Annotated in this window: 91 protein-coding genes and 2 tRNA genes (1 of these 93 running past the window's edge); 39 read left to right on the plus strand and 54 right to left on the minus strand. The window is 58.6% G+C overall.

Annotation, left to right across the window (positions count from 1 at the left end):
* Nucleotides 1-373: 373 nt before the first annotated feature.
* The 9 genes from E5K02_RS15260 to rpmH all read right to left on the minus strand — a co-directional run bounded on the left by E5K02_RS15260 (nt 374) and on the right by rpmH (nt 8,810).
* Nucleotides 374-1,558 (minus strand): serine hydrolase, encoded by a 1,185-nt coding sequence (locus tag E5K02_RS15260; protein ID WP_167856428.1) that lies wholly within the window; start codon nt 1,556-1,558, stop codon nt 374-376.
* A gap of 243 nt (nt 1,559-1,801) precedes the next feature.
* Nucleotides 1,802-3,019, minus strand: a complete 1,218-nt coding sequence (locus E5K02_RS15265; protein ID WP_135396038.1) for a hypothetical protein — start codon at nt 3,017-3,019, stop codon at nt 1,802-1,804.
* 83 nt (nt 3,020-3,102) lie between these two features.
* On the minus strand, nt 3,103-4,416 hold the full coding sequence (locus E5K02_RS15270; RefSeq protein ID WP_135396040.1) for an APC family permease: 1,314 nt from the start codon (nt 4,414-4,416) through the stop codon (nt 3,103-3,105).
* A gap of 140 nt (nt 4,417-4,556) precedes the next feature.
* Nucleotides 4,557-5,072, minus strand: coding sequence for a DUF2480 family protein (locus E5K02_RS15275; protein WP_135396042.1), 516 nt, complete (start codon nt 5,070-5,072; stop codon nt 4,557-4,559).
* A 48-nt stretch (nt 5,073-5,120) separates the two neighbouring features.
* A complete protein-coding gene (tsaB, locus tag E5K02_RS15280; protein ID WP_135396044.1) occupies nt 5,121-5,810 on the minus strand; it encodes a tRNA (adenosine(37)-N6)-threonylcarbamoyltransferase complex dimerization subunit type 1 TsaB in 690 nt (229 codons plus the stop codon).
* 80 nt (nt 5,811-5,890) lie between these two features.
* Complete coding sequence (locus E5K02_RS15285; RefSeq protein WP_135396046.1) at nt 5,891-6,439, minus strand: hypothetical protein; 549 nt, start codon at nt 6,437-6,439, stop codon at nt 5,891-5,893.
* Between the two features lie 20 nt (nt 6,440-6,459).
* Nucleotides 6,460-8,166 (minus strand): S41 family peptidase, encoded by a 1,707-nt coding sequence (locus E5K02_RS15290; RefSeq protein WP_135396048.1) that lies wholly within the window; start codon nt 8,164-8,166, stop codon nt 6,460-6,462.
* A gap of 28 nt (nt 8,167-8,194) precedes the next feature.
* Nucleotides 8,195-8,611, minus strand: a complete 417-nt coding sequence (locus E5K02_RS15295; RefSeq protein WP_135396671.1) for a ribonuclease P protein component — start codon at nt 8,609-8,611, stop codon at nt 8,195-8,197.
* 40 nt (nt 8,612-8,651) lie between these two features.
* Nucleotides 8,652-8,810, minus strand: a complete 159-nt coding sequence (gene rpmH, locus E5K02_RS15300) for a 50S ribosomal protein L34 (RefSeq protein WP_100338753.1) — start codon at nt 8,808-8,810, stop codon at nt 8,652-8,654.
* A 241-nt stretch (nt 8,811-9,051) separates the two neighbouring features.
* Here rpmH and E5K02_RS15305 point away from each other — a divergent pair, with 241 nt between their 5' ends.
* From E5K02_RS15305 to E5K02_RS15315, 3 genes are all read left to right on the plus strand, one after another.
* On the plus strand, nt 9,052-10,785 hold the full coding sequence (locus E5K02_RS15305; protein WP_135396049.1) for a M61 family metallopeptidase: 1,734 nt from the start codon (nt 9,052-9,054) through the stop codon (nt 10,783-10,785).
* 25 nt (nt 10,786-10,810) lie between these two features.
* Entirely contained in the window at nt 10,811-11,629 is an 819-nt protein-coding gene (locus E5K02_RS15310; RefSeq protein WP_135396051.1) for a hypothetical protein, read from the plus strand.
* A gap of 176 nt (nt 11,630-11,805) precedes the next feature.
* Nucleotides 11,806-12,486 (plus strand): hypothetical protein, encoded by a 681-nt coding sequence (locus E5K02_RS15315; RefSeq protein ID WP_135396053.1) that lies wholly within the window; start codon nt 11,806-11,808, stop codon nt 12,484-12,486.
* Between the two features lie 66 nt (nt 12,487-12,552).
* Here the strand turns inward: E5K02_RS15315 and E5K02_RS15320 are convergent, their stop codons facing one another.
* From E5K02_RS15320 to E5K02_RS15330, 3 genes are all read right to left on the minus strand, one after another.
* Nucleotides 12,553-12,849: a hypothetical protein gene (locus tag E5K02_RS15320; RefSeq protein WP_135396055.1), complete on the minus strand. Its 297-nt coding sequence runs from the start codon at nt 12,847-12,849 to the stop codon at nt 12,553-12,555.
* A gap of 140 nt (nt 12,850-12,989) precedes the next feature.
* Complete coding sequence (locus E5K02_RS15325; RefSeq protein ID WP_135396057.1) at nt 12,990-13,925, minus strand: PfkB family carbohydrate kinase; 936 nt, start codon at nt 13,923-13,925, stop codon at nt 12,990-12,992.
* 103 nt (nt 13,926-14,028) lie between these two features.
* Nucleotides 14,029-14,102 (minus strand) — tRNA-His (locus E5K02_RS15330).
* A 166-nt stretch (nt 14,103-14,268) separates the two neighbouring features.
* Here E5K02_RS15330 and E5K02_RS15335 point away from each other — a divergent pair.
* On the plus strand, nt 14,269-15,684 hold the full coding sequence (locus E5K02_RS15335) for a DEAD/DEAH box helicase (protein ID WP_135396058.1): 1,416 nt from the start codon (nt 14,269-14,271) through the stop codon (nt 15,682-15,684).
* Between the two features lie 85 nt (nt 15,685-15,769).
* Here E5K02_RS15335 and E5K02_RS15340 read toward each other — a convergent pair whose 3' ends face one another.
* The 4 genes from E5K02_RS15340 to E5K02_RS15355 form a co-directional block, all read right to left on the minus strand.
* The gene (locus E5K02_RS15340) at nt 15,770-16,924 is read right to left on the minus strand and encodes a T9SS type A sorting domain-containing protein (RefSeq protein WP_167856429.1); all 1,155 of its coding nucleotides are present in this window, start codon (nt 16,922-16,924) and stop codon (nt 15,770-15,772) included.
* 421 nt (nt 16,925-17,345) lie between these two features.
* Nucleotides 17,346-17,753 (minus strand): hypothetical protein, encoded by a 408-nt coding sequence (locus tag E5K02_RS15345; protein ID WP_240737298.1) that lies wholly within the window; start codon nt 17,751-17,753, stop codon nt 17,346-17,348.
* Nucleotides 17,754-17,882: 129 nt separating this feature from the next.
* Entirely contained in the window at nt 17,883-18,563 is a 681-nt protein-coding gene (gene upp, locus E5K02_RS15350; protein ID WP_135396061.1) for a uracil phosphoribosyltransferase, read from the minus strand.
* On the minus strand, nt 18,551-19,543 hold the full coding sequence (locus tag E5K02_RS15355) for a GNAT family N-acetyltransferase (protein WP_167856430.1): 993 nt from the start codon (nt 19,541-19,543) through the stop codon (nt 18,551-18,553). The genes upp and E5K02_RS15355 overlap by 13 nt, the downstream gene beginning before the upstream one ends.
* A 165-nt stretch (nt 19,544-19,708) precedes the next feature.
* On the opposite strand from E5K02_RS15355, the gene E5K02_RS15360 reads away from it, so the two are divergent.
* The gene (locus tag E5K02_RS15360; RefSeq protein WP_167856427.1) at nt 19,709-21,625 is read left to right on the plus strand and encodes a capsule assembly Wzi family protein; all 1,917 of its coding nucleotides are present in this window, start codon (nt 19,709-19,711) and stop codon (nt 21,623-21,625) included.
* 82 nt (nt 21,626-21,707) lie between these two features.
* On the opposite strand, the gene E5K02_RS15365 is transcribed toward E5K02_RS15360, so the two are convergent.
* Nucleotides 21,708-22,163, minus strand: a complete 456-nt coding sequence (locus tag E5K02_RS15365; protein ID WP_135396067.1) for a QcrA and Rieske domain-containing protein — start codon at nt 22,161-22,163, stop codon at nt 21,708-21,710.
* 151 nt (nt 22,164-22,314) lie between these two features.
* Between E5K02_RS15365 and E5K02_RS15370 the strand changes: the two genes are divergently transcribed.
* From E5K02_RS15370 to E5K02_RS15390, 5 genes are all read left to right on the plus strand, one after another.
* Complete coding sequence (locus tag E5K02_RS15370; protein WP_135396069.1) at nt 22,315-22,668, plus strand: hypothetical protein; 354 nt, start codon at nt 22,315-22,317, stop codon at nt 22,666-22,668.
* A 21-nt stretch (nt 22,669-22,689) separates the two neighbouring features.
* The gene (locus E5K02_RS15375; protein WP_135396071.1) at nt 22,690-24,537 is read left to right on the plus strand and encodes an ABC transporter ATP-binding protein; all 1,848 of its coding nucleotides are present in this window, start codon (nt 22,690-22,692) and stop codon (nt 24,535-24,537) included.
* 181 nt (nt 24,538-24,718) lie between these two features.
* Nucleotides 24,719-25,279, plus strand: a complete 561-nt coding sequence (locus E5K02_RS15380) for a hypothetical protein (RefSeq protein WP_135396073.1) — start codon at nt 24,719-24,721, stop codon at nt 25,277-25,279.
* Nucleotides 25,280-25,288: 9 nt separating this feature from the next.
* Entirely contained in the window at nt 25,289-25,882 is a 594-nt protein-coding gene (gene lpcA, locus E5K02_RS15385; RefSeq protein WP_135396075.1) for a D-sedoheptulose 7-phosphate isomerase, read from the plus strand.
* A 129-nt stretch (nt 25,883-26,011) separates the two neighbouring features.
* Nucleotides 26,012-27,550, plus strand: coding sequence for a YifB family Mg chelatase-like AAA ATPase (locus E5K02_RS15390; protein WP_135396077.1), 1,539 nt, complete (start codon nt 26,012-26,014; stop codon nt 27,548-27,550).
* Nucleotides 27,551-27,643: 93 nt separating this feature from the next.
* Here the strand turns inward: E5K02_RS15390 and E5K02_RS15395 are convergent.
* Nucleotides 27,644-27,719, minus strand: a tRNA-Lys gene (locus E5K02_RS15395).
* 232 nt (nt 27,720-27,951) lie between these two features.
* Here E5K02_RS15395 and E5K02_RS15400 point away from each other — a divergent pair.
* Nucleotides 27,952-28,986 carry a quinone-dependent dihydroorotate dehydrogenase gene (locus tag E5K02_RS15400; RefSeq protein ID WP_135396079.1) on the plus strand — a complete coding sequence of 345 codons (1,035 nt, stop codon included), beginning with the start codon at nt 27,952-27,954 and terminating at the stop codon, nt 28,984-28,986.
* 37 nt (nt 28,987-29,023) lie between these two features.
* Here the strand turns inward: E5K02_RS15400 and E5K02_RS15405 are convergent, their stop codons facing one another.
* Nucleotides 29,024-30,130: an acyloxyacyl hydrolase gene (locus tag E5K02_RS15405; protein WP_135396081.1), complete on the minus strand. Its 1,107-nt coding sequence runs from the start codon at nt 30,128-30,130 to the stop codon at nt 29,024-29,026.
* A 272-nt stretch (nt 30,131-30,402) separates the two neighbouring features.
* Between E5K02_RS15405 and E5K02_RS15410 the strand changes: the two genes are divergently transcribed.
* From E5K02_RS15410 to E5K02_RS15425, 4 genes are all read left to right on the plus strand, one after another.
* Complete coding sequence (locus E5K02_RS15410; RefSeq protein WP_135396083.1) at nt 30,403-31,146, plus strand: porin family protein; 744 nt, start codon at nt 30,403-30,405, stop codon at nt 31,144-31,146.
* Between the two features lie 153 nt (nt 31,147-31,299).
* Nucleotides 31,300-31,917, plus strand: coding sequence for a porin family protein (locus tag E5K02_RS15415; RefSeq protein ID WP_135396085.1), 618 nt, complete (start codon nt 31,300-31,302; stop codon nt 31,915-31,917).
* Between the two features lie 143 nt (nt 31,918-32,060).
* Nucleotides 32,061-32,753: a porin family protein gene (locus tag E5K02_RS15420; protein ID WP_135396087.1), complete on the plus strand. Its 693-nt coding sequence runs from the start codon at nt 32,061-32,063 to the stop codon at nt 32,751-32,753.
* A 142-nt stretch (nt 32,754-32,895) separates the two neighbouring features.
* Complete coding sequence (locus tag E5K02_RS15425) at nt 32,896-33,636, plus strand: porin family protein (RefSeq protein ID WP_135396089.1); 741 nt, start codon at nt 32,896-32,898, stop codon at nt 33,634-33,636.
* Nucleotides 33,637-33,701: 65 nt separating this feature from the next.
* Here E5K02_RS15425 and E5K02_RS15430 read toward each other — a convergent pair whose 3' ends face one another.
* The 5 genes from E5K02_RS15430 to prmA all read right to left on the minus strand — a co-directional run bounded on the left by E5K02_RS15430 (nt 33,702) and on the right by prmA (nt 42,775).
* Nucleotides 33,702-35,066 carry a dipeptidase gene (locus E5K02_RS15430; protein ID WP_135396091.1) on the minus strand — a complete coding sequence of 455 codons (1,365 nt, stop codon included), beginning with the start codon at nt 35,064-35,066 and terminating at the stop codon, nt 33,702-33,704.
* A 170-nt stretch (nt 35,067-35,236) separates the two neighbouring features.
* Nucleotides 35,237-35,722, minus strand: coding sequence for a DUF2199 domain-containing protein (locus E5K02_RS15435; RefSeq protein ID WP_135396093.1), 486 nt, complete (start codon nt 35,720-35,722; stop codon nt 35,237-35,239).
* A 26-nt stretch (nt 35,723-35,748) separates the two neighbouring features.
* Entirely contained in the window at nt 35,749-36,387 is a 639-nt protein-coding gene (gene plsY / locus E5K02_RS15440) for a glycerol-3-phosphate 1-O-acyltransferase PlsY (RefSeq protein WP_135396095.1), read from the minus strand.
* A 215-nt stretch (nt 36,388-36,602) separates the two neighbouring features.
* Complete coding sequence (locus tag E5K02_RS15445; RefSeq protein ID WP_135396097.1) at nt 36,603-41,915, minus strand: hypothetical protein; 5,313 nt, start codon at nt 41,913-41,915, stop codon at nt 36,603-36,605.
* A gap of 29 nt (nt 41,916-41,944) precedes the next feature.
* On the minus strand, nt 41,945-42,775 hold the full coding sequence (gene prmA, locus E5K02_RS15450; protein ID WP_135396099.1) for a 50S ribosomal protein L11 methyltransferase: 831 nt from the start codon (nt 42,773-42,775) through the stop codon (nt 41,945-41,947).
* Nucleotides 42,776-43,038: 263 nt separating this feature from the next.
* Between prmA and E5K02_RS15455 the strand changes: the two genes are divergently transcribed.
* Both E5K02_RS15455 and E5K02_RS25930 read left to right on the plus strand, forming a co-directional pair.
* Entirely contained in the window at nt 43,039-43,752 is a 714-nt protein-coding gene (locus E5K02_RS15455) for a hypothetical protein (RefSeq protein ID WP_135396101.1), read from the plus strand.
* Nucleotides 43,753-43,778: 26 nt separating this feature from the next.
* Nucleotides 43,779-44,090, plus strand: coding sequence for an OmpA family protein (locus tag E5K02_RS25930; RefSeq protein WP_262709868.1), 312 nt, complete (start codon nt 43,779-43,781; stop codon nt 44,088-44,090).
* A 72-nt stretch (nt 44,091-44,162) separates the two neighbouring features.
* Here the strand turns inward: E5K02_RS25930 and E5K02_RS15465 are convergent, their stop codons facing one another.
* The 3 genes from E5K02_RS15465 to E5K02_RS15475 all read right to left on the minus strand — a co-directional run bounded on the left by E5K02_RS15465 (nt 44,163) and on the right by E5K02_RS15475 (nt 46,306).
* Nucleotides 44,163-44,549, minus strand: coding sequence for a DUF6150 family protein (locus tag E5K02_RS15465; protein ID WP_240737300.1), 387 nt, complete (start codon nt 44,547-44,549; stop codon nt 44,163-44,165).
* Between the two features lie 120 nt (nt 44,550-44,669).
* Nucleotides 44,670-45,434 (minus strand): triose-phosphate isomerase, encoded by a 765-nt coding sequence (tpiA, locus tag E5K02_RS15470; RefSeq protein WP_135396105.1) that lies wholly within the window; start codon nt 45,432-45,434, stop codon nt 44,670-44,672.
* 74 nt (nt 45,435-45,508) lie between these two features.
* Nucleotides 45,509-46,306 carry a tryptophan-rich sensory protein gene (locus E5K02_RS15475; RefSeq protein ID WP_135396107.1) on the minus strand — a complete coding sequence of 266 codons (798 nt, stop codon included), beginning with the start codon at nt 46,304-46,306 and terminating at the stop codon, nt 45,509-45,511.
* Nucleotides 46,307-46,544: 238 nt separating this feature from the next.
* Here E5K02_RS15475 and E5K02_RS15480 point away from each other — a divergent pair, with 238 nt between their 5' ends.
* Together E5K02_RS15480 and E5K02_RS15485 are read left to right on the plus strand one after the other, a co-directional pair.
* The gene (locus E5K02_RS15480) at nt 46,545-48,986 is read left to right on the plus strand and encodes a TonB-dependent receptor (RefSeq protein WP_240737301.1); all 2,442 of its coding nucleotides are present in this window, start codon (nt 46,545-46,547) and stop codon (nt 48,984-48,986) included.
* 159 nt (nt 48,987-49,145) lie between these two features.
* A complete protein-coding gene (locus E5K02_RS15485; protein ID WP_135396111.1) occupies nt 49,146-50,291 on the plus strand; it encodes a PepSY-associated TM helix domain-containing protein in 1,146 nt (381 codons plus the stop codon).
* Here E5K02_RS15485 and E5K02_RS15490 read toward each other — a convergent pair.
* The 3 genes from E5K02_RS15490 to E5K02_RS15500 form a co-directional block, all read right to left on the minus strand.
* Complete coding sequence (locus tag E5K02_RS15490; RefSeq protein ID WP_135396113.1) at nt 50,288-50,701, minus strand: DUF2251 domain-containing protein; 414 nt, start codon at nt 50,699-50,701, stop codon at nt 50,288-50,290. The genes E5K02_RS15485 and E5K02_RS15490 overlap by 4 nt on opposite strands.
* A gap of 74 nt (nt 50,702-50,775) precedes the next feature.
* Nucleotides 50,776-53,613 (minus strand): excinuclease ABC subunit UvrA, encoded by a 2,838-nt coding sequence (gene uvrA / locus E5K02_RS15495; RefSeq protein ID WP_135396115.1) that lies wholly within the window; start codon nt 53,611-53,613, stop codon nt 50,776-50,778.
* A 149-nt stretch (nt 53,614-53,762) separates the two neighbouring features.
* On the minus strand, nt 53,763-54,536 hold the full coding sequence (locus E5K02_RS15500) for a TolB-like translocation protein (RefSeq protein ID WP_167856431.1): 774 nt from the start codon (nt 54,534-54,536) through the stop codon (nt 53,763-53,765).
* Nucleotides 54,537-55,166: 630 nt separating this feature from the next.
* Here E5K02_RS15500 and E5K02_RS15505 point away from each other — a divergent pair.
* The 3 genes from E5K02_RS15505 to E5K02_RS15515 all read left to right on the plus strand — a co-directional run bounded on the left by E5K02_RS15505 (nt 55,167) and on the right by E5K02_RS15515 (nt 60,876).
* Nucleotides 55,167-58,352, plus strand: coding sequence for a TonB-dependent receptor (locus tag E5K02_RS15505; RefSeq protein ID WP_135396119.1), 3,186 nt, complete (start codon nt 55,167-55,169; stop codon nt 58,350-58,352).
* Nucleotides 58,353-58,899: 547 nt separating this feature from the next.
* Nucleotides 58,900-60,237: an alpha/beta hydrolase family protein gene (locus E5K02_RS15510; protein ID WP_167856432.1), complete on the plus strand. Its 1,338-nt coding sequence runs from the start codon at nt 58,900-58,902 to the stop codon at nt 60,235-60,237.
* Nucleotides 60,238-60,324: 87 nt separating this feature from the next.
* On the plus strand, nt 60,325-60,876 hold the full coding sequence (locus E5K02_RS15515) for a hypothetical protein (protein WP_135396123.1): 552 nt from the start codon (nt 60,325-60,327) through the stop codon (nt 60,874-60,876).
* Nucleotides 60,877-61,048: 172 nt separating this feature from the next.
* On the opposite strand, the gene E5K02_RS15520 is transcribed toward E5K02_RS15515, so the two are convergent.
* The 9 genes from E5K02_RS15520 to E5K02_RS15560 all read right to left on the minus strand — a co-directional run bounded on the left by E5K02_RS15520 (nt 61,049) and on the right by E5K02_RS15560 (nt 81,331).
* The gene (locus E5K02_RS15520; RefSeq protein WP_135396125.1) at nt 61,049-70,399 is read right to left on the minus strand and encodes a CARDB domain-containing protein; all 9,351 of its coding nucleotides are present in this window, start codon (nt 70,397-70,399) and stop codon (nt 61,049-61,051) included.
* Between the two features lie 36 nt (nt 70,400-70,435).
* On the minus strand, nt 70,436-71,410 hold the full coding sequence (locus tag E5K02_RS15525) for a hypothetical protein (RefSeq protein ID WP_135396127.1): 975 nt from the start codon (nt 71,408-71,410) through the stop codon (nt 70,436-70,438).
* Nucleotides 71,411-71,627: 217 nt separating this feature from the next.
* On the minus strand, nt 71,628-73,799 hold the full coding sequence (locus E5K02_RS15530) for an LA_2272 family surface repeat-containing protein (protein WP_135396129.1): 2,172 nt from the start codon (nt 73,797-73,799) through the stop codon (nt 71,628-71,630).
* Nucleotides 73,800-73,911: 112 nt separating this feature from the next.
* The gene (locus tag E5K02_RS15535) at nt 73,912-75,024 is read right to left on the minus strand and encodes a FecR family protein (RefSeq protein ID WP_135396131.1); all 1,113 of its coding nucleotides are present in this window, start codon (nt 75,022-75,024) and stop codon (nt 73,912-73,914) included.
* A 169-nt stretch (nt 75,025-75,193) separates the two neighbouring features.
* Nucleotides 75,194-76,036 carry a DUF4249 domain-containing protein gene (locus E5K02_RS15540; RefSeq protein ID WP_135396133.1) on the minus strand — a complete coding sequence of 281 codons (843 nt, stop codon included), beginning with the start codon at nt 76,034-76,036 and terminating at the stop codon, nt 75,194-75,196.
* Nucleotides 76,037-76,059: 23 nt separating this feature from the next.
* The gene (locus E5K02_RS15545; protein WP_135396135.1) at nt 76,060-78,429 is read right to left on the minus strand and encodes a TonB-dependent receptor; all 2,370 of its coding nucleotides are present in this window, start codon (nt 78,427-78,429) and stop codon (nt 76,060-76,062) included.
* Between the two features lie 75 nt (nt 78,430-78,504).
* A complete protein-coding gene (locus E5K02_RS15550; RefSeq protein ID WP_135396137.1) occupies nt 78,505-79,233 on the minus strand; it encodes a head GIN domain-containing protein in 729 nt (242 codons plus the stop codon).
* A 103-nt stretch (nt 79,234-79,336) separates the two neighbouring features.
* Nucleotides 79,337-79,921: an RNA polymerase sigma-70 factor gene (locus tag E5K02_RS15555; protein ID WP_135396139.1), complete on the minus strand. Its 585-nt coding sequence runs from the start codon at nt 79,919-79,921 to the stop codon at nt 79,337-79,339.
* A gap of 120 nt (nt 79,922-80,041) precedes the next feature.
* Complete coding sequence (locus E5K02_RS15560; protein ID WP_135396141.1) at nt 80,042-81,331, minus strand: MFS transporter; 1,290 nt, start codon at nt 81,329-81,331, stop codon at nt 80,042-80,044.
* A gap of 286 nt (nt 81,332-81,617) precedes the next feature.
* Here E5K02_RS15560 and E5K02_RS15565 point away from each other — a divergent pair, with 286 nt between their 5' ends.
* From E5K02_RS15565 to nth, 5 genes are all read left to right on the plus strand, one after another.
* Complete coding sequence (locus E5K02_RS15565) at nt 81,618-82,049, plus strand: hypothetical protein (RefSeq protein ID WP_135396143.1); 432 nt, start codon at nt 81,618-81,620, stop codon at nt 82,047-82,049.
* Nucleotides 82,050-82,130: 81 nt separating this feature from the next.
* Nucleotides 82,131-82,703: a DUF6799 domain-containing protein gene (locus E5K02_RS15570; RefSeq protein WP_135396145.1), complete on the plus strand. Its 573-nt coding sequence runs from the start codon at nt 82,131-82,133 to the stop codon at nt 82,701-82,703.
* 309 nt (nt 82,704-83,012) lie between these two features.
* Entirely contained in the window at nt 83,013-83,648 is a 636-nt protein-coding gene (locus E5K02_RS15575; protein ID WP_135396147.1) for an RNA polymerase sigma factor, read from the plus strand.
* Nucleotides 83,587-83,817 (plus strand): hypothetical protein, encoded by a 231-nt coding sequence (locus E5K02_RS15580; RefSeq protein ID WP_135396149.1) that lies wholly within the window; start codon nt 83,587-83,589, stop codon nt 83,815-83,817. The genes E5K02_RS15575 and E5K02_RS15580 overlap by 62 nt, the downstream gene beginning before the upstream one ends.
* A 161-nt stretch (nt 83,818-83,978) precedes the next feature.
* A complete protein-coding gene (gene nth / locus E5K02_RS15585) occupies nt 83,979-84,668 on the plus strand; it encodes an endonuclease III (protein ID WP_135396151.1) in 690 nt (229 codons plus the stop codon).
* 49 nt (nt 84,669-84,717) lie between these two features.
* Here the strand turns inward: nth and E5K02_RS15590 are convergent, their stop codons facing one another.
* The gene (locus E5K02_RS15590) at nt 84,718-85,920 is read right to left on the minus strand and encodes a glycosyltransferase family 4 protein (protein ID WP_135396152.1); all 1,203 of its coding nucleotides are present in this window, start codon (nt 85,918-85,920) and stop codon (nt 84,718-84,720) included.
* Nucleotides 85,921-85,958: 38 nt separating this feature from the next.
* Entirely contained in the window at nt 85,959-86,981 is a 1,023-nt protein-coding gene (gene gldB / locus E5K02_RS15595; protein ID WP_240737302.1) for a gliding motility lipoprotein GldB, read from the minus strand.
* An 84-nt stretch (nt 86,982-87,065) separates the two neighbouring features.
* On the opposite strand from gldB, the gene E5K02_RS15600 reads away from it, so the two are divergent.
* The gene (locus E5K02_RS15600; protein ID WP_135396153.1) at nt 87,066-87,761 is read left to right on the plus strand and encodes a porin family protein; all 696 of its coding nucleotides are present in this window, start codon (nt 87,066-87,068) and stop codon (nt 87,759-87,761) included.
* Nucleotides 87,762-88,051: 290 nt separating this feature from the next.
* Here the strand turns inward: E5K02_RS15600 and E5K02_RS15605 are convergent, their stop codons facing one another.
* The 3 genes from E5K02_RS15605 to E5K02_RS15615 all read right to left on the minus strand — a co-directional run bounded on the left by E5K02_RS15605 (nt 88,052) and on the right by E5K02_RS15615 (nt 91,265).
* A complete protein-coding gene (locus tag E5K02_RS15605) occupies nt 88,052-89,662 on the minus strand; it encodes an Rne/Rng family ribonuclease (RefSeq protein WP_167856433.1) in 1,611 nt (536 codons plus the stop codon).
* 323 nt (nt 89,663-89,985) lie between these two features.
* The gene (locus E5K02_RS15610; protein ID WP_240737303.1) at nt 89,986-90,882 is read right to left on the minus strand and encodes a tetratricopeptide repeat protein; all 897 of its coding nucleotides are present in this window, start codon (nt 90,880-90,882) and stop codon (nt 89,986-89,988) included.
* 77 nt (nt 90,883-90,959) lie between these two features.
* Complete coding sequence (locus tag E5K02_RS15615) at nt 90,960-91,265, minus strand: HU family DNA-binding protein (protein WP_100338688.1); 306 nt, start codon at nt 91,263-91,265, stop codon at nt 90,960-90,962.
* Nucleotides 91,266-91,511: 246 nt separating this feature from the next.
* Between E5K02_RS15615 and mutY the strand changes: the two genes are divergently transcribed.
* The 6 genes from mutY to E5K02_RS15645 all read left to right on the plus strand — a co-directional run bounded on the left by mutY (nt 91,512) and on the right by E5K02_RS15645 (nt 98,717).
* Nucleotides 91,512-92,552 (plus strand): A/G-specific adenine glycosylase, encoded by a 1,041-nt coding sequence (mutY, locus tag E5K02_RS15620; RefSeq protein WP_240737304.1) that lies wholly within the window; start codon nt 91,512-91,514, stop codon nt 92,550-92,552.
* A gap of 95 nt (nt 92,553-92,647) precedes the next feature.
* Nucleotides 92,648-93,079 (plus strand): single-stranded DNA-binding protein, encoded by a 432-nt coding sequence (locus E5K02_RS15625; protein WP_135396155.1) that lies wholly within the window; start codon nt 92,648-92,650, stop codon nt 93,077-93,079.
* Nucleotides 93,080-93,241: 162 nt separating this feature from the next.
* Nucleotides 93,242-93,838 (plus strand): gliding motility lipoprotein GldD, encoded by a 597-nt coding sequence (gene gldD, locus E5K02_RS15630; RefSeq protein WP_135396156.1) that lies wholly within the window; start codon nt 93,242-93,244, stop codon nt 93,836-93,838.
* Nucleotides 93,839-93,892: 54 nt separating this feature from the next.
* Nucleotides 93,893-95,989, plus strand: coding sequence for an ATP-dependent DNA helicase RecG (recG, locus tag E5K02_RS15635; RefSeq protein WP_135396157.1), 2,097 nt, complete (start codon nt 93,893-93,895; stop codon nt 95,987-95,989).
* 718 nt (nt 95,990-96,707) lie between these two features.
* A complete protein-coding gene (locus E5K02_RS15640; protein ID WP_135396158.1) occupies nt 96,708-98,159 on the plus strand; it encodes a hypothetical protein in 1,452 nt (483 codons plus the stop codon).
* Nucleotides 98,160-98,294: 135 nt separating this feature from the next.
* Entirely contained in the window at nt 98,295-98,717 is a 423-nt protein-coding gene (locus E5K02_RS15645) for a T9SS type A sorting domain-containing protein (protein WP_167856434.1), read from the plus strand.
* Between the two features lie 84 nt (nt 98,718-98,801).
* Here E5K02_RS15645 and E5K02_RS15650 read toward each other — a convergent pair whose 3' ends face one another.
* From E5K02_RS15650 to E5K02_RS15675, 6 genes are all read right to left on the minus strand, one after another.
* Complete coding sequence (locus E5K02_RS15650) at nt 98,802-100,589, minus strand: acyl-CoA dehydrogenase family protein (protein ID WP_135396160.1); 1,788 nt, start codon at nt 100,587-100,589, stop codon at nt 98,802-98,804.
* Between the two features lie 196 nt (nt 100,590-100,785).
* Nucleotides 100,786-101,109, minus strand: coding sequence for a 50S ribosome-binding protein YggL (locus E5K02_RS15655; protein ID WP_135396161.1), 324 nt, complete (start codon nt 101,107-101,109; stop codon nt 100,786-100,788).
* A 544-nt stretch (nt 101,110-101,653) separates the two neighbouring features.
* Complete coding sequence (locus tag E5K02_RS15660) at nt 101,654-102,832, minus strand: acetyl-CoA C-acyltransferase (protein WP_135396162.1); 1,179 nt, start codon at nt 102,830-102,832, stop codon at nt 101,654-101,656.
* Nucleotides 102,833-103,015: 183 nt separating this feature from the next.
* Nucleotides 103,016-105,424, minus strand: coding sequence for a 3-hydroxyacyl-CoA dehydrogenase/enoyl-CoA hydratase family protein (locus E5K02_RS15665; protein ID WP_135396163.1), 2,409 nt, complete (start codon nt 105,422-105,424; stop codon nt 103,016-103,018).
* 145 nt (nt 105,425-105,569) lie between these two features.
* A complete protein-coding gene (locus tag E5K02_RS15670) occupies nt 105,570-106,046 on the minus strand; it encodes a MarR family winged helix-turn-helix transcriptional regulator (RefSeq protein ID WP_135396164.1) in 477 nt (158 codons plus the stop codon).
* Nucleotides 106,047-106,189: 143 nt separating this feature from the next.
* Nucleotides 106,190-107,968, minus strand: a complete 1,779-nt coding sequence (locus tag E5K02_RS15675; RefSeq protein ID WP_135396165.1) for an AMP-dependent synthetase/ligase — start codon at nt 107,966-107,968, stop codon at nt 106,190-106,192.
* Between the two features lie 232 nt (nt 107,969-108,200).
* Between E5K02_RS15675 and E5K02_RS15680 the strand changes: the two genes are divergently transcribed.
* From E5K02_RS15680 to E5K02_RS15695, 4 genes are all read left to right on the plus strand, one after another.
* Nucleotides 108,201-109,349 carry a formimidoylglutamase gene (locus tag E5K02_RS15680; protein WP_135396166.1) on the plus strand — a complete coding sequence of 383 codons (1,149 nt, stop codon included), beginning with the start codon at nt 108,201-108,203 and terminating at the stop codon, nt 109,347-109,349.
* Nucleotides 109,350-109,407: 58 nt separating this feature from the next.
* Entirely contained in the window at nt 109,408-109,713 is a 306-nt protein-coding gene (locus tag E5K02_RS15685; protein ID WP_206025972.1) for a cytochrome b5 domain-containing protein, read from the plus strand.
* Between the two features lie 52 nt (nt 109,714-109,765).
* Nucleotides 109,766-110,572: an N-acetylmuramic acid 6-phosphate etherase gene (gene murQ, locus E5K02_RS15690; RefSeq protein WP_135396167.1), complete on the plus strand. Its 807-nt coding sequence runs from the start codon at nt 109,766-109,768 to the stop codon at nt 110,570-110,572.
* Between the two features lie 128 nt (nt 110,573-110,700).
* Nucleotides 110,701-111,267 (plus strand): hypothetical protein, encoded by a 567-nt coding sequence (locus E5K02_RS15695; protein ID WP_135396168.1) that lies wholly within the window; start codon nt 110,701-110,703, stop codon nt 111,265-111,267.
* An 87-nt stretch (nt 111,268-111,354) separates the two neighbouring features.
* Here E5K02_RS15695 and E5K02_RS15700 read toward each other — a convergent pair whose 3' ends face one another.
* The 3 genes from E5K02_RS15700 to era form a co-directional block, all read right to left on the minus strand.
* Entirely contained in the window at nt 111,355-111,633 is a 279-nt protein-coding gene (locus E5K02_RS15700) for a hypothetical protein (RefSeq protein ID WP_135396169.1), read from the minus strand.
* Between the two features lie 173 nt (nt 111,634-111,806).
* Nucleotides 111,807-113,129 (minus strand): ribosome biogenesis GTPase Der, encoded by a 1,323-nt coding sequence (gene der, locus E5K02_RS15705; RefSeq protein WP_135396170.1) that lies wholly within the window; start codon nt 113,127-113,129, stop codon nt 111,807-111,809.
* A gap of 146 nt (nt 113,130-113,275) precedes the next feature.
* Entirely contained in the window at nt 113,276-114,175 is a 900-nt protein-coding gene (gene era / locus E5K02_RS15710; RefSeq protein WP_135396171.1) for a GTPase Era, read from the minus strand.
* A gap of 250 nt (nt 114,176-114,425) precedes the next feature.
* On the opposite strand from era, the gene E5K02_RS15715 reads away from it, so the two are divergent.
* Entirely contained in the window at nt 114,426-115,082 is a 657-nt protein-coding gene (locus tag E5K02_RS15715; protein WP_206025973.1) for a metal-dependent hydrolase, read from the plus strand.
* On the opposite strand, the gene E5K02_RS15720 is transcribed toward E5K02_RS15715, so the two are convergent.
* Nucleotides 115,027-115,343: the end of an AraC family transcriptional regulator gene (locus E5K02_RS15720; RefSeq protein ID WP_135396172.1), read on the minus strand. It continues 715 nt past the right edge of the window; the window shows 317 of its 1,032 coding nt (coding positions 716-1,032); the start codon falls outside the window, past its right edge — the gene reads right to left on this strand; it ends in the stop codon at nt 115,027-115,029. The two genes, E5K02_RS15715 and E5K02_RS15720, sit on opposite strands and share 56 nt — an antisense overlap.

A 115,343-nucleotide genomic window follows, 5' to 3' on the forward strand; every position in this document is an offset into this window, starting at 1 on the left:
TCCGCTTCCTCTCGAAGCGGGCTGCAAAGGTAAGAACCTTTCTTTTTACTTTCCAAACAACTTAGAAAACTTTTTTCTTCGTTGTTCGTAGCCCGCCTCCACTCGATTTGGGACTGCAAAGGTAAGAACTCCCTTTTCTACTTTCCAAATACCGGTGAAAACTTTTTTTTCAAAGCAGTTCACTTGGTCTCTGGGGCCCGCCTCCGTTCGAGTTGGGAGTGCAAAAGTGCAGGATCAATCCGGTACTTCCAAACCCTACTCCTAACTTTTTCGTTGAAGGCTGGCTTATTTATTATAGTTCTCCTCTAAAGGAGGCTGTGGTGTAACCAGTTACAAGAACGGGTTAGTTCACTGGGCACAAAATATTTTCTACTTACTCTGCAGTTTGCTCCTGCTCGGTGAAGAATCCCTTGAGGTTTGGCTTTATTAGATAGGGCCTGGTTGTTTCATACTGATAGATTTTCCGGCCAAGGTTTTTCAGAAAAGGTAACCCTACGGTGGCGTATTCATAGCTTCCATCATTTAGAATGCCGTCTTTGTTAACATAGATGACTGCACTCAACATAAACTCGACACGCTGAGTTGAGTCGGCGAAATAGGCAACATCGGCTAGATAGCCATGAGACATTCCGACAACGTTATAGATATGCAGCCCTGATTGGCCCGGGGCTGTGGGGTTGCGGCCATAGTAGAAGTACTTTTTATACGCGTCGTAAAAGCTGGGGGCTTTGTATAGGGAGAAGCCGGAGCCGTGGGGTGTTTGATGCAGATAACGACGCAGAAACCTGTAATCGTTACTAGATAAGCTGAACTGCTGGTTTTGCGGTATGCTCTCGGGGAAGACAACTGCTTTCAATACATTGGTAATGTCTTGTAAGGGCAGGTAGTTAGCCGTAGTGAAGTCATATGGCTCACGTATAAGGCGCCCACCGGCTTGGTAAGCCTGACCTTTAACAATACGGCCTAGTGGAAACCCGAGCTTCTCCGTATTAACAGCTGCTGGCTGCTGGTAGATTGGCTGACCTTCCTGACTATAAAAGGTAAACGGATTGGTGTGCCGGTTGGCGGCAGTATCGCAGGGGACGAAGCGGCGCGTAATACGGGCAAGAGGATAGCCCAAGTTCCAGAGCCGTTTGTTAAGCGGGCCTTGTCCTAAAAATTCGTAGAGCCTGTTGTACGCCACATTGTCGCTGACGAGCAACATACGCTTGACGTAGTTGCCAACAGTATTCAACCTATCTAAGTCGGGCGAGGTGCTATATGGCACGCCAGTTTGACATCGGAACGCGGTACCGATTGCCAGAGGAGAGTTTCGATGGAGGCCGGGTTGGTTTAGGTTATTAAGCTTTTCCAGCGCTAGTGCCGCCACGGGTAACTTAACTAAACTAGCCGGGTTGAAGTACTGCTGAGCATTCAGGTGAAAACTGTGCTGGGTGAAATGGGGTTGGTTTTGCTCGTCGCGGTTTATTTGCGTGTAGATAATCTGGACTTCGTATTCATCGGCCCGACGGGCAATGGTAGCTAGTTGGGCATCACTGCGCAGCAGACTATCCAGCAAAGAACTGTCGGCGGTAGAGCCAGACCGAACTGGCGTGGTCTGACGGGGCGCGATTAGAGCCGCAACTGCCACGGCAGAGAGAAGCAAGCTAAGAACTAAGACTACACTACGCATGGCCGGAATTGATATGTCGGTTTCGCCACCAATCCCATAGAGTTCCGCAGCACTAGCTGTTTGGGGGCGCAGTAATACCAACGGGGCGCTAACCTGAGTGGTTGGCGCCCCGTTGGTGTATGCTCTCGGTTAGCTGGCTGGCGAAGTACGCCGTTTGGCAAGCAACAGATTGGAGTCATTTTGCCGCCAGTTGTACCCGGTCCCGAACGGCAGGGGACGCGGCCGGTTGACTGAGTCAGCGTAGGCTTTGGTAAGCGCCGGTTGGTATTGCTTGGCAAACAGATTGATAGGCCGTTTGTAGGTACCGTAGTAGGTAAACTTCCAATCGGAGGGTTGGAAGTATTTCATGGCAATGCCGGAATCGTCTTGCAGTACATAGTTACTCTGCTCCAGAATCAGATTGCGCACCTTGGAGAAATAGCTCTTGTGCATGAGGTAGGTGGCAGACTTGACGTACGTGGCAAAAGGCCCTAGGCTACGCACATACTGCAGGGCCGCCTCCTTTGTAATGCCCAGCTTCCAGTCGCTAAGGTCAGCGGAGAAGTAGAGAACCTTCTTTTCCTGCCCCTGTTTGTCGGTAAGCATTAGCTCTACCCCAGGCACGACTTTCAAGCCGGGCTTGCGGATAGTAGTCGAGTCGGCATCCACAACCTGCCCTTGGGCATTGAGCTGCACGTAGCGAATGTCCTGAATCTGATGATCGGTGCGGGCCGCAAAGAGCATAAGAAGCGGCAAAGCCCCGTCGAGCTCCACCGACTTCAAGTCGACAGCCATATCATTGGTCCGGAAAAAGCTAAAGTTCAGTACGGACCAGAGCGAGGCTTTCAAGGCGGAGTAGAGCTTCGGATTCGCCAGGGTGCTCAACCGGGGAACGGTACCCACCGGCTCCAACCCTACCAGAACGTAGGTTTTGCTGGTGGGAAACATAGTGACGACGTTTAGGAAGTCGGGGCCGCTGAACGGATAAAAAACCGTGGGGCTAGAGGCGCGTACGGAATCTAGCTCGGCCGCGGCCCACTGCTGTATCTTGGTTGTGCGGGTTTGGTGGTAGTTAATCCAGCTTTTATCGGCATCGGCGGCAAAAGCCTGCCAAGCTGGTTGCGACGTAAGGGTACGCAACTCACTGCCTCGACTGACGCGGCTACCGGCCATGTAGGCCGCAACGTCCTGCAGACGGGTCGTGTCGGGGGCTACTGGGGGGGCTGGCGTAGCGACGGCTGAATCAACCGGAGCCGACGTAGCAGTGGGTGCTGGGGCAGACTGCTCCGGGGCAGACTGTTTTTGTTCAGAACAAGATGCGAGCAGCAGAATACAGGCCGGCACTATCCCGACGAAGAACAAACGCATGTAGGTAAGGTTAAAGAGGCAGCTAACAGTATTGTAAAAGCCAAATGTAGTTCAGTTCGACTGTATGTGGGAGCACGACCAGCTCAGCGGCGGGCTAGCTGCCTACCGACAAAGTAAACCACCGCCCCGACGGCCAGCGTTGCCAACCCATACAACGACTCGGTAGGTTTGTCGCGAAGAATAAAAATCAGGGTCCAGCCACTCAGGCCCAGGAATACGAGGGGCGTAAGCGGATAGCCCCAGGCCCGGTAAGGGCGCGGCAAATCGGGGCGGCGCTGGCGCAGTACAAACAGGCCGAGCACCGTCAGAAACGTGAACAGGCTCAGAATAAAGCCGGCGTAGAGCAACACCTGTTCGAAGGTGGAGGTGAGAATGAAAAAGAGCGTCAGGGAGGTTTGCAGCAGCAACGCCCGCACTGGAACGCCGTTTTTGCTGACGACAGCCAAGCCACGCAGAGCGGGCAGGTCCTCGCCCATCACCTGGATAATGCGCGGACCGGCAAATACCATCGAACTGATAGTGGATACCAACAGCACGGCAATTACAGCCCCCATCAGGCGACCAACGGCGGGGCCAAAAATATGACTGGCGGCTACGTAGCCCACTTCCAACTGGCCCGACAAGGCAGCAACAGGGGTGCCGTACAGGAAAACAAAGTTGAGCCCCACATATAATAAGAGTACTACAGCGGTACCGGCCAGTAAAATGCGGGGCAGGTTGCGCTGCGGTTCGGCAACCTCCCCGGTCAAATACACCGCTGCATTCCAACCCGAGTAGGCGTAGGACACATAAATAAGGGAAACGGCAAAGGACGGACTCAGTAGCTGTTGCCAGTCGGGGGCCTGGGGCAGAAAAGCAATTGACTGCGGAGTGGCACTCAGCAAGCCAGCACCAATAAAGAGAACTAACACGCCGACTTTTACGGCTGTGACCACCACCTGCAACCGACTCCCGACTCGGCTACTCATCCCGTGCACGACTGTCAGGGCCAGCACTACTCCTATAGAAAGAAGCTGGGGCGGTACGGCGGGCCACACGCCGGCCGCATAGCGGCCCAGGGCCATGGCGGCCAACGCGGTAGGAGCCGCAAAACCAACGGTGGCCGAGACCCAGCCCGAGAGAAACCCCAGGGCGGGGTGGTAAATCTGCGACAGGTAGTGGTATTCGCCCCCCGAGCGGGGCATGGCCGCGGCCAACTCCCCGTAGCACAAGGCTCCGCACAGCGCAATCAGGCCCCCTACGGCCCAGAGCATGAGTAAGGCAAACCCGCTTTGAATGCCCAACACCTGAAACCCCAAACTGGTGAAAACCCCGGTGCCAACCATATTGGCTACCACAATGGCGGCGCCGGTCAGAAAGCTGATCTTGTAGGGTTGGCGGCTGGTTGGTTCGGGCATGCGGGTAGTATTGGAAGCTCAAAGATGCATAATCTGGGAAACGCAGCCAGCAAATCCACCTCTCACTACCGTTGGGCTATATACAAAACCGCCCATTGGTAACGTACCAATGGGCGGTTTTAAACAGGAACTGGGAAGTCTTAGGCCTGCACCTTCGGACGCTTATACAGCGGCACCGTGCTGCACGGCTCACCATACATGATGCTGGACGTAACGGGCAGCAGCTTCTGCATAATGGCCACGTAGGCATACGTGGGCACCGGGATATTGCCGCAGCCTTTTACCACCACTTTCGCGTCGCGGAAATCCTCCACGTTTATAGCGGCAATGGCCTCGTGAAACAGCTCCTGCTCCAGAGCTTCTAGGTTGCCGAACACGTAGCGGTGGGCATGGTTTTGCAGCTTGGAAGCCAGCAGCATGTAGGCCCAGGTTGGCACTATGGCATCGGCTGAGCAGATAATGGCGACGTTCTTGCCGTCGTACTGGCTCCAGTCATGGGTTTTGATAAACTCGCGGAAATCTTTTTCCCGCAGGATTAATCCGTGAAACAGATTATCCTTGATGTCATACACTACCCGTTCCCCAGGATGAATAAACTCTTCCAGGTTGAGCGTGGTCAGGGCGCTTTGCGCAACGCGGTTGATGAAATCTTCCATGATGTAAGCTAACTATGGTAGTGTAGGTGCTTCCCTGGTCGGGTGGCACTACTTGGCTTTCGGCGTGGTGGTATGTACTTCCTTTAAATAAAACGGTTCGTAGTAGGCTACGTCCCGAAACTCCTGCTGCTGGAAAGCCTGCTGGGCCAAGGCGCCTACCGCAATGGCGGAAGGCTCAATACCCATCAGAAAACCCGCATTGGGCGTATTCGCTAGAGACGCAAACTTAGCCGCCCCGTTTCCGAAGAATAACAAGCGGTGGTGGGCTAATTGTTCGGCCAGCGTATCAGAATCCAGAATGAGCGGGGCCGGCGCCAGCACTTGCTGCCCCGCGTGGGTGTACAGAGCACTATAGACCTCCATACGCCGGGCATCGAGCATGGGGCAAAATAAAAACTCCTCGGCGCGGACAGTGTAGGCCGCTACCTGCTGGGCCAGGGCCTGCAGGGTACTGATAGCCAACAGCGGAATATCCAGCGCGTAGCACAACCCCTTGGCCGCGGCGGCCCCGATGCGCAGCCCGGTATACGAGCCCGGCCCATCGGACACGGCCACCGCCGCCAGGTCGCGCAGGGTTACGGTGGTGTTGTCCAGTAACTGCTGAATCAGCAGACTCAGGTGCGAGGAGTGCGACTTTTCCAGGCGTAGCTCCGATTGACCCAGCAGCTGCCCGTCGCGGTGCAAGGCGACGGAGCAAACGGGGGACGAGGTTTCGAGGGAAAGGATGAGCGTGGACATGGGGCAAAGGTACGGCCGGAACGTATAAGCTGCAGTTAAGACCTGGTTTTCAATCTCCACTTCCTACAGCACTGCGGCTTTCATTCCTGCTCTTTCCATACTTTGTTCAGACGAGGCTGAATAAACCAAACTCCAATCGGCCAGAACAGGAATAACAACAACGTCCCAAAGTAGAACCCGAATTCAGGCCTACGACGCTTCTCAACGGCAACCAGCGTTGCTGCCAAAAACCAGAACGTATGCCCAGCAGCAAAAAACACATAAAACACGGGCAAAGCCATCAGGCCTTCCCCTTGAAAGCTACGGTCATCCGTGAGAATTACCGTTGCAGCAAAAGTGGCTATAACTACTACGGTGTCAACTAGAAACCACGTAAGACTAAAATCCACATTACGTGGCAACAACAAGAACAGCCTGTTGCCGAGAAGTGCAAACCAGGTGAAATAACAACCATAGGCTAGTGCACTCATGCTATTAGAAAGAAGCGGGCTATCCACAATAGTTATGTTCGCCAAAATCAAAATCGGAAGAATATAAAGAAATACCTGCCAGTGCTTGGCGCGGAGCATTACATCGTTCATTGCGGATCCAAAAAAGAAAAGCAGCCCCAAGATGAGGCTGCTTTCCATAGGTTACAATCTGTGGCTTCCTACTTCCCGCCAGCCGTCTTGCGGGTGGCTTCGGGACGGGTCTTGGCTTCTGGCGTGCCGGGCTTCAGCAGGGCCGCGTAACGCGGTGCGTCGTTGATGACCTGCATGGCCGTCAGGATATTGGGGTCATCGTCGAAGCTGGCCTCGATGCTGCCCTTCTGGAAGTAGTAGCGCGACACGATTTCCTGCTCCAGCAGCTCCCGGATTTCGGGCTTGAAGCGGGTCAGGTCGTTGCTCTTGTTGGTCGACACCTTTTTGCGGATGGCCTCCAGCTCGGCTTTTACGTCGTCGTAGTGCTTTTCTTCCTTGGCCTTCTTCGACAGCTCCGTCAGGCTCTTTTCCATGTCGGTGCTGTAGTTAATGTCTTTGCCCGATAAAAACTGCACGAACTTCTGGTACTCGGCATCCGAGAGCTGAAACTCCCGCGCCGGCGGAATGCTGGCATGCTCGGCGCGGTAGCGGGTGGCGTAGTCGAAAAGGTAGTTTTTCTGGAGCAGCACCCGGGTGATGTCGGCAATTTCCTTTTCCTGGACTTCCACGTCCGGCGCAACTCCTCCCCCATCGTATACTACCCGGCCACTCTGAGTTTTAAAGGCCGTGCGCAACGAATCCGGGAATTTGCCCAACGTGCCATCGTCGGCCCGGTGGGCGTAGTCAATTTCCTGGATGCACCGGCCGCTGGGAATATAGTACTTCGCAGTGGTCACCTTCAGCTGGGAGTTGTAACTCAGCGGGCGGGTAGCCTGCACCAATCCTTTACCAAACGTGCGCTCCCCTACCACCACGGCGCGGTCGTAGTCCTGCAATACGCCCGACACAATCTCGGAGGCCGAAGCCGAGCGGCTGCTGGTGATAATCACCACGGGAATCTGCGTATCGAGTGGGGCGTCGAGGGCTTTGTAGGTTTTGTTCCACTCGGTTACCTTGCCCTTGGTGCTCACCACGTCCATGCCTTTATCAACGAAGACGTTAGAGATGTTCACGGCTTCGTTGAGCAAGCCACCGGGGTTGTCGCGAATATCGAACACGATTTTTTTGGCCCCCATCTCCTTGAGCTTGGTTACGGCCATGCGCACTTCCTTACCGGCATCGACCGTGAAGCTGCCTAGCTGAAAATAACCGACCTCCGGGGACAGCATACCATAGTAAGGCACATTGTCAACCTGAATCTTGTCGCGGGTGATGTTGACTTCAATCGGCTTTTCCTGCCCGTAGCGCGTTACTTCCAGCTTCACCAGGGAGTTGGCCTGTCCCTTGAGCAACTTGCTGATATCGGCGTTGTTTTTCTTTTCAACGTTGACGCCGTTGATGGTCAGAATCTCGTCGCCGGGCAGCAAGCCGGCTTTCTGGGCCGGATACCCCTCGTAGGCGCTCTGCACAATGGTCTTGCCGCTGCGCTTCACCACTACCGCCCCGATGCCGCCGTACTGGCCCGTAGTCAGGGTGCGAAAGTCCTCAATATCGTCCTCGGGAATGTAATTCGTATACGGGTCCAGGGACTTGAGCATCGCATCAATGCCGGTCTTAACCAACTTGGCGGGCGTTACCTCGTCCACGTAAAACGTGTTTACCTCCTTAAACAGGGTGGCAAAAATGTCGAGGTTCTTGGCAATCTCGAAGTACCGTTCGTTGTCCGAAGCGGTCCGAAAGGATGCGAGCAGCGCGGCGCCTCCGAGGAGCAAGCCAGCAACGGTAGTTTTGCGCATATAAAAGACTAGAAGCGAGAAAAATAGCTTACGAAACAGACCCGGCCGCGGATGCGGGGGTTGCGTCGATTACCAAACGCTCTAGCCCTGAAATTAATTTTTTTTCCACCAGCGCAAAAGGCTTTTTTTCCTTTCCCGTGTAGATAATGGCCATCGTGCCCACGGGATGCCCACCGGGGGCTTCCAGCAGCCGGTATTTATTGAGCCGGTAAGCTTCGCGCATTAGGCGCTTGAGGTAGTTGCGGTCGACGGCACGCTTGAAGCTGCGCTTGGACACACTGACCAGGACTTGCGGCGGGGCCGAGGTCGGCGCCGGGGCCGGCAGCCACACGATGCGCAAGGGGTACAAACCAAAAGAAGAACCCCGGCCGAAAAGCTCCTCAATGAGCTTTTTGCGGCACAAGTGTTCTTCTTTCGGAAACGAATATGAACGCGCCCCCGGCATCTGAGCCGAAGAAGGCGACACGGCAGGCGCCGTCAGCGGCTTAGCGCTTATGTTTTCCTTCGTCAGATACGGTCAGGCGCTTACGGCCTTTGGCACGACGACGGGCCAGCACGCTGCGGCCATTAGCGGTTTCCATGCGCGAACGGAAACCGTGCTTGTTGCGGCGCTTGCGCTGCGAGGGCTGAAAAGTACGTTTCATGATATTGTAAGAGACTCAGTGACAGGTAAGGCCGGCAAAGGTAAGACCTTCATTTGGAAAAGGCAATGCTTGCAGCAGCTTTTTCCGAGTAATAATCAAAAAGATACCGGCTGAAGAAGCAAAGATAGGCATTTACCCGCTGCGGTTTCTCCCGTAAAACAGATATCCCAAAGCCTGCCGGTTACCGCCGGATACCCCGTAGCTTTGCATCCCGTTCCGGCCTCTCCCCGATCCGCGCTCTATGATTCACTACTACGTTTCGTTTGACAATCCCCTTACCTTTTACCTGCAGATCCAGATGACATTTGAGGTGGCTGCCACGGCTACCGAAACGCTGGAGCTGCAGCTGCCCGCTTGGCGGCCGGGCCGGTACGAACTGCAGAACTTTGCCCAGAAAGTGCAGCGCGTGGTGGTAGAAGATGCGGCTACGAGTGAAGCCCTGCCCTTCCGGAAGCTAACCAAAGACCGGTGGCAGGTAAGTGGCGCGGCGGGCCGCACGGTGCGGGTGCGCTACAATTTTTACGCCCACCAGATGGACGCGGGCGGCTCCTGGCTCGACGAAACCCAGCTCTATGTCAACGGGGTGCAGTGCTTTATGTACGTGGAAGGGCGGCAGGCGGAACAGTGTCAGCTGCAACTGCAGTTGCCCGCTAACTGGCAGATTGCCTGTGGCCTACCCCAGAGTGGCCCTAACACGCTGCAAGCCAGAAATTTTGATGAGCTGGTAGATGCCCCCCTGATTGCCAGCCCCACGCTGGTACAGCAAACGTATGCTGTGCAGGGCATTCCTTTTTCTATCTGGGTACAGGGTGAGTGCGCGCCCGACTGGCCCCGACTGCTGCGCGACTTTGCCGCCTTCTCGGAAGAACAGCTGGCACTATTCGGCGGGTTTCCGGTGCAGGACTACCATTTTCTGAATCAGATTCTGCCCTATAAGCACTACCACGGGGTGGAGCATATGAATTCGACGGTAATAGTGCTGGGTCCGGCCGAGCTGCTGATGACGGAAGGCCTGTACAAAGAACTGCTGGGCGTGAGTTGCCACGAGCTGTTCCATACCTGGAATATTAAAAGCATCCGGCCGGCGGAAATGCAGCCGTATGACTTCACCCGCGAAAATTACTTCCGCACCTGCTTTATAGCCGAGGGCATTACGACCTACTACGGTGAATATCTGCTGGCCCGCAGCAACGTGCGCACGGCTAGCCAGTACTTTGCCGAGCTGAATACCGTGCTGCGCAAGCACTACGACGACTACGGCCGCTACAACCTGTCGTTAGCCGATGCGTCGATGGATCTGTGGCTGGACGGCTACAAGCCCGGAGTGCCCGACCGCAAAGTATCGGTGTACCACAAGGGCGCACTAGTAGCCCTGTTGCTGGATTTGACTTTGCGCCGCCTGAGCAACCACCAGCGCAGCCTCGACGACGTGATGCGGCGTCTTTATGAGGAGTTTGGCCTGACTGGCATTGGCTACACCGAGGAAGACTACATCCGCCTGGTAAACGAAGTAGCCGGGCGCGACATGAAAACCTACTTCGACAAGTTTATTTACGGCACGACCCCGCTGGAAGAACCGCTCGATAAGGCCCTGAGCTTTGTAGGCTGCACGCTGCAGGCTGAGCCCAACGCCTCGGCAGCGGAGGGCACCTTTGGCTTCCGGGCGGTGGTCAAGAATGAACGGACTGAAGTAACCGACATTCTGCCCGGTTCGCCGGCCGCCGCGGCCCTGACGGTGGACGACGAAATTGTGGCGGTGAATGGCCGGCGGGTCGATATGAATCTGCAAAGTTTGCTGGCTGACGATGCAACCAGCTACGAAATCAGCGTGTTCCGGCAGAACCGGCTGTTGACGGTAACGCTGCTGGCTGATCCAGCGCAGCAGTTCTGGCAGAAGTACACCGTGGAGAAACTACCCGAAGCTACGGCCGAACAGCAGGCCAGCTTCCGCCAGTGGCTCAAGCAGGATTTTTAAGCGGCCCGTCTTTTACCAATACCCCATGTTACGGCTTCGTGCCCTGCTTTTATTGAGTACTCCACAGTTTTTGCTGTGGAGTTGTTCCTTTCGTGGTCCGGCCGAACGAATGCAGCCCAGCGTGCCGACTGCCACGCCCGCCGTGCCCGTTCCGCGCCCGGTGCCACCGCGTATCTACCGCCTGGGCCACCTCGATACGCTGGTGCAGCTGCCGGGCCGGGTACTAAGTATTCATCAAGGTTCTCGCAATGTTTACGAGAAACTGCCCCATAAAACTTGGCTGCCACCCGAGCCCGAAACCCAGGAGCAAGCACAGGAAATCGACCTGGAAGCCGAGGAGCGGCAACGCTTGCGTACGGCTGGCCCGGCCGTGAAGCGCGTGGGCCGCGCGTTAGTTTTGCGCCCTGCAGCCCTGAAGCAGCCGTTACGGCTGGTAAACAACCCCGCGGAAGATTACGAGAAAAACATCAGCTACGAGTACGTGGGCAGCCTACCCGAAATTAAACAGTGGCTGATTTCCGTGCATCTCTACGAAGGAGGCTATTTCCTGCTCGTCGACCAACGCAACGGGCAGCGCACCCGCATCTGGAGCCCACCGGCTGTGGCCCCGGATGGTCGACACTTTGTGTGCGGCAATTCTGACGTACTGGCCCGCTATGAGCCTAGTGGCCTGCAAGTGTGGCATGTGGATGGGACCAGACTAGAGAAGCTCTGGGAACGGCAGACTGAGTGGGGGGTAACGGGCCCGCGCTGGCTCGATAACAAAACCATTTTGTTTGAGCAAGACTTCTTCGACAACGGCGACGTTGACACGCGCGTGGTGCGAATGAAGGTGGTGCCGTAGTGGGCTAGGCCACCTCTATGGCCAAATCCCTATACTTGTGCATGCGTTTTTCTTTTTTTCCTACTGGCGCAGTAGCCCTCCTGGCTGTCTTGGCTGGCTGTAGCCAAGACCCACCCACCGGTACGGATTCCCCTGCTGCTTCAGCTCCACCCGCCGCAGCACCGGCACCGGCTGCCGTGCCCGTTGCCCCACCCCCAGTGCTAACCTCGGCCGACGTCAGTAAGGCGACGGGCCACGACACGCTGCGCACCACCACTGGCCACGTAATACCTGTGCAACCAGCCGACCTAGCAACCTGGGAACGAGCCCGACCCAACGCCTTGCCAATATGGCCTGATTCGGTGGAGGCATCTAGCGTAGCTCAAACCAATGGCCAAGTGCAGCGCGCGGGGCTGAACCTGACGTTCAAGGCCGCTAACGGCCGAACTGTGGTCCTGAAGAATGACACTACCGATACGGAAGAAGCCGTGGCGTATCACTACTGGGGCCAGCTGCCCAGTGTCCATCAGTGGGTTGTCAGCGCCGGACTTTATGAAGGCCAATCCGTGGTGTTGATTGACCAGCGGACCGGACAGCGTACCAACATCTGGGGCCGGCCCGTGGCTTCGCCCGATGGGCGCTATATTCTGGCAAGCAATACTGATTTAGTTGCCGCCTTCGACCCCAATGGCTTACAACTGCTGCAGGTTGGCTCCACGGGCCCTACGCTCATCTGGCAGCGGGAACTTGCCAATTGGGGCCCCGCCGAAGTGCGCTGGCGGCCCGATGGTATCATCGTTGTGAAGCAGGAATTTGCTCCCACGGAGACTGGTGCCGAGCCGCCCCCGCGCTACGTGACGCTCCGGCTGCCCATGTAGCCCTAACCGCAACCGGGCCCGGTCGACGTGTCGACCGGGCCCGGTTTAGTCAGTTGGTGCCAGTGTTTACTTGGAGTCGAACTGGCTGGGGTTGGGATTATGGCGGGGCTTGTTGGCCTGCGACGTGCGCTGCTCTTCGTTGTTGCCACCACCGGGCGTGTTATTCTTGGTCGGGTTGCCGGCTTGGTTGAGACCATTCTGATTCACATTCTGCACCTGGGTGCCACCGCTGTTAGAGTGGGCCCGGGTTTCGGGGTCCACGGGAGTGGCATTGGGCGTCACATTCTCCGGGCCGTTAGGTGTACCCATCTGCTTGCTCGATTTCTCAGAATTGGTTGGGGCTTTATCTTGATGCTTGCTCATGGCAGTAAAGGCTTAGGTGAGAAGATTCTAGGTATTGTACCCACCCGAGCAGCAATTGGTTGTGTCCGACAGCCCATAAAAAAACCTGCCGACCCTTTGACAGGCCCGCAGGTTTTCTTGAAAAATGATGAGCTTTCTGCTTACGCGGGCTGGGCCGAGGTAGCGGGAATAACTTCCACCAGGTCGGCAAACTGCTTCTCGCGGGCTTCCAGCTGCTCTTTGGTCAGGTTCAGCAGCCGCTCGGTGCCGAACTTCTCGACGCAGAACGAGGCCATGGCCGAGCCGTGAATCACGGCGCGCTTCATATTGTCGAAGCTGATGTCGTCGGTGGCGGCCAAGTAGCCGATGAAGCCCCCGGCAAAGGTGTCGCCGGCGCCGGTCGGGTCGAATACTTCCTCCAGGGGCAGGGCCGGGGCGTAGAAAATCTTGTTCTTGTGGAACAGCAAGGCCCCATGCTCCCCTTTCTTGATGATGAGAAACTTAGGACCGAAGCCCATGATTTTCTTGGCGGCTTTCACCAGGGAGTACTCCCCGCTCAGCTGCCGGGCTTCCTCATCGTTAATGCTGAGCACGTCCACCATTTCGATGGTAGCCATCAGATCATCGAGGGCCACGTCCATCCAGAAGTTCATCGTGTCCATCACAATCAGCTTGGGGCGGTTCACGAGGCGCTGAATCACGAGGCGCTGCACGGCCGGCGCCAGGTTGCCCAGCATCAGGTACTTGCAGTCCTGGTAAGAGTCGGGAATGATGGGGTCGAAATCGGCCAGCACGTTGAGCTCCGTGGTCAGGGTTTCGCGCGAGTTCAGGTCCGTCGAGTACTTGCCCGACCAGAAAAAGGACTTCTCCCCTTCCTTGATTTGCAGGCCTTCGGTATCCACGCCGTGCTCTTGCAGCAGCAGAATGTCGGACTGCGGGAAATCGTCGCCGACAACGGCAACCAGCTTCACGGGCTTCAGCGAATACGAAGCCGACAGGCTGATGTAGGTGGCCGCGCCACCGATGATTTTGTCGGTTTTGCCAAAAGGCGTTTCCAGGGCGTCGAACGCTACCGAACCGATTACGACCAAACTCATAGTCAGGGGAATAAATGGGGTTTCAGCAAGATGCCGTTGGGTACACAACGGCACAAAGAACAAAAAAAGTCCCCGGAAATTTCTCTCCGGGGACTTCCGTGTGGGTAAATAATGGGGTTCGAACCCACGACCTTCGGAATCACAATCCGACGCTCTAACCAGCTGAGCTATATCTACCAGGTTGGTATTGTAGGCACAAAAGTAAAGGTTGCGGGGCTATTTGCAAATATTTTTGCGCGTTTTTTTGTGGCCCACCTGCCAGCCAAGGAGTTATATAATGAGTCCCAGACACTTTGCTGGCTATATTCCCCGTACCTTTGCCCTCCCATTAGGAATTTTTGTCATGTCTGATACGCCGCAGCCGCTCACTTTTGCCGATTTCAAGCTCAATAAACAGCTTCTCAACGCCGTGGCGGAAGCCGGTTTTGAGCAGCCCACCCCTGTGCAGGAGCAAACCATTCCACTGCTGCTGGCCGGCCACGACGTGCTGGGCATTGCCCAAACCGGCACCGGTAAGACGGCTGCCTTCGGCCTGCCCCTGCTCATGAAGGTGAAATACGCCCAGGGGACTCACCCGCGCGGTTTGATCTTGGCTCCCACCCGGGAGTTGGCCATGCAGATTGAAACCCACCTGAAAAAGCTGGCCGTGTACACCGACCTGCGGATCCTGGCCATCTACGGGGGCCTGGGGCCCAAAACCCAGATTGAAACCCTGGCCGCGGGCGTCGACATCCTCATTGCCACGCCCGGCCGCCTGATGGAGCTGTATCTGAAAGGCGCCCTGGTGTTCAAGGAGCTCAAGACGCTGGTGCTGGACGAGGCCGACAAGATGATGGACATGGGCTTTATGCCCCAGATTCGCGCCATCCTGGAAGTTATTCCGCGCAAGCGTCAAAACGCGCTGTTTTCGGCCACGATGCCCGAGCGGGTAGTGAAGCTGAGCGAGGAATTCCTGGAGTTCCCGATGCGGGTGGAGGTAACGCCGGCCGCTACCTCGGCCCAGAACGTGGCCCAGACCCTGTACCGGGTGCCCAACCTACTCACCAAAATCAACCTGCTGGGCTATTTGCTCAAGGACAAGGAAACCTTCAACCGGGTCATGATTTTCTGCCGCACCAAGGAGCACGCCGAAAACGTGTCGCACTTTCTGGGTCGTAAGGTGGAGGGTGAAGTACGGGCTATCCACGGCAACAAGGGCCAGAACGTGCGCATCAACGCCATGGAAGCCTTCCGCAATGGGGAACTGCGCTTTCTGGTGGCTACCGACGTGGCCGCCCGTGGCATCGACGTGCCCCAGGTAAGCCACGTTATCAACTTCGACGTGCCGCTGGTGTACGACGATTATGTGCACCGCATTGGGCGCACGGGCCGGGCCCAGCACACGGGGGCGGCCATTACCTTCGCCAACGAAGCCGAAATGCACCACATCGGCCGCATCGAGGAGCTCATCAACCAGCCCATTCCGGAACTGCCCCTGCCCGCCGACGTCAAGGTCATGCAAACCATGTTCGACGAGAAGCAAAGCATGGCCCGCGAAATCGACGACCGGCGCAAAAAGCTGGACCCCGAGTACCAGGGCGCCTTCCACGACAAGAAAACCCCGCTGCAAAAGGACATTGATAAGCGCACCGGCCTGCCCTACGTGGAAGGCCCCAACCGCAGCCAGAAAGGCAAAAAGAAGCGGGCTTCTCCGGGCCGGAGCCAGTCGCCGGCAGCCAAGGGCGCGGCCAAGCTACGCAACGCCCGCCGTAGCCGGTAAGGCCCAGCGCCGACCTGAAGTACACGCAAAAGGCCTCACCAGTACTGGTGAGGCCTTTTGGTTGCAATAGGGAGTGTAAAAAGAGCTAGTTGCGTACTACGCGCTTCACGACGGCACCTTCGCTGGTTTGCAGACGCACGGTGTACACGCCCGACTTCAGATTGCTCAGATCGAGCTGGGTGCTGAGCTTGCCGGCCTGGGGCTGGGCCGAGAAGCTGTGTACCAGCTGGCCTAGGGCGTTGCGTACTTCCCCGCTGGCAGCTTCTGCCTTCGAAAGGCCCGCTACTTCCAGCGTCACGACGCCACTGGCTGGGTTGGGATACAGTGCGCTCTGGGCTTCCAGGGCGGCGTTGCGGTTGGCCAGGGTGATGGTCAGGAAGTCGAAATAGCTGATGCGGCTATCATTTTCCCACCGGCCAGAGCTGCCATATCTCTGCTGTACTTCTCGCACCACCGCGTTGTTAGCGTTGTAGTACAGCAGGTTCCGGGAGCCGTATTCCAGGGTCCAGGCATTGTTTTCCCAGGCTTCTTCGGTATAGCCCAGGTCGTTGCCGAAGTTATCCTTCAACTCGGAGCTGCGGCTTTCGTTGACCCAGCCAGTACCGGTGTATTCCTGTTCTATATCGACTGTGCTGCCGTTGGCGCTGTAGGTAATGCTGTTACGTTCATTATCCACGAAGCTGGAGCCATTAAAATCTTGCTCCCGGTAGGAAGCAGGTTGCTGTTTAGCCCAATCGTGCCAAACGATATCAACGATGCGCTCCTCAGTTACCCAAGCCCCATTATCCCACACCTGATACAGGATACTGCTCCACTGTCCGTTGGTCAGGGTGAAGAGCTGGCGGTCCTCCTGAACGAAATTTCCGTTTTCCAGATCTTTATACACTGCTTCGGTAATAACGCCGGCCGCATTGTAGGTATACACCGTCTGGCTGCCGTCCGTAGTTACCCAACTGCCGTTCTTCCACTCCTGGCTTAGCGACTCTGTCTGATTTCCCCGCTCATCGTACATCGACAAGTAGCGGTAGCCATTCTCCCAGGCGTTGCCATTCCAGAACTGATTGATATACGATGTTTCCAGGCCTTGCGCATTGTAGGCAATAAGCGTCCTGGAAGAAGGGGAACTGAAGGCCGAGTCGCGCTGGGTTTCCTGGGTCAGGCGGCCCGCTGCATCATAGGAATACTCCTGCTTGTAGGGATACGCCCATTTATTGGTCGTAACATCCCAAGAATACCGCATGCTCTGCCGAGGCCGGGTTATGGTAGTATTAATGCCACGTAGGGCTTCGGAAGCGGTAGTAGCTTTAGCACCCCGCTTGCTGACGCCGACATGGAAAGGCAATTTCTTGGCAGCGGGCCGTACCTGGGCCTGCGCATCGATAGTCGCTACAGCCAATAGGCTCAGGACACCAAAAAAAAACTGTTGAGGAGAAGTGGGCATAAGGCAAGTAATGTGAAGTGAAAATGCAGTAGGTGAAAAAGCTGTCCAACTCTTACTCAAGCGGTTGAATACAGCGTAGTGGGCGTATAGTAAGCCGACAAAACTACCGTATTCGGCGAGGCCTTTACAATACCTAGAAGTGGGTATTTTTGGATTGGCGGCCAGCAAAAAAGCCCTGCTGCTCGCGCAACAAGGCTTTGCGTAGTAGGCTTGATGCTGATTACCGGTGGAAGAACGGCAGGTGGCTGAATTTTACCGTGAGCAGCGTCAGGACCGAGCCCCAGAACAGGGCGCTCCAGAGCATGTGCAGCAGAATGCGCCAGCGCGGCACGTGCAATTGGGTGGCAATGACGGTGCCGCCAATCGGGCTAAACAACACCGGCGTCAGGAAGGCAATGCCGGGCATGCCGAAGCGGCGGAAGATGCCCACAATGCGGCGGCTGCGCTTGCTAAAGAGAGGCTTACCCTTGTCTTCGCGGCGCTGGCGCTGGTGCAGGGCCCACATGCGCCCCACGCCCGAAACGACGACGACTGTCGTCATCATACCCGCCACGGTCAGGCCCAGCGTCTGAAAAAAATTGAGCCCGAGGGATATGCCCGCCAAAGGGCCTCCAAAGAACTTAACCATGCTCAGCAGGAAAACGGAAGCGTATTTGGCAAGGTGAGGCAACACGGCGTTTTCGGGGCTTAGGAAACTACAATGGCGTAAAGATAAGAGGTAGACGCCCGCGTAATTAGTTCCGAGGTTACGGCAGCATTACAATTTGCTGCCGTACGACAAGTCGCCGGCGTCGCCTAGGCCGGGTACGATGTAGGCCTGCTCGTTGAGGTGGTCGTCGACGGCCGCGACCCACAAGGTGGCCTCCGGAATTTCGCGGGTCACGTAGTCGACGCCCTCGGGCGAGGCAATAACGGCGGCAATGTGCACCTGCCGGGGCTGGCCAAAGCGCAGCATGGCCCGGTAGGTTTGAACCAACGATTTGCCGCTGGCCAGCATGGGGTCGGCCAGAATCAGCACCCGCTCGTCGAGATTGGGCGCCGACAGGTAATCAACCTGCACCTGCACCTGCGAAGTGCCCTCGATGCGGTAAGCGGCGGCGAAGGCGCTGGGCGACTGGTCGAAGTAGTTTAGAAAACCCTGGTGAAAAGGCAGCCCGGCGCGCAGCACGGTAGCCAGCACGGGAAAGTCGCGCAGCTGCTTGCTGCTCGACTCGGCCAGGGGCGTCTGGACCACTTTTTCGGTATAGCTGAGCTGGGAGCTGATCCGGTAGGCAATGATTTCACCCAGGCGCTGCAGGTTGCGGCGAAAACGCAGACTGTCGCGCTGCACATCCACGTCGCGCAGCTCGGCCAGAAAATGGTTGGCAATGGAAGGTTCGGCGCACACAATACGGACGCGGTCGGCAGGACTTGCGGAAGGGGTCTTTAGCGTTTCCATGACAGATACCAGGGCTGGCGGGTAAGGGTGAGAGCCGCGTACGGAACGGGCCGGGCCCCGAAGTTGGCAAAAAAACGGGCAATTGAGGGAATCATGCCGCCCTCGAAGTCGAGCACCAGGCCCGGGGTGGCGGCGTAGTCCTGAATCATGTGGTTGAGCAGCAGCAGCGGAGCACCCGCTTTTTTACCGGCCGGGGAAGCCGCCGCAAACAGATAGATAATAACCCGCGGCGTTACAACAAACAGTGCTCCGGCCAGCAACTCGCCGGTGGTGGGAGCCTTTAGCTCCAGAATCCGGGCCTGGCCCAGGTCCTGGAGATTACGTATAAGCTGCTCTAGCTGCCGGTAGTGGCGGGTTTTGAGGCTGGATACTTCCCCACCTTTGTGCTCCCGAAACAGCCGCAGCAGCGCCGCGGCCGAGTGAGTTTCCCTAACCTGCAACGGCTGCTCCAGTTGCTGATTGAGGCGCAGGCGGCGGCGGTAGTCGGCCGTGTAGCCCCGGTGCAGGGTTTCGTAGCTGGCTTGCAGAGGCAGGCAGTAGGTTTGGCGACTGGCAACCCGAAAGTCGGTTGGCAAAACCGGCGGCTCATTCGCCGTATTGAGCTGTAGGTAAACTTGCCTAAACTGCCCCGCCGCCGCGGCCAGGTACTCGCTCAGGTTGCGGTGGCAGCTGCCGGCAGTAGTTAACAGGCCTAGCTGCTGGGTAAATGCCGGCTGGTAAACCTGCCGCCCCCAGGGCCGCCGCTTCAGGGGCAGCGGCAGCACCGACAGATACTGGCCCGTCGCCTCGTTGCGCTCTACCACGGCGCTCCAGCGGCCGGCCGTAGCCCGCAGCCAGGCCGATTGGGCGTAGGGCACGGCTTGCTCGGCGGCGGCCACGCAGGCGTCCCAGGCCGCCAGGTCGAGTTCAGAAAAAGTGAGGTAGTGCAGCAGCAAGGTGAACTGGTCAGGCTGGAAGAAGAGCACGTAAAAGTAGGGCAATCTACCCGGGTGTACCGCTTTGGAGCGGTAGTAGAAGCCCCGCTCAAACGTACGGGAATCCGGAGTCACCGCGTTAGTTTTAAGTCTGCCCTCAACTCCCACCGTCGAACTGCGTAGGTTTGCCCCGCCGGGTGCTCCCACCAGAAACGCGGCCTCCCGTTCTTTATGAAAAAACCGCTCATCCTTTTCTTGTCGGCGCTGGGTTTGCTCTCCCGCCAGGCTGTGGCCCAAACCACCCCGCCCCCGGCCAAAGACCCTGATGCTGTCTGGCTGATTTTTGACCATCCCCTGGACCCCAAGCAGGCGGGCAAAGACAAGCAACCGGCGGCCCCCAAGCCCGCTGACCCCGCGGCTCCCACTGCTCCGGCCGCCGTAGCGACGCCAGCGCCCCGCCCGGCCCCGGCCAGCCCCGGCCCGAGCCTGCGCAGCGCCTACAGCCAGGGCAGTACCTACGTGCCCCTCGACCAGGATATCTACCGTCTTATCGACCGCTACGCCATTAAGTACGGCCCCGATTCGCTGGGTGACCCCTACACGGCCGTGCGGCCCTACCACCGGGCCGGCGTGGCCCGGTTGGCCGAAAGAACGCTCAACGACAGCGCCAGGGCGGCTTCCCTGTCGGCGGCCGACCGGTTTAACGCCGAGTATCTGGCCCGCGACAACTGGAACTACTTGGCCCAGGGCGCCGCGCTCAACGAAAGCAAAAAGAGCTTCCTGACCTATTTCTACCGCAATCAGTCGGACCTGTTTCACGTGCAGACTCCCGACTTCACTCTGCGCGTCAATCCGGTGGTGCATTTTCAGCTGGGTAAAGACAGCGACAGTGACGGACTGCGCTACATCAATACCCGCGGGGTGCAGGTAGAAGGCACCGTCGATGAGCGGCTGGGCTTCTACACCTTCGTGGCCGACAATCAGATGGCCGTGCCCGAGTACGTGCTGAACCGCATTGCCCGCGACACCATTGTGCCCCACGAGGGATATTGGAAGCCATTTAAAAACAACCCCGGCCAGTACGACTTTCTCTCGGCCCGCGGTTACCTGACGTACGCGGCGACCAAGCACATCAACGTGCAGCTGGGCCACGACCGGAACTTTATCGGCAACGGCTACCGCTCGTTGATCTTGTCGGATTACTCGGCGCCCTACTTCTTTTTGAAGCTCAACACGCGCATCTGGAAATTCAACTACCAGAACCTGTTTGCCGAGCTGACGGCCGACCGGAAGGAGCAGGACCAGATATACCCTAAAAAGTATATGGCTCTGCACCACCTGAGCCTCGACGTGACCCCGACCTTCAACGTGGGGGTGTTCGAGTCGGTGATGTTTGCCCGGGGCCGGGGCCGCTTCGAGTTGCAGTACCTGAACCCGATTATCTTCTACCGCAGCATCGAGCAGCAGGTCGGCTCCGAGGACAATGCCATCCTGGGCCTCGATTTCAAGTGGAACATTCTGCGGCGCGGCCAGCTCTACGGCCAAGTGGTGCTCGACGAGCTGGTGGTGAGCAACGTGCGGGCCGGCAATGGCTGGTGGGCCAACAAGCAGGCCTTCCAGCTGGGCGGCAAGTACATCGACGTGGCCGGCATCCGGAATCTGGATGTGCAGGCCGAGTTCAACTACATCCGGCCCTACACCTACCAGCACGAAGACCGGTTTCGCAACTACCAGCACTACCGCCAGCCCCTGGCCCACCCCATGGGCGCCAACCTCTACGAGCTGCTTGGCATCGTGAGCTACCAGCCCCTGCCCCGCCTCAACGTAGTAGCCAAAGCCTTCTATGTCAAGCAGGGCCTCGATTTGGAGAATAAGGATGTGGAGGCTCAGAACTACGGCAGCAACGTGCTCAAAACCTACAATACCCGGGTGCAGGAGTATGGCAACACCGTGGGCCAGGGCAATACCACCAAGCTCGCCCACCTCGACCTGACGGCCAGCTACCAGGTGAAGCACAACCTCTGGCTCGACGCCAAGCAGATTGTGCGCCGCCAGACCGGCACGGTCGAGGCGGTAGGCAACGGCACCGAAACCTTTGCTTCCGTGTCCTTGCGCTGGAATATTGCTCAGCGCCTGCACGAGTTTTAAGCCGAGCCTGTAAAGTAAACAACAAGCCCGGAGTAGCTGCGCGAGTAGCTACTCCGGGCTTGTTGCGTTAGGCGGGACTGCCTCACCCCGTTATCCGCAACGAATTGCCCGTGCGCGTCACGGTGTATTTCTTCAAGGCCCGGCTGGCGGGGCCATTGGCCACGGTACCATCCGAATTGAACATGGAGCCGTGGCTGGGGCAGCGGAAGCTTTCAACGCTGGCCTCAAACACAATGGTAAAGCCTTCGTGAGTGCAGGGCGCCTGCACGGCGATGTAGTTGCCGTTGGTCAGCTTGGCAACAATAACCTTGTTGCTGGCCCCGTACACAAAGCCCCGGGCCGGGTCGTTCAAGGCCGCATTGGCCGGGTCGGTCAGGTCGAGGGTGAAGTCGACATCCGTGGTACCGGACCCACCGCCGCCGTTTCCGCCGGGCGCGGGGTCCGAATCTTTGCTGCTGGAACAGCCGCCCAGGCAGCCGGTGGCTAATACTGCAGCGGCACCAAAGCCGAAGAGTTGGATAAATTCTTTACGGTCCATAGGAGTGGGGGCAGAAAAAGGCGGGAAACGCCGTGGTAGAAGAAGAGCCGTTCTACCTAGCCACTCGAATGCGCCCGGATAAATGGTTGCCTGGGCCGCAACCAGAATCGGGGTTACCTTTGCCGCTCTTTGGTTTACCTGCTCCTGCACTATGTCTGCTACCACTCTTCTCTACCGGCCCGTCAATCAGCAGGAGCTCGACTTGATTGCCCAAGCGGGGTGGCGCGAATTTCCGCCCCGTCTGCCCGAGCAGCCGATCTTCTATCCGGTGCTCAACGAAGAGTACGCCGTGCAGATCAGCCGCGACTGGAACGTGCCCTTCTACGGCGTGGGCTACGTGGTGCGCTTTGCCCTTGATTCGGCTTACAGGCACAAGTTTCCGGTGCAGAACGTGGGCGACCCGCAGCACAATGAATTGTGGGTGCCGGCCGAGGAACTACCGGCCTTCAACGCCCACATTCGCGGCCTGATTGAAGTAATTGCCGAGTTCCGGCGTCCTAGCTAACGTACGCCCCTACGCTTTCTAATGAAGACCTACCTCCGCATTCTGCAGTATGCCCGGCCCTTTTCCAACGTGGTGCCGGTATACCTGCTTTACACCCTGCTGGGTATCTTTTTCAGCCTCGGCAACTTCGCCCTGATGGTGCCGATGCTAAATCTGCTGTTCGACAAAACGGGCAAGGTGCAGCTTGAAGCTCCCACCCAGCTGCCCGACTTTGCCCTGACCCTGGAGTACGTGACGGGTACATTCAATTATTTCTTCTCCCAGGTCATTGCCACGCAGGGCAAGATGGGCGCCCTGCTGTTTGTGTGTCTGGTGCTGGTGTCGTCGGTGTTTTTCAGCAATGTGTTCCGCTACCTGAGTTTGCGCCTGGCCTCCAAGGTCCGCATCCGGGTGATTCGCAACCTGCGCCGGGAGCTCTACTACCGCGTGATTCAGCTGCAGCTGGGCTACTTTGCCACCGAGCGCAAGGGCGACCTGATGTCGCGCTTCACCAACGACGTGCAGGAAGTAGAAGTCTCGGTGGTCAACACGCTGCAGGCCGTCGTGCGCGACCCGCTCTACATCGTGGCCTACTTCGTGGTGCTGTTTTACATGTCGGTCAAGCTGACGCTGTTTTCCTTGGTCCTGCTCCCTATTTCGGGGGGCATGATAGCCGTGCTAACCAAGCGCCTGCGCACCCAGGCCAAAACCAGCCAGAGCACCCTGGGCTACATGATGTCGGTGATTGACGAGACGCTGGGCGGTATCCGCGTCATCAAGGCCTTCAATGCCCAGGAGTACATCAAAGGCAAGTTTGAGGAGCAAAACGACCAGTACGCCGTTACGGCCCGCCGCATGGACAACATCCGGGACCTGGCCTCGCCCTTTTCCGAGTTTGCGGGCGTGATGGTGGTAGCGGGCCTGCTCTACTACGGCGGCACCCTGATTCTGGGTGGTACCTCCACCCTGGAAGGCGCCTCGTTTATTACCTACATCATCATGTTTTCGCAGGTGCTCACGCCGGCCAAGTCCTTGTCGTCGTCGTTTGGCAACATTCAGCGCGGCCTGGTAGCCGGCGAGCGGGTGCTCAGCATCATCGACACCGAGCCGGCCATCCGCGACAAGCCCGCTGCCCAGGTGTTGCCCAGCTTCCAGCACCAGATTGAGCTGCGCAACCTGCAGTTCAGCTACGGCGATACGCCCGTGCTGCACGACATCAACCTGGTAATTCCCAAGGGCAAAACCGTAGCCCTGGTGGGCCCATCGGGCGGGGGCAAATCGACGCTGGCCGACCTGTTGCCCCGCTTCTACGACCCCACCGGCGGCCAGATCCTCATCGACGGCCATGAGGTGCGCGACTGTACCATTCACTCCGTGCGCGACCAGATGGGCATCGTGACTCAGGAAAGCATCCTGTTCAACGACACGATTTTCAACAACATCCGCTTCAACACCGAGGCCACCGACGAACAGGTCATTGAGGCCGCCAAGATTGCCAATGCCCACGAGTTTATCGTCAAGGCCCCGGAAGGCTACCACACGTATATCGGCGACCGGGGCAGCCGCCTCTCGGGTGGGCAGCGTCAGCGCCTGAGCATCGCAAGGGCCATTCTGCGCAACCCGCCCATTCTGATTCTGGACGAAGCCACTTCCGCCCTCGACACCGAATCGGAGAAGCTGGTGCAGGAAGCCCTGACGCGCCTGATGCAAAACCGCACCTCTCTGGTGATTGCCCACCGCCTGAGCACCATTCAGCATGCCGACGAAATTGTGGTCTTGCAACAGGGGCGCATTGTGGAGCGGGGCACCCACGAGGAATTGTTACGGCGCGACGGTGGCGTGTATCAGCGCCTCAACTCAATGCAGACCAACGGGGTACTGCCGTTGTAGCAGAGGGCGTAACAGGAAGCCAAAACCAGCCAAGCCAACTGTGGCAGGCTGGTTTGCGTTTATGCGCAGGTCGCCGCACAGGTTTCCCGACTCAAGATTGGCAAAACGCTATATTTAGCCAGCCAATCCGGTTCTTCCAAGAAACTGCGCCGGCTTACCCGGACCTCTAGCCCTCCTTCCTATGCTTGCTCTGAAACGACTTGTTACCATTCTGGTCATGGTGTACTTGCTGCTGGCCTTGCTGCTGATCTTCAGCCCGGCTACCCGCGACACCCTCGCCTCAGCCTTCAACCTGAGCGGTGACGCCGGCCTGGCCACGTTCTACAACACGCTCTTCATCATTGGGGCCGTATTGCTGGCCTTGCACCTCATCACCGAAAACATGGACAGCGCCCTGCTGCGCCGCGAAACAGCCGTGCTCAACGGCAAAATCAACGAGCTCAAGGCCAAGCTCTACGACCAGCAGATTGAGCAGCGCGAGCGGGAATTTCAGCAGCGCAGCGTGGCTACCGCTCCTGTTGCCACCACGCCCGGCGCCACAACTATCTACCAGTCGGAGCCCGTGACGACGACCACGACGACGACCCACGTACCGGCGGGCACCGTCGTGCCCGGCCACGACGTGGAACACCCCACTTTTCCCCAGCAAGACCCCAGCCTGCTGAATGCCCCGGTGCAGCAGCCTAACACAATTATTACTCCGAACCCTGGTCCCAACTCCGACAATCGGGCAGGGTTGTAACTTTACGGCGTGACTGCACCGCTAACTGACCTCATCCGCGCCGAGCTAACCGAAGCGCGTACCGTGCTCGACCGTTTTCTGGCTGACCCCGAAAACCTCTCGCGCATCGAACAAGCTGCCCGCCTGATGGCCCAAAGCCTGCAGCAGGGCGGCAAAATCCTGAGCTGCGGCAACGGCGGCTCCCTCTGCGACGCTCAGCACTTTGCCGAGGAACTCAGCGGCCGTTACCGCCTCGACCGGCCCGCCTTGGGAGCCATTGCCCTCACCGAAGCCTCGCACATGAGCTGCGTGGCCAACGATTACGGCTACGAGCACGTCTTCAGCCGCTATGTGCAGGCCCTGGGCCGCCCCGGCGACGTGCTGCTGGCCATCAGCACCAGCGGCAACTCCCCCAACGTGCTACGCGCTGCCGAAGCGGCCAAAGCCAGCGGCCTGCGCGTAGTAAGCCTCACGGGCAAAGATGGCGGTTTATTGGCGGCCTTGAGCGACGTAGAAATCCGGGCGCCCCACCACGGCTTTGCCGACCGGGTCCAGGAAATCCACATTAAAGCCATCCACATCCTGATTATGCTGATTGAGCAGCTGGTAGCCGAAGCTCAGTAAGCCGCTTCCAAACCGGCCGTCCAACCATTTTCAGCCAGCTCCATCCGGGGCTGGCTTTTTTCGTGTTACTCGTCGGTTACTCCCCTATCTTAGCCACTGAATATTTACCTGACGTATCCTTACCTCCCTATGCTTACCAAAACGTATGGCTCGGCCGTGCAGGGCGTGAATGCCAATACTATCACCATTGAAGTCGTCGTCTCCCAGGGCACCAATTTTTACGTGGTCGGCCTAGCCGACAATGCCATCAAGGAAAGCCAGCAGCGCATCGAAGCGGCCCTTAAGATTCGGGGTTACCGGATGCCGCGCACCAAAGTGGTGGTAAACATGGCTCCGGCCGATATCCGCAAAGAAGGCTCGGCCTACGACTTGCCCATTGCCCTGGGCATCTTGCACGCCTCCCAGCAGCTAACCACCGACAAGCTGGGCGACTACGTTATCATGGGCGAACTGGCCCTGGATGGGGAGCTGCGTCCGATTCGCGGGGTACTGCCCATTGCTATCCAGGCCCGCAAGGAGGGCTTCAAAGGTATTCTGCTGCCCCGGGCCAACGCCCAGGAAGCTGCCATCGTGAATAACCTGGACGTTATCCCGGTGGAAAATATGCAGCAGGCCATCGACTTTTTCGAAGGTCGCTTAGCCATTGAGCCTCTGACGCTGGATACCCGCACCGTGTTCCAGAGCACCGTAAATCAGTACGCGGCCGACTTTGCCGACGTGCAGGGCCAGGAAAACATCAAGCGGGCCCTGGAAATAGCCGCTGCTGGCGGACACAACGTCATTATGATAGGCCCACCGGGCGCGGGCAAAACGATGCTGGCCAAGCGCCTGCCCAGCATCCTGCCGCCCCTGTCGATTCACGAGGCACTGGAAACAACTAAGATTCACTCCGTAGCGGGCAAGCTCGGGGCCAATGCCTCGCTGCTTACTACGCGTCCTTTCCGAGCCCCGCACCACACCATTTCCGACGTGGCCCTGGTAGGCGGGGGCGGCAACCCCCAACCGGGCGAAATTTCCTTGGCTCATAACGGAGTGCTGTTTCTGGATGAGCTACCGGAGTTTAAGCGCACCGTGCTGGAAGTAATGCGCCAGCCCTTGGAGGAGCGCCGCGTGACCATTTCCCGGGCCAAAGTCAGCATCGACTTTCCGTCGAATTTCATGCTTATTGCCAGCATGAACCCCTGCCCCTGCGGCTACTACAACCACCCCGAAAAGGAGTGCGTGTGCGGCCCAGGCGTGGTGCAGCGCTACCTCAACAAAGTCAGCGGCCCGCTGCTCGACCGTATCGACCTGCACGTGGAAGTAACGCCCGTGACCTTCGACCAGATGACGGCAACACTCAAAGCCGAAACCAGCGAGAATATTCAGCGGCGGGTCGAGAAGGCCCGGGAGGTGCAGGCCGCCCGCTTTGAGGAATTTCCCGAGATTCACTCCAACGCCATGATGCCTTCACAGATGGTAAAAGAGCTATGCCAGATTGGCGATGCGGGCCGGGCCCTGCTCAAAACGGCCATGGAGCGCCTGGGGCTTTCGGCCCGGGCCTATGACCGGATTCTGAAAGTTGCCCGCACCATTGCCGACCTGGGCGGCTCCGAAACCATTGAATTAGAGCACCTGGCCGAAGCGATTCAATACCGTAGCCTCGATCGGGAAGGCTGGGCTGGCTAATTGAGCGGCCGCTACTTTGACCATTTTAGGCGAAGCGAGGTCCGGAACTGGCCCCAACGAAAAAGCCCGGTCTGCGCAGTGCAGACCGGGCTTTGGTGATCCCGCTGGGATTCGAACCCAGGACCCATACATTAAAAGTGTATTGCTCTACCAGCTGAGCTACAGAATCAGTTCCCGATGGCTAAACAGGTTTGGCGTTTCGGGGTTGCAAAAGTGGCAGAAACAGGGCTATTGTCCAAATTTTGGAAAAGCAAGTTTGCATAATTTTCACCCATATTCATTTATACCACTTAGTATCAGCACTATAATTTCATCAAAAAACTTAACATTGATTATTAGTTGACAGGCAGTAATCCACCGGAATAAGTAAGAGCTTTGCAACCGGATACTCTGTGGCCCCTATGTACAAAGCCTTACTTAAACCCCTGCTCTTCCAGCTCGACGCGGAACAGGCGCACCACTTTGTTTTCGACAACCTCCGGCGTAGCAACCGCCTACCCGGCATGCCTGCCTTGTTACGTAGTCTCTACGACTTCACCCACCCGCAACTAGAACGGGAAGTATTTGGGCTGAAATTTCGGAACCCGGTGGGCCTAGCGGCCGGCTTTGATAAGAATGCCGAACTGACCGATGAGCTGTCGGCCTTGGGTTTTGGCTTTGTGGAAATCGGGACGGTGACGCCGAGGCCCCAGCCCGGCAACCCCAGCCCGCGCCTGTTTCGGCTCAAGCAGGACGAGGCCCTGATTAACCGGATGGGCTTTAACAATGCCGGAGCCACCGCCGCTGCCCAACGCTTACGTCAGCGCCGCTCCACCATGCTTATCGGCGGCAACATCGGCAAGAACAAGGACACTCCTAATGAGCAGGCCGCCGACGATTACATAGCTAGCTTCGAGGCCCTGTTTGATACTGTCGACTATTTCGTCGTAAACGTCAGCTCGCCTAATACGCCCAACCTACGGCAGCTGCAGGAAAAGGAGCCGCTGATCAAGCTGCTGCAGCAGGTGCAGGAAGTCAACCTTGCTAAAGCCCGCCCCAAGCCCTTGCTTCTTAAAATCGCGCCCGACCTTACCGATGGTCAGCTTGATGACATCCTGACCATTGCTGCCGAAACCAAGCTTAGTGGGCTGGTAGCAACCAATACCACCATTGCGCGGGACAATCTGCAAACCACCCCCGACCACCTAACCAGCATTGGGGCGGGCGGGCTGAGTGGCAAGCCCCTGCGGCAGCGAGCCACGGATGTTATCCGCTACCTGCACCGGCAAACGGAAGGGGCTCTACCCATCATTGGCGTAGGAGGTATCAGCTCGCCTGCTGATGCGCTGGAAAAGCTGGCCGCCGGCGCAAGTCTGGTGCAGCTCTACACCGGCTTTATCTACGAAGGGCCCGCGCTGGTTAAGCGAATCAATCAGGCCCTGGTGGCCAGCCGGTAAGCAGCTTAAGCCTCAGACAATATTCCCAGGTCGGCACCTACAGCCTCGCTCCTACTTTGAGCTCAACGACATCGGCCGCGCCGCGGTGAATCTTTAGGTCGGCGGCGCCCCAGAAGTGGCGGCTGAACTGGTACTTCAGCCCCAGTCGCTCGTAGTAGAACTTGTTGGACTTGTAGGGATTGTAGACGTAGAAGCCCAGGTGGGATACAAAAGCCAGGCGCCCAAACAGCAGTTCGTGCCCGAAAAACACCCCGGCTTTTTTCACGTCGGGCAGCTTTTCGCCGCTGCTGGATGTGTCGCGCAACTGCACGAGCAACGACCGGTCGTAAAATCCTTCGGCGCCGAGCACCAAGTTACTTTTGCGGTTTACGCGCCGCCCAACCATCACCGACACCGACTGCGCGGTGTACTTGCGCCGGTCCGACTCGTTGCGCTGCTTAAAGCCCAGACTAGTACTCAGATCCAGAAAGTTGTGCCCTAGCTCATCGGGCTCGGCCGTGGGGCCCGTGCTTACGGGGCGGAAGGGGCGCTGCTGATGATAATTAACTCCGACGAACACCGTGGGCAGGTTGATGCCGAAATTAGGCTTGGTAGTAGCACCGTTGGAGTAATGATTGAGCCCGACGCCCAGGAGCAGGCCGTAGTGAGGCGTAAGGGCCACATCATACTCCAGCCGGGTCTGCAGCGTGGCGTTCAGCCGCGAGCTGACGATGTTGTTGCGGTGGTTGGTTTCCTGGTCAAAGCGGATCGGGAAAAAGCCGAGGCCGGTACCGATGCGGAAGTTAAGCTCTTGCCGGGCCGTGCGGTAAAAGGACTTGTTGATATAAACCGTGGCTGCGTACGACTTGCCCAGCACCGGATTGTGGTAGTCGTAGTAAACCAGCGCCAGGCCCACTTTGGGGTATTTATACCAGGCGTGCCAGGGCTCGGCCCCATTGGTCTGCCGCTGCAGGTTTAGTTCCAGCCCGGTGGGGTGCGACACGACCAAGTGCTTAACCGATGGCGTGTGGCCGATAATAAAGCTGCCTTGCGCGTAGGCGCCGATAATCAGCGGAGACCGGGTAGCAGTGGCAGTGGAGTGCTGGGCCCGGCAGTAGGCGCCTACCACCAGCAGAACCACAAGCAAACCATAGCGAAGCATCATAACAACAGTAAAGTCCAAGCTCCTCAAAAATAGCTAAACCCACCGTAGCAGCCGCGGAAACGCCGCGTTATTCTGCGGACCCCAACCCGTTGAGCCTGTTAGGACTTGTGGGAAACCAGCTAATTATCATTTAGTTAATTCCAAGAAAAGTTAGTACTCATCAGCAACATTTGGAGCTGGCTTTGCGCTAGTAGTTATCAAAGCAGGTTTTGTGGGTTTGCCTGCTCCCCTGTACAAAGCCCAGAACTAGCCACCCTTTTGTCTCTTAGATTATGAAAAAATACGCAGCCCTCGCCCTGGCTCTTGCCTCTGCTTCCGCTGGCTACGCGCAAGATGCCGGCGGTTTCCGCATCGGTGTGAAGGCGGGTGCCACCTACTCCAACCTCTCCGGCGACAACGTCACCCAAATCACCGGCTCGAACTACAACAGCGAAATTGGCTCTTACAAGCTCGGCTACAACGCGGGTCTGAGCTTCAGCCTGCCCGTGAGCAGCGACGGGTTCTTCTCCATCGCGCCCGAACTGCTCTACAACCGCAAAGGCTACGAGATTCAGTCGACCCAGAAAAGCGGCTTGCCCGCGGGCGTAGCCAAGGTTGAAACCGAGCAGCAGCGCGTACTGCATTACCTCGACGTGCCGGTGCTAGCCAAAATCAACGCGGGCGGCCTGTTCTTTGAGCTAGGTCCCCAGGTCAGCTACCTGTTTGGCTCGAAGGTGAAGCAGCAGACGACCACCAAGTACACCAACGGCGACAAGGACAAGGTGGAAGACAACAGCGGCTTTTTGGATTACACCGGAGCCACGCGGGATGAGGCCGATAAGTCGGATCTGGCGCAGTTCGATATTGCCGGGGTAGCCGGCCTGGGCTACATGACCGAAGGCGGCCTGAGCCTGGGTTTGCGCTATGCCCGGGGCTTCAATTCCGTTATCGACACCAAAGACGCGGACAACGAGCCGAAGGCATTCAACAACGCTTTTACCCTGCAGGTGGGCTACTTGCTTCCCCTGGGAAAATAAGCCTAGTAACCGCCTGACAATCGGGGGTATTGGTGCTGAGCAGAAGTTTTTTTCCGCTTCAGCTATACCCTAACCGTCTTAATTCCGTTTGAGGGCACATCCTGGGCATTCCAGGATGTGCTTTCTTTTTACTCCTACCACACTCCTTCTCCCATGAAAAAGACCACTGTCCTGTTGTCCATCTTAGCTGCCGTAGGTCTGACGACCACTGCGCAAGCGCAAGTTCGTTTCGGCGTGAAGGGTGGCGTCAACCTGTCTAACTACTCAGGTTTGACCGACGAGCAGAAGAAGTTTGACGAGAACCTAGTGAATGCCAACGGTGGCGTGATGCTGAACGCTCCGCTCACCGACGACGGCTTCTTCTCCATCCAGCCCGAACTGCTGTACTCGGGCAAAGGCATCAAGTTCAAAGGCGACGGATTTGAGTCAGTAGACCGTATGCACTACCTCGACCTGCCGATTTTGGCTAAGATCAACGCCGATGGCCTGATCTTCGAAGCCGGTCCGCAGCTGGGCTACATGGTATCGCGCAAGGGCACGCTGACGGCCGGTGGCGTAACGGCCGAAGACAGCGACTTCAGCGGGGTAAACCGTTTCGACTTCGGCTACATTGCCGGCGTTGGCTACGAGTTTGACAACGGCTTTGGCTTGGGTGTACGCTACAACGGCGGCCTGCTCAAAGTTGAAAAAGAAGTAGCTGGCCAAGAGCAGTCAAACGCCAAAAACTCGGTATTCCAGTTTCAGGTTGGCTACCTCTTCGGAGCCAAATAAACTGCTTTTACTTCGCAAAAAAAGCCCCGTTCCACACTGAAACGGGGCTTTTTTACGTTTGAAGTATTTTAGGACAGTTGCACTTTGGCATATTTTTAGCCTGACTGCTTTCAACCCTTTCCTTGTACCTCATTCCTTCTCCCATGAAAAAGACCGTAATTGTTTTAGCCTCTTTGCTATCGGTCGCAACGATTAGTGCCTCCCGTGCCCAGGGCGTCCGCCTCGGGCTCCGGGCCGGTGCCAATTACTCCAACCTGGCGGGCGACGTTCAGAACGAAAGCACCTACAATAATAAACTTGGCTTTTTGGGCGGCCTCATGCTCAATGCCGACCTGACCGGCGACGGTTTCCTGTCGGTACAGCCCGAGCTGCTGTTTTCCCAGAAAGGCTTCGAGAACAAGCCTACCGAGTATAAAAATCTGGTCGGTACCACCCAGAAGCGCGAAGGCAAAGTCAACTACAACTACCTCGACGTGCCGGTGCTGTTCAAGGTCAATGCTAGCGGCCTGGTTTTCGAGGCTGGTCCGCAGTACTCCTACCTGCTTAGCGTGAAGGATGAAACGACGGTCACCACCAAGTCGGGCATTACCGGCAACACCAACACGGCCACCACGCATGACCAGAAGGACCTGAGCAACCTCAACCGCAACGAGCTGGGCTACGTGGCTGGCCTGGGTTATCAAGCCGAAAATGGGGTGAGCCTGAACCTGCGCTACACCGGGGCCTTCAGCGACTTTGTGAAAAGCGACAATGGCACCTACTTCGACGGGGACTTGAAGAATGCCCGGCAATCGGCCTTTCAGGTTTCGTTGGGCTATCTGATTCCCAACAAATAATTGGCGCTCGTACTGCAAAAGCCCGGTTTCCGTTAGTGGAGGCCGGGCTTTTTCATGTCTTAACACTACCGGCCTGCTGAAACTGTGCTTAGCTTTACCTCAGTAACTCATTCCTCAGCCTTTGACCTCGAAGCGGCTTTCCATGAAGAATCTTAGCCTGGTGGCAGCCCTGCTGCTGACAGCCAGCACAAGCCAGGCTCAGCAGCTGCGCCTAGGGCTGAAAGTTGGCGGCAACGTGTCTAATGCCGTAGGGCCTGATGCGCGGGAGAGTTCTTGGCTAGTGGGCCTCCACGGTGGTATTACGGCCCAGCTACGACCAGCCGGCTTGCCCAACTGGGGCTTGCAAACCGAGGCGCTATACACGATGAAGGGTGATAATGCTCTGCTGTACGGCCCCAACCTGATGGCCCGGCTGACTTACGCGGATATTCCCCTGCTGCTGCAATACCACTGGGATGACGTATTCTTCGAGGCCGGCCCGCAAGCCAGCTACCTGATTTCGGCTACGGCTAACGTGCCGGAAACCGTGCTGCCCGATTTCAAAGCCTTTGTATATGGGTTTGCCGTAGGGTTTGGTTACCAAAACGACGCCGGCGTACGCATCGGCTGGCGCTACAACGCCGACCTGACCAACGTGACCAACCCGGTGGAAGTGAACGGGGAGCCAACCCAGCTGCGCATGCGCAACAGCGTGATGGAGCTGCACCTTGGCTATAATGCCGGCGTCGGGCAGCTCGGCAAGGCCGTAGGCGACGCGGGCCGCGGCATTGGGCGGGGCGTCAAGTTTGTGGTTACGGCCCCGTTCCGCATCTTCCGCAAGAAGCGACCAGCACCTCAGCAAGCTGCTCCTAGCGCCACTCCTGCCTCAACGCCCAAACCTTGAAGCAAACAAAAGGCCCCGACTGTTTCAGTCGGGGCCTTTTGTTTGCTTGTTGAATACTCCAGAAACTACTTGGCCATAGCGGCGGCGTAGTTGCGGTAAAAATGCGGAATGGTTTCGATACCCTTCAGGAAGTTGAACACGCCGTAGTGCTCATTGGGCGAGTGAATGGCATCGGAGTCGAGGCCGAAGCCGAGCAGTACCGAATCCAGGCCCAGCTCGGTTTTGAACATGGCCACAATCGGGATGGAGCCGCCACCGCGGGTAGGAATGGGACGCTTGCCGAAGGTGGTTTCCATGGCATCGGCGGCGGCTTTGTAGGCTACCGAGTCAGTGGGCGTAACCACCGGTTCGCCGCCGTGGTGGGGCTTCACTACTACCGTGACGCTAGCCGGGGCAATGCTTTCGAAGTGCTTTTGGAACAGGGCCGTAATTTCGTCGGAGGTCTGGTGGGGAACCAGGCGCATCGAGATTTTGGCGTAGGCCTTGGAGGCAATAACCGTCTTGGCACCTTCGCCGGTGTAGCCGCCCCAGATGCCGTTCACGTCGAGCGTGGGCCGGATGCTGGTGCGCTCCAGGGTGCTGTACCCCTTTTCGCCGTGAATGTCGGTCAGGCCGATGCTCTGCTTGAACTCCTCATCGGAGTGCGGGGCCTTGGCCATTTCGGCCCTTTCCTCGGCGCTGAGCTCGTCCACGTTGTCGTAGAAACCGGGAATGGTAATGTGGTTGTTCTCGTCGTGCATCGAGGCAATCATCTTGCACAGGATGTTGATGGGGTTGGCCACGGCCCCGCCGTAGAGGCCCGAGTGCAGGTCGCGGTTGGGGCCGGTTACCTCCACTTCGTGGTAGCTTAGCCCGCGCAGGCCCACCTCGATGCTGGGCGTGTCATTGGCCAAGATACCGGTGTCGGAAATCAGGATGACATCGGCCTTGAGCTTTTCCTTGTTGGCGCGCACGAAGATGCCCAGGTTGTTGGAGCCTACTTCCTCTTCGCCCTCAATCATGATTTTGACGTTGCAGGGCACCCCGCCTTCCTGCATCAGCACCTCAAAGGCCTTCACGTGCATGTACACCTGGCCCTTGTCGTCGCAAGCGCCGCGGGCGTAGATGTTGCCGTCCTTGATGACGGGCTCAAACGGGGGCGAATCCCAGAGCTCGTAGGGGTCGGCGGGCTGCACGTCGTAGTGGCCATACACGAGCACCGTGGGCAGGGCCGGGTCAATGATTTTCTCACCGTAGACGATGGGGTTGCCGGCTGTCTGGCACAGCTCCACATTCTCTACGCCAACTTCTTCGAGGCGGGTTTTGAGGTATTCAGCGGCCCGCAGCACGTCGCCGTGAAACTTAGGGTCGGCCGAAACGGAAGGAATACGGAGCCAGTCGAGCAGCTCACTCAGAAAACGTTCTTGGTTACTTTCGAGGTAGGAAGCCATGCAGGATGGGGTTGGGAAGTACGGCGTAAAAGTAAGCAGCCGGGCTGGGAAAGCGAGGCTACCCCAATAAAACGCCCGCGTAGTCCTTGGCGGCCCCCAGAGGGCGCAGCATGGGCCGGGCTAAAGTCCGTTATTAGTTTCCTTGCCGCGAGTAGAAGGTGCGGTGTGCATCACTTTGGAAAAGTTTCGTGCACTATTTCCCACGCTCTGGCCAAGCTGATACCCTCTCGTTGCGCCACGGCCAACGGATGGTCTGTAGGTTCGAGCTCTATCCAAGGGCGTAAACCCTGACCGCGAAAATGAGCCCGGGATTTGAGGCTCAAGGTTGGAGCAAAAGCAGCTATTTCAGTGCAGAACCAGCCAAAATAAGGACCTATTTCATCTGTATCAGGCGGGTTCTGGTACTTACGAAAGTTCTCTTCCGCCTGGCTTACCCAGACCCCAAATCCCAAAGCTTCTTCCTGCCCATGAATGGGAATTTCCAGCACGCCACGGATAAAAAACTCCCGATTATCAATCACGCATCTATCCCTTGTTAAAACAACCCGATCAGCCCGTTCTTGCTCAGAAATGGTATACATGGGCCAAGGCGCTGCCGAACTTAAATCGGGAAGCGAATCATGAAGCTGTCCGCAGCAAGCGCATTGATAACTCATATACCCGGAGTTGAATGAACGCTCTCCTACTTCCGCCCAAACAGCGGCACGCGGCTTTCCGTCCCGGCGCGCAGGCGGCCGATGTTGGCGCGGTGGGTATAAATTAGCAGGCCAGCCAGCACGAAGCCGAAGCCCAGCAGCAAGTTGTTGTCGGGGCGAAACGGGGGCAGCAGCTGCAGCAGGGCAAAGGCCACGCCGGCCGTCATGCTGGCCAACGACACGTAGCGGAACAGCAGCAGCATCACGAGGAACACCAGGATGCAGACGCCCACCGTGCCCGGAGCAATGGCCAGCATCATGCCCAGCACCGTCGCGACGCCCTTACCCCCGCGAAACTGGGCAAAAATCGGATAGATGTGCCCAATAACGGCCAAAGCTCCGCAGGCCAGTTGAAAGTAAAGCAGCTGGTCGGGGCGAATAGCGCCCTGGTTGAGCATAACCGTCGCCATCATGGTAGCGGCCCACCCCTTGAGCACATCAATGGCCATGACTACCGAGCCCGGCTTTTTGCCTAACACCCGGAACGTATTAGTGGCTCCCGCATTGCCCGAGCCATGCTCCCGAATGTCGAGCCCAAAAAAGCGGCGGCCCACCCACAGGGCCGTTGGGATGGAGCCCAGCAGATAGGCGGCCACGAGCAGGCCAAGGACAACGGGAATGTTCATAGAGCGAGGGCAAAAAACGGCGGTTTGGCCAAAGATACGGGCCTTTAGCAGGCTTGTACGCAAATCTGCACGGTTGTGCTGGCCTGCCGGGGGTTGGGAGGCTAGGCCGACGCTATCTGCCAGCCAGCGGCTAGTGACGACATCGGCCGCCACCGCCAAAAAACAGCCCCGCACCGGAAACCGGGCGGGGCTGCTAGCTATACTTGCGGCGAAGCTTACGAGTCGCCGAAGGGGTCTTCCTCCCCTTTTTTCTTCTTTTTCTCGGCCTCTTTGGCCTTTTTCTCTTCTTCCTTCTTCAGCTTTTCAGCCTCCTTGGCTTTTGCCGCATCCTCCTTTTTCATCTGGGCGGCGGTTTTGCCTTCGTCTACCGGGGGCTCGGTAGCCGCGGCCTCGTCTTTCTTCTTCTTTTTGCTGGTATCCTCCGCCGAAGCATCGTCGGCAGCAGCATCCTTATCCTTCTTTTTCTTCTTGGACGAGGTATCCTCTACAGGGGCATCGGCGGGTGCGGTGCCCTCATCGAAGGCCGCATCCTTGTCCTTCTTTTTCTTCTTCTTGTTGTCTTCCATGAAGTCGAAATTCCCTTCGCTCACGGGGCGGGCCGGAGCGGCTTTGGGCTTGCTGTTGTCGCCGAGGTAATCCTTGCGGAAGTGGCGGGTAAACAGGTCCTTCTCCTGCTCGTCGCCGAGGTAGAAGCCGTACTCTGTGGCCGTGTTGTAATCACCTTTGGCCTTGAAGCCGATGATTTCGTCGTAGGAGCCGTGCTGGGCTTTGGTCAGCAGCACGTTGTTGGAGTAGCGGATGTGGTACCAGGTCTGGGGCTCGGCCTCCAGGTACATTTCCACCGCGTCGCCAGTCGTTTCCTTCTTGATTTCGATGTAGCCGTCAATCTGGGCGTTGATGTCCTTCTTGCCGATGCTCACCAAACCAATCTTGCCCACCGAATACCAGGCCTTGAACTTCTCCGACCAGCGCAAGTCTACCTTGCTCAACACCAGCGTGTGCAGAAACTTAGGCGACACTTTCTGCAGTGGGGTGTAGCCCCCCTTGCGTTCAATGTAGCCCTGCACGCCTTTGGTACCCACAAACTCCCCCATCTTGTAATACTGCTCCGGCGAACCATCCAGGGCTTCGGCTAGGCCCTTGGTATTGGTGGCCATGTCGGTTGCCATGGCTTCCACGGCCTTCTCCGGGATGTTGATGTCGAAGGTCATGAAAGTATTCAGGTGGTAGATGTTGCTATCGGGCTTGGCATAACCTACGCCGGCAGCCTGCATGTTATAATCCTTGTTGGAGTTGATCAGCTGCAGCTTGCCGCGGAAGTCGATGGCCCCGGTCGAGTCGTGCAGCGTCATCACGCTGCCCTCGTACACGTTCGGGTCGGCCAGGTCGTTGCGGGTGATGGTGTAAGTGCCTTTTTTGGCGTCGAAGCTCAGCACCCCATCCACCTGAAACAGGTTCATGTCGGTAATGCCCGGCTTAACGGCCACGAACAACGGATACACTTTGGCCGTAGCGTCGGACAGGTACAGGCCCGATACCATCGGCGTACCGTCGCTCGACTTGGGTTCCATGAGCTTGATGCGGATACCTTTCGGGTCGATACTATCCTGCACCGGAAACCAGTCGGCGGCGGCCGCTTGCTTGCTGAACTCCAGGCGGCTCTGCCCGTCGAAAGTAAAGCCGCGCTTCTGCGAGTTCAGGTTAACGGCCCCGCGGTAGGCAATGCGCGGCGCCAGGTGAAACTTGTCGGTAGCCTGAATAGTAGCTACGGCCGTGGTCGGTGGGGAGAAAGGCGCGTTGTCATCGTCTTTCTTCTTCAGAATACCTTTACCTCCCTTGCCCCCACTGATCTTGCGGCCGTTGGCACCAGCCACAGCCGCCGAATCGACGGCGAAGTTGGTGAACTTGATAGCAAACGAATCGGCTGAGGCGTTTTTGTAGCTATACAGCGCATTGCCTATAAAGGAAGTGCGCGACTGAATCTTGATTTCGCCCTTGTACAAGTGGTGGTACTTGGCCAGGGTATCCATCGTAATGCTGGCATTCTGGAAAGCCCGCATCTGAGCTCCGGCCATCACGTAGACTTTGTTGCTGTCAGGCTCAATCCAGGCATCGGCGGCGGCAATGTAGGGCACGCCCCCGGCAATAAGACGGTAGCGGCTCAGATCGTACTGGCCGGTGCTGGCCCGGAACTTCAGGCCTTTCTGATCGGGCTTGGTGGAGTAGAAGTAGGAGCGCGACGAGTCGGCCCCGGCGGCTACCCGCATCTGCACGATTTTCTTTTTGAAGTCCCACTTACCGCCGCTCAGCGTGGTCCGATATTCCGAGTACGGCAGGTCGATGCTGGCCTTGCTGCCCTCCTCGCGGGAGAAATCGGCAAAGCCCTGCTTGATGTCGTACTTAAACGCCACCTCGTTAGCCGTCAGAGCCGGCTTGTTGGCCTCCGCCGACTTAATACTCAGGGTCGACTTTTTACCCGAGTAGCTTGTCGGTTTAAAGACAAACTCTTTGGAGCGGATAAAGGACTGCGGCCCATCCATGCGGCCGTCGCCGTAGAGGCCGCCGGGCGAGAGAATAGCCGTGCCTTTGTAGCTGTAGTCGCCGGCGTAGAACTTCATCGGCTGCCCGTCGCGCGGGGTGCTCAGATACATCGAATCCGACTTGACCACCCACTTCATCTGGTAGCCCGGCAGGAGCGAGACTTTGGCAAACTCCACGCCGTTGAGCGGCCCCTGGGCAATGGTAGCCGTTTTACCGACCGTCACGACGGAGTCTTTGTAGAAAATGAACTGGTCGCTGAACAGGTCGCCGGTCAGGTATTTCACCTCCCCGATTCCCTGGATACCACGGTTGCTCATCATCACCTTGTTGAACAGCCGGGCTTTGCCCCCATACACTGGGAAGCCTTCCTTAGGCAGGTCATACACGAAGCCCAGGGAGCCGTCGTCGAGCAGACTCAGCTTGGTTTTGAATTCGGGCATGATGTTGCCCGACACGAAGGTGCCTTTGAAGCCTACCGCCGAGCGGTTCTTATTGTTGAGCGAGTCAATCTTGAAGGGCGGAATATCGAAATACACCGTCGTGTCGTAGGCGCCGCCCAGTACTTCGGGCTTGTTGAAGAACACGTAGGCCCCGGTGGAGGCGTCGAACGAGGGGAAGGCCCCCAGCTTTTTGCGGCCCGACTTGTTGTTGGGGGCGTTGATGTAGAGACGACCGGCCGACGTTTTTTTCTTGTTGGTCAGGGTGAAGTCCGTTTCCTTGCGGGCCTTCATCACCGAGCCTTTCGAGCCCTTGCCCTTCACGATGATGGAGTCAATCTTGACCAGATCCACGTAGAACCCGTCGTAGTCGAACTTGAACTCCTTGCCCTTGAAGATAAAGGCCGAGGCCACTACGGTGCCGTTGAACAGCACCCCGCGGTTTTTCTGAATTCGGATAACGCTGCTGTCGGGCTTCACAAACACCGTTACGGAGTCATCGGAGAAGTTGAAGCGGTCCACGCCGCGCACAATCAGGTCGTTGGTGGCCAGGTTCAGGGTAGCATTCTTACCCGAGGGCGACAACGAGCGGATGGCAATATGGTCGTAGTCTTTCTTGCCCCGCGACGAATTCACGTAGTGCATGGCCTTGGGTAGCAGCACAATCTGCTCGGTCTGCGGATTCCACTGCACGTAGCCATCCTTGGCTAGCCCTGCCACGGCAGAGCGCACGTTGGGCTCTTTTACCTTTAAAGCGGCCGCGACATCCTGCACCGTGAAGGTCTTGGCGTTGCCGTTCTGCTGGCTGTAGCCCACCACCAGCTGCAGCGGGTGCAGCTTGTTGATGCCCTTAATCTGTTGGTAGCGCGTGTTGGTATAAAACTCCTTGGACTCGAAGTTGGCCGTCACCTGGTTTTTAGCCGTCAGGATGGCCAGGTTGATGTAAGGCGTCTTGAGCGGCCAGGTCAGCAGCTCCGTCGCAATTTCCATCTGGTGGTAAGAGTCGGTGTAGGGGGTGGTCTTGTAGAGACCATCCTCACGGGCCAGTTGCAGCACCTGCCGGCTCTTGGAGTAGCGCAGCTTCACGCCGGGGTGGGTCAGCGAGTCGCTCTTGTCCTGGAAGATGGTCACGGCGGCGCGGTCCGCTGAAATCAGCGTATCGCCCAGCAAGTAAGCCCGCGACGAAGCCCGGAACTTGGTTTTACCGTCCACGTCCACGATAATGCGCGATAGGCTGCCATCAAGCGAGGCGCTGAGTGTGCGGGCCCCGGCCAGGGAAAAACCGCCGAAGTAGCGGATATTTTCCCCGATGTTTTTCACCCGGGCATCGTTGGTAAGCGAAATAAAGCGAGGGTATCCCGTATCAGCCGCCCCGGTTTTCTTCTTAATGCTCTTGTAGGCAAAAGCACCCTGAATTGGCGCTTCCAGTACGGCCGGGTAGGTCAGCGTCACGGGCTGGGCCGTAAACTCCGCCTTGCTCATGTCGAAGTCGTAGTTGACAAAGTCAGCCGTTACCAGGTTCTGGTTGATCGACCACACGTATTGGCCGCCCTGCCCGATAAAGCGGTTGGTACCGGGCACTACAACCCCGCTGGTTTTGCGAACGAAAATCGAGTCGCCGGCGGTAGCCATAAACAGGTCCGCGTCCTTGATCAGCATTACCGGACCACGCGTTGTAGGGGCCACGTAGCTATCGTAGTAAGCCGGGGCCGAGTCGAATGCTGGCTCCGGCTCGGGGGCAGTGGCCGGAGCCGTAGTGCCTTTAGCCGGCGTTTTGGCCGCAGTTTTCTTCTTGGGAGTTCCCCAGCCATCGTCGCTGCCAGTGTCCCACACATCGGCGGTGTCCCAGCCGTCACTGCTCTTTTTCTTGGGAGCAGGCTTGGCAGCGGGCTTAGCCGCGCCGGTGTTGAGCGGTTGCGTCACAACGGCGGCGGCCGGCGGCGCGGGGCGCGGGGCCGGAGTGGGCTGGGGCATGTCGGTTTCGTTGTAGGCAAAGCTGAACGTGCCACCCACTACGCGCAACGTATTGTAGCGCGACTTGTAGAGCGTCTTGGTATCCAGAAACTGTCCGGCGCTGACCAGAAACTTCTCGGCATTAGCCAGCTGCTCCCGGTTGACGGTTTTCACCACCACTTCCAGGAACTCGTCCATCTGTTTGTCGGAGAAATTCTGCACCGTTGCCCCGCCCACGATGCCCTGATAGAATCCCTCAATGGCGGGGTGGGGCTTGTACTTGCGCAGCAGCATCTGCTGTGAAATCTCCACAATACGCCCCTGCTGGGTAGCCGTGAGCTTGTTGCTAGCCCAAAGCTGCTGCAAACGAGCCCCGGTAGCCTTGGCCACGGCGTTATTCGTGGCCACCATCATCGACTGCACATCAATGATGAACTGCTCAGGTTCCTTCGACAGCTTACCCGTGAATTTGGGCAAGGCCGGGGCCGCCGGCGCGGCCGTCGGCTGTTTGGAGGGAGTTTTCGTTTGTTGGGCCCAGGCCGGGGTGCTTAGTCCCAACACCACCGCGCATAGCCACCCAAAAGCAAGTTGCTTCATACTTTTTCCGTCAAGACCTACTAAGACGGCTACAATTTCGTGAAAATCGCCGAAACCCAGTTATTCTTGGTTCGGTGTGATTGATAGACCAATGCGTGTTTTTTCGCCTCGGCTTCAATCTTGGATAAATCCTCTTGGTAAAATCCACTGAATAGAATAGGACGCCCCTGCGGCAACAAAGCTGCATAAGCGTGCATATCCTCCAGCAGCACGTTGCGGTTGATGTTGGCCAGGATGATATCGAAGGGCTGCTCGCCCTCCAAGACTTCCACGCCACCCAGGCGGCACTCAATATTCGTGCAGTTATTTTCGGCGGCGTTGTCGGCGGCGTTTTCCACCGTCCAGGGCTCCACGTCGACGGCCAGCACTTCGCGGGCCCCCAGGTGCACGGCCATGATGGCCAGAATGCCCGTACCGCAGCCCATATCCAGCACCCGCAGGCCCTGGTGGTCGATGTCGAGCTGGTTTTCAATCATCAAAGCCGTGGTTTCGTGGTGGCCGGTGCCGAAAGACATGCGCGGCATAATCACGATTTCGTATTCCAGGCCTTCGGGCTTCTCGTGAAAGGGCGCCCGCACCGATACCCGGTCGGCAATAATGAGGGGCTGAAAATTCTTTTCCCACTCGGCATTCCAGTTCTGGCGCGTAATGACGCGGTGCTCGTAGCCCAGCTCGCCCAGGCCTTCGTAGCGCGCCATTACCTCGGCCACGGCATCGGGGTTAAAGTCGCCTTCGCCGATGTAGGCGCAGAACCCTTCGTCGTTGTCCTCGAAAGTGTCGTAGCCAACCTCGGCCAGTTCGGCTACCAGAATATCAGCAAGTTCACGGGGGGCCTGTACGCGTACTTCTACAAAATCCATCTTATCAGTTGTTGAGGCAAGAGAAGCCACACATGCTTCTTCGATTAAGATGGCAAGTTCGCACGAAAAAATGGGTGCGTCGCAACCAAGCCGCTTATTGCCAGTGCTGGGCAACAGCAAAGCTCCTCTTTCCGGTTCCGCGGGCGAAAGGGAATCGGGCCTCTAAAATCCAGCCCCAAGCATTTAGTAATATAAATACTCGTTTATTTACCACGCAGCTGGCGCAGAGCGGCTGCATTATCTGCCCATTCCAACACCTTTTTATGAAGCAAACCATTTTATCCGTAGCCTGCCTGGCCGCCCTAGGCAGCGCCGCGCTGGTGGGCTGCAAAGCCAAAACGGCCGAAGCATCCGAAACGACAGAAGCACCCGTTACCACCACCACGGAAGCTGCCCCTGCAGCTGCGCCCGCAGCGGCTACCGCCACGGAGGAAACCGCCGCGACGGGTACCACGGCCACCTTCGACCTCAACAGCGTGCCAGTATCCAGCGCCAACCTGGGAACCTGGCCGTATCTGAGCCGCCTGAAGGGGTATGAAATCCGCTACGACAGCGACAGTACGGGCTTCGATTTCGACCGGACCTACGTGTACGACGGCAAGAACATCATTCCCGTGGAAGGCAAGATTGTACGCCGCAGCTTCCGGCCCGCCGACTCCGAAAAAGCGGCTTCCGAGCTGATGATTCAGCGCAACTACGAAAATCTGCTGAAGGACCTGGGGGCCGTAAAGGTGTCCGGGGTGGAAATACCCGAAGAAACCATCAAGAAAATAGGCGAATCGGAGTACCGTAAGCACAGCGGCGGCCTGAGCATATATGGCCCGGTTGACACCTACGTGATTCGCCAGAAAGACAAAGAGGTCTGGGTGCAGGTGCAAACTTCCTCCGACAACCAGTACAAGCTCAACGTGACGGAAAGAGCCGCCATGTCTCAGCAAGCGGGCGTTGTGGGCGCCACGGAGCTAAAAAAAAACTAGATACGGAGGGTAAAGCTACCCTCTACATCAACTTCGACACCGATAAAGCCAGAATCAAGCCCGAGTCGGAGGCCACGGTGGCCGAGGTGGTGAAGCTGCTGCAGAATCCCGGACTGCGGCTTTCCGTGGAAGGCCACACCGACAACACCGGCGCGGCGGCCCACAACCGGCAGCTGTCTGAGCAGCGTGCCCAGGCCGTGGTAGCCAACCTGACCCGGCACAACATTGCGGGCAGCCGCCTGCGCGCCGCGGGCTTCGGCCCCGACAAGCCCCTGGCCGACAACACCACTGAAGCCGGCAAGGCCCAGAACCGCCGGGTTGAGCTGGTGAAGCTGTAACCAGGATTGCAATTATAAAAAAGCCCGTTCCAACTACATGGAACGGGCTTTTTTAATGGTAAAAAGTACGAGCTACTGCTTACGGCAACCGGCAAAAGAGCGGGATTTGGTGTAGGTAATGGAGAAGTCGGCCAGGGCGCGACGGTCGGTTACGAACAGCACATAGTCGGCAAAGTCCCGGGCTGAGGTTTGGTACCAGAACCCGGCTTTGTCGGCAAAGAGCTTGTTGTCTTCCTGATAAACCAGCAAATCGGCAAAGGCTTCTTCGGGCTCCTGGTACACCGTGGCAAAGCAGTAGCTGCGGCGGTAGGGGTCCGTTTCCAGATACACGGAGCCGTAAATCCGGCAGGGGTCAAAGGACCCAAACCGGACCGAAGCCGGGGCCACAAACGGTACGGTTGGCGCGGCGCGGAATGGGTTCAGGGCCAATACGCCCGATAAAAGCAGGGAAGCCAGCATGAAGACAGAGGTGAGAAGTCGGAGCGGAGAACTGAGCAGCAGCCGTAAGCCAGAAGCGTGCCGCTATAACCACCCAAGGGGAGTCTACGTTCTCCGCGCCGACTTTTACCCCGCAGAAGCTTAGAACGACTTGATAATCTCGGTGAAGTCGCGCGACTTGAGGGAGGCGCCGCCAATGAGGCCCCCATCCACGTCGGGCTGACTAAACAGCTCCCGGGCGTTCTGGGCGTTGGCCGAGCCGCCGTACAGGATAGTCGTGTTCAGAGCGGCTTCGGCGTCGTAGGCGCGGGCAATCTGCTCCCGGATAAAGGCGTGGACTTCCTGGGCCTGCTGGCTGGTAGCGGTTTTGCCGGTGCCGATGGCCCAGATGGGCTCGTAGGCAATAACTACTTGGGCAAACTCCTCGTTGCTGAGGTGAAACAGGCCGTTTTTCAACTGGCTAGCCAGGAAATCGAAAGTTTCGTCGGCTTCGCGGGTTTCCAGGGTTTCGCCGATGCAGAAGATGGGCTTCAGGCCGGCGGCCAGCACGGCCTTGAGCTTCTGGCTGAGCAGCTCGTCGTCTTCGCCGAAGTACTGGCGCCGCTCGGAATGCCCCAGAATCACGTACTCCACTCCTACCGACTGCAGCTGCTTGGCCGATACTTCGCCGGTATAGGCGCCGCTTTCTTTCTGGTGGCAGTTTTGCGCACCCAGGTGAATCCGGCCGCCTTCGGCCAGCAGCTTGCCAATGGAGTGCAAGAATGGTGCGGGCGGGGCAATTACTACTTCCACAGTGGCGCCCAGCGTCTCGTCGGCCACCATATTCGTGATTTCCGAAACCAGGGCGAGGCCGTCCTGGTAAGTCATGTTCATTTTCCAGTTGCCGGCAACGATGTTCTTGCGCATAAATCAGGGTTGGGAGAAGGATGAATCGTTTGCCTGCAAAGAAACAATAATTCACCCGAGCAACGCGCTTTACGCTAGCGGGTGCGGCGGCGGGAGCGGCGCAGCCCCAGCCACGTACCTCCCACGGCTACCACGCCTGCCCCAACCAGGGCGGCCCAGCCAAGTTCGGGATACGCCCCACGCTGGGCCACCCAGATAGCCACCAGGGCCCAGACCACCACGGCCGGAAACACCAGCTCCCGAAACACCTTGCTGACCACCAAAGCCAGCCCCACCACCACGGCCAGCAGCAACAACGTTAGCAGCACGGCAATGTTGGTTTCCGTTTGCCAACCCAGCTCCCGCAGCCCAATGGTGACGTTGAGAACGGTAGCCACCGAAATCCAGCCCAGGTAGAGCGCAAAGGGAATGCTAACCCAACGCGGGACCTTGTGGGCCAAGGTTTGCTTGCGGGCCCGGCCATAGGTTAGAATAAGAGAACCAAGAAGTACCAGCATAGCCAGTACGCTCAGCTCGATGAGTTCGTAGGCGAAGAGCACCACCCAGCTGGCCGTTGCCACGCTGGCCAGCGTGAGCGGCCGGGCCAGGGTGCCGGGCAACGAGGTGGCACGCTGCGCCGGGAGCAATTGCCACACGGCATACACGGTAAGGGCCAGAAAAATCACGCCCCAGATACTGAATGCATAGCCCGCCGGGGTCAGCATAGTAGGATACTTCGCCGACACGGCTCCCATTGTCTGCCCGTTGAACGGGTGAGCATTGGCCCAATAATTCAGCCCAATGTTGCCCAGAATGCTAAGCGAAGCCAACCAGCGCCACGCTGAAACGGGAGCATACTCGCGCACTTGGGTAGCAGATGCACTAGAATTCATAAGCAATACGGGGCCCAAGGGCCATAAAAAGGGTGAAATAGTCGACAACCTACGAAATATTAAACTCCTCAGATTTAAGCTTAATTGTACCGATTCTAAATATTATTTATAATTTGTCTAAACAACTTTGGAATAGTAGCGCTTAGTACAGAGTTTTGTGCCGTTCTAATCAATGCCTATTCACATGCGACAACCTGTTGTACCATCCTCCCGGCAAATCCTTTTTGCTGTTTTTACCTTGCTACTTTCATTATCGGCCCTGACTACGCAGGCTCAGAATGCCATCCTGCAGGGCCGCGTTACGACGCCGGCCGGGCAGCCGGTAGCCGGCGCTGGCGTAGGCCTGAAAGGCACGGTGCTAGGAGCCAACACGGACGCGGAAGGTAACTTTCAGATTACGGCCGTAGCAGCCGGCACTTATACGCTGCACGTGCGGCTAGTGGGCTTTCAGGCCCAGGAACGGCGGGTGAAAGTAACGGCGGATGAAACCAGCATTCAGAACTTTGTGCTGACTGAAAGCACCGAGCAGCTAAGCGAAGTAGTGGTGGAAGGCAAAGGCGCCAACCGCTTTGCCCGCAAAGAGTCGGAGTTTGTAAACAAGATGCCGCTCAGCAACCTGGAAAACCCGCAGGTGTACGCCACCGTGGGCAAGGAACTGCTGACCGAACAGCTGGTATTCACGGTAGACGACGCTATCCGCAACGCTCCGGGCGTGCAGCGCATGTGGGATGCTACCGGCCGGGCCGGCGACGGGGGCGGCTTCTACGGCAGCCGCGGCTTTATTCTGCAGAGCCGCCTGCGCAACGGCATCGTGGGCGGCGTGAGCAGCGACATCGACGCGGTGAACCTGGAGAAGCTCGAAGTCATCAAAGGCCCCTCGGCCACGCTGTTTGGCAGCGCCCTGACGTCGTACGGCGGCCTGATTAACCGCGTCACGAAGAAGCCCTACGACAAGTTCGGGGGCGAAGTAAGCGTGTCGGGCGGCAGCTACGGCTTCCACCGCATCAGCGCCGACGTAAACCTGGTGGACCCCAACACTCCTAGTGACCAGCCCAAAACCCTGGCATTTCGCCTGAACACAGCCTACCAGTACGAAGACAACTTCCAGGACAAGGGCTTTGGCCGCAACCTGGCCGTGGCCCCCAGCCTCACCTACCGCCCCTCCGACCGGCTGACCATTAACCTGGACGCGGAACTGTTTCAAAGCCAGAACATGGGCCGGCAGATCTTCTTCTTCTACTCGCCGGTAGCGGCCCTGGGCGTGTCGCGCGCCGAAGATTTGCCCCTGGAATACCGCAACTCGTATGCCGGCAACGGCCTGACGCAAAGCTCGCGCAGCGCCAACGTATTCGGGCAAGTGAACTACCGGATTTCGGACCGCTTCACCTCCTCGACCAACCTGAGCGTGGGCCACAGCTTTTCCGACGGCTTCGGGCCCTACTTCTACCTGGCCTCAGATGCCGACGTGCTCCAGGATAAAACCCTGCCCGCGGGCATGCACTACCTGATTCGGGCCGACCAGTCGACGCGCAACAGCACGCTCTCGACCTACCAGGTGCAGCAGCTCTTCAACGGCGACTTCCAACTGGGCAACCTGCGCAACCGCGTGGTGCTGGGCCTGGACTTTTTGCGCCTCAATAGCGACATTACCTTCTTCGGCGGCATCGTGGACTATGTGCCGCTGAACGTGCCGGGCTACGACTACTCGACCTTCAATGGGCCGGCCGTTACGGCATTTTACGCCAAAAACGCACCCGGCACCTACATCAACAACATTAAGTCGAACACCTACAGCGCCTTTGCCTCCGACGTGCTCAACCTCACGGAGCAACTCAGCGTGCTGGCCGCCCTGCGCCTCGACCGGTTCGAAAACAAGGGCGGCATCCTGTACGGCCCGGTGGAGCCCTTCACCCAGACGACGTTGTCGCCCAAGTTCGGGGTGGTGTTTCAGCCGGTGCTGAACCGGGTGTCGGTGTTTGCCAACTACCAGAACAGCTTCAACAACCAGGCTTCGGCCTACGTGGACACCAACCGCCAGCCCCGGACGGCGGTGGCCGAGCGGGCCAACCAGGTGGAAGGCGGCGTGAAGCTGGACGCGGCCGATGGTAAAATCAGCGCGACGCTGAGTTACTACAACATTGAGGTGAAAAACCTGCTGCGCAACACGCCGGTAAACCCCACCTCGCCCACGGCCAACGACGGGATTCCGAATGCCCAGAGCCAGGACGGCACCCAGCGCAGCAAAGGAGTGGAAGCCAACCTGATTGCCAACCCCGTAACGGGCCTGAACGTGGTGGCCGGCTTCAGCTATAACGACTCGAAGTGGACCCAGGCCGCCGTGGCCGACGGTATTATCGGGTTCCGCCCCAACACGGCTTCGTCGCCCTACAACGCCAACCTGTGGCTGAGCTACCGCCTGCCCCAGGGCCTGCTGCAAGGCCTGGGCCTGGGCTTCGGGGGCAACTACGCCAGTGAAAACAAGGTGCAGAACTCGGCTACCAACGTGTTTACCCTGCCCGAATACACCATCCTGAACGCCTCGGCTTTCTACGACCAGCCCCGGTTCCGGATTTCGGCCAAGGTGGACAACCTCACCGACAAGAAGTACTGGGTGGGCTACACTACCGTGAACCCGCAGAAGCTGCGCAGCATCGTGGGCAGCTTGGCCTTTAAGTTCTAAGGGCCGGAAACTTTTCACTTGGAACGTCATTCCGAGTGAAGTCGAGGAATTTTGCGGGCTGACAGTTGATTAGTAATCAAACGAAGCTACGCGAGGTTCCTCGACTTCGCTCGGAATGACGTTCTGCGGAAGGGCTTGTTTTAACCTCGTTGTATTCGTATGACCACCTTCAAAAAAGTCGTCGGCACTCTGCACCTCTGGCTCGGGCTTTCCACCGGGCTGGTGGTGTTTATCGTGAGTCTGACCGGGGCCATCTTCACGTTTCAGGACGAAATCCGGGATGCTACTCAGGCCTGGCGCAAGGTGGAAGTGCCGGCCCGGCCGACCGAGTTTCTGCTGCCCTCCCGCTTGCAGGCTATAGTCGGGAAAAGCCATCCGGAGCTGAAGCCCGCCTTTTTCATGTACATGGGCCCCGAACGGTCGGCGGTGCTTTACAGCACGGATAAGCAGGGCGAGTATTTTGCCACCGCCCTGAACCCCTATACCGGGCAGGAGCTGGGCCACCTCGACCTGCACCGCGACTTTTTCAGCATCGTCCAGGACCTGCACATGTACTTGCTGCTGCCTGAAGAAGTCGGTGGAAAGGTGGTGGGCATCTCGGTGCTGGTGTTCGTGGTAATGCTCATTACCGGCATCATTCTGTGGTGGCCCAAGCGCAAAACCGACCGAAAGCGCAGCTTCACCATTAAATGGGGCGCCCGGTGGCGGCGCGTAAACTACGATTTGCACAACGTGCTGGGCTTTTATGCCTCCAGCATTGCCCTGATTCTGGCCCTGACCGGCCTGATGATGAGCTTCGAGTGGGTGATGAAATCGGTGTACTTCGTCAGCAATGCCGGCCAGGACTACCCCGTGGAGAAAACGCCGCCGACGGTGGACACGCTGCAAGCTGTAGCCGCCAGCAGTCAGCCCGTGGCCGATGTGTACTACCAGCAGATCCGGCGCACCTCCCCTACGGCGAAGATGATTTTCCTGGGCTTGCCCGCTTCGCCCAAGCAGCCGGTGTACAGCATTGCCTACGAACGGGCTTTGTACTACTACCACCGCGACGAATACTACTTTCACCCGGTGTCGGGGCAGCTGCTCAAAAGCATTCCGCACGCAAGCAAGAGCAACGGCCAGAAGATGGCCGATGTGAACTACGACCTGCACACGGGCCAAGTGCTAGGGTTGGGTGGCAAGATGCTGGCCTTCCTGGGCAGCCTGATTTCCGCCAGCCTGCCCGTAACGGGTTTTATGGTGTGGTGGGGCCGCCGCAAAAAGCCCAAGAAGCAGCGTGGCCGGGAAGTGGCCGTACCCGTTTAGGCCGCGAAGTACTTCTCGACCAGCTCATCGGTCAGCTCCCGGGAGCCGGACTGCCCGTTCTTAGCCGGCGGAAAGGCATTGCGGCAAAAGCCCATCTGGCGTTGAAAGTCGTACAACGCGTGGCAGTAGCCGGCAATAATGAGGGCAGCCGTCGTCTGGGCCACGTCCCAAAAAACCTGGACGGTGACGGGCGTTTCCCGGTCCTGCACGTCTTCTACATTATAAATATGCAGGGCATCGAGAATTTCCAGCTCCGGGCCGTTGCGCAGGGCGTAGAGGTAGCCGGTTTCACCGTCGTCTTCGAACATGACTTCAAACTCATTGCCCGCGGCCGTGCTGCTGATAAGCTGGTTTTCCTGGCCCGGCTCGGGCTGGCCTACGCGGATTTGTTCTTCGGCACCTAGTATCATGGTCAATCTTACGTAAAAAGAGCCGCCTTACGGGCGGCTCTTTTAGTTTTTACGGCAAACCCACGCGGTAAGGCTTACAGCTTTTCGGCCAGGAAGCGGGCTGTGTGGTTGGTGTCTTTGTGGGCCAGCATTTCCTCGGGCGTGCCTTCAAAGAGCAGGTGGCCGCCGTTGGTGCCACCCTCGGGGCCGAGGTCAATAATCCAGTCGGCGCACTTGATGATGTCCATGTTGTGCTCGATGATAAGCACCGAGTTGCCTTGCTCAATCAGGGCGTTGAGGGCCTTGAGCAGCTTGGCAATGTCGTGGAAGTGCAGGCCGGTGCTGGGCTCGTCGAAGATGAACAGGATTTTATCCTGCTGCAAGGTGGCGCCCTTGGTCAGGAAGGAAGCCAGCTTCACGCGCTGGGCCTCCCCGCCCGACAGCGTGTTGGCCGACTGCCCCAGGCGGATGTAGCCCAGTCCCACGTCGTCGAGGGGTTTGAGGCGCTCGGCTACCTTGGGCTGGCCCTTGAAGAACTCCACGGCATCGGCCACGGTCATTTCCAGCACGTCGTCGATGCCCTTGTCCTGGAATTTCACGTCCAGAATATCCTGCTTGAACTTGCGGCCGCCGCAGCTTTCGCACGTCAAATAGATATCGGCCATGAACTGCATTTCAATCTTGACCTGACCTTCGCCCTGGCACACCTCGCAACGCCCACCTTCGATGTTGAACGAGAAGTGGGAAGGTTTCAGGCCCCGGGCTTTGGCCAGGGGCTGGTCCGAAAACAGGGTCCGGATGGCGTCGTAGGCCTTCACGTAGGTAACGGGGTTAGAGCGGCTGCTCTTGCCGATGGGGTTCTGATCCACGAACTCCACGTGCGACACCTGGCCCTGCACGCCCATCAGGCGGTCAAACTTGCCGGTAGCTTCGCCGGCCCCGCCGCCGAGCTGCTTGGCCACGGCCGGGGCCAGAATGCGCTTCACCAGCGTCGATTTGCCCGAGCCCGACACGCCCGTTACGACGGTCATCACACCCAGCGGGAACTTCGCGTTGACGTTCTTGAGGTTGTTTTCCCGGGCGCCGGTTACCTCCAGCGCGTTGCGCCAGGGCCGCCGGATCTGGGGCACCTTCACCTCCATCTTCCCGCTCAGGTACTGGCCGGTGTAGGTGGTCGTGTCCTTGAGAATCTCGGGGTAGGTGCCCTGGAACATCAGGTTGCCGCCGCCGCTGCCGGCCTCGGGCCCGATGTCGATGATCTGGTCGGCTTCCTCCATCATCTTCTCCTCGTGCTCCACCACAATAACGGTGTTGCCGAGCTGCTGCAAAGAGCGGAGTACGCCAATAAGCTGCTCGGCATCCTTGGGGTGCAGGCCGATGCTGGGCTCATCGAGAATGTACATGGAACCCACCAAGGCCGAGCCGAGCGAGGTAGCCAGGGAAATCCGCTGACTTTCGCCACCCGAAAGCGTGCTGCTCAGGCGGTTCAGGGTCAGGTAGCCCAGGCCCACGCGGTTGAGGTAACCGAGGCGGTTGGTGATTTCCGTGCTCAGGCGCTCGGCCACCTTCATTTCGTGCTCCGTCAACGACAGATTCTCGAAGAAGTCGAGGGCCTTGCTGATGGGCAGCAGCACGAGGTCGGTAATGCTCTGGTCCTGGATTTTGACGTACTGGGCGTCCTTGCGCAGGCGGGTGCCGCGGCAGTCGGGGCAGGTAGTGCGGCCCCGGTAGCGGCTTTGCAGCACCCGGTACTGGATTTTATGGGTTTGGGTACTTACCCATTTGAAGTACTCGTCGAGGCCGTCGAAGTACTTGTTGCCTTTCCAGAGCAGGGTGCGCTCGGCCTCGCTCAGCTCGTTGTAGGGCCGGTGAATGGGAAAGTCGAAGCGGATGCCGTTTTTGAGCAGGGGCTTGAGCCACTCGCTCTGCTTGTCGGTGCGCCAGGGAGCAATAGCGCCTTCATACACCGTCAGGCTCTTATCGGGAATCACCAGGTCTTCGTCAATGCCCAGCACCGAGCCGAATCCTTCGCAGGTCTGGCAGGCGCCGTAGGGGTTGTTGAAGGAGAAGAAGTTGACGTTGGGCTCCTCGAACACCATGCCATCCAGCTCGAACCGGTCGGAGAACGTGCGGGTCTCGTTGTCAAGGCGGACCAGGCAGGTGCCGTGGCCTTCGAAAAACGCGGTTTGCACCGAGTCGGAGAGGCGGAACTGCAGGTCTTCGTCGCCGGGGCGAATCACGGCCCGGTCAATCATGATGTAGACTTCACCCTTCACCTCGGGCTTACCTTCACCGATGAGGTCCTCGATAAAGGCCGTTTCGTCGCCGTTGATGACCACGCGGCTGTAGCCTTTTTGCAACAGCAGATCCAACTCCTTGCTCATGGGCCGGCCTTCTTCGGAGGGCAGCAGCGGGGCCAGAATCGTGGCGCGGGCCCCGTCTTCGAGCCTGAACAGGTAATCCACTACATCGGCCACGGTATCCTTGCGCACCTGCTCGCCACTGACGGGCGAAAACGTGCGGCCGACCCGGGCGAAGAGCAACTTGAGGTAGTCGTAAATCTCGGTGCTGGTGCCCACCGTGGAACGGTTGTTCTTGATGCTGACCTTCTGCTCGATGGCAATGGCCGGCGAAATACCGCGGATGTAATCCACGTCGGGCTTGTCCATGCGGCCCAGAAACTGCCGGGCGTAGGAGCTCAAACTCTCCACGTACATGCGCTGCCCTTCGGCATACAGCGTGTCGAAAGCCAGGCTCGACTTGCCCGAGCCCGACAAGCCCGTGACGACGATAAACTTATTGCGCGGCAGGGCTACGCTGAGGTTTTTGAGGTTATGCACCCGCGCATTCTTAATCAGAATGAACTCGCGCGGGTCGAGCTGGTCAATCGGGTCGGCCGCGGGGGCGGCTACTTGTAAAGATTCTTTGGCCATAGAAACGGTAAACAGCCGAAGCAACCCGTAAGGTTTCCGCCCCAGCAATTAGACCAACGAAGGTACGGCGGATTACGGGGTCAAGATCAGTCAGCCCGAGAAATTACTTACCCGCCGTGGGCCGCCCCGGGCAACCCGACCAACTTCGCCTACCGCAGCCGCCGCCGTATTTCCTTGGGTAAATCCAGCTCTGCTACCGGAATCGAGTATAAATCCTCGCGCACAATGGTGTTGCCACTACGCTCGGTGCGCGAGAAGTACAGCGTGCGGCCATCCGCCGACAACGCCGGGCAAAAGTCGCTACCCGCTGTATTCACCTTCGGCCCCAGGTTGTAGGGTTGGCTCCAGCCCTTGCCCTGCCGGTAGCACACGTAGAGGTCGGTACCGCCGTAGCCGCCGGGGCGGTCGGAAAGAAAGAGCAGTACGTGGTTGTCGGCCGAAATAAAGGGGTTGCCATCGGAGCCCGCCGTATTAATAGCAAGGGCTACGGCGGGTTGATACCGCCCGTTTGTAAGCTCGGAGGCATAGATATCGGACTTGCCGGGGCCGCCGCGCCGCGTAGACGTGAAGTACATCGTGCCGTTGCGGGCAATGGAAGCATACGATTCGCTGGTCGAGTCCTGGGAGACGCCCGCTACCCGCTGGGGCTCCGACCAGCCCGTACGGGTGCGGGAGACAACCCAGACATCGAAATTGGGCCGCTCGGTAGTAGAGCCGTCGTAGGGCCGGGTGGAGTTGAAATACAGCCGCTGTCCATCGGGAGAGAAAACAGGGTCGATGTCGCGGAACGGGCTGGCAAAGGGCACCGGCGTGGGAGCCTGCCAGCGCCCCGCCACCCGCCTCGACTGCATCAGGCGCAGACGCGTGCGGGTGCGGTCCGAGTCGGTGAAGTAAGCTTCGCGGCCATCTTTGGAAAGAGCCAAGCCAAAAACCCCGCCGTCGGACAAGGTATCCGGTGCAAAAATCCGAGCCTGCGCCCAGGCAACGGGGCTATTTGCGACAAGCGCCAGGGCAAGATACAACCAGAAAATACGCATCGGCAACAGCGCTAACGGTGGAATATAGCGCATAGACTATGCTCGTAACGCAAAGCTGCTTCCATACCTGGGAGCAGGAGGCGGGTGCGGAGTGCTCAATTATAAGCCCTTATAAACTTTCCCGAAGGGCTAATTGAAGTTTTTCAAGCTCGCTGTCAGCTATTTGTCTTATTAATATGATTTATCATAGAACGACACTTACAGTTTACAGGACGGAAACAATTTTAATACACAATTGCACTTTATAACCCGCATCCTATGGACATCTATCCAATTAATCCTGTCGATTTACTACATACAATACAATTATCACTTAGGCGCATTAAGCAATAACAACTGACATTTCAAGCCCTAAACACTTGTTTAAATATATTTTACAGAGTTATTGGGTCTGATTATTAACACGATAGGGTACTAGAAAAAAGTTATTTATAGCGACATAATACAAATCAACAAAACACCTAGTACTTTTGCGGCCCCTTAGAAAAAAGGGATTTTTCAAATAAAAGCTTATTTATGAGTAAATTACGTTTACGCCATCTGGTGTTGCTGATGCTGACGCTGCTGTCGGCGCGGTTGGGCATGGCGCAGAGTACCACCGCAGCCATGAGCGGTATCATTACCGACAAGGGCGGGGCGGAGCTGCCGGGGGCTACCATCATTGCCACCCACGGCCCGACCAACACGCAGTACATTTCGCCGACCAACTCGGAAGGCCGCTACAACATTACCAACATGCGCGTAGGCGGCCCCTACAGCGTGCGGGTCACCTACATTGGCTACAAGGACATTACCCGGGAAGGCATCTTCCTGAGCCTGGGCCAGAACCAGCGCCTCGACATCAACCTTAGCGAAGCTACCGAGCAGCTGAACGAAGTGGTGGTAAGCGGCCGGCGCGACGGTATCATGAACGCCAGCCGCATGGGTTCGGAAACCCGCGTTTCGCGCGAGCAGCTGCAGCGCCTGCCCACCCTGAACCGTTCCCTGAACGACTTCGTGCGCCTCACGCCCCAGGCCAACGGCGGCACGAGCAGCTCCATCGGCGGGGCCAACAACCGCTACAACAACATCACCATCGACGGCGCGGTCAACAACGACGTGTTTGGCTTGGCGCCCAGTGCTACCCCCGGCGGGCAGGCCGGCACCCAGCCCATTGCCCTCGACGCAATCCAGGAAATTCAGGTGGTCGTGTCGCCCTACGACGTGATGCTGGGCAATTTCACCGGCGGCGGTATCAACGCCGTGACCCGTTCGGGCTCGAACGACCTTTCCGCTTCGATTTACGGCTTCGGCCGTAACCAGAACTCCATTGGCAAGAGCGTGACGGAACCCCGCACCAAAGCCGACGAGTTTTACAACTACCAGACCGGAGCCCGCGTGGGCGGCGCCGTGGTCCGCGACAAAGTCTTCTTCTTCCTGAACGCCGAAATTGCCCGGGCCAGCACCCCACTGGGTTTTGAGCCCGGTTCGTCTTCGTCGAGCATCAACCCGACGACCCTGGCCGGCATTGCGGCCTACGCCAAGCAGCGCTACGGCTACGACGTGGGCAACTACGGCAGCGTCACGAACCGCACGGAGAGCAACAAGGTATTCGGCCGTCTGGACTTCAACCTCTCGAACAACCACCAGCTCACGCTGCGGCACAACTACGTGGAGGCTTTCTCCGACAACCTGACCCGGACCTCCATCAACTTCCGCTACGGCAACAACGGCTACCGTTTCAGCAACGTGACCAACAGCTCGGTGGCCGAATTGAACAGCCGCCTGGGCCGCTTCTCCAACAAGCTGCTGCTGAGCTATAGCCGCATCCGGGACCGGCGGGACACCCGCGGCACCCTGCTGCCCTCGTTCAGCATCGTCGACAACGGCAACACCTACCTCTTTGGCACGGAGCGCAGCTCGTCGCTCAACAGCCTGAACCAGGATATCGTGGAAGTAACCGACAACTTGACGGCTACTTTCGGTAAGCACACCCTGACGCTGGGCACGCACAATGAAGCCTTCAAGTTCCGGAACCTGTTTATTGCCGACGGCAACGGGGCCTACACCTTTACCTCGCTGCAGAACTTCTACCAGGACAAGGCCACCCGCGTGCAGGCAGCCTACGCTACTTCCGGCGACGGCGCGGCGGCTTTCAAAGCCATGCAGCTGGGCTTCAATGTGCAGGACCAGTACTCGCCCCTCGAAAACCTGCGCCTGACGGCTGGTTTGCGCCTCGACGTGCCCGTGTTCATGGATAAGCCCGTGTACAACCCGCTGGTGGACAACCAGACGGCCTTCGACAGCTACGGCGACCTGAACACCCAGAACGTGCCGAGCGGCCAGCTGCTGTGGGCGCCCCGCCTGGGCTTCAACTACGACGTGAACAACGACGCCAAAGTGCAGCTGCGCGGTGGTACGGGTGTCTTCACCGGCCGCGTGCCCTACGTTTGGATTGCGAATAGCTACACCAACAGCGGCATGCTGCAGGGCAACCTGGACATCAACAACACGGCCTACAACACCAGCAACCCGAACAACCCGCGCTACTTGTCGACGATTGAGACGGACGTAACCCGGATTCCAACCACGTACAGCGCCGGCGCTTCGAAGACCGCTCAGATCAACGTGCTGGCCAAAGATTTCAAGCTGCCCCAGGTATGGCGCTCGAACTTGGCCGTGGACTTCCGCCTGCCCGGCGACGTCATTGCGACCCTGGAAGGCGTGTACTCGAAGACGCTCAACGACATCTACTATCAGGATGCCAACCTGGCGGCGCCCATCGGGAAGCTGGCCGGCCCCGACCAGCGCCCCGTGTACGCCAGCGGCACTGCCCGCCGGGTAGATGCCAACTTCACGAACGTATATGTGCTGAAGAACACCGACAAAGGCTACCGCTACAACCTGACGGCTCAGCTGCAGAAGCAGTTTGCCGATGGCCTGAACACTTCCGTGGCCTATACCTACGGTAAGTCGAAAGAAGTAAACAGCGGCTTCAACACCACGGCTTCGTCGAACTTTGGCTTCAACCAGATCATCACCAACCCGAACGACCCGGAGCTGAGCTTCTCGCTCAACGACCGTCGGCACCGGGTGCTGGCTACGGCCGGGTACACTTTCCGCTATGCCGGCGACAAACTGGCCACGACCATCTCGGCCGTGTACGAAGGCTTGGCGGGCCAGCCGCTCACGTATGTGTACGGCAACGGCACCGACCTGAACAGCGACGGTAACACCGGCAACGACCTGGTGTACATTCCCCGCGACGTGCGTGATGTAAACGAAATCAAGCTGGTAACGACCGACAACCGCACCCTGGCCGAAGTACAGGACCAGCTGGAGGCTTTCATCAACAACGACCCCTACCTGCGCAGCCGCCGGGGCCAGTACGCCGAGCGTTTTGCGGCTCGCCTGCCCTGGACTCACCAAGTAGACGTGCGCCTGGCCCAGGATTTCAACTTCCAGGCTGGTGGCAAGAAGAACACCATTCAGGTGACCTTCGACATCATCAACGTAGGCAACTTGCTCAACCACGACTGGGGCCACCAGTACTCGGTGCAGAACAATGCCCTGGAACTGCTCCGCGTGGAGTCGACCGGCAACAACGTGCAGCCGACCTTCTCCTTCCCCCGCACCATTGCCACCCGCTCGAACCCCTGGGACGTAGCATCGCTGCCGTCGCGCTGGCAGGGTCAGTTGGGCGTGCGCTACATTTTCAACTAAGCACGGTCTGACCGTCTGCAACCCCGGGAGCGGGCGGAGAAATTCTCCGCCCGCTCCTTTTTTATATAGGCCTTGTGAGAGTCTAGCGGCGGCCGTAGCCGGCTGGTGCAATAGCCCAAGCTGCCATAGCCAAGCTTCGGCATTCCTTCTAATAATGAAAGCGGAAAGGGGAACCGGAGCTATACAGCCAACATATATGAAATATACAATATTAAGCTTGTTTTCCTAAGCCCATTGGCTCTGGGGCTTCAACACAACAGAAGTCTGCTCAGCTGGGCACTCAACGGCCCTTCGTTCTAGTGCCGAGCTAGTGAACCTTCTGCAGTTACTCTCCCGTAAGTTTGGTATTTTCGGGACACCTTTCTTCCCACCTCACCCCAAGGCGACACTTTAACAGGACTTTATGAAGAATTATTTACACGCTGTATTAACCCTTTTGCTTCTGTTTGGGGTGTCGTGGGTTCCTGCCACGAGCCGGGCAGCCAGCGGAGGGCCCGAGCCACTCAGTGGACAATGGAAAGGACCACTGAAAGTTCCGGGCGGCACGTTGGATCTAATTTTAACCGTGGTACCCCTGACGGGTGGCACCTACTACGCGGCCTTGGATGTGCCCAAGCAGCGCGTCAGCCGCATGCCGGTGGAAATGGCCTTGACCAACAGCGACGTGCTGCTCAAGATTGAGCAAGCCGGCAGCCGCTTCACCGGCAAGCTGAGCAAGGACCGGAAGTCGATGACGGGTATCTGGGAGCAGCCGGGCCTGAAACAGGAGGTTAAGTTTGTGCAGGGCGCCGCGCCCGTGGTCAGTGCTCCTACCTTTAAGCCGGCCCAGCCTTACAAGACCGAGCAGGTCATCATCACCAACGAAAAGACCGATTTGTGTTTGGGAGCTACCATTACCACGCCCAATGGCAATGGCCCCTTCCCGGCCGTGGTGCTGGTTTCGGACTCGGGCCCCCAGGACCGCGACGCGGCCTTGCAGGAGGACTACCGCATGTTTGCCATCCTGGCTGACTACTTGGCCCGCCACGGCATGGTGGTGCTGCGCTACGACGACCGGGGCGTGGGCAAATCGGGCGGCAAGTACGCGGCGGCTACCACGGCCGACCTGATGACCGACGCGGAGGCGGCCATGAACTACCTGCGCAGCCGGCCCCGGATCGACAAAAAGAACGTGGGGATGATCGGCCACGGCGAAGGCGCCAACATTGCCCTGTTAGCAGCCGCCGAACCCAAAGGCCCCGATTTTGTGGTGTCGCTGGCCGGCTACGGCATGCCCGGCCGCGACGTGCTGCGGCGGCAGCAAGTAGAAATTATGCGCATGATTGGCGGCAACGCCACGCAGGTAGACGCGGCCCTGAAGCTGCACGACAAGATGATCAACATCATTCGTCAGACACCGAACAGCAACCAGGCCCGGGGCAAGCTCGCCGCCATGATTCGGATGAGCAACGTGGACATTGACCCTACCATGGCCCGGGCCCGCGCCGCGCAGCTCGTTTCGCCCTGGTACCGCTACTACCTCGACTTCGACCCCAAAGTGAAGCTCCCGGCCGTGAAGTGCCCCGTGTTGGCGCTCAACGGCGTGGAAGACTTGCAGGTGGCCGCCACCAAGAACCTGGCAACGCTGAGCAAAGGCCTGAAAGCGGGCGGCAACCGGCACGTCAAAACGGTTAAAATAGCCGGGGTCAACCACATTTTTCAACCCGACGAGTCGCAGTGGCCGCTGGTAAACGGGGAGCAGCAGCCCAACTTCTCGCCCAAAGCCCTGGCCCTGATGCAAACCTGGCTGGAGGAAAATGCCAAGCCCGGCCCCATCCTGAAAACGCCCCGCTCGAACCCCAAGCCCGACGTGAAGAAAGTATCCAAGCCCACGGCTCAGAATTAGCGCCAGCCGCTACCCGCATACACGCAGCCCCGCTGGCAGCTTCCGGAAACGGAACTTGTCGGCGGGGCTGCTGCTTATAGCTCCACCATGGCCACGCTGCACACCGATCTGGAAGACCTGCTTGCCTTTGGGATGCTCAGCGCCCACACGCTCGACATTCTGCAGCACAAGTATGGGGTGAGCGAAGGCGACCTGTTCTCGGCCGTTACCCGGGTCGTGCGGCAGCGCCGGGCCGAAACCGAGCACCCGCAGATGCTGCGGGAGCTGCAACAGAAACGCCAGGCCATGCTCACCGATGCCCGCGTCTGTCGGCACTGCGGCGAGGCTATTGCCGCCCGGGCGGCCATGCGCCACCTTTGGCAGGTCCACGATATTATTGCCCGCACTACCTGGCCCGGGCATTATTTGGCATCGGTCTGCGGCGGCCGGGCAGATGGCCCCGCAGAGCCGGAAGCCTCGGTGAAGCCCACCAACGCCCGGCGCTACCTGGTACGCAGCCGCGGCTACACCATTATGATCGTGAGTGAGCGGGGCCTGAACCACCGCTACCGCAGCGCCGATTTGAAGCGCGACAACCAGCGCCAGGGCTTCCGGCAGTGCCTGCGCGGCACCTTCATCCTGGTGCCCATGCGGGCCTAAGGCAATTTCCCGTCTATCATTCTCCGTTAACGCCAACACACAAAAGCCCTTCCCTACGCCGATGTAGGGAAGGGCTTTTCACATAGAATAGAAGAACACCAGAAGGCCTGGGTACAAGCAAAAAGCCCGCCCGCAACTGCGGACGGGCTTTTTCAGCATACTTTGAAACAGGTTACTCCTTCACCAGCTTCTGCTGCTGCACCGTGTCGCCGAGCTTGGTGGTGAGCAGGTACATGCCGGTGGGCAGCGGAGCCAGTTCGGGCAGCGCCACGCTGGTCGAGCCGGCGGTGAGCTTCACCGTGCGGGTCAGGACCACGCGGCCGGCCAGATCCACCAGGCGCAGTTCAGCCACGCCAGCTTCCGGCGCCACGACAGTGACTTGCAGCTCCGAGCCGCGGAAGGGGTTCGGGTGAGCCTGCACCTGCAGTTTGGCTTTGGCGAGCGTCACGGTGGCCACGGGGCTATAGGCCACGGTGCCGTCCTGATCTACCTGCCGCAGGCGGTAGTAGCGCAGGCCGCCAGCCGCCGGCAGCTGGGTGTCGAGGTACTCGTAGCTGCTGGCCGTGCTGGTGGTGCCTTTGCCGTTCACCCGGCCAATTTCGCGGAAGCCCGTGGCAGGGTCGTTGGTGGCTTCCACGGCGAAGTAACGGCTGTTGCGCTCCTGGGCCGTGTGCCAGCGGACGGCTACCGCATTGCCTTGCAGCGTAGCGGTGAACTTGGTCAGCTGCACGGGCAGCGGCGCCGACGGGCCATTGAGGTAGAACTCCGAGAAGTGGTCCGTCACCGTTACTTCAGTTACGAAGTAGTTGTCGGCGTCAGCGGCGGTAGTAGCTGGCGTGAGCGTGCGCACCTCCGAGGTCGGGCCCGAGAAGGTGTTGTTGCTCAGCACGCAGTCCTCGTTGGGGCCGCTGTACTGAGTCAGGCGCAGGTCACTGAGCTTCTGCACGTCGTTGGCGTCGTTGTCGTTGGCTTCCTTGAACCGGTCAAACTCGGTTTTCAGGCCATAGAAGCGTACGTCGACCGAGCCGCCCACGAAGGTATTCTGAGCCACCACGTGCCAGTTGCGGTCTAGCACTTCCAGGCCGTTTATCGAGCGGGCCCCGGCGGTACCGTCCTGAATGCTGAACTGCACGGCCACTTTGCCCAGGGCGCGGCCCCGGTCGTTGATGGCGGCCACCACTTTGCCATTTTTATACAGACGCTGCCACTGACCCGAGCCGGTGCTGACGATGGTGTCGGTGGTGAGACACTGGTTGTGCACCAGGTCAAATACTTCCAGCTGGTCGTCGATGACGGTGAAGGTGTCGCCGACGAGCTTCATGGCTTCGCGGTTGTCGGTGCTGTCGGTGGCCAGGGTGAAGAAGTCGTAGCGCACGCCGGGCTCCCCTACGAAGGTGTAGGAGTTGCCGGAGAGACTGGCTTCGACTTGCTCAAACGCACCTTGGTCACGGGCTACGTAGAGGGCGTAGCTGCGCAGGCCCGAGCCGTTGGGGTCATCACCGCCGGTCCAGCTGAGCTGCACCGCAGTGCTGGCCTGCCGGGCCGCCAGGGCGTTGACGTGGCTGCTCGGGGCGGCCCCGTCGAGAATGTTCCACCAGCGGTTCGTCTTGATGGCCCCGTTCACGTCGAACACGATGCTGGCCTGGGACGCCAGCGTGTCGCCGGTAAAGGCGTTGGTCGAGGCGCTGATGGTGTAGTTGACGAAGCCCTGGCCTCGGCCGGTGGAATCGTTGATGAGCAGGAAGCCCTTGTTGGGGTCTTCCGGCGCGAGTCCGGTGGCGGGGTCAATGGTTTCGAACTGCCACAGCAGCCGGCGGTTCACCACGTCGATGGTGCCCAGCACGCGCACGTCGTAGCCCAGGGAGTCGGGCAGGTCGAGGGTGCGGGTGTAGGTCGAGGTATTACTGGGCACGTCGAAGGAGAACTTGCCCCAGCCGAAGGAGCCCACGCGGAACGAGCGGGGCTCGTAGGCCGAGCTCAGCGGCACCTGCACCCGCACGACCTGGGCCGGTGCGGTGGCAATCAGGGGGTCATTCTCAAACTGCACCTGGTAGTTCAGGGTCTGCTGCACGCCCACCATCTTGCGCTTGCCGAGCCCGTCGGGGCCCACAATCAGGTTGGGGTCACTCGAGCCCACCACTTCGGTGCACGACAGGCCCCGGCCTTTGTAGGTAAACACAATCGAGTCGGCGCAGCCAATCAAAGCCGAAGGATACCCAATGGCGCTGAACGGATCCGGCCGGAACGAGCGGGGACACTCCGTAATGCCGTAGTCGCCGCAGATGCCGCCGGGAATGCTCACCGCTGCCGACTGGGCCGTGTAGCCCGTGCGCGGGTTGCGGCCCACCCAGCTCAGGTCCAGCAAGCCGGCCTTGGCATAGTAGCTCTGCAGGCTGTCCTGCCAGGCCGTGGGGTTGGTAGCCAGGGTCACGACGCCGGTCGGGTACTTAGCCGGCTCGGCCAGTACGGCCTGCCGGTAGCGGCCGATGTGGTCCAGGGTCTGGCGCGAATACCATTCCTCGGTCATGGCCGCCTGGTTCCAGACAACGGGGTACTGCCCCACGCGCTGGGGCGTCAGGCGGATGTTGACCTGAATTACCTCGTCCGGCACCAAGTCGCGGGCTACGAAGGGCAGCACCTCGGTCAGGCCGTCTTCCAGGCGGTTGTTAGGCGTGTTGGAGCCTGCCCCAGCGTGGAAATCCGACTTCTTGCGCACGTTGGGCGTGTGCGTGATGACCGGGTTGGAGCCGGGCGGCAGGTTGTACTGGAACTCCCAGTAGGGCACGTCCACGTTGGAAGTGTTCTTCAGGAAGTAGGTCCAGTTGCCGCTAGAGCCGGCCCGAATGGTCTTCGGAATGATGGTGGCAAAGTCGACCGACAGGGCGCGGCGGGGCTCCACGGTCAGGCCGTTGGTGAGCTGCACGCGCTTGGTGCCGTTTTCAGCCACCACGTTGTACTGGCCCACGGCTACCGAGTCGAGCTGCCAGCGCAGGGTCAGCTCCACGCTGCTGCGGAACTTGATGACCCGGGCTTCGGCTACCACGGCGGGGTTGCTGCCCTTGGTCAGGTAGAAGCGCGTGATGCCCTTGCGGAAACCGGCGCCCAGCACCTGCGTGGTCACACGGCCCTGGCCCACCCGGTCGGCGGTGATGGAGCGCACCTGGAAGCCGAGGGTATCGGCGTACAAGGTGGCCGTTTGCTGGCCGGCGTACACGTAGGGCGTCTTGACCAGGATGTAGTAGGGTCCGGCCTGGGTGGTCGGAATCAGCAGCTCCTGGTTGGGGCTCACCTGGTCGGTGTAGATAAAGTCGTAGCTGGCCGGCGTGGGCACGCGGTTGTGGGCCACGTACACCTCGTTCTGACCAAACTGCTGGTTGCTGGTCAGCTTGAGCAGCATGTCCTTATCCACGCCCGGCGTCACCTTATAATACACCAGCGAGTCGAGGTCGAGCTTGAAGCTGGTATTGGTGCGCAAAGCCAGCTCATCCACGCCGATGTTCAGCTGATTGCCGGCGGCCAGCACGTTGTTCGTATTGGCTGCGCCCTCGTAGATGTCGTCGTAGAGGTTGGTAGCCATCAGCCCATTATAGGTACCGGGCTCAATGGCCTGCACGTGGCTTTTCACCACGCCGGTTATGGTCTGGTTGGGCTGAATGGTCAGGTTGCGGGTGCTGGAGGCAAAGAGTTTGTCCACGGCCCCGTCCACTACCAGATCCTGGGACAGGAACAAGCCGTCCTTGAGCAAGCCCACGGCGGGGTTGGCCCCCTGGTTTTTCACCGAGTAGTGCACCGTCATGGTTTCGCCTAGCTTCTTGCTGCCCGGCACGGCCACGGCCGTTACGACCAGGTCGGCGGGTTGCGGCACCCGAATCAGCAGGCTGCCCTGCTCGATGTTGTTGAGCTCCTGCTCGTGCTCGTACACCGTGCCGTACTGCACTGCCCCGCCCCACAGCGTGGAGGGTGAGTAGCCGTTGCTCTGGGAGTTGTCGGCTACGAGGAAGATGTAGTAGTTGCCCGACAGGTAGGCCGGGATGGTCACGTTCAGCAGGGTCGAGTACGAAGCGCCGGCGGCCAGAGTACCCACCCGGTTGTAGTTGCCGATGCGGGTAGCGCCATTCACGGTGGGGGCCGTATTCACGTAGATACCGTCGTTCCAGTTGCCTTCCAGCGTGGCGCCGATGCCCTGGTTTTTGATGGTAAACGGAATCTGCACCTGCTGCCCGGCCACGACGTCGGTCGGGAAAGTCACGGACTGCACCACCAGGTCGGCCGGCGGCGTGAGGGTGATGGGCAGCGCCACTGTCCGCACGTTGTTCACCGGGTTGGAATCAACCAGCACCGGGGAGCTGGTGTAGCCGCAGCTCCAGTAGTTGCGGTTGCCGGTTTTGGCAATGACGTAGAAGCTGCCCTGCAGGCCGTGGGGCAAACGCACCGTGGCCGAAGCCGCGTAGCTGCTGCCCACCGCCAGGTCGCCGTTGCGCTGCACCGTGGAGAGGTTCAGGTCGGAGTTATCCAGCACGTTGTCACGGGACAGGAACACCTGGTCGTACCAGCCGGTAGCCAGGGTGCGGAAGGCGCCCTGGTTGTCGACGGTCCAGTTGACCTGCACCGTCTGGCCCGAGTAGGCCGCGCCGGTGGTCGTCAGGGCCGTCACGCGCAGGTCGTCGGAGTAGCGGTAGGTGAAGGCCACGCGCTGCTCGTTGTTGTTCTCGAAGTCAAACTCGTACACGCTGCCGTTGGCGTCGGTTTTGAACACGAGGTCATACTCGCCCGGGTCCACCCAGCGCGGAATGGTCAGCGTCATCGAGCCAGTGTAGGTCTGGCCGGGCGCCAGCGGACCGGTGTGGGCCACGGTGCCCAGCGTGGTGCAGTAGGCGTTGCCGCCGTTGCGGTGGTGCAAGTACACCACGTCGTTCCAGGTGCCGGTGGCGTTGCCCACGGCGCTACTGGTGTTGCGCACCGTGTAGTTCACCGTGAAGGTTTCGTAGGCGTCCACCGTGCTGGGGCCCGTGAAGGCGGCCGGAGCCAGGTCGGCGTAGGTCAGCCCGATGGTGACAGGGCTGGCCGAGCGGATCAGGTTGTTGCCTTCGTAGGTGTACTCAAACACGTTGCCGGCCTCCTTGTTCTGCACGAAGTCGGCCTTGCCGTACACGTAGTACTGACCCGACAGGCCGTTGGGAATGTTCAGGGCCAGCGTGCGGCGGTAGTGGTGGTTCGGGGCCAGAGTGTCGCCGTTGAAGACGTTGTAGGTCCCGACTTCCGTGGCCGTGGCCGGGTTAAACGTGGCGTCCTTGCTCAGCCAGAACTTGTCGGCCCAGTAGGTTTCCACCGGCGCGTTCAGGCCGGTGTTGCGCACGTCCCAGGTCACGTTCATGCTCGTACCGGCCAGCGTGTTCGTGGGGGCCGACAAGCGGAACGGGGCCAAATCGGCCGGGGGCCGCAGAATCACGTTTACCGCCACCGGGGCGTTGGCGTTGTTGGTGGAGGCGGTTTCAAACACGGCGTTGTTGGCATCCGTGTACACGTAGAAGTAGCGCGTGCCGTACTCGGTGTGCGGAATCCGCAGATTCACCGTCCGCTGGTAGTAGCCGCCGGGCAGCAGCGTATCCGTCACCGTCTGGGAGCCAATCAGCAGGGCATTAGGGCCCAGGGCCAGCTCGGCGGTGTTGGCGGCAATGTTGTGAATGGTATCCGGCGAAATGAAGTACTTATCCACCCGGGGCACCGTGCTGGCCACCGAGCCGCGGTTGTACACGCGGTAGCGCAGCTGCACCATCGTGTTGCCCACCGAGTTGTCGGCCGGCGAAACGAAGTTTTCCACCGCGAAGTCCGGGGTTTCGGGCACGATGACCAGCACCCGGTCGGCGGCGCGGCGGCGGTTGTTGTTCTCGTTCGACTCCGGCAGCTGTCCGTAGTCATCGGCCTTCACGAACACATAGTAGCGGCCGGCCTGCGAATACGGCACCGGGAAGGTAGCCGTGGTAATGTAGGTGCCGTTGGGCTGCAGGAAGGTCGAGTTGCCCCGGGCGCCTACCACCGTAGCGGCGCTGCTAAAGGCCGAGTCCTGGGAAATGTACACCCGGTCGCTCCACTGCTGGGCCAGCGTGCTGCCGGCACCCGCGTTGGTTACGTTCCAGGTCAGCTCCATGGTCTGGCCGGCGTACACGGTATCGGGCACCACGATGTTGGTGACGCGGATATCGGGTAGCTCCCGCAGGCGGAAGGTTTGCACCGGGCCTTCGGTGCGGCCACAGGGCGTCACGCTCACCACCCGCCACTTGTACTGCTGGCCGTAGGGCAGGTTGCCGTGGTAGGTATAGGCCAGGGTGTTGAGGTTAGCCACCGTGGCCTGGGTCGGCTGGCCGCCCGAAGCCGGCCAGATATATAGGTCGTAGGAAGCCGCGCCCGAGGCCGGGGCCCAGGAGAAGGGAATCGGCAGGCTCAGGCCGTTGGAATTGTCCACCGGCTGCATCTGGCTCACCATGCCCGGCGTAGCCGTGTACGGATTGAGGCGCACCTTCTGGCTGAAGGTGTAGGAGCAGCCCGCGCCGTTGGTCACCGTCACCGAGTAGGTCGTCGTGGCCGAGGGCGTGGCGGTCAGGGTGCTGGTCGTGGCGCCCGTGCTCCAGGCGTACGTTGCCCCGGCGCCCGCGCCCGTCACGCGCAGCGTCACCGACTGGCCCGCGCACACCACCGAGTCGCTGGCCGCGAAAACCGGGCGGGGCAGCACTTCAATGGTCTGGGTAGCCGTGTTCTGGCAGCCGCTGGCGTTGGTGTAGGTGTAGGTCAGCATGTGCAAACCAGCACCGGCCGCGGCGGGGTTAAACTGCCCGCTCGTCACACCCGGGCCGCTGTAGACGCCACCCGCAGGGGCGCCGCCCGTCAGGGCAAAGGCGGCCGTTTCGCGGCACACCGGCGCCGGGGCGGCGAAGGTCACCACCGGCAGCGGGTTGACGGTCAGGGTCTGGGTAGTCGAAGCCGAGCAGCCGCCCTGGCTGTAGGTGTAGGTAATGGTGTGGGTGCCTACGCCGGCCGTCGTCGGGGTGAAGTAGCCCCCGCTCACGCCCGGGCCGCTGTAGGACCCTCCTACCGGTGAGCCGCCGGTCAGCAGCACGCTGCCGGGGTTGGCACACACCGCCGCAAAAGGCTGCAAGGTCACCGTGGGCGCCGGGGTCACGGTTATCGTCACCTGGTCGGTGCACACTTTCGACCCGGCTTTCACCGTCACGGTGTAGGTCGTGGTCATGGTCGGCGTCACGGAAATGCTGGCCGTGGTTTCGCCCGTGCTCCACAGGATGGTGCCATTGATGGGCGTGCGCAAGGTCAGGTTAACGCTCGTGCCGGCACATACCGTCTGGTTGCTTTGCACAATGTCGGCGTTGGGCAGCACCACGTAGGTGCTGTCCGACTGCTGGCAGGCGCCCATGACGGTCACCTTGTACCAGCCCGGCGTAGTCACGCTGATGCTGCGGGCCGTGGAGCCAGTGCTCCACAGGTAGGAAGTGGCACCGGCACCGGCGTCCAGGGTTGCGCTGCTCGCGCCACAGGCCACGGCCGTGGTATCGGGCAGGTTCAGGGGCAGCGGCGGGACGATGCTGATGGTCACCTGGTCGGAGCAAGTGTAGGAACCGGCCCGTACCGTGGCGGTGTAAGTCGTCGTCTGCGTGGGCGCCACGGAAATGCTGGCCGTGGTTTCCCCGGTGCTCCAGCGGATGCTGCCGTTGGTAGGGCCGGTCAAAGAAAGAGCTACGGTGGTACCGGCGCACACGGTCTGGTTGCTCTGGGCAATGTCGGCGTGGGGAATGACCACGTAGGTGCCGGCCGTAGCCGAGCAGGAGTTGCTGCTGCTGTTGGCCCCGGTTACCGTCACCGAGTAAGCACCCGGCGTGGAAGTCGTGATGGTGCGCGACGTGGCGCCGGTGCTCCACAGGTAGCTGCCGAAGCCCGCGCCGGCGTCCAGCGTCACGCTGGTAGCGCCGCAGGTGGCGGCCGTCGTATCGGGCAGGCTCACTACCGGGCCCGGCGTAAACAGCACCCGCGTGGTATCGGAGCCGATGCAGCCGCCGGCGCTGGTCACGTCTACGAAGTAGCGGCCGGCCGCATTCACCGTAATCGACTGGGTGGTTTCGCCGGTGTTCCAGCGGTAGGTGCTGCCGTTGCCGGCTGCTGCCGCGGTTAGTGTCACGGGCTGGCCCGAGCAGGCCTGCAGGGTGTCGGGCAAGTTCGGCTGAAACTTGGTGGGCGCCGTGATGCTGAACGGGTGGGCGTAAGCCAACGACGGCTTGCCATTGGCATCCACCGCCGACACGCGCAGCACGTACGCACCCGCTTCCGTCAGGCAGAGTTGGGGCGAAAACGTCACGTCCACTTTGTTGGCGCGCGTGGCCACTGGCAGCACGTAGGTTTCGGGCGAAGTAACGGCCGTAGTGCCGCGCATCACCTGGTAGTGCAGCTTGGTAATCAGCGGAGCCGGACTAGCCGAGCCGCCCGAAGTCACCTTCAAAAACGTCTGGCTGTGCGTCAGGCTCCAACGGTTCGAAGCGTCCTTCACCCGCACGTTGATGGTGTGCACGCCGCTTGTCACGGCGCTCAAATCCAGGGTTTGCACCTGGTCGATGCTTTTGCCGGGCGTAACAGCAATAGCCGACGCCTTGCCGAAGCCGGGGTCGGTGTCAATGTAATACTCGGCCCGCGTGATATTCGGCGCCGTGTTGCCCGAGCCCGAACTAGCCGCCATTTTCAGGAAGCTCTGGGTGTGGGTCAGGCTCCAGCGCTTGTTGGCGTCCATCACCCGCACGTTTATCGTGTGAATGCCCTGGGTCAGCGCGCTCAAATCGAGGCTGTACGCCTGGTCCAGACTGGTGCCGGGCGTTACGGGCAGCGCCGTGCCCAGGCCCAGACCGGGGTTGCTGTCAATGTAGTACTCGGCCCGCGTAATGTTGGGCGCGGTGCCGCCGCTGCCGCTGTTGCTGCCCATTTTCAGGAAGCTTTGCGAGTGGGTCAGGCTCCAGTGCTTGTTGGCGTCGCGCACCCGCACGTTGATGGTATGCACGCCGGCGGCCAGGCCGCTTAGATCCAGGGTATACGCCTGGTCGAGCTGGCGCGTGGCCGTGACGGGCAGCGCCGTGGCGCGGCCCAGGCCGGGGTCGGCATCGAGGTAGTATTCGGCCTGGGTGATGTTGGCCGCCGTGCCGCTGCTGGTAGCCGTGTTCGATTTAAGGAACGAGCGTACCAGCGTCTGGCTCCAGCGCCCACCCCGGGCGTGTACCCGGGCGTAGAGCGTATGAATACCCGGCGCCACGGCCGAGAAATCGGCCGTGAACGTATGATCCTGGGTGGTAGCCGCCGTGGGGAAACTCACGCGGGTGCCGCGCCCGAAGCCGGGGTCGGTATCCACGTAGTACTCGGCGTAGTCGAGGGGCTGTTGGGCCCGGGCCGTGAAGGCGGTACCCAGCCAGGCTAGCAGCCACAGCAAGGTAGCCCGCCCCAGCCAGCCGGGCGCGAACAAGTGTCGGATTATCATTATCCTGCGAGAATTCGGGAAAGGACGAAACCGACCTTAGTTGTGCGAATTGGCCTTGATGCGAATCTGCAGGGTGCCCGAAGCCGGCACGACCGAAGGCTGGGAAAACGACCAGATCGAAGGAATGGCCGGCAGGCCGCTCAGCACGTAGGGCTCGTTGCCGCCAAACATGCCGCAGTCCTCGCCGTTGACGCCTGCCCCCAGGGCCGGCGAACCGCTTTTGAGCTTCCACTTGCCGTCGGTAGAGCCCGTGCCCACGAAGACGTTGCTCATCGTCACGTTTTGCACGTTGCCGTTGCCGGCCGGAAACTGGGTGCTGTTACACAGGTTGTTGTTGTACGAATTGCCCGTTCCGCTGATGGAACCGCTATTCATGATGTTATTGTAAACAAAGGAGTTGTAGGTAGTCAACCCGGGGCCATCAATAACGTTCTGCGTCACGTGCACCACGGAGTTGCTGCCGCTGCTCAGGCCGCTGGAGGTGATGTAGTTATTGGTAATGAAGATGTTCGTGCAGCCACTGCCCACGACCACGTAGTAAGCGTAATTCTGGGAGACGAATACGTTGCTTACGTTGCTCACGTAGTAGCCCACGTACGCGTAGACGTTGCGGTTGCGGCGTACCACGATGTTGTTGGTATTCACAAACACCTGCGTGCCATCAAAGCCCATTATCTCCGAGCCCTGGGAACCCGCGTCGAAGCTAACGCTGCTCAGCTGAGCGGTCAGGGCCGATACCTGGGTTTCGGGGTTTTCGGTCAGGAAGTAGCCCGGCCCGATCAGGACGAGCTTCTTCGACAAGGTCATGGAGCCGTAGTTGGTAGCCGAGCCGTTGAAATACAGCGTGTCACCGGCTACTACGCGGCTATCCGTGCTGGCGGCGGAAGCGGTAGTGAAGTCGCCGGGCGTGCCGGTGTTGTTGTCCACGCGCCATACTTTGGCTTCGGCAGAGGTAGTTGCAAACAGGGCCGCGGTGAGGCAGGCAAACAGGTAGGTAAGCGTTTTTTTCATGGAGCTTAAAGAAGTTGACCGAGAAAAGAGCGACTGTGAATAGCACAGTTTTGCACGGTCAAAATTAGATTGGCTCCCAGGGCGGCACAATCGCCAGATGTGGGTATTTTTTATATCAAATCTTTTTATTATGACACAAGCTCAACAGTAAGCCATGAAAGCCGACCCTTATAGTATTTATAGTTCTGGATGCTTTCTTGGCCTACAGGCCGATTTATCAAAACCGCAGTCCAATTTGCCCACCCAGCCACAGGCGCGCGGGCGTGTTCCCCCATTGGGTGTCGGTGAGCAGCAGCTGATTCTTGCCAAAGTCCGAATTCGTGCCGTTGCCGTCGTTTTCGTACAGGGCCAGATTAAGCGTGGGCGAAACAACCAGGCCCAGACGGCCCTGGGGCTCAATCTGCCAGACCAGGGTAGGCCGCAGCTGGGTGTACGACAGCAGCGTGCCTTCCGTGCCGGGTTGCTTGAGCAGGTACCAGTCGAGCAAATCCAGGTTCCAGCTGAAGCGCCCGTGCGGCCGGCTGGCCGTGCCAATGCCGAAGCCCGTAGCCCAGTGCACCCGGCTACCGAAAGGCTGGGTGGCGGCCGACAAAATGGTGTAGTAGCGCGTAGTGCCCAGCTTTAGGGCCGCGTTCAGGGGCAGGGTTTCACTGGTCCATACTTCGCCGTGCAGGTAGCCATGCCGCACAATGTTGATGATGCCCAAGGTGGCGCCATCCACCGAATCAGCAATATTAATAAGGCCAAACTGTACGCCTTGCACATGCTTGGCCACGTTCACCAGCCCCAGCTGCACGCCTTGCACCCGCCGGGCCGTGTTGAGCAACGGTGCCGTTTGCAGCCCGCGGATATCGGTGCCCGTCAGATTGGCAAAGCCGGCCGCCTGCACCAGTGGCCCCGGCAGCGACGCTGCGCTGGGAGCACTCAGGTGCTGGGCTACCGAATCGGTGGCCAGCAGGCGCGGCAGGCCCAGCAGTTGCCGGGCCAGGGCCGGACGGTTGTCGTTGTGCCGGGAGCGGGCCGCGCCGCCTACAATGTTCACAAAGCCCGCTACCTGCACCCCGCGGGCGTCGTCGCGCACGATATTGGCCAGGCCCGCCGCCTGCAAGCCCCGCACCGAGCCCCCCACCACGTTTACCACGCCCGCGGCCTGCCCGCCCCGTACTTCCGTGCCCGTTACGTTCACGACCCCGGCGGCCTGTACGCCCTGCATGGTGTCGCGCACTACGTTTACAAGTCCCCCGACCTCCACGGCCCGTACGCCGGCGGCGTAGCCACCCAGTATGTTCAGGGAAAAATCATTGATGCTGCGGCCACTACGCAGCCCATTAGTACCCAAGGGAGCTACAAAGGAAACCTGCCAGGCATGCCGGTCATAGGTTTTGCCAACGACGGACGCCGCCATAGGCACCGGCTTCAGCACGGTGTCGCGGGCGGGCAGGCCACTAGCTACGGGCACCACGCGCCCGGCCAGGGTGTCGCGGCGCAGGGCCGGCCCCCCGGGGCGCGGACTTTTGCGCAGGGGCTCTTGCAATTCGGCAACGGCCACCGTCACCGTATCCAGCACCGATTTGGCTCCACCTACTACTTGTTTGGCCCCTTGCCCGACGGTGCGCCCCGTGCGCCGGGCCGTGCGGGCTACGGCTCCGGTGGCAGCCTGCGCCGCGGCAGCTGCCTTTTGCCGCAGCCGGGCCAGGGCCGACTGAGTTTCCCGGCTAGTTGTATCCGTCAGGGCGCTGCTGGGGGGCCGCGCCGTATCCGCGGCGGCTGTTGGGCGCGCAGCAGATACCGTTGGGGCGGGTACGGCTACTCGGGTTGGTAATGGGCCTGTTGCTTTCTGCGTGCTGGCCGTGACTGGAGCCACGGGCCGCACCGAACGGGTTTTGTAGCCAGTCGACGTACTCAGTTTCACCGGGCTATTGGCGGCTACAGCCGACCGGGCCCCAGCCGCCTTGCCACTTCCCGACCGCGCCTTATTAGCCGCCCGAAATGCTGCACTCACGCCCGCAGCGGAACTTGGCAGCGGCACCCCAGGTTCCGCTGCCTTGCGAGCTTCAAAGGGCGGTTTTTCACCCGTGCGCCACAACACAATTTGCCCTCCAATAACCTGATAAGAAACACCCCGGTTCTGAAACAGCTGGTTCAGCACGGCCCCTACCGGCTGGGTGCCCTGGGTCTGCAGAGTCACGCGCTTCTGCAGGGGAATAAACGTGCTGCTATAGCTGAAGGGCACACCGCTCTGACGGGTAATGTCCCGCAGAACCTGCTGCAGGGGCGCATTGGTAGCCACGATGCGCACCCGCCGGGTCAGCAACGTAGCCGCCGACTGCGCCCAGCTAGTACCGCTTAGCAAGCACAAGCACAAGGAAAAACTAAGCAGGTACCGCATAAGCGCGGAAATAAAAGGAATTGGAACGGGCAGGCTCGCAGAAACAGGTGGGGCCTTACCAAGGGCTTGGCCTACTCGACAGCTGGGGCTACACTGGCCCCGCTGCACCGGATTACTGGCAGCCTTGGCCCCCAAGAATGTAGCCATTGACGGCGTCGCCAGCCAGGGTAGCATTCGTCGCTACACTAACGACCTGCAGCACCTGCGCCGGGTCGGGCTGCTGGAAGGTGCCGGTGAAACGACATTTCAGCAAGGATTTATCGGCCACGGTAATGGTGGTGCCAAAAGTGGTGCGCAGGGTACGCAGGACGTGGGCCAGGGAGGCATTGTCGAAGACCAGCTCCCCGGTTTGCCAGGCCCGGAAGTTGCCGTCCGAAGTAGGAGTCTGCCGCACCGCGGCGGCCACGTTGGCAGCGGCCGTCTGCAGCACGCCGCGCTGGCCGGGCCGGAGCAGCACCGAGTCCTGGTGGCTGCGGCGGCTGGCAAAGGCCACTTTACCCGTCACCACCGACACTTCTACCGAGTCTTCCGCCGCGTAGGCCCGCACGTTGAAAGAGGTGCCCAGCACACGGGTGCGCGACTCGGCACTAAGGACCGTGAACGGATGCGCCGGGTCTTTGTGCACTTCGAAGAAAGCCTCGCCGCTCAGCTGTACTTCCCGACCCCTGCTCCCGCTAAAATCTGCCGCATACTCCAGCGTCGAATGCTTATTGAGCCAGACCTTGCTACCATCGGGCAGGGCTAGCAGGCGCTTCTGGGCGCCGGCAGATACGGCCACGGGCGGCGGCGGCAGCAACTCGCGCCGGTACTTCTGCATGGCATACACGACCCCAATCAGCAGCAAAACGGTTGCGGCAATGCGCAGCAGGGCGGGCACTGGGCTACGCCGTAGTGGTATCACCTTCCCTTCTGGGGCCTCTGCCCTTCCGGTAGCAACGGGCTCCGGGTGGTGCACCCGCATCGGCGGGGCCACTGGGGCTTTATTCCCGCTCATCTTGGGTTGGAACCGTTGCCAGGCCGCTTCCACATCGGCTTCGCTGAACAGGTCGGCGACGGGGGGCGCGCCGGCCCGCTCCCAGGCCCGGGTAGCGTCGGTGAGTAACCCCAGACGCTTGGGGTCGGCCGTCACCCAGTTGCGCAGCTGCTCCAGCTCGCCGGACGTGGCTTCGCCCGCCAAGTGCTTGGCCAGCAAATCCCAGGGCGCCTCAGACGCAGAGTGGAGCATTCTAGTTGTTGGTTGTTGGTTGTCAGTTGTCAGCCCCTTACCCCTGGCTAAGGACTATGGGACGACTGGTGGCACAAATATGCCATTGATTTCTAGAAGAACTCTACATCATACAGGTAGGGAGTAATCAGACCGAACAACCAATAACCAGGAGCCAACAACTAAAACCCTATTCTATCACCAGCGAATCGGCGCGTAGGGTATGGCCGGCGAAGTAACCCACGGCGGCCTTTTCCGAACCGGGCTGCACGTTGCGCACGTTGGTGCGCACGTTGGCCGGCGGGGTGGCAAACAAGCCCACGTTGTTGATTTGGGTGGCCATTTCGTTGAGGAAGTAGAAATAGTCGCGCGGGATGGACAGGGCCTCGACCCGCACCTTGTCGCCTTTCTTGAACGGTACGCCGCCCGCGCCTTCCTCGTCGGTCAGCTCCACGCCGTTGATGTAGTTGCCGTCCACCATTTCGTCGTTGGTCACAATCAGGTCGTTGGGCTGGTTGAGCAGCCGCCCGTTGTGAATCACTTTGAAGCGGTAATAGTCGCCCACTCCGGGTGTTTCCTTGCCATAATACAGGATGTAGTAGCCCTCGTCTTCCGTCGGCGACTTAGCCCGGAACTCGGCCCGGATACTGTCGATTTCGGGCGTGCGGCGGATTTCGGTTTCGGCCCGGTACTCCTCCCCTTCCGCCTTAATAGTCAGCACGTACTGGTTGCCAATCTTGCCCCGCAGCGTGCTGGTAGCGTAGCGGCCGGGGCTGACTTCCCGCAGGGTTTCGAGGTGGCCTTCACTGTCTTGCAGGGTCAGCACGGCCCCGGTTACGCGGGGCAATTCGGCTTCGTCGAAGTAGGGCGCCGTCTTGGTGAGCGTGACGTAGTACGGGCCCGGCTGGTCGGTGATTTCGCCTTCTACGGCCAGCAGGGGCTTGCCTTCCGGAATTTCTACCGGCACCACGTCGATACAGCTGGAGAGGGAAAGCAGGCCGGCGGCGAGAAGAAAAGTGGCTATGCGGTTCATATACTGGATATCAAAAGCCGAGCTTAGAAATTGAAGTTGTAAGACACCGAGGGCAGCACGGAGCCGAACACGGCCAGGCGCACGGCCTCGGTTTTGGCCGGATTGTCCTCGTTCTGCCGGAAATAGATGCTGTAAGCGTTGCGGCGGGCGTAGGCGTTGTAGACCGAGAACGTCCAGCTGCTGTGCCAGCGCTTGGCCGGGTCAACTTTGCCCTCCCGGGTGGCAGCCAGATCAAGGCGGTGGTAAGCGGGCACGCGGTAGTTGTTGCGCACGTCGCCGTTCACGTTCGGAATCACCAGGCCCTGGTACACGTAGCGCGAATCGGGGAAGGTGGTAGCAATGCCGGTGCTGTAGTTGAACGTGCCCGACACCGTCCAGCGCGGCGACAGGGTGTAGATGCCCACCACCGAGAGGTAGTGGGTCTTGTCGTACTTGTTGACGTACCAGTTGCCGTTGTTGATGCCGTCAATCTGGCGCTCCGAGCGGCTCAGGGTGTAGCTGATCCAGCCCGTCATCTTGCCCTCGTTCTTTTTAAGGTAGAACTCGGCCCCGTAAGCCCGGCCCACGCCGTAGAGCAGTTCGGCTTCCAGGTTTTTATTGAGCAGGGTGTTGGCCCCGTTGATGTAGTCAATCTGGTTGTCCATGCGCTTGCCGAACACCTCCACCGAGGCCTCGTAGGCGTTGTCTTGGAAGTTGCGGAAGTAACCCACGGCCAGCTGGTCGGCGTGCTCGGGCTTGATGTTCGTGGTGCTCGGCGTCCAGACATCCAGGGGCGAGGAGGCCGTGGTATTCGACACCAAGTGGATGTACTGCACCATGCGGTTGTAACTGGCTTTCAACGAGCTATTATCCGTCAGCACGTAGCGCAGCGAGGCCCGGGGCTCCAGGTTAGGGTAGCGCTTGATTACCTCGCCGCTGCCGTACTGCCGCGGATTTACTGGGGTTTTCTGGCGGCCGTTGGGGCCTTCGTAGTCGTACACGGTGCCGCCGCCGAGGTAGTCGAACATGCTCAGGCGCAGGCCGTACTGGGCCGAGAGGCGGGGCGAGAAGGTCTGCTCGTTGTCGATGTAGGCCCCGTATTCCACGGCCTGCTGGTTATCCAGAGCAATGGGCCGGAAGATGGAATTGGCGCTGAGTGGCGTCACCTGTCCGGGCAAAAAGGTGTAGTAAATGGCGCTGGCCCCGAAGTTGAGCGTGCTCTGGGGCGTGCGGTAGTAGTTGAAATCGGCCTTGAGGCTGTAGTTAACGATGTTGGACTTCCACTCAAACGACTGGTTGCCCTCGGGCACGCCCAGGCCGTAGTCGTACTTGCTGGCCAGGGCCGTCACGTTGGCAAACAGCCGGGAGTTGAACACGTGGTTCCAGCGCACGGTGCCGGTGCGGTTGCCCAGCGTGTTCTTGAAGGCCTTGCCGAAGGCAAACACGTCCCGCCCCAGGTAGCCCGACACGTAGAGCCGGTCTTTCTCGCCCAGGGTGTAGTTGGCCTTGGCCGAGAGGTCGTAGAAGTAGGCCTGGTTGTCTTTCTGGTCGGGCACGAGCTTGAGAAACAGGTCCCCGTAGGAGCGGCGCCCGGCCACGATAAACGAGCCTTTGTCTTTCACAATCGGGGCTTCCACGGCCAGGCGCGACATAATCAGCCCCACGCCCCCACTCACGCCCAGGCGCTGGGTGTTGCCTTCCTTCATGCGCACGTCGAGCAGGCTGGAAAGCCGGCCGCCGTACTGGGCCGGGATGCCGCCCTTCACCAGCTTAATGTCCTTGACGGCATCGGGGTTGAAGGTCGAAAACAAGCCAAACAGGTGGGAGGCGTTGTAAATCGGGGCCTCGTCCAAGAGAATCAGGTTCTGGTCCACGCCGCCGCCGCGCACGTTGAAGCCCGAGGCACCTTCCCCCACCGTGCTGATGCCGGGCAGAAGCTGAATGCTGCGAATCACGTCGACCTCGCCCAGCAGGGCTGGCACCAACTTCACGGTTTTCATATCGAGCCGGTTGGTGCCCATTTCGGTGCTGCGCACGTTGGCATCGGGCTTCTGCCCGGTCACCACCACCTCCCCGGTTTGCACGCCCTGGGCCTTCAGCCGTATCGAGCGGGTTTGGTTGTCGGCAAGCGTGAGCGGCACGTTCTGGGGCTCGTAGCCCAAAAAGGTGTAGGTGATGGTATAGGTACCCTGGGGCAGGGTCAGGGAGTAAAAGCCGTATTCATTAGCCGTGGCGCCCACACCCAGACTTTTCACGACTACCGTGGCGCCCACCAGGGCCTCGCCGTTGGCGGCGTCTTTGAGGTAGCCGCTCACGGTGACTTTACCCGTAGCGGCCGGGCCCGACGACTGCGCCCAGGCAGCCGAACTCAGCACAATAAGACAGAAGGAAAAAAGCGCAAAGAGTCGCAGCATAGCTACACGTGCTTATAGAAAGTAGAAAAAGAGAGTCTGGTCAGAAAAGCCGCCGCATACAGGTCAGTAGTGGGGTTAGTTGGCATCTACCACGCGGCCCGAGCCCGAGGTGCGCACCGTCACGCTGGGCCGGCCTTTGTAATAGACCTTGCCCGAGCCGCTAATCGAGGCAGTCAGGGTTTGCGTCGCCGTGAGGTAGGTACTGCCCGAGCCGCTGATATGTACCTCGGCCGCCTGCACCGTCAGCGGGTAGGCATCGACGGAGCCCGAGCCGCTGATATGTACCTCGTGGCGGCGGGCGTCGCCGGCTAGGCGCACCGCCCCCGAGCCCGAAATGTCGGTGCGCAGGTTCTGGGCCCCGACTACTGACAGGTCGATACCGCCCGAGCCTGACAAGCTCAGGCCCAGGTCATCGGCCCGCCACGCATTCTGGCCCACTACCTTGCCCGAGCCCGATACCGCCACATTGCTCAGGGCCGGGGTCTGAATAAATACCTTGATGGGCTCGTGGTTGCGCACGTTTACCCGACCGTAGCCGATGGAAAGCCTTTCGCCGCTCACATTGGTTTGCAGCACATCCAGAATATTCTGCTGGGCCTCCACCCGCACGGTGCGGGTAGCGCCTTGGGTTAAGTACACGTCGGCATCCACGGCCAGCTCGAGGCGGGAGAAGCCCGGCACCGTCCGGTTTTCCGTCACGACCGGCCCGCTGCCGGTTACTTTGTCGGGAAAGATGTCGTTGCAGTCACAGCCACCGAGCAGCAGGCTTAGGGGCAGCAGGCAGAGAGTAGCAAAGGTCTTCATAGCGTCGGTAAGGTTTCAGGTCAGCCAAAGGATGGTTTCCTCTCGCTGATCCGTTGCCCAGGCCTTACCCCCACGCCCCACGAAAATATTTTTTCACTTGCTCTTAGAGCAGTAAAAAAGAATAGAGGTTCTTGAGCACGCTGCTTAGCTGCTGCCGCATGATGCGCAGGGCCTTGCCCATCTGGTTTTCCACCGTTTTGGGCGAAATCTCCAGTGCCTCGGCTATTTCCTGGTAGCTCATTTCGTCGTAGCGGCTCATGGTAAAGACCACCCGGCATTGGGGCGGCAACTGGTTCAGGGCGGCTTCTACCGAGTCTTCGGTTTCCTGTTGGTAGAGGGCATGCAGGGCGTTATCCACCCGGGGTTCGGCGGCGGGCGGGGCATCGTCCCAGGCCACTTGGCGCTTGCCCCGCTCCTGGTAGCGCAAGGCTGCATTCAGGGCGGCCCGGTACAGGTAAGCGCGGTAGGTGGTGCTGATGCTGAGCGTGTCGCGGCCGTTCCAGATGCGCAGAAACACATCCTGGAGCAAGTCTTCCGTGGCTTCTTTGTCCTTGACCACGCGGTGTATGACCTGCCCCAGCGGGCGGTAAAACTCCCGGAACAACACCTCCATAAAGGCTTCCGCATCGGTGGTCCGCAGGTGGGCCAGCCGGGCTTCTAAAGCATCTACGGAATCGGAAGTAGCCATAGCGCGGGGCGGCCGCTAAGCCTATAAAGTGCCGGAAGGTGGCATAATTCGGGGGCAAAGCTACACTATATAGCGCTTCCGCTACACTTCTATCACATACTTATGCTACATAATTTGGCACTACGACACCGGCTCCGGCTTCTTCGGGGTCATATCCAGACTCCGCAGCTTGTCGGCCCGCCAGGTGGTAAAAAGCACCACCAGAATGGTCATGATGCCGCCGAATACCACCGAGGGAACCACGCCCATCAGCTTAGCCGCCGCCCCCGACTCAAAGGCCCCGATTTCGTTGCTGGAGCCGATGAAAATGTTGTTTACCGCCGACACCCGGCCTTTCATGTACTCGGGCGTATAGGTATGAATCAGCGTGGAGCGCACAATCACCGATACTGAGTCGAACACACCGGTCAGAAACAGCAGCCCCAACGACAGCCAGAAGTTGGTGGATAAGGCAAACGCAATAGTGGCAGCCCCGAAGCCCGCCACCGCCCACAGCAGCTTGCGGCCCGCGTGGCGCTTGAGGGGGAAGTAAGTCAGGGCTACGGCCATCAGCACCGAGCCCACAGCCGGTGCCGCCTCCAGGTGGCCCAGGCCCGCCGCGCCCACGTGCAGAATATCCACGGCAAAGACGGGCAGCAAGGCCACGGCGCCGCCAAACAGCACCGCAAACATATCCAGGGCCAGGGCCGCCAGTACCAGCTGGTTGCTGAAAATAAACTTCAACCCGCTCAGCACGCTTTCCTGCAGGCTCAGCTTCTCGCCTTCCCGGGGCGGCAAGGGCCGCGAGGCAATACCGGCAAACTGCAGCAAGGCCAGCAGCAGCAGGGCCGTGGCCACCGCGTAGGAGTTGGCCACGCCCAGGTGGGCTACCAGATAGCCGCCGATAGCCGGCCCCAGCACCGCCGAGGCTTGGTAGGTAGTGCTGTTCCAGGTAATGGCATTGGCCAGCTTTTCCCGGTTGGGCAGCAGCTGGGGCATAAACGAGAACAGCGCTGGGCCCAAAAAGCCGCGGGCAATGCCGCTGATGAAGATTACAATGTAGAGCGGCAGGGTATAGAACGAGCCTTTGGCCAGCAGCGGCAACCCCAGCGGCGAGGCCAGGGCCCAGAGCGCCGCCGCGCAGAGCAGCAGCACGGTCACGGTTACGATAATGATGTTCTTGCGCTTCACCGAGTCGGCCACGTGGCCTGCGTACAGCGACACGCCAATGCTGGGCAAGGCCTCGGCCAGACCAATAAAGCCCAGGGCCAGCGGATCGTTGGTCAGCCGAAAAATCTGCCAGGCCACTACCAAGCCCTGCACCCGGGTAGCAACAGTGAAGCACACCCGAGCCAAAACCAGTCGGCGAAAATCAGGAATACGGAGGGCCGCGTACGGGTCGTGGGGCGTGAGCGAAGTATCAGCAGACATAAGGCAGCAGGCAAAGAGAAGCGGGCAAAGGTAAACCGAAAGACCAGGCAAAAGTCGTGGCTCAGCTTACCGAATGTAGGCTCTGCATACGCGGTCCTGTCGAACAACGCTGCTCACCAGCTTTCTACCGGCTTCTTTCCGAGTACTGGCTGCGCCAGTCCTAAGCGGTGTAGCACAGAGCAACCAGACCTGTAGTAGCCCGGCGCTATTTTGGAAAGCCTGCCGTTTTTTTTATCTTACTAGCCTGAGCGTAAGCCGTTATCCACGGCTGCTAACCGTTTCTTCCATGCCTGTACCCACCGTCACGACCGTTGCCGATTTTGTGGAGCTTACCCTGCGCGAAGACCTGGGCACGCTGCTGGGCCGGTGGCTGCGCCAGGTAAGCCCCGACGAAGTGCAGCAGGGCTACGAAGCCACGCTGCGGGTGGCGGCTCCCAAACGAGTACGGTATTGGCTTCTCGACCTGCGCCGGCGCGGCACTATCAGCGAAGATTCCACCCAGTGGGTGCTTTCTACCTTTTTGCCCCGCCTCACGCCCTTGCTCGGCGGCCGCGTATACCTGGCATTCCTGATGTCGCCGGCCCACCTGAGTAACGTCGACCAGGAAAACGGGGCGCCGCTGGTTTCGGATGCCGACTGCCACGTGCGCCTTTTCAGCGACGAGGGTATGGCGGCCGATTGGCTGGCGCGTCGGCGGGCCCACGAAAACAACGCGTAACCTTCCCGCCGCAAAGCGCGTCAGCAGAAAATCCGGAAGCTGAATGTTGGCTTCCCACTTCTCACGCTGATCCCACCTGCCATGCGCCGCTTTGCCCTTGCCTGCTTTGCCCTCGGAAGCCTTCTGCTGACGGCCTCCCCAACCCTGGCTCAGACCCCGACTTCTGTACCTTCCCAAACAGCGGCGCTTAAGGATGGCGTGGTGCGGCGCGGGGGCGTTACGATGCGCTTGCAGGCCGGGCAGCTCAGCCGCCTTTCAGCCCCCGTGACAATGGATAATGGCCTGGTCGTTCGGCCCGATGGAATTATGGTCGGCAAAGATGGTTCGCGGCAGATGCTACCCGAAGGCAAGGCCGTTAACATGCAAGGCGGGCTAGTCAATTTTACCGATGATATGATGTCGGCTCCGGCCATTGAGCAGCGCGCCCGCCAAGTAACCGGCCAGCCTACCGAAACCCGGCTGCCGGGCCCTACCCAAGCTCTGGTACCCCAGCGCCTAGCAACTGAGCTGCGCCGCACCGAGCAGCGCCTGGCCTTACTCCAGCAGCTCTCCGACCGCCTTGCCGAACGCGCGTCGGCCGTAGTCGGCCAGAATGCCGGGGCCGCGGCCATCGATAGCCAGCTGCAGAGCATCGACTCCCAACTACGGCGCTGACCCGGAACGCAGCCCGTGTGCAAGCTCGCTTCGGCGGGCTTTTTTTATGGTTTGGCGCCCGCGCAAACGAACAGGCGGGATGTAAATTTTGTGGCTAGTGCTTTCAATACTAAATAGTTGATATACACTATTTGATAAATTGTTTCAAAAGGCAAAAATTATTTCACTCTTGAAGCAACTATCCGTTGCGAATGGTGTAGCCGTTTTCTACATTTGAAAACTTCATCTCCTCTTCAGAAACGTTCTCAATTTCACCGGCAACTGCAGTCTATGGCCTAAAGCTCTACGTTCCTCTAACCCGTAGCCTTTATGGACACCATGCAGCCGAGCGATTCCGCTCTCATATCCCTTTACATCGCCGGTAAGGAAGATGCCTTTGCTTTATTGTTAGACCGGCACAAGAGCCGCGTGTTTACCACCATCATGCTGATCGTGCGCGATGAGGATGTTGCCGAAGATTTGCTGCAGGATACTTTCATCAAGGCCATCCACACGATGAAGAGTGGGCGCTACAACGAGGAAGGAAAATTCTCGTCCTGGATTTGCCGTATCGCTCATAATCTGGCTATTGACTTTTTCCGTCGGGAAAAACGCAGCCCTTTATTGAACCTCGATACAACAAGTCATGCATTCAACTCGTTGTCGTTGGCAGAAGAGGGAGCGGAGGCTACCATCACCCGTGAGGAAACCCACGCCCGTCTTCGGGAGCTAATCCAAGACCTGCCCGCCGTGCAGAAAGAAGTGCTCATCATGCGTCATTACGGCGACATGAGCTTTCAGGAAATTGCGGACGCGACGGGGGTTAGCATCAATACAGCGCTGGGGCGTATGCGTTACGCGCTGATCAACCTGCGGAAGAAGATGGCCGCACAACCCGTTTTCTATGATCAAAACCTTTACCCACGAGAAACTGCTCCGGTACGTATACAACGAATTGCCGGCTAATGAGCACCAGGAAGTAGAGCGCGCCCTGCTCCACGACGCCGAACTGGCAACTGTGTGCGCCGACCTCCTCCTGGCCCAGCGCTGCCTGGATGGCCTTAAAAGCTCCCCCAGCCAGCGTACCACCGCCTCAATTCTGCAGTACTCCCGCACCTTTCTCAAGGCTGGGTAAAGCGTAATCATCATTCTGTCATCCTGAGCTTGCAGGAATTCCTTGCTAGTATCATGCGTCGTGAAAATGACTCATGGGCTGGGTAAGGGGTTCGGCCGCGCTCAGGATGACTTTTTTTGGCCTTATTTTGTGGCTCTCCTAGTGCTTATCAGCTTTCTGCCATGCGCAAGCCCGAGCGGTTCCGCCACTTTCTGAACTACTTCACCACGCACTTTCCTGAGCCCAAAACGGAGCTGCACTACAGCAACCCCTACGAGCTCATTGTGGCCGTGGTGCTTAGCGCGCAGTGTACCGATAAGCGCGTCAACCAGATCATGCCGGCGCTGCTGGAGCAGTTTCCCACCCCGGCTCACTTGGCGCTGGCGTCGGCGGAGGAGATTTTTCCCTTCATCCGCAGCGTTTCGTATCCTAATAACAAGGCCAAGCATTTGGCCGGCCTCGGACGCTTACTGGTTGCGGAGTTTAACTCGGAAGTGCCCAGCACCATTGAGGAACTGCAGCGCCTACCCGGCGTGGGCCGCAAAACGGCTAATGTTATCGTGTCCGTAATCTACAACCAGCCCGCCATGGCCGTGGATACACACGTGTTCCGGGTGTCGCACCGGCTGGGCCTAGTCACGCAAAAGGCGACAACCCCACTGGCCGTAGAGAAGGAACTAGTCCGTTATATACCCGAATCCCTCATTCCCAAAGCGCACCACTGGCTCATCCTACACGGCCGCTACGTGTGCGTGGCTCGCACCCCCAAATGCGGAATTTGCCCACTAAAAGGCTTTTGCAAGTATTACGCGACCCACTTTGGCAAGCCCGATACGCAAGATTTAAGCCCTGCCACTACCGTAGAAATTTAGCTATTCCGAGCTGTTAGTACAACTTAGTACAAAACTGGTCTTAGGGGGTTTAAAGGCCGGCACTCGTTTCCAGAATAGTCTGAATCGTATGAGCAATTTGTTTCCGGTTGAACAAGCTTGCCGCCACTGTCTGCCCATGTTGCCCTGCCTGCACTAACTCCTCTGGCTGGCTTAATTTTGCAATAAGCAGGCGCTGCAAAGCATCCGCGTCGCCGGCTGGCGCATACCAACCGCACTGGTTGCGCTCCACCAACTCCTTGGTCCATCCCTGGTTGGTGACAATTACCGGAGTACCCACGGCCAGACTGTCGAAAAACTTGGCCGGCGAGTTAGCATCAAGCACCGGCAGATTCAGGAAAGACACTACGGATACATCGGCCAGCTTGAACCATGCAAAGACGGCGTGACGGGGCTGGGGGGCGACTACCCGAATAGCGGAGCAGCGTGAAGCCGCGGCTCGTACCAGCGGCTCGTGAAAACCTAAGCCCATAAATAGCCACACAACATCGGCGTGGGTTTGGGCGAGCTGCTCGGCGGCAGCTACCAGAGTCGGAATATCGTTGGCGCGTCCAAAGGTACCGGCGTACAAAATCACCCGTTTACCAGCCAAGTTGTGCTGCTCCCGCAGGCTAGCCACCGCGCGGGGCGTGGCCAGAGCAGCCAAGTCGAGGTCGGTACCATTCAAGACGGTGGTAATCTTGTCTTGGGCAATACCGAGGCCCTCGATATAGCGGGTCATATCAGGTGACAACGGCAGGATATGCTGGGCTGCGTTGTAGAGGCTTTTTTCCAGAGCAAACAGCCGTTTCTGGGCCCAGCGCGTTGGCACTGCCCCCATAGCAATGGGAAAAGAAGGCCAGAGGTCCTGCACTTCAAACACCCAGGGAATATTGCGGCGCCGGGCTACCCGCGCGGCAGCCCAGGCGGCCGTCAGGGGCGTCGATATTCCCCAGATAACGTCAGGACGCTCCAAACGCAGCCCTTCCCGCACGGCATAGGCGGCATATTGCCCGAAAGAAAGTACCCGACGGGCCACGCCCATCTTGTTATCATAGGCTACTTCGGCCGCCCGCATTTCCACCCCGGCCGGTAGCCACGGGTACTCGTGGGTCAGGCGCTGGGCTTCCCAGGTGCGGGTGGTGATAAGCGTAATGCGGTGCGACTTGGCCAGGTGAGCCAGCAACGAATAATGGCGGCTGGTAGCCGGACAGTCAGGATTGGTGTGGTACTGGCTGAAAACGGCAATATGCACAGCAGCGGAGTCTTGAGTCGGAACAGGTTGAAAACCGCCTAGCTGCGGCGCTTGGGCCGGTAGCGCGACTCGTTCAGAATGCGCTGGGGGTCTTTCTGGGCCATGAGTTGGGCCAGGGTTACGGTGGGATGCTCGGCCATGTACTTGCGCACAATTTGCCAGCCCACCCAGGCCCCTACCCGCCCGGGGCAGGTTTTGTCGATTTCCGGCACGTTGGGCCGCTCCCCGATATACTTCTGAATGATAAAAGGGCTGGTATTATAGAGCAGGTTCTTCTCAATAAAATGCCCCCAGACCTTGCCCTCGTTGAACTGCAGGTTGGCCAGCTCCTTATCCGTGAAGCCAATCAGCAGGGAATCGGCCGTGCAGGGCAGCACCTTTTCGGCAAAGTACAGCGCCTTGCCAAACTGCACCATCTCGCTGAGCATCGTCTGGTTAGTCAGCTGCTTTTGGTTGTACTTGCTGGAAATAGCCAAGGCGGCGGTGGGTAGCAGGTGGGGCGGGGTATAACGCCGCAGGATGTAGTCGGGCACGTTGGGCCGGTAGCTGGCTTTGGGCCCGGCGAAAAAGTCGATGCTCAGCACCATCAGGCTGTCATTCACAAACAAATCCTGGCTCAGCCCACTGACAAAGGTCTTAACGGGCGGCACCGGAAAGCTCGGGAAATAGTAGCGCACGTGCTGAAACAGGCTTTTCAGTTCGGACTGTAATACCTTGGTGTCCTTAAAGGCATCTGCCGACTCCCGGCCCAGCTTCTGCAGCCCTTGGTTGGTGGCAAGCCCGACCAGCTGCTCGGCTAGCACATCTTCGGAGGGAAACTGACGACGGCCCAAATAGTAGGTAGCAAACGCGGGTTGCTGGCGCAAAAACTGTTTGGCTCCGGCCACATTCTTAAGCTGAAAGAAGGGCTGCTCCAGCCGCTCAATCTGCACCTCTACCGGTAGTTTGGTTATTTCCGGGTCAGGCGTACAGGTTTCGTTCGACGTGCAGCCGCTTAGCAGCAGACTAGTGCTCAGAAAACAGGCCAGCAAAAGGCGCAGGTAGGCAGGAATGTTCGTCACGCTTCTATCTTTAGGGCGAAAATAGCCAAAACGAAACGCCGCACGGCTGTCTTTCGTCTAAAGCCTGACTCTTTTCCTTTTCTTATGAAAAAATTGCTTCTCGCAATGCTGGTGCTGGGTGCATCGGCCGGCACGGCTTCGGCTCAGGTTGAAATTGGCCTAAAGCTCTCCCCCTCCATCACGTATCTGCGGGCTGATTCACCTTCGTCCCTGAATTTCCAGAACGAGAAGAGCAAGCTTAGCCTGGGCGGGGGACTGGTCGTCGACTATTTTTTCGGCCAGAACTACGCCTTCAGCTCCGGCCTGTGGCTAACGAGCAAGGGCGGCACCATCACCTACCTCGACCGTGACCCGGCCTCGGTTTCCACTACCCCCAGCATCACTCGGGAGCAGAAAATTGGCATTCAGTACCTGGAAGTGCCCGTCACCGTGAAGCTATTCACCAACGACGTAGCCACCGATACAAAAGTGTATTTCCAGCTCGGCGGCACTGTTGGCGGCGCTATTGCCACGCGTATCAACGGCGAGAAGCGCTATACCGACCCCAGCAATTCCAACACGGAAACCGATGCTTCCGACCACGTCATCATCCCGGACATAGCCGCCTTGATTGGCGCTGGCGTTGAATATCAGTTAGGACAGAGCACCAAAATATTTGGCGGCCTCTCCTACCACCGGGGCCTGGTCAACATCGACAAATACTTCGACAAAGACCGGGGCTTCGAGGATGTGACGCTCAAAAACAATGAAATAGCCCTTGATCTGGGCCTCAAGTTTTAGTGTGCTCTACGCAACGCCTCCTTGCGAGGAACAAAGTCATCCGTCTTCTGAAGCGTGCTGAGTATCCTTGAGGGCAAAGCCCTCAATCGTTGTCGACGGTTGAGGGCTTTTTGGTGAAAGGCCATTGATCAACAGTAGAGGACGGATGGCTTTGCGCTGCTTCCCTTGACACGTAGTTAGTACAGCAGCCCATTCCAGCCGGCTAGCCCAGTGAAAAGAAAAAGCCCCCGCTGCTCTTGCCGAGTAACGGGGGCTTTCTTCTTATCAGGAAGGTTTTCGCAGAAAAACCGTCAATCAGTAATTTCTTCCACCTCCCGGTCCTGGAGGCGGCTCATGGCGGCGGCGGGGGAATGTATTTCGATTTCCTCGCCCCGCTCATCCTCGATGCGGTAGTCGGTCAGGCCCAAGGACGTATCCTTCATGATCTTGACCCACTTATAATACTTCAAATACCACTTCATCTGCTTCGACACCAATCCCTTGGTGTAATAAGCGTGCAGGAAGGGGTGCACGTACAGCGTGATGCCCGACTGGTTTTGGGTAACCAGCAAGTCCTCAATGCTGTTGTCGATTTCGTCCGTTACGAGGATAGAGGCCGAAATCTTGCCCGTGCCGCCACAGGTGGGGCACACTTCACCGGTTACAATGTTCTCGGCGGGGCGCACGCGCTGCCGCGTAATCTGCAGCAGCCCGAATTTGGTAATCGGCAGGATCGTGAAGCGCGCTTTGTCGTTCTTCATGATGTCCTTGACGGCATCCTCCACCTTTTTGCGACTCTCGGGGCTCTTCATGTCGATAAAGTCGACGACGATGATGCCCCCCATGTCGCGCAGGCGCAGCTGCCGGGCTACCTCCTTGGCCGCCAGCATGTTGATCATGAGAGCCGTAGCCTCCTGGTCACTTTCCTGGTTGCTCTTGTTACCCGAGTTAACGTCGATAACGTGCAGGGCCTCGGTGTGTTCAATCACCAAATAGCCGCCGCCGGGAACCGTTACGGTCTTGCCAAACAGCGTTTTGAGCTGCTTTTCAATGCCCACGTGCTCAAACACTTTCACCTTGCCGGTGTGGAGCTTGAGCAGGCCGAGCTTGTCGGGCGCAATTTTCTGGAGGTAGCTGCGCATCTCCTCATACATCGGCGCCGAATCCACGGTAATGGAGTCGAAGCTTTCGTTGAGCATGTCGCGCAGCATCGAGCTGGTGCGGCCCAGTTCGCCCAGCACCTTGTCGTTCGGCTTGGCCACACGCAAGGATTGAAAGAGCTGTTCCCAGTTGGCCGTCATGCTCTGCATATCCCGGTCGAGCTCAGCCACTTCGCGGCCTTCGGCCACGGTGCGGATAATCACGCCGAAATTGTCGGGCTTGATGGAAGCAATGAGCCGCTTGAGCCGCTCCCGCTCCGTCTTGCTGACAATTTTCTTGGATACGCTAATCGTATTCGAAAATGGAACCAGCACCAAGTAACGGCCCGCCATGGAAATATCCATGCTCAGGCGCGGCCCCTTGGTCGAAATCGGCTCCTTTACAATCTGAACCAGCAGCTGCTGGCCCTTCTTGAAGACGTCGGCGGCCTTGCCGACTTTGTCGAGCTGCCCTTCGAACTGGAAGTTCTTGAGCGCCCCGACGGTAATTTTCTGCGATTGGACGCCTCTGCTCCACTTTAACAGCGAGGGGAAATTTTCCCCCAGGTCGCCGTAGTGCAGAAACGCGTCTTTTTGATACCCAATGTCGATGAACGCGGCGTTCAGACCGGGCATAACTTTCTTGACCGTGCCCAGGAAGATGTCACCAACCGAATAGTTGGTGTCGTTGCGGTCAAAGTGGTATTCAATGAGCCGCTTATCCTGGAGCAGGGCAATCCGTTCTCCTTCCTGAGTAGAATTAATGACTAATTCGTTACTCAATGGGTCAGATAAGTTAAGTGAGCACCGAAACCAGCCGTAGCCCTATCCCCCGAAACCGGCAAAGGGAAGCCAGTGCGCCAGGCACCAGCTTCCCTTCTTAGCCACGGGAAAAGCGAACTTTTAGCCACTCTCGAGATACTCTACGTGAGAGATAGACGACTGAAGTTAAAGCAATTAACCAGCCGCCAGCAAACCCGGAAAGGGCTTACTTCTTCTTGTGACGGTTCTTGCGCAGACGCTTCTTCCGCTTGTGAGTGGCAATCTTATGACGCTTTCTCTTTTTACCGCAGGGCATGTTGATGAGGTTAGGGTTGTAAAAAAACTTAATTCAATTTCTGCAATTGCTCGTCCACCGAAGCCGTGAAGCCGGGGTCCGTGCTCAAGCTTTTGGCCTTGGTGAAGGCCCTGCGGGCATCCTCTTTGGCACCCGTCAGGGCCAAAGATACGCCCAAGTAGAACTGTCCGTTGGCGTTTTCCGGATTTACCACCGTCAACTCCCGGAACCGCTCCACTGCTTTGTCGTTCTGATTGCTCCGCAACGAGAGAATACCCAGGTTGTAGATAGCCTCTTCGTTTTTGGGGTCAGCGGCCAGCACTTCGCGCAGCAGAGTCACGCCGGCTACGGGGTTGTCGCTGGCCATCAAGGCCATCCCCAGGTTGGTTTTGGCCTTAAGGTTGTCAGGATTATTTTTCAACACCCGCTCGTACAGCTCCCGGGTTTTCCCTCCTAGCTGCTTGGCCCGCTCTTCGGTCGTAGCGAAGCTAAAGGCTTCGTAATACGCATCGGCGGCGCGCTGCCAAGCCTGTTCACCCGGGCGAGCCTGGGCAATCTGCTCGAAGTAATAGCCGGCACTGTCGAACTTCTCCACGGCGCGGTACTTATCGGCCAGATCGGAGGCAATCCGCAGCTTGGCTACCGGGTTACGCTCGGCCGTGTACTTTGCCAGCAACGCGCCAAGTTCCCGGCGCTGCTCCGGAGCGACTGCCATATGCGGCTGCTCCGGAGTAGCGCCAGCCGGGGCGCCGCCATCCACGGAAGCCGTTGAAGGAGCAGCGGCCCCGTTGTCACGGGTAGCTGTGCGGGCTGCCTCCTGCTGGCTCAGCTCTTTTTTGCCTTCTTTGGGTTTGACAATTCCCTTCGGTAGCAAAAACAAGCCTGCCACCAACGCTAGGGCGACGGCCAGAATTAAGAGCTGATGCGAAGAAGGACGTGACGCCATGTGGAAAAAGCAGGCCGCCGGGCTCCCAACAGTGGAATCCCCGGCGGCTCGGCCGGCAATGTTACGAAGAAAGAAAATTAGGCCTGAGCCGTCTCTTTGATCTTCTTGCTGTTTTTGATCTTACCGATAAAGGTCTTCGACGGCTTGAAGCTCGGGATGAAGTGCTCGTCGATGATGATCGAAGTGTTTTTAGAGATGTTACGAGCGACTTTCTTTGCCCGCTTTTTGTTTACGAAGCTGCCAAAGCCGCGCACGTAAATGTTGTTGCCGTCGGCCATCGAATCTTTTACCACTTTGAAAAATGCTTCAACGGTAGCCGATACGTCGGTCTTCTCAATGCCGGTCTTGTCGGCGATTTCGGCGATTACTTCTGCTTTAGTCACGTTGGTAAGTGTACTAAGGTGTGAAAAATGTATGCTGGGCAAAAAGTCCCCATTCAAAACGTAAGCCCTTGCCCGGTAAGCTGTTCGCTTGAGAATTGGGGCCACAAAGGTAGTCCCCTTTTTTGGTTTTGCAATACTTTTTACACAATCCGTTTAGCGTCCCATTTCTTCTTCAAACCTCTATATATCAAACCTTTGCCCCTTTCCGTCCTTGCCCCTGCTCACCCCTATTTTGCCCAAGCCCTCTTGGAATGGTACCCACGGCACCGCCGCGACCTACCCTGGCGCCATACCCGCGACCCGTATGCTATCTGGCTTTCAGAGGTAATTCTGCAACAAACCCGGGTTAAACAGGGCTTGCCCTACTACCTCGACTTCGTTACTACTTATCCGACGGTACACGACCTAGCCGCCGCCGCCGAGGACGAGGTACTTCGGCACTGGCAGGGCTTGGGGTACTATTCCCGGGCCCGTAATATGCACCACACGGCCCAGCAAGTAGTGCGCGAATACGACGGTCTATTTCCCAACACCTACCACGATTTACTTAAACTACGGGGCGTAGGGCAATACACGGCAGCTGCTATTGCCTCGTTTGCTTTCGGGGAGAAGGTGGCCGTACTGGATGGCAACGTGTACCGGGTACTGTCGCGCGTATTCGGCATTACCTCTGACATTGCCGCCCCGGCTCCTCGCAAAGAGTTTCAGGCGCTAGCCGATACCCTGATTCCGGCTGCCGCCCCCGATGAATTTAACCAAGCCATTATGGAGTTTGGGGCCATTCAATGCACGCCCCTGAAGCCGGACTGCCTGTTTTGCCCACTGCAAAGTCAGTGCTACGCCTTTCAGCATGGCATGGTGCAAGAACTCCCAGTGAAAAGCAAAGCCAAAGCCGGACGGACACGCTACTTCCATTATCTAGTGCTGCGCTACGGTGATACGCTCTACTTGAAGAAGCGTGGACCTAAGGACATCTGGCAGGGCTTGTATGACTTTGCCCTGACCGAAACAGATGCCGCCGAGTTGCCAGCAGCTGAGCTAGTGGATATAGTGGCTGCCTTAGGTGGGCAACTGACCACCAACCGCGCTGAAGAACCGGTTGTGTCCTTACGCCACGTGCTGAGCCATCAGAAGGTGGAAGCCCGGTTTTACCCTGTTTGGCTCGAGCACCCGCTGTCCAGCCAGGCTTTGGCAGCCTCAGGGTTAGCACCTTTCACACTTGAACAGGCTCATAAGTTGCCTAAACCTATACTGATTGCTAATTATATTGACAAATCACAGAAATAAAAGCTAAAATATTTGGTTATATAGTCGGGTTTGCCTATTTTTATAGAAGGTAAAGATATTCTATCCACACCCTTTAACTACTTAACAACCAAGCAATGGCTGGCATCAACAAAGTAATTCTAGTAGGTAATCTGGGCAAGGACCCGGAGGTTCGGCACTTGGAAGGCGGCTCGAGCGTCGCTCACTTCACGCTGGCGACGAACGACTACTACAAAGATAAATCCGGTAACCGCGTCGAGCGGACCGAATGGCATAACATCACCGCTTGGCGAGGCCTAGCCGAGATGGCCGAGAAGTTCCTCAAGAAAGGGCAGCAGATTTATGTAGAGGGTAAGCTGCGCACCCGGCAGTACCAGGATAAGGATAATCAGACGCGCTACATCACCGAAATTGTAGCCGACGAGATTTCCATGCTGGGCGGCCGGCCCCAGGCTGATGGGCAAGGAAGCAACGGCCAAGGCGCTGAGCAGCCGGTCGAAGCCCAAACCTTCCGGCAGGAGCCTGAGATTGACCAATTGCCCTTCTAAGGCGTTTTTACAACGGTTTCTGCAAAGCCCCGGCACGTCGCCGGGGCTTTTTACGTTGGGGCAACAGCCGGCTGTTGCCCCTGCTTTCGGCCACCGAAGCTGCTGGCGTAGATGCGTACCCGATTCTGGTTACCTTTGATTAGTAAATCCGCATTGCTCTAAATGCCTGCTTCCCCACTTCTGCGCGCTCTAAGTGCTGTTCTGTCCTTTGGGCTCTTGCTGTCGAGTTGCTCGTCGCCCTCCGACTACACGCCCAAGCCTAAGGGCTACAACCGGATTGACTTGCCGGCGGCCAGCTACCAGCCATTAGCGCCCGGGCATCCCTATACGTTTGAGTATTCGCAGCAAGCCAAGGTTTTGCGCGACTCTTCTTATCTGGCTCAGCCGCACTGGATCAATATCTATTATCCCAAGCTGCAAGCCAACGTGCAGATAACCTACATGCCCGTCAAGCATGACCAGAAGCTGTTTAACAAGCTTCTGGAAGATGCGCGCAAGCTCACGGCCAAGCACCAGATTAAGGCATCGGCTATTGATGAAAGCGTCATAAAGACGCCCAGCGGCATGCGGGCCGCTGTTTTCGAGCTGTCGGGAGAAGTACCCAGTCAGTTTCAGTTTTACACAACCGACAGCACCACCCACTTCTTTCGCGGCGCGCTGTATTTCCGCACCGCCACCGCCAACGACTCTTTAGCACCGGTTATCGACTACGTGAAGAAGGACGTGGTACACCTGCTCAACACCCTGAAATTCCGCTAGCCAACCTGCGAATGGGTTGTACAACCTTTAGCAACAATAGCCGGCAGCTTTTGCATGAGTAGCTTTTTTAACACCAAAATTGAGAATCTGCGCGGCGTGGGCACCCAACGCGCTACGCTGCTGCAGAAGGAGCTGAACATCTTCACTTACGGCGACCTGATTCAGCGCTACCCCTTTCGTTACCTCGACCGCACCCAGTTTTACCAGATAATCGACTTGCACGATGACTTGCCTTATGTGCAGGTTAAGGGCATTTTGCGCAACCGGGAAGTTATTGGCGAAGGTCCCAAAAAGCGCATTGTGGCCAAGGTGTCGGATGGCAGCGCCGAGCTGGAGCTGGTGTGGTTTAAAGGCGTGAACTACCTGGAGAAGGTTATTAAGAATCATCAGGAGTACATCGTATTCGGCAAGCCTACGATGTTCAACGGCCGCCCCCAGATGGCTCATCCCGACCTGGAGGAAGTCACGGAGGCCAAGCCTGGGCAGAGCTACCTGCAACCGGTTTATAACACGACCGAGAAACTCAAGAACTACCACCGCGTCGATAGCAAGGCTATTGCGCGGATGACGAGCGACCTGCTCAAAATTGCCCTGCCCCACGTGCAGGAGTCGTTGTCGCCGGATCTGATTCGGCAGTACAACCTCATGGGCAAGGCCGACGCCTATCAGCAGATCCACTTCCCCCAGAGCACCGAGCTACTACAGGCTGCCCGGTTCCGGCTCAAGTTTGAGGAGTTGTTTTACGTGCAACTCAAGCTGCTACGTCAGCGCGACCAGCGCAAGGTGACCCTGGCCGGGCAGATCTTCAAGGAAGTCCCCACCCTGGTCGACTTCTACAAAAACCACCTCACCTTCGACCTGACGGGAGCCCAGAAGCGCGTAATTCACGACATCTACAAGGATTTCTGCGCCGGCAAGCAGATGAACCGTCTGCTGCAGGGCGACGTGGGCTCGGGCAAAACCATTGTAGCCTTTATCAGTATGCTCATGGCCGCCGACAATGGGGCCCAGAGCTGCCTGATGGCGCCCACCGAAATCCTGGCTGACCAGCACTACGTGGGCCTGAAAGCCTACGCCGACCAGCTTGGCATTAAGCTGGGCAAGCTCACGGGCAGCACCCGCACCTCCGAGCGCCGGGTGCTGCACGAGCAGCTGCGCGACGGGACCATGCACATGCTGGTGGGCACCCATGCCCTGCTCGAAGATGTGGTGCAGTTCCGGAACCTAGGCCTGACCATCATGGACGAGCAGCACCGCTTCGGGGTGGCCCAACGCTCAAAGTTGTGGCAGAAAAATCCCCACGTGATACCCCACGTGCTGGTGATGACGGCCACGCCCATTCCGCGCACGCTGGCCATGACGCTCTACGGGGACCTGGACGTATCGGTGATTGACGAGCTGCCGGCCGGCCGTAAGCCCATTGTAACCGTGCACCGCTACGACGCCAACCGGCTCAAAGTATTCCAATTTCTGCGCGACCAAATCAACCTCGGGCGCCAGGTCTACATCGTGTATCCGCTGATTGAGGAGTCGGAAACGATGGACTACAAGGACCTAACCGACGGCTATGAGAGCGTGGCCCGGGCTTTTCCGGAGTTTGAAATCAGCATCGTGCACGGCCGCATGAAGGCCGAGGAGAAAGACTACGAGATGCAGCGCTTCGTCAAGCGCGAAACCCAGATTATGGTGGCCACCACCGTTATTGAGGTGGGCGTGAACGTGCCCAACGCCTCGGTCATGGTTATTGAAAGCGCCGAGCGGTTTGGCCTCTCCCAGCTCCACCAGCTGCGGGGTCGCGTGGGCCGGGGCGCCGACCAGAGCTACTGTATCCTGATGACGGGCTACAAACTCAGCAAAGACAGCCGCATCCGCATCGAAACCATGGTGCGAACCAACAACGGCTTCGAAATTGCCGACATCGACCTGAAGCTACGCGGCCCGGGCGACCTGATGGGCACTCAGCAAAGCGGGGTGCTGGACTTGCTTATTGCTGATCTGGCCAGGGATGGTCGGATTCTAACGGAGAGCAGGGCGGCAGCCCAACAGATCCTGGCTGAAGACCCTAGCTTGAGTCAACCCCAGAACCTGAACATTCGCCGGCATATCGAGTCTTTGCCCGCTACGGCCGTCAATTGGAGCCGGATTAGCTAGGCCCTGCGGATTAGCTGAAAACGTTTGCGCATAAAAAAGGCGACTTAAGTAAGTCGCCTGCCGAGTTATTCAAAAGCTTCCGAGGAACGGGAAGTAGTAGTGGGAGCAGTTGCCTGCCAAAGGCGGCTGCCACCTCCTTGCGAGGTACTTTCTAACCTTACCTGTCGGGTGAAAAAGGAAGCCGACTGTACCGGCGTTTCCTGTTGAACTGACTTAGCCGCCGTAACTGGTGCTACTGGACTTTTAGCCAATTTCCCAACCACAATCAGGGCGAAGAGCAGAACAAACTTGAGTAGAAATTTCATAGGGTCGAGTACTAAACGATAAGCCGCGCGGACAGCACAAAGTTTGCGCCAAAAGCCGGAGCTACAACGAGAAAGGCAAAATTTTCATCAACAAAAGTGCACACTTTGCACTGAGCTACAGCCTGGCCGGGTCAAGAGAGCTGTTCAGGCAGCAGAATCATTGTATCCAAATTTTACAATATTCTTACCCCTTTCTGGCTGAGGTTGACCGCTCGTTATTTTTTGCAAAGTAACGTAGGAATGGCCTCAGTTTTGGCTATCTAAACGTTATGATAGCGTGAACAAATCGTGATTGACCCGGGCCGGTTGTCACCGGGGAGCGTGGCCTTTACGGTAACTAGTCCGACTTGGATACCTTTGGAGAGTACATTTTTTTGTTCTTTGCACCTTTTCACTCTTAACTGCCTTTTTACGTGCGCTTTAAATTTCTTCTTACCGTAGGTGTGCTGCTGACCAGCCTGCTCACCCAGCCGACAGGAGCCTCCGCCCAAAAGGTAAAGTCTGTACCGTTCAGCTACTTGCCCGAAAGCACGGAAGACCGTTATAATCAGCGAGTAACTCGGAAAATGCTACCGGTAGCCGGAGGCGGCTTCGTGATTCTGGCGCACAAGTCGGCCACGCAGTACGCTGTAGAGCGCTACGACGCCGAACTGAAGCAACTCTGGACCGCCCCGGTGCCCGTCGCGGCGGGCGAGAGTGTGGAGGCCTTTGGCTGTGGTTCCGAGCAGGCTTTTGTGGTAATTCACCAAAAGGATGAAGCCAATCAGAATCTTTCGGCGGTGCTGGTCGATCTGCGCAACGGGCAGAAAGCGGCTCCCCAAAAGCTGATTGCGGCCTCGGCCCGTGACCGGCGCCCGGGCGTGGCTATTTCGCCCGACGGCTCCAAGCTGGTTGCCTTCCGCTACCTCACCCGCGATGTGCAGATCCGGGCCATCAGCGCCACCGTCTACGACCAGAAGCTGGCCAAGCTCAAGGACCGCACCTACGACTTCCACGACTTAGGCGACTTTTTCTCCCCTACCGTGCATATTGGCAACGACGGCACCCAGTACGTGGCGCTCATCAGCGACCAAATGAAAAAGCTGACCGTGCGCCGCTACCTCAACGATAAGCCCGAAACCAAGGTCATGTCGGTGGCCGTGGGCGGCAGCTTTGGGGGCAAGGCCGTAATGGTGTTTGATGCCAAATTTGGCCTGCAGCCCGACAATACGCTCTACGCCGCCGCCATCTGCACGGAGCGCGAAACCGGGGTGTACTACAGCCTGAAAGTAGTCAAGTTTGACTTTGCCGGCGAAGGCGACCTGAAGTTTGCGCCTGAATTCCGCTTCACGCCCGAATATTTGGCAGAGGTAAACAAGGCCGGACAAACCAGCGCGAAACGCCTGGAGGATATTTATCTGTCGGAACTGCTGCTTACCGGCGAAAAACAGTTGGTCGTTATTGCCGAGAAGAAGTATGAGGAAGGCGGCGACGAGTCGCCGGTACACGCCCGGGAATTGCACGTGTTTGGCTACAACGAATTTCAGAGCCCGACCTGGCACAGCATAATTGCCAAAGACCAGGTAGCGCCGCCCGCCGAGTCGTTTACCGGCATCGGTTTCCGGGCCGCCGTATTTGGCCCCGAAGTGCAGATCCTGACCCAGGAAACCATCAACAAGAAGTCGGACCTGTACGTGCGCCGGGTGAATGCCCAAACCGGCGTGGTGACGCCCGCCAAAGGCCTCGGTCTGAGCGTGGCCAGTGACCAGAACCTGGCCTACGTGAAAGACTTTACCGGCTGGCTCGACGCCAAAACCATTATCGGCGTGAGCCGGCCCAGCAAGAAGTCGGCAGCCCTGCAGCTGAACAAGATTGTGGTGAAGTAGCCCAGTGCCAACTAGCCCAAAAATTTAAGACCCGCAGCGTACAACTTGTGGTTGCGGGTCTTACGCATTCAGGCCCGTGTGCTCTAGCGCACCCCACAGCAACAACAAGAACGACGGGCCGGGCTCCTGTCGGCTTTGCTAAAAAGCACCCTTTCTATATACCAGACGCCGTATCTTTCCGCCTCCCGGCACGTAGTACAAACCGCCATTCTGGGTACCAACACGGACGCGTTGGGCAATAAGCAATTTGCGGTAGTACGCCTGCTGTCTTCCCCTTCCCTGAGCACCCGCGAGGCGCTGGCTCAAGGCCAGGTAGAGTTGTATCCTAATCCTGCCACCCAGCAGCTCACGCTACATCTTACCGGCGTGGCCGATACCCAGCCGCTGCACGTGAAGGTGCTGGACGTCCTGGGCCGGGAAGTGCTGGCGCTGCCTGCCACGCACCTGGTTAGTGGCCGCGTCGAATTGGTCGTGCAAGCCCTCCGTACCGGCAGCTACACCCTGCGCGTGCAGGGCAAAGACTTCACTGCTACCCGTCATTTTGTGCGGGCTAACTAAGGATAACTCCCCGAACTTTAACTCACAAAAAAGCCGTTCCTAGCTTAGGAACGGCTTTTTTTATAAACCAAAACCAATTATTGCTTAGAAGCTGTACTCGTTGGCGGCAATCAGCACGTCGGCTACGCGGCGGCGGGCTTCCTTGGCATTGTAAAGGTCCGCTTTGGTGAAACGCTTCAGGCCCATAGCCAGCAGCTTCTGCTCGTCGCCCTCGGTCATGGTGCCGATGGCATCCTTGCCGAACTTGTTTACCTGGTCTACGGTGTCGTAGAGGTAGATGCGGGCAATGTCAATCTGCGGAGCAACGGCTTCCTCGCCTTTCACGCCGGCTTCTTTCTCCACGCGCAGAATGGTGCTTTCAGCAGTGTAGACTTTGATGGCCATGTCGGCAATGTTCATCAGTACTTCCTGCTCTTTGGCCAGGGAGTTCATGTACTTCTGCACGGCCGTACCAGCTACCATCAGGATGGCCTTCTTCAGCTTGGCAATGGTCTTTTTCTCGGCGGCAAACAGGCCGGTTTCCTCTTCGGTCGAGAAGTCGGGAATAGCCATCAGCTCCTGCTGCACGGCCTGGGCGGGGCCCATCAAATCCAGCTCGCCTTTCAGGGCCTTCTTCAGGATCATGTCCACGGCCAGCATGCGGTTGATTTCGTTCGTGCCCTCGAAGATGCGGTTGATGCGCGAATCCCGGTAAGCGCGGTCCATGGGGTAGTCGGCCGAGAAGCCGTAGCCGCCGTACACCTGCACGCCCTCGTCCACCACGTAGTCGAGTACTTCCGAGCCTTCTACTTTCAGAATGGCGCACTCCACGGCAAACTCGCGGGCAGCACCCAGCAGGGCTTCGTTGTGGCTCTGGCCTTTGCTGAGCAGCTCCTGCTCCATGCGGGCAATGTCCATACCGGCGCGGTAGATGGCCGACTCCACGGCGTAAATGCGCACGGCCTGCTGGGCCAGCTTGTACTTGATGGCGCCAAACTTGGCAATCGGCATCTTGAACTGTACCCGCTCGTTGGCGTAGCGGATACTCAGCGTCGAGGCCATTTTGGTGGCGCCCAGGCAGGCAGCCGCCAGCTTGATACGGCCGATGTTCAGAATGTTGAAGGCAATGAGGTGACCCTTGCCGATTTCGCCCAGCACGGCCGACTTCGGCACTTTCACATCCGAGAGGAATACCTGACGAGTAGAAGAGCCTTTAATGCCCATCTTGTGCTCCTCGTTGCCGAGGCTCAGGCCGGGCGTGCCTTTCTCCACGATGAAGCCGGTGAACTTGTCACCATCCACTTGGGCGAAAACCACGAATACGTCGGCGAAGCCACCGTTGGTAATCCACATTTTCTGACCGTTGAGCACGTAATGCTCGCCATCTTCGGTCAGGATGGCTTTGGTTTTGGCACCCAGGGCGTCGGAGCCCGAGCCGGGCTCGGTCAGGCAGTAGGCACCCATCAGCTCACCGCTGGTCAGGCCGGGCAGGTATTTGGTTTTCTGCTCCTCGTTGCCGAAGTACAGAATGGGCAGCATGGCAATGCCGGTGTGCGCGGCAAAAGCTACCGGGAACGAGTGGCCACCGCCCACGCCTTCCGTCACGCGCAGCGAGGTCGGGAAGTCCATGTTCAGTCCGCCGTACTCCTCGGGGATGCTCACCCCAAATAAGCCCAACTGACCGGCTTTTTCCATCAGGCCGCGCATCAGGCCTTCTTCGTGGTTGTCGAGGCGCTCCAGTAGGGGCTGCACTTCTTTTTCCACGAAATCCAGCGCGGTCTGGTGCATCATGTTCTGCTCCTCCGAGAAGTCGGCGGGGGTAAATACGTCTTGGGCGTCGGTTTCCTTGATGATGAATTCGCCGCCTTTTACAAGCTTTTGGGATACTTCCATGGCCAGGGTGAGAGTTGGGTTAAGGAATGTTTTATGTCGAAAGTCTAAGGGAGAAGTGCTCGGCTTGCCTACTATTTATAACGCTAAGCAGACCGAATACATTCGTACCGAAATATACGTAATTATGTTATGCTTGCCGAGTACTTTGCTTGAAAAAAAGAAGCCCCAGCGCACTGAGGCTTCCGAGTTCATTTATTTACTGGTCGCGAAACGGACCGTAGTAGGCGTCGGTCAACTCGGAGCTGGTGGCTTCGGCTATTTCGGGCCGAGCCGTCAGCCACTGCTGGAGCTGGTCACGCTTTTCCCGGGCCTGGGCTTCGGAAAGGCGCTTCACGGGCGTAGCGGCAAAATCGTCGAGGGCTCCGCCGATAATCAACTCGAAGGTTTCAATCTGTTCGAGCAGCACATCCGAGAAATCCAGGTAGCTGTCGGGCTTATCCTCCTTCAAGCGGTAGGATACGTTCCAGCTGAATTCCTTGAATTCCTGGCGGTGGGTTTTCTTACGCAGGCGTTTTTTCATGACCTAAGCTAAGCAAGAACTTCGACTCGAACCGGGCGCGGCCTGAGTTTTCCGGTGGAGAAGCGCTGCCACGCTTTCCGGCCAGCCCGGTCCGAGTCGAAGTGAAAAAGGGTATTTCAGCAACTCGGGCAAACAGCTCAATGCTTGGTTTAGCGAGCTACACCGAGCAAGGGGCCGCAGCCTCTGTTTTTTTAAATTATCCGTGCCCGGTGAAGCCGCGCGCAAAGTCCTTCAAGCATATGTAGATGAACCACAACAGCCCCGTAAGCAGAGCGAACAGCAGATGTGCCCGGGACAGCGAATACTGGTTTCGCACCATCGTCAGTACGAGCAGCACCAGATTCGCTATACAACCAAAGCGGACTAGGGTGTAGAACAAATGGTCCGACTTGACCTCATCGGTGCAGAGAGATACTACCCAGACGAAGAGGATGCCCCCATTCAGTAGTAGCGGTGAGCGGCCAAGCACTCCATCTGTTTGGAACATGACGACTGGCGGGGTTACTGCTCAGGTAAGCTCGGAATCCTTTGCTGGCAACAGGTGCTACTTCAGCAGCTCGTAGATGCCGGCTACGCCCTGGCCGCCGCCCACGCAGGCGGTTACCATGCCGTACTTCTGGCCCCGAGCCCGCAGCTCGTGGAAGAGCTGAATGCTGAGCTTAGCGCCCGAGCAGCCCAGCGGGTGGCCCAGGGCAATGGCGCCGCCGTTCACGTTCAGCTTGCTTTCGTCGATGCCCAGCTCCCGCACCACGGCAATGGACTGGGAAGCAAAGGCCTCGTTGAGCTCAAACAGGTCGATGTCGTCGAGCTTCATACCCGCCTGCTTCAGCGCCTTCGGCACAGCCTTAATCGGGCCCATGCCCATGATGCGCGGGTCGATGCCTTCGGTGGCGTAGGTTACCATGCGGGCAATGGGCTCCAGGTTGAGCTCCTTCACCATGCGCTCCGACATGACGATAACAAAAGCCGCGCCGTCGGACGTCTGGGACGAGTTGCCGGCCGTGACGGTGCCATTAGCGGCGAATACCGGACGCAGCTTGGCCAGGGCTTCCACCGAGGTATCGGCGCGGGGGCCTTCGTCGGTATCGACTACAAACGAACGGGTTTTCTTCTTGCCGGTGGCTTGGTCGAGGTAGGTTTCCTCCACGGTAATCGGCACAATCTGCTCCTTGAACTTGCCGGCCTCAATGGCCTTGATGGCCTTCTGGTGGGAGTTGTAGGAGAATACGTCCTGGTCTTCGCGGGAAATCTTGTAGTCGTTGGCTACGGCCTCGGCCGTCAGGCCCATGCCCAGGTAATAGTCGGGGTGCTTTTTCGACAGGTTGTAGTTGGGCACCGTCTTCCAGCCCACGGTGGGCACCATGCTCATGCTTTCGGTACCGCCGGCCACGATGCAGTCGGCCATGCCGGCGGCAATTTTACCGGCGGCCATGGCAATGGTTTCCACGCCCGAGCCGCAGTAGCGGTTTACAATCAGGCCCGATACGTTCATGGGCAAAGCCAGAAGTGAAATCAGGCGGCCCATCTGCAGGCCCTGCTCGGCTTCGGGCACGGCATTGCCCACAATCACGTCGTCGATGCGCGTGGGGTCGAGGGCGGGTACAGAGGCTACGAGGTGTTTGATGACGTCCGCGGCCAAATCGTCGGGACGGGTGAAGCGGAAACCGCCACGGGTGGCTTTACCAACGGCAGTGCGGTAACCGGCTACGATATATGCGTTCATTGTAGTGAAGTCTTAGAAAAGGTGGGATTAGAGCTACTTTTTTCTAGTTCCCCTCCTTTTCAAGGAGGGGTGCCCGAAGGGCGGGGTGGTTATTAGAGCTAAAGAGTTAAAGCTGGTATTCGTTCAACGCATGGACCACCCCTAGCCCCTCCTTGAAAAAAGGAGGGGAACTAGTGTTTAGCTCTAGTTTCTCAAAGGTTTGCCCGTCGTCAGGATGCTCTGGATACGCTCCAGGGTTTTCCGCTCGCCGGTCAGACTCAGGAAAGCTTCGCGCTCCAGGTCCAGCAGGTACTGCTCGCTCACGTTGGTCGGCGACGACAAATCCCCGCCGGTCATGACGAAGGCCAGCTTGTTGGCAATCTTCACGTCGTGGTCGGAAATGTAGTTGCCGGCGCGCATGGCATGAACGCCGGTCAGGAACATGGCCAGGGCACCTTTGCCGTGCACCTTGATGTCGGTCTTCTGCACGGGCTGGGTGTAGCCGGCTTCGGCCAGGGCAATGGCTTCGGCCTTGGCCGTGGCAATGAGGCGGTTGTTGTTAACCACCACTTCGTCGCCGCGGCGCAGGAAGCCCAGGTCGAAGGCCTCGGCAGCCGAGGTCGACACCTTGGCGGTGCTGATGGTCACGAAGGCGTTGCGGAGCAGGTTGAACTCGGGCTCCCCTTCCTCGTACTTGGCGGCCGTGCGCAAAGTCATTTCCTTGGTGCCACCGCCGGCCGGAATCAGGCCCACGCCGAACTCCACCAGGCCCATGTAGGTTTCGGCTGCGGCCACCACCTTGTCGGCGTGCAGGTTCAGCTCGCAGCCCCCGCCCAAAGCCAGGCCGTGGGGCGTGCCCACCACCGGAATGCTGCTGTAGCGCATGCGCATCATGGCATTCTGGAACTGGGCAATCATCATGTTAATCTCGTCATACTCCTGGTCGAGGGCGTACATGTACACCAGGCCCAGATTGGCGCCGGCCGAGAAGTTGGGCGCGTCGTTGCCGACGACCATGCCTCGGAAATCCTTTTCGGCAATGTCCACGCCCTTCATCAGGCCCTGAATCACGTCGGAGCCCAGGGTATTCATCTTGGAGTGGAACTCTACGTTCAGGATACCGTCGCCGAGGTCGAGGACCGAAGCCCCGGCGTTTTTCCAGATGACTTTGCCCGTAGCGCGCAGGTTGTCGAGGATGACGAAATTTTCCACGCCGGGAATAGCCTGGTAGGACTTCGATTCCAGGTCGTAGAACTGCTTTACGCCCTGCTCATTCACCTTGTAGAAAGTGGTGTTGCCGGCAGCCAGCATTTCGGCTACCCAGGGAGCTACGTTGCGGCCACCGGCCTGGGCCAGTTCCAGGCCTTTCTGTACGCCCAGAGCATCCCAGGTTTCAAACGGGCCCAGCTCCCAGCCGAAGCCGGCGCGCAGGGCGTCGTCAATCTTGTAGAGCTGGTCGGTGATTTCCGGAATCCGGTTCGAGACGTAGGCAAACAGGCTGCCGAAGCTCTGGCGGTAGAAGTCGGCGGCCTTGTCTTTGCCGGCCACCAGCACCTTGAACCGGTCGGCTACCTTGTCGATGGCCTTGGTAGCTTCCAGAGAGGCAAACTTCACCTTCTGGCTGGGCTTGTACTCCAGCGTGTTCAAATCCAGGGCGTGGATTTCGGACTTGCCGCCTTCTCCCTTCACTTTCTTGTAGAAACCCTGGCCGGTTTTGTCGCCCAACCACTTGTTCTCGCCCATCTTCTTGACGAAGTCGGGCAGCACGAAGACGTCCTTGGCTTCGTCGTTGGGCAGGCCCTGGGCCAGACCGTTGGTTACGTTGATGGTCGTGTCGAGGCCCACCACGTCGGAAGTGCGCAGCGTAGCCGACTTGGCGTGGCCGATAACCGGGCCGGTCAGCTTATCCACTTCCTCCACCGTCAGGCCCAGGCGCTGCATGGTCTGCATCACATCGAGCATGGCGAATACGCCCACGCGGTTGGCAATAAAGCCGGGCGTGTCCTTGGCCAGTACGGTGGTTTTGCCCAGGTACAGGTCGCCGTAGTGCATCAGGAAATCCACCACCGACTGGTCCGTCTCGGGCGTCGGGATGATTTCGAGCAGCTTCAGGTAGCGGGGCGGGTTGAAGAAGTGGGTGCCGGCGAAGTGCTTGCGGAAGTCCTCCGAGCGACCTTCGGCCATCAAATGAATCGGAATACCCGAAGTGTTCGACGTAATCAGGGTGCCGGGCTTGCGGTACTGCTCGATCCGCTCAAAGAGGCTCTTCTTGATGTCGAGGCGCTCGACCACGACTTCAATCGTCCAGTCGCAGGTGGCAATGTCCTTGAGGTTGTCGTCGAAGTTGCCGGTCTTGATGCGCGCGGCGTCGGCCTTGCGGTAAATCGGCGAGGGATTGGACTTCACGGCTGCGTCGAGCGAGGCATTCACGATGCGGTTTTTCACCGCCGCCGCGTCCAGCGTCAGGCCCTTCTTTTCCTCGTCGGGAGTCAGCTCCTTGGGAGCAATATCGAGCAATAACACCTGCACGCCGATGTTGGCGAAGTGCAGCGCAATGCGCGAGCCCATCACACCGGAGCCCAATACGGCTACTTTTTTGATAATACGATTCATTCGGGAAGGAATGAGGTGGGTGAGAAATGAAAGATTCAGGTGGAAAGCCCGGTGCTCAACTACTCGTCATGCCGAGTTAATTCAAGCACGAAGCCACGCTACTTGGTTGACTATCAGAAAGCAAAAACACTCCGGGCCGGCGCCGTTAGGCGGCCGGCTCGGAGCGCAGGGGTTTCAATTTGAAATCGTCAAAGAGGGTTTTGCCCTCAATCATGCCCGTAATCTGGCCCACGACCTTGAACATGACTTCCAGCTGGGCCTGGGGGATTTTTTCCCGCACCTTCTGGTTGAAGTGGCGCACGGTCTGGCGCGAAACTTCCTTTTTGCGCAGGCCTTCCTCGGTCAGGAAAATGCGGACCGAGCGTTTGTCCTGGGTGTCAGCTTGCTTGTAGATCAGGCCTTTTTCCTCCATCGAGCGTAAAATGCGGGTCAGGCTGCGGGTTTCGAGGCCCAGCAGGGGCGCAATTTTGGTAGCCGGAGTACCACTTTCCTGATCTATATTGAGCAGGACAAAGCCGATGCTGGTGGTAATATCGTGCTTGGCGGCCTGGGTATTGTACATGCGTGAAATGGCATGCCAGGCTACTTTGATGTTATAATCGACGGTTTCTTCCGGTGTCATGGGGGTGGTGAAGTCCGGTAAACATACAAAGAATATGTTATGCTTGCATACTAAATATACAGAAAAAAGTTTGGGCCCGGCCAGCATTTCATTGACGGAAATACTGGCCGGGCCCAAACTTTAATTTTTCTAAATACCCGGGGCTAGCGGTGGGCCTCTTGGTGGTAAAGGCTCTCGATAAGGTCTTTATTATTCTCGGTGATGATCTTGCGCTTGACCTTCATGGTAGGCGTCATTTCGCCGGTTTCCACGGTCCACTGCTGGGGCAGCAGCACGATTTTCTTGACCTGCTCCCACTGGGCGAAGCTCTGGTTGTACTTCTTGACCAGGTCTTCATACATCTGCACCACTTTCTCATTCTTGATGAGTTCTTCGTTGGAGCAGTTGCAGTCCACGCCGTTGCGCTTGCACCAGCCTTTCAGGTCGTCGAAGGAAGGGATAAGCAGGGCGGCAGGGAATTTCTGGTCGGCCCCGACTACCATGCACTGCTCTACCAGCGGCGACTCTTTGAGCTTGCCCTCAATCACCTGCGGGGCAATGTACTTGCCGCCCGAGGTCTTGAACATCTCCTTTTTGCGGTCCGTGATTTTGAGGAAGCGTCCGTTGACAAACTCGCCAATGTCGCCGGTGTGAAACCAGCCGTCGGCGTCAATTTCCTTGGCCGTCAGGTCGGGCTTGTTGTAGTAGCCCTTCATCACGGAGGCCGATTTGGTCAGAATCTCGCCGTCTTCGGCAATTTTCACCTGCATGTTGTCGATGAGCGGGCCCACCGTGCCAATCATGTTGTTTTCGGGCTCAAAGCCGCCGACGGCAATAACGGGCGAGGTTTCCGTCAGTCCATAGCCTTCCATCACCCGGATACCGGCCGCCCAGAACACCCGGGCCAGACGGGGCTGCAGGGCGCCGCCGCCGGATACGATGCACTTCAGGTTGCCGCCCAAGGCCTCTCGCCACTTGTTAAAGATGAGCTTGTTGGCCAGGGCCAGCTGAGCGTTGTAGAAGAGGCCGTGGTCTTTTTGGGTGTCGTATTTCAGCCCCAGGTCCAGGGCCCAGAAAAACAGATTTTTCTTGACACCTTCTAACTGGTGCCCTTTGGCCACAATCTTATCATACACCTTTTCCAGCAGGCGGGGCACGGTAGTGAAAATCTGGGGCTGTACCTCGCGCAGGTTATCGGCAATGACCTCCATGCTTTCGGCGTAGTAAATACTCACGCTGTTAATCATGTAGAGGTAGGTCACCATCCGCTCGAAGATGTGGCAGAGCGGCAGAAAGCTCAGGGCCTTGTCGTCCTTGGTGACGGGCACGAAGGGCTGGGAGTTGCGGCAGTTGCTCAGGATGTTGTCGTGGCTGAGCATCACCCCTTTGGGGTTGCCGGTGGTGCCGGAGGTATAGATAAGAGTAAGCAGGTCGTCGGGCTGCACGGCGGCTTTGAGGGGCTCCAGCGTGGCGGCGTCGCCTTTCTTGCCCAGCTCCAGCAGTTCGCTGAAGTGGCGGGCTCCCTCCACCTTGTCGAACGTAAACACGTGCTTGACCTCGGGTAGTTCGGCCGTGGCCTCTTTTACCTTGGCATAAAGCTTCTCATCGGCCACGAATACGGCTTTGACCCCGGCGTCGGTGAAGATATACTTGTAGTCTTCAACTGTAATGCTGGGATACATCGGCACGCTGGTAGCGCCTATCTGGGCAATGCCGAAGTCGGCAAACATCCACTCGGGCCGGTTCATGGAGATGATGGCGACCTTATCATCCTTTTTAATCCCAAGCTGTAACAGCCCTAGGCTAACCTGATTGGCGTGCTCAATGACCTGCTGAGTACTGATTTTTTGCCAGTCTCCATTGATTTTGGCGGCCAGGGAGTCGGCTTTGGGGGCAGTGGCAAGTTGGTGCGACAGAATATCAAAAGAGCGGCGGACTTCCATTGTAGAGAGAAATACTAGTTGGTGGGAAACGCGGAGAAAAGAGCAGAATGGCCGATTCTGTAACGTCGGGCGGAGCTAAAGTGTCTGGAGCAAGGTGCCAAGACAGCTTAAATAAATAGATTTTTTGGCGTAATGCCTATTACGGATCAGGTTGACTCGTGGGTTAAGGCTGAAAAACTGGATGGGGTGGCGGGTTTTGCTTAGTTTTGTCTGCCTGCACTGTTCGCGCCCGATGAATCTGGCCATCTTCTTTGATCCGCTCCGCGAGGAGCTTACCGCCGCTACGGCAGCTTCTACGACGCTTGCCAACTATGCCACGCGCTTTCTGGACTCGTTTCCGGATTGGCGCACGGCTGACTTGGCTCTTATTGGGCTGAATGAATGGCGGGGCAGCGCCGGCGCAGCGCCCGAAACCCACGGCGCGGATGAGGTGCGCCGCCGCTTTTACCAGTTGCAAAAAGGCACCGGTAGTCTTCGCCTGGTAGATTTAGGCAACCTGCGCCCCGGCCTGACCCTGGAAGACACCTACCTGCGGCTGCGCGAAATTGTAGCCACCCTGCTGGAGCACAATACCGTCCCGATTTTGCTGGGCGGCAGCCAGGACCTGGACTACGGGCAATTTTTAGCCTACGAAACTCTGGAGCGGCCGGTGAGCTTTGCCATGGTCGATTCGCGGGTGGATATGGCCGAGCACGATACGGCTCCGGCCGAAGACTCGCACCTGCGCCGTATCCTGATGCACGAACCCAATTTCGTGTTCAATTTCGCCCAACTGGCCCACCAGCAGTATTTGGTCGCGCCCGACGTGCTGGCCGCCCTGGAAAAGCTGCACTTCGAGACCCTGCGTTTGGGGCAAGTGCGCGACGATATCCGCCAGGCGGAACCCCTGCTGCGCCAAGCCGACTTCGTAAGCTTCGACGTAGCGGCTCTGCGCTGGAACGACGCCCCAGCCTATTACCCGGCGAATCCCTTTGGCCTGACCAACGAGGAAGCCGCCAAGCTGGCCTGGTACGCCGGCCACAACGACCAGCTCAGCTCTTTCGGCCTCTACGGCTACCGCCCCGACCACGACGTGCACGGCCTAGCCGCCAGCGCCTTGGCCACGATGCTCTGGTATTTTATTGAAGGCTACTACCACCGCCGCGGCGAAACAGACTTTCAAAGCCGCCGCTTTATCCGCTACGCCGTGGGGTTACCGGGCTCTCCGGCCAAGCTGGTGTTCTACAAGGCCAAGCGCACCGAAAAGTGGTGGCTGGAAGTTGAAAGCCTAGCCGACAGCGCCGTGAAGCGCATTGTGCCCTGCAGCTACGAAGACTACTTTAAAGCGGCCCAGGGCGACCTGCCCAACCGCTGGATTCTCACGCAGGCTTTGTTGGGGTAGACTTTGGCCGTGCTTTCCGTATTTGCCTAGGCAGCATATACTGTCTCCTATTTCGCTGATGAATTCTTTCCAGTCTGAGTTAAACGACGAAAAACAACCCGCTAAGCCCGAGTTGCCCGAATACTCGCTGGCCCAACTGGCCTTGCGCAACGGGCAGGACCGAGACGAAATCTGGGTAGGCTACAATGGGTTGATTTACGACGTGACCCGCTCTCGCCTGTGGCGCCGCGGCAACCATTACGAACACTGGGCCGGGCAGGACTTAACCCAAGAGCTGCAAAAAGATGCGCCACACACGGAGCACGTTTTCGACAAGTTTCACGCCATTGGCCGACTGAAAGTACCTACCTCAGCCGCCTCGTAACGTTATAGAGTATTTACAGCCAGCGTTGCCCCATCTCCCAACCGTACTTCCCTTGAGCACCACCGAAAGCCCTTCCCACTTCAATAACCTCGAAACCCTCTCGACGCGGGAGCTACTTGCTGGCATTAACAGCGTAGACCAGACCGTGCCGCAAGTGGTAGCCCGGGCCCTGCCGCAGATTGAGGCCTTGGTAGAAGCAACGGTGGAACGGCTGCAGCGCGGGGGCCGCCTGTTCTACATTGGAGCCGGCACCAGCGGCCGACTCGGGGTTCTGGACGCCTCGGAGTGCCCTCCTACCTTTGGCGTGCCACAAGGCCTGGTCATTGGCCTTATTGCCGGCGGCGACACTGCTATTCGCCAGGCCGTGGAAAATGCCGAGGACGATGCCCAGCAAGCCTGGCGCGACCTGACCGCGCACAACATCAACGACGACGACATGCTCGTGGGCATTGCCGCTTCGGGCCGCACACCCTACGTTATTGGCGGCATGGCCATAGCCCGGCGGCATGGCATTGCCACGGGCTGCATCGTGTGCAACCCCGATTCATCTGTTGCGGCCCTGGCCGATTTTCCGGTGGAGGTTGTCACCGGCCCCGAGTTTGTGACTGGTAGCACCCGCATGAAAGCCGGTACGGCCCAGAAGCTGGTGCTCAACATGCTTACCACCGCTACCATGATTCGACTGGGTAAGGTAAAAGGCAATAAGATGGTGGATATGCAGCTCTCCAACCTCAAGCTCGTGGACCGCGGGGAACGAATGATTATGGAAGAGTTGGGCATCGGCCAAGACAAAGCCGCTGAGTTACTTAAGCTGCATGGTTCGGTGCGGGCGGCATTGGCCGCTTACCACGGGCACTAATTCCGGCGGGCTGCAGTGCGGCTGTCTTGACGACTGAGCGAACAGATAGCGCCTATTGCGCGTTATCAAGAAGCCATTTTAGCCGAGCAACTGCGTTACGTGGGGCCGGCAGTAATCTAGCTAGCCCCATGCATACCATTGAGCCCCATTATAACTGGATAGAGCAGTACTCTGCGTCGGAAGACCCCCGCTCCCCACTGTTCGAAGCTGAAAACAGCCTCGATACCTTTACCAATACTATTTACGGTTACTACATTCACCCGCAGTGGGACAGCCTCGACTCCGACACACTGTTCCTGAAAATCCTGTTTGTAGACTACGACGAAGGTATTGGCATCATCGAGTTCATTGGGGAATGGAACGATGCCATCGAAAACGACATCATGAGCCTGAAGCGCAACATCATTGATTTGATGGTGCACGAGGGTATCCGCAAGTTTATTCTGGTCGGCGAAAACGTATTCAATTTCCACGGCTCCGACGATTCGTACTACGAAGAGTGGTTTGAGGACGTGGAGGACGGCTGGATTGCGGGCATCAACTTTCAGGAGCACGTTATCCGGGAAATGCACCAGTACAATGTGGATAACTATATCAACTTCGGTGGACAACTCGACGAGCTGCCTTGGCGCACCTACCCTCCACGCAAGCTGGTGCAGGTCGTTGATGGGTTACTGCGCCGCCGGCTGGGGTAGCATGGTAAGTCAACCTGGTTTGCAGACATAAAAAAAGAGGCTCCCTGATTCAGGGAGCCTCTTTTTTGCCTTATTCAGGCAGTGCAATTACTGCTGGGTCGTGGTAGCGCCACCGGCGGGAGCGGGAGTAGCCTGGCTGGGGTTAGCATCAGCGGCATCTTCCATAGCGTCAGCCTTAGCTTCGGTAGCATTTTCTACCGAGTCAGCACCAGCTTCGTTGCCTGCATCTTCCATAGCGTCAGCTTTGGCTTCGCCAGCTTCTTCTACTTGCTCAGCAGCGTTTTCTTGAGCGTTTTCAGTCTTGCTGTCGCACGAAGCGAAGGTGAACGAAGCAGCAGCCAGAGCAAGGAACAGAACCTTTTTCATGATGAGAGGAATTAAGGGGGTTGTTGAAAATTCAAGTCAGTTTAAGCCGAATCGGACGCCAAGTGCGGGGCAGCTCGTCGCTAGATTCGGGGTTTTATACTTCCCCCCCCGATAAGGTAACCCAACAGTAGAAAAATTATTCCACCCTTTGGCTCAACTACCTACCGCTCAGCTTACTTTTTGCGGAAGATGATGCCGATGGGTACGCCGCCGAAGTCGAAATTCTCGCGCAGGCGGTTTTCCAGGTAGCGCGTGTACGACTCGCTCACATACTGGGGCAGATTGCAGAAGAAGGCAAACACCGGGTTGTGCGTGGGCAGCTGCGTCACGTACTTGATGCGCACCATTTTGCCCTTCGTCGACGGCGGCTGGTGCTCCTCAATCACGCGCAGCATCACCTCGTTGAGCTGGGAAGTCGGGATTTTCTTTGTCTTGTTCTCGTACACCTGAATGGCCGTTTCAATGGCCTTGTGCACGCGCTGCTTGGTGAGCACCGAGGTGAAGATGATGGGCGGATAGGCAATGGGCGCTATCTTTTCATAAATCTGCTCCTCGATTTTTTTGGTCGTGTTGGTTTCCTTGTCTTCGACCAGGTCCCACTTATTCACCAGAATCACGATGCCCTTGCGGTTTTTGTCGGCCAGGCCGATGATGTTCACGTCCTGGGCCTCAATGCCGCGAGTAGCGTCGAGCATCACGATGCAGACGTCGGACTCTTCCATGGCCCGGATGGAGCGGAGCACGGAGTAGAATTCGATGTCCTCTTTCACCTTGGTCTTACGACGCAGGCCGGCGGTGTCAATGAGGATAAACTCGTTGCCGAAAGCGTTGTAGCGCGTCTTGATGGCGTCGCGGGTGGTGCCGGCAATGTCGGTTACGATGGTACGTTCCTCGCCCAGCAGCAGGTTTACCAGGCTCGACTTGCCCACGTTGGGGCGGCCAACCACGGCAATCTTGGGCAGGCCTTCGTCCTGTACTTCCTCCCACGGATCTTCGAAGTGCGACACCACCGCGTCGAGTAAGTCGCCGGTACCGGAGCCGCTCTGCGACGAGATGGTGAAAATGTCGCCGTCGCCGACGCCCAGGGCGTAGAACTCGCCGGCCGCGTGGGCCCGGGCGTTGGTATCGGCCTTGTTGGCTACCAAGTAGATTGGTTTTTTGCCCTGGTAGCGGCGCAGCACGTTGGCAAACTCCTCATCGAGGCCGTGCAAACCGGCGTCCACGTCGACCATGAACAGCACCACATCGGCCTCGTCGATGGCCAGCTTTACCTGGCGGCGGATGCCTTCCTCGAACACGTCGTCGGAGCCGTGCACGTAGCCACCGGTATCGATAACGGTAAAGTGCTTGCCGATCCACTCGCCGTAGCCGTAGTGCCGGTCGCGGGTTACGCCGCTTTGGTTGTCCATGATGGCCTTGCGGTGACCCACGAGGCGGTTGAACAGGGTGGATTTGCCCACGTTGGGGCGGCCCACAATAGCAATGGTATTCTTCATGCGTCTGACTCCAGCCGCCGGCCCGACCAGTTTCGGCAGTGCCCGGAGTAGTTAAGTGAATGTGAGGTCGGAATGCGTTAGAACTTAGAAGTAAGAACTCGGAAGTTAGACTGGACAGTCATTTAGTCTGAGTTCTAAGCTCTACTTTATTGGCTGTAGCCGAAGCGGTTCAGGGCCTTGGGGTCGGTGCGCCAGTTTTCGTTGACTTTGACGTGGGTTTCGAGGAAGACTTTCTTCTGGAAGAATTTCTCCATTTCCTCCCGAGCCCAGGTGCCGACTTTCTTCAGCGCCTCGCCTTTCTGGCCGATGATAATGCCTTTCTGGCTGGCCCGCTCCACGTAGATGGTGGCCCGGATACGGATGATGTCTTCTTCCTCTTTGAACTCCTCAATGCCGACTTCGCAGCTGTAGGGGACTTCCTTTTTGTAGAGCTTGAAGATTTTCTCCCGAATCATCTCGGCGGCGAAGAAACGCTCCGGCTTGTCGGTGAGTTCATCCTTGGGGTAATAAGCCGGGTGCTCGGGCAGGTAGCCCAGCACGAGGTCGAGCAGTTCGCCGGTGCCGAACTTTTCGAGGGCCGAAATGGGCAGTACGCGGGCCGCGTTGGGCAGCTGCTCGCGCCAGTAGTCCACCTTGGCTTCCACCTCGGCCTGATCGGCCTGGTCGATTTTGTTGACCAGCAGCAGAATCGGCGTGTCCACCATCTTGCGCAGGCGCTCTACTACCGGCTCCTCGTCGTGCTTTTCGTAGATATCGGTGACAAACAGGATGACGTCGGCGTCTTCCAAGGAGCTGTACACGAACGACATCATGGCGTTGTGCAGCTCGTACTTAGGCTGAATGATGCCGGGTGTATCGGAGTAGACCAGCTGGAAGTCGTCGCCGTTCAGAATACCCAGGATGCGGTGGCGCGTGGTCTGGGCTTTGCTGGTGACAATGCTGAGCCGCTCGCCCATCAGGGCGTTCATCAGCGTCGACTTGCCCACGTTGGGCTTGCCGATAATGCTCACAAAGCCAGCGCGGTGCGGTTTAGGTTCGGGATTCACGGAGGTTTTCTAAATAAGTCTGCAAAGGTACTGCTTTATAGGCAGATGCGCATTGTCTGGTCCAAAATCGGACAGGTAGACACCGGAGCAAGCCTCTCGATTTTCGTTTTTAGTCAATCGGTTTACGGATTCGGTCAGCAATGCCGGCCGCCGACCAGCAGACCTTTGTGTGGTAGTCCTTTTACTTCCCACCCTCTTCCTGACCGCCATGTTTATTGGGCATTATGGGCTGGCTTTCGGAGCCAAAACCTTGAAACCACAACTTTCCCTGGGAATCCTGTTTATGGCCGTGCAACTGGCCGACTTGCTCTGGCCCACGCTGCTGCTGCTGGGCGCTGAGCAGGTAGAACTGCGACCCAGCGCCGGCCAAGCCGTAACGTTTTCCCACTACCCGATTTCCCACAGCTTGGTTATGAGCGTGGTATGGAGCGTGGTGCTGGGCCTGGGCTACTGGGTGCTGCGGCGCGACAAACCGGCGGCCCTGCTGCTGGGCTTCGCCGTGCTAAGCCACTGGCTACTCGACGCAGTGGTACACGGTCCCGATCTGCCGCTGTACCCCGGCCACTCGCCAGTTGTTGGGCTCGGGTTGTGGAACCACTTGCTGCTAAGCCAAGTGGTGGAGGTGCCGATTTTTGTGGCGGGGCTCTACCTGTATCTGCGACAAACCAAAGCTCTAAACAAAACCGGCCGGTACGCCCTGTGGTCCTTGGTGGCTTTTCTGGTGGTAGTACACTTCAGCAATTTCTTCAGCCCAGTGCCCGGCAGCGTTGCTGAACTGGGCTGGGTGGGGCAGCTACTGTGGCTGCCGGTACTATGGGCCCGCTGGGCCGACCGGAACCGCACCGCCCACACTACCGGACCGGCTCCTTCCGAAACGCGCCGGGTGTCTGCCCCGTCCATTTTTTAAAGGACCGAACAAAGGCGCTGGGCTCGGAATAGCCCAGCAGAAAGGCAATATCGGTGGTGCTGAGCTGAGCGTCACGCAAGTGGCTTTGGGCTAAGTCGTGGCGTACGGCATCGAGCAGCTGCTGGTAGGTGTGCCCGGTTTCCTTGAGCTTTAGTTGCAGCGTACGCACGCCCATCGTCAGCCGGTCGGCCACGGTGGCCAGCGTGGGCGCGGCGCCTTTCAGCAGTTCCACGATTTCGCGCTTGACCCGCTCGGGTAGGC

It is taken from the genome of Hymenobacter metallicola, assembly GCF_004745645.1.
Taxonomy (GTDB): Bacteria; Bacteroidota; Bacteroidia; order Cytophagales; family Hymenobacteraceae; genus Hymenobacter; species Hymenobacter metallicola.

Excerpts from the sequence above, each read along its gene's own strand:
- E5K02_RS15265 (WP_135396038.1), bottom strand. The coding sequence starts at position 3,019 with ATGCGTTTGTTCTTCGTCGGGATAGTGCCGGCCTGTATTCTGCTGCTC.
- E5K02_RS15270 (WP_135396040.1), bottom strand. The coding sequence starts at position 4,416 with ATGCCCGAACCAACCAGCCGCCAACCCTACAAGATCAGCTTTCTGACC.
- E5K02_RS15275 (WP_135396042.1), bottom strand. The coding sequence starts at position 5,072 with ATGGAAGATTTCATCAACCGCGTTGCGCAAAGCGCCCTGACCACGCTC.
- tsaB (WP_135396044.1), bottom strand. The coding sequence starts at position 5,810 with ATGTCCACGCTCATCCTTTCCCTCGAAACCTCGTCCCCCGTTTGCTCC.
- E5K02_RS15285 (WP_135396046.1), bottom strand. The coding sequence starts at position 6,439 with ATGGAAAGCAGCCTCATCTTGGGGCTGCTTTTCTTTTTTGGATCCGCA.
- E5K02_RS15290 (WP_135396048.1), bottom strand. The coding sequence starts at position 8,166 with ATGCGCAAAACTACCGTTGCTGGCTTGCTCCTCGGAGGCGCCGCGCTG.
- E5K02_RS15295 (WP_135396671.1), bottom strand. The coding sequence starts at position 8,611 with ATGCCGGGGGCGCGTTCATATTCGTTTCCGAAAGAAGAACACTTGTGC.
- rpmH (WP_100338753.1), bottom strand. The coding sequence starts at position 8,810 with ATGAAACGTACTTTTCAGCCCTCGCAGCGCAAGCGCCGCAACAAGCAC.
- E5K02_RS15305 (WP_135396049.1), top strand. The coding sequence starts at position 9,052 with ATGATTCACTACTACGTTTCGTTTGACAATCCCCTTACCTTTTACCTG.
- E5K02_RS15310 (WP_135396051.1), top strand. The coding sequence starts at position 10,811 with ATGTTACGGCTTCGTGCCCTGCTTTTATTGAGTACTCCACAGTTTTTG.
- E5K02_RS15320 (WP_135396055.1), bottom strand. The coding sequence starts at position 12,849 with ATGAGCAAGCATCAAGATAAAGCCCCAACCAATTCTGAGAAATCGAGC.
- E5K02_RS15325 (WP_135396057.1), bottom strand. The coding sequence starts at position 13,925 with ATGAGTTTGGTCGTAATCGGTTCGGTAGCGTTCGACGCCCTGGAAACG.
- E5K02_RS15335 (WP_135396058.1), top strand. The coding sequence starts at position 14,269 with ATGTCTGATACGCCGCAGCCGCTCACTTTTGCCGATTTCAAGCTCAAT.
- E5K02_RS15340 (WP_167856429.1), bottom strand. The coding sequence starts at position 16,924 with ATGCGGTATTCTTGGGATGTTACGACCAATAAATGGGCGTATCCCTAC.
- E5K02_RS15345 (WP_240737298.1), bottom strand. The coding sequence starts at position 17,753 with ATGGTTAAGTTCTTTGGAGGCCCTTTGGCGGGCATATCCCTCGGGCTC.
- upp (WP_135396061.1), bottom strand. The coding sequence starts at position 18,563 with ATGGAAACGCTAAAGACCCCTTCCGCAAGTCCTGCCGACCGCGTCCGT.
- E5K02_RS15360 (WP_167856427.1), top strand. The coding sequence starts at position 19,709 with ATGAAAAAACCGCTCATCCTTTTCTTGTCGGCGCTGGGTTTGCTCTCC.
- E5K02_RS15365 (WP_135396067.1), bottom strand. The coding sequence starts at position 22,163 with ATGGACCGTAAAGAATTTATCCAACTCTTCGGCTTTGGTGCCGCTGCA.
- E5K02_RS15370 (WP_135396069.1), top strand. The coding sequence starts at position 22,315 with ATGTCTGCTACCACTCTTCTCTACCGGCCCGTCAATCAGCAGGAGCTC.
- E5K02_RS15375 (WP_135396071.1), top strand. The coding sequence starts at position 22,690 with ATGAAGACCTACCTCCGCATTCTGCAGTATGCCCGGCCCTTTTCCAAC.
- E5K02_RS15380 (WP_135396073.1), top strand. The coding sequence starts at position 24,719 with ATGCTTGCTCTGAAACGACTTGTTACCATTCTGGTCATGGTGTACTTG.
- E5K02_RS15390 (WP_135396077.1), top strand. The coding sequence starts at position 26,012 with ATGCTTACCAAAACGTATGGCTCGGCCGTGCAGGGCGTGAATGCCAAT.
- E5K02_RS15400 (WP_135396079.1), top strand. The coding sequence starts at position 27,952 with ATGTACAAAGCCTTACTTAAACCCCTGCTCTTCCAGCTCGACGCGGAA.
- E5K02_RS15405 (WP_135396081.1), bottom strand. The coding sequence starts at position 30,130 with ATGATGCTTCGCTATGGTTTGCTTGTGGTTCTGCTGGTGGTAGGCGCC.
- E5K02_RS15410 (WP_135396083.1), top strand. The coding sequence starts at position 30,403 with ATGAAAAAATACGCAGCCCTCGCCCTGGCTCTTGCCTCTGCTTCCGCT.
- E5K02_RS15415 (WP_135396085.1), top strand. The coding sequence starts at position 31,300 with ATGAAAAAGACCACTGTCCTGTTGTCCATCTTAGCTGCCGTAGGTCTG.
- E5K02_RS15420 (WP_135396087.1), top strand. The coding sequence starts at position 32,061 with ATGAAAAAGACCGTAATTGTTTTAGCCTCTTTGCTATCGGTCGCAACG.
- E5K02_RS15425 (WP_135396089.1), top strand. The coding sequence starts at position 32,896 with ATGAAGAATCTTAGCCTGGTGGCAGCCCTGCTGCTGACAGCCAGCACA.
- E5K02_RS15430 (WP_135396091.1), bottom strand. The coding sequence starts at position 35,066 with ATGGCTTCCTACCTCGAAAGTAACCAAGAACGTTTTCTGAGTGAGCTG.
- E5K02_RS15435 (WP_135396093.1), bottom strand. The coding sequence starts at position 35,722 with ATGAGTTATCAATGCGCTTGCTGCGGACAGCTTCATGATTCGCTTCCC.
- plsY (WP_135396095.1), bottom strand. The coding sequence starts at position 36,387 with ATGAACATTCCCGTTGTCCTTGGCCTGCTCGTGGCCGCCTATCTGCTG.
- E5K02_RS15445 (WP_135396097.1), bottom strand. The coding sequence starts at position 41,915 with ATGAAGCAACTTGCTTTTGGGTGGCTATGCGCGGTGGTGTTGGGACTA.
- prmA (WP_135396099.1), bottom strand. The coding sequence starts at position 42,775 with ATGGATTTTGTAGAAGTACGCGTACAGGCCCCCCGTGAACTTGCTGAT.
- E5K02_RS15455 (WP_135396101.1), top strand. The coding sequence starts at position 43,039 with ATGAAGCAAACCATTTTATCCGTAGCCTGCCTGGCCGCCCTAGGCAGC.
- E5K02_RS15465 (WP_240737300.1), bottom strand. The coding sequence starts at position 44,549 with ATGCTGGCTTCCCTGCTTTTATCGGGCGTATTGGCCCTGAACCCATTC.
- tpiA (WP_135396105.1), bottom strand. The coding sequence starts at position 45,434 with ATGCGCAAGAACATCGTTGCCGGCAACTGGAAAATGAACATGACTTAC.
- E5K02_RS15475 (WP_135396107.1), bottom strand. The coding sequence starts at position 46,306 with ATGAATTCTAGTGCATCTGCTACCCAAGTGCGCGAGTATGCTCCCGTT.
- E5K02_RS15485 (WP_135396111.1), top strand. The coding sequence starts at position 49,146 with ATGACCACCTTCAAAAAAGTCGTCGGCACTCTGCACCTCTGGCTCGGG.
- E5K02_RS15490 (WP_135396113.1), bottom strand. The coding sequence starts at position 50,701 with ATGATACTAGGTGCCGAAGAACAAATCCGCGTAGGCCAGCCCGAGCCG.
- uvrA (WP_135396115.1), bottom strand. The coding sequence starts at position 53,613 with ATGGCCAAAGAATCTTTACAAGTAGCCGCCCCCGCGGCCGACCCGATT.
- E5K02_RS15505 (WP_135396119.1), top strand. The coding sequence starts at position 55,167 with ATGAGTAAATTACGTTTACGCCATCTGGTGTTGCTGATGCTGACGCTG.
- E5K02_RS15515 (WP_135396123.1), top strand. The coding sequence starts at position 60,325 with ATGGCCACGCTGCACACCGATCTGGAAGACCTGCTTGCCTTTGGGATG.
- E5K02_RS15520 (WP_135396125.1), bottom strand. The coding sequence starts at position 70,399 with ATGATAATCCGACACTTGTTCGCGCCCGGCTGGCTGGGGCGGGCTACC.
- E5K02_RS15525 (WP_135396127.1), bottom strand. The coding sequence starts at position 71,410 with ATGAAAAAAACGCTTACCTACCTGTTTGCCTGCCTCACCGCGGCCCTG.
- E5K02_RS15530 (WP_135396129.1), bottom strand. The coding sequence starts at position 73,799 with ATGCGGTACCTGCTTAGTTTTTCCTTGTGCTTGTGCTTGCTAAGCGGT.
- E5K02_RS15535 (WP_135396131.1), bottom strand. The coding sequence starts at position 75,024 with ATGCTCCACTCTGCGTCTGAGGCGCCCTGGGATTTGCTGGCCAAGCAC.
- E5K02_RS15540 (WP_135396133.1), bottom strand. The coding sequence starts at position 76,036 with ATGAACCGCATAGCCACTTTTCTTCTCGCCGCCGGCCTGCTTTCCCTC.
- E5K02_RS15545 (WP_135396135.1), bottom strand. The coding sequence starts at position 78,429 with ATGCTGCGACTCTTTGCGCTTTTTTCCTTCTGTCTTATTGTGCTGAGT.
- E5K02_RS15550 (WP_135396137.1), bottom strand. The coding sequence starts at position 79,233 with ATGAAGACCTTTGCTACTCTCTGCCTGCTGCCCCTAAGCCTGCTGCTC.
- E5K02_RS15555 (WP_135396139.1), bottom strand. The coding sequence starts at position 79,921 with ATGGCTACTTCCGATTCCGTAGATGCTTTAGAAGCCCGGCTGGCCCAC.
- E5K02_RS15560 (WP_135396141.1), bottom strand. The coding sequence starts at position 81,331 with ATGTCTGCTGATACTTCGCTCACGCCCCACGACCCGTACGCGGCCCTC.
- E5K02_RS15565 (WP_135396143.1), top strand. The coding sequence starts at position 81,618 with ATGCCTGTACCCACCGTCACGACCGTTGCCGATTTTGTGGAGCTTACC.
- E5K02_RS15570 (WP_135396145.1), top strand. The coding sequence starts at position 82,131 with ATGCGCCGCTTTGCCCTTGCCTGCTTTGCCCTCGGAAGCCTTCTGCTG.
- E5K02_RS15575 (WP_135396147.1), top strand. The coding sequence starts at position 83,013 with ATGGACACCATGCAGCCGAGCGATTCCGCTCTCATATCCCTTTACATC.
- E5K02_RS15580 (WP_135396149.1), top strand. The coding sequence starts at position 83,587 with ATGATCAAAACCTTTACCCACGAGAAACTGCTCCGGTACGTATACAAC.
- nth (WP_135396151.1), top strand. The coding sequence starts at position 83,979 with ATGCGCAAGCCCGAGCGGTTCCGCCACTTTCTGAACTACTTCACCACG.
- E5K02_RS15600 (WP_135396153.1), top strand. The coding sequence starts at position 87,066 with ATGAAAAAATTGCTTCTCGCAATGCTGGTGCTGGGTGCATCGGCCGGC.
- E5K02_RS15610 (WP_240737303.1), bottom strand. The coding sequence starts at position 90,882 with ATGGCGTCACGTCCTTCTTCGCATCAGCTCTTAATTCTGGCCGTCGCC.
- E5K02_RS15625 (WP_135396155.1), top strand. The coding sequence starts at position 92,648 with ATGGCTGGCATCAACAAAGTAATTCTAGTAGGTAATCTGGGCAAGGAC.
- gldD (WP_135396156.1), top strand. The coding sequence starts at position 93,242 with ATGCCTGCTTCCCCACTTCTGCGCGCTCTAAGTGCTGTTCTGTCCTTT.
- recG (WP_135396157.1), top strand. The coding sequence starts at position 93,893 with ATGAGTAGCTTTTTTAACACCAAAATTGAGAATCTGCGCGGCGTGGGC.
- E5K02_RS15650 (WP_135396160.1), bottom strand. The coding sequence starts at position 100,589 with ATGGAAGTATCCCAAAAGCTTGTAAAAGGCGGCGAATTCATCATCAAG.
- E5K02_RS15655 (WP_135396161.1), bottom strand. The coding sequence starts at position 101,109 with ATGAAAAAACGCCTGCGTAAGAAAACCCACCGCCAGGAATTCAAGGAA.
- E5K02_RS15660 (WP_135396162.1), bottom strand. The coding sequence starts at position 102,832 with ATGAACGCATATATCGTAGCCGGTTACCGCACTGCCGTTGGTAAAGCC.
- E5K02_RS15665 (WP_135396163.1), bottom strand. The coding sequence starts at position 105,424 with ATGAATCGTATTATCAAAAAAGTAGCCGTATTGGGCTCCGGTGTGATG.
- E5K02_RS15670 (WP_135396164.1), bottom strand. The coding sequence starts at position 106,046 with ATGACACCGGAAGAAACCGTCGATTATAACATCAAAGTAGCCTGGCAT.
- E5K02_RS15675 (WP_135396165.1), bottom strand. The coding sequence starts at position 107,968 with ATGGAAGTCCGCCGCTCTTTTGATATTCTGTCGCACCAACTTGCCACT.
- E5K02_RS15680 (WP_135396166.1), top strand. The coding sequence starts at position 108,201 with ATGAATCTGGCCATCTTCTTTGATCCGCTCCGCGAGGAGCTTACCGCC.
- E5K02_RS15685 (WP_206025972.1), top strand. The coding sequence starts at position 109,408 with ATGAATTCTTTCCAGTCTGAGTTAAACGACGAAAAACAACCCGCTAAG.
- E5K02_RS15695 (WP_135396168.1), top strand. The coding sequence starts at position 110,701 with ATGCATACCATTGAGCCCCATTATAACTGGATAGAGCAGTACTCTGCG.
- E5K02_RS15700 (WP_135396169.1), bottom strand. The coding sequence starts at position 111,633 with ATGAAAAAGGTTCTGTTCCTTGCTCTGGCTGCTGCTTCGTTCACCTTC.
- der (WP_135396170.1), bottom strand. The coding sequence starts at position 113,129 with ATGAAGAATACCATTGCTATTGTGGGCCGCCCCAACGTGGGCAAATCC.